Genomic DNA, 95,630 nt, shown 5'->3' with positions numbered 1-95,630 from the left:
GCAAGCTGAGGCCTTGGGCATGACTAACTTGAATGGTGGCACGCTCTGCAACGCTGAGTTCGGAATAAGACATAGGGCAGCACCGTACCGGAAAGGTCAGGTGTTGCACTCAGTTTTTGCCGCCGCCGAGAACCAAGATGTAGTTCAATCATTGCTCGAATCTCTTTGCGGTGAATCTCGAACAAGCTCCACAGATGGCTTGGTAAGGGATGGTGCTCGAACCTACTGTCGCGAAAGCCGGTCTCTGCATTCAAGTCTTTGGCGCCAGGAAAGCTCACTAACGGCCCGGTTAAGCCCGAAATATCACCTTTTGCTGCGATCCTGAAGTCCTTGATCTTCAAATTTGCGAGCTGTACAGGGCGGCGAGCATACTGCATTGACAGTAAAGCTAGTAGGGTTCGGCTGGCTGAGAATTGGCCCTCCTCGTAGTTCCGCCAAACGCTAGCGAGTACCGCTTCGTACTCCTCATCACTCAGCCAGCTTTTTTCAGGATCGTCTGATAGCACGTTCCTATTTTTGTTTCGAGGGATTCGAAGCTTTATGAGCAGTTCTAGTGCCTCATTGCTGATCGCAAGAGGATCTTGTGCTTTCCAAAAAATAAAAAAATTTCTAATTGATTTTATATTGACTGCGACCGTTGGTGATTCTACTGCTTGAGAAATCCATGTTTCGTCAAGCGTCCTCGCGGTGGTGCGTTTCAGTGTTTTGTTAATTGCGTACATTAGGGAAATAATCGCGGTTCTGGTGTAAGAGCCTTTTATTGAGAAAGCAAGGGCCGCTTGCTTGAATGACTCTTTATGGGCAAGGTCTAGTTTAGATAGCCCCTCAGCCATATGCACAGCACCGTACCCAATGTAGCAAAACGCATCCTGCTCCCAAACTACATCTGGTGAGGGCCGTTGTGGTCGCGTCGTTCTTTGAAGTTCGAAATCTGAGTTGGGGTTGTTTTCGTACGGTAGGATCATGGCCATTTTTTTTGCCCTCTGTGCATTGTGTCTGATGCGAGCTCCCTACCGATGTCGTTGACCCTTTCTTGTATGTGCCGTTGGTTGTAGAGCAAAGACATGTTTGAATTGGGTTTCCAGCCCATCAACATTTCTCGCATGGTGCGTTCGGTTTCAAACTCCAATCCCTCTTTGTCCGCCAGCTTGGAAAACCTGTAGTTCCAATCGTGGCGTAGAAGGTGAGGGTGTAACGGTTCCAGCGCGGGAAAGGCTTCCTTCAGTTTGTCCAGCGCAGAGTTGAATCCAGTTTCTGTTACGGGGTTACTTTGAAAGCGTCCGCCGCGGTGGTTCAAAAATAAGAAGTCACTGCCGTCGCTGGGTCGCCATTTATCTCGATAGCGAATAAGTTGCTGCTCTGTCTCAGCTGATATGTTGACGATGCGCCCAAGGGTCTTCGCAACCGGCTGGTGAACCCTTGAGTCGAGCTTGTCGTGGTGGTTGCGCTCGATCCGTAATCTAGCGCTTTCACCGGCGATCGCTTCGACAAAATTTGCTAGCTTTAAACTTAACAATTCGCCACGACGCATGCCTGTCTCATACAGGATTCGCAACATGACGACGTTTCGCATGCGGGGTCCCTGATCGCCTTCTTTTTTAACCCCATTGAGTGGGTTTTTGAATAACTCAAACAGTGCTTGCGTTGTCTCATTCGGTAGTTGCATTACAGAAATGCGCTGCTTGCTGGCTGACGAGGAACCACTCTTACGTGCGACTGCTGATATTAGGGAATGGTGCTGCTCATCGATAGCTGCTTTAACATCTGCTCCTATCTCGCCGATTACTTCACATGCCAGCCATCGCAAGTACCTCGCTGCATATGCAATGTACGTGTTCGCTTTATCGCGACATATGACGTCCCAATCGCGGCCACTTCTGCTACTAACTAGGTGTTTTACCAAGCTGTCGATTTCGAACTGTTGCAGGAATTGTCTGCTTGGGAAACGTAGGGCGAGTCTGATATTTTGTTGAGCCTCCCACTCACACACCCGCTTGACCGCTTCTAGGTGTACTTGCTGCGTTTTATGAGTGGCGCGGGAGCGCACCGAGCGGGCGATGTAACTCGTGGGGTAGTACAATGGAAAGCCACCCTCTTCTGCATCGTAAAGCTGCGAGAAGCGCTCACCATCGTAGGTAACGAAATGTTTAACCTTGTAATTCATGTTTACATTTTAGTCTAGTGTGGTTTTAGTAGAAGTCTAGGTTACATTTCTTATGCGTCAATTTAGAGTTATTTTTATAGATTATCTTTTGTAAATTAGTTGGTTACGAGGTTTTTGCATGGCTATAAGATTACAAAATTCAGGTAACAGGGACGTAGTGCTGGATACTGAAACAACGGGTATCGAACACAAAGAAGGTCACAGGATTATCGAGATCGGCTGCGTTGAGCTGATTGATCGACGCCTAACGGGCCGGCATTACCATGTCTATATCAACCCGCAGCGCGAGATTGATGAGGGTGCGCAGGCGGTTCACGGCATCTCCAGCGAGTTTCTCGCAGACAAACCCCTGTTTGGCGATATCGCAGATGATTTTATGAACTTCATCAGCGGCGCCCGATTGGTGATTCATAATGCCGCCTTTGACGTGGGGTTTATTGATAGCGAACTGGTTCGCCTGAGCAAAGGGCATGGTCTGGTAGCCGAGCATTGCAGTGTGCTGGATACGCTGTTGATGGCGCGGGAAAAGCATCCGGGACAGCGCAACAGTCTGGATGCGCTCTGTAAACGTTACGGGGTAGATAACTCGCAGCGTGACCTGCACGGCGCCTTGCTGGATGCGGAAATTCTGGCTGACGTTTATCTGCTGATGACCGGTGGCCAAACGGCGTTATCACTCGCCGCCAACGGCCAAGGCAATGACGACGGTAGTGATTCGGCGAGCAGTATCCGTCGACTGGACCCGGCAATGCGCGCTGGCTTGCAGGTGCTGCGTGCCAATGCCGATGAGTTGGCAGGACATGAGGAGCGGCTGGCCGCGATAGAAAAGGCAGCTGGGTTCGCGCTGTGGAAAGGCGCCCCAGCAGCCGCCGAGTAATCGCCAAAGCTGTTAGCGTTAGAGCGAGAGGCCAGCGGTTCACACCGCTGGCCTTTTTTGTTGCCTTAGATCCAGAGCGTAACGGCCAGTAGGCCTACACCGCCGAGTACCACGGTGTAAGGCAGTGCCATCACTACCATGCGGCCATAGGACAGGCGTACCAAAGGTGCGATTGCCGAGGTGAGCAGGAATAGGAAAGCGGCCTGCCCATTGGGCGTGGCAACACTGGGCAGGTTGGTGCCGGTGTTGATGGCGATGGCCAGGCGCTCGAACTGCTCGCGGCTGATGGCGCCGCTGTCGAGGCTCTCCTTTACTTCCGATATATAGACAGTTGCAACAAAGACGTTATCGCTGATCATCGATAAAAAGCCGTTGGCCAGGAAGAACATACTTGGCTGGCTCTCTGCCGGTAGCGCGAGTACGGCGTGGATGATTGGGCTGAACAGGTGCTGTTCATGAATCACCGCAACAATGGCGAAGAAGACGATCAGGAGCGAGGTAAACGGCAGAGCCTCTTGAAAGGATTTGCCTATCTGGTGCTCATCGATGATGCCATTGAAGGAGGTGATAAGAATAATCACCATCAGGCCAATGAAACCGACCTCGGCCAAATGCAGTGCCAAACCTGCCACCAGTAATAGTGCTGCCAGTGCTTGAACCATCAGCGCGGCTTTTTGTGGCGCCTTGCGTTTGAGCTGCTCGGCAGTCGCAAACTCTTCCAGTACATGACGCACTGGCCTGGGCAGGCGAGCACCATAGCCAAACCAGCCCGTCTTCTCCAGTATCAGGCAGGTAAGCAGTCCAGCGACCAGTACCGGCATGCTGACTGGGGCCATTAAGACGAAGAACTCAATGAAGTCCCAGCCAGCGACCCCGGCAATCAGCAGATTCTGTGGTTCGCCAACGAGTGTGCAGACACCACCCAGGGCGGTGCCGACAGCGCCATGCATCAGCAGGCTGCGCAGGAAGGCGCGAAACTCTTCAAGGTGCTCTCGGTGCAGTGGGTCCTCGACCGGAGTGCCGTCCTGACTATCGGTACCTGCCCCTGCGGAGGCGACCTTGTGATAAACACCATAAAAGCCCACAGCAACGCTGATAATGACCGCTGTTACCGTCAAGGCATCCAAAAAAGCTGACAGCACTGCTGCGACCAGGCTGAACATCAAGCCCAGCAGGGATTTGGAGCGTACGCCGAGAATCAACTTGGTGAAGGTCAGTAGAAGCAGATCCTTCATGAAGTAGATGCCGGCGACCATAAACATCAGTAGCAATATCACCGGGAAGTTGGTCAGCACTTCTTTGTAAAGCGCTTCAGGCGAGGTCATGCCGATCAACAGCGCTTCCATTGCCAGCAATCCGCCGGGCAGCAGCGGATAGCACTTGAGCGCCATGGCCAGAGTGAAAATAAATTCCAGTACCAGTACCCAACCGGTTATATAGGGGCCAAACAACCAGAGAAAGGCGGGGTTAAGTAGTAGGAAGGCGACTATGGTGCGCTTGTACCAGTTGGGAGCCTGGCCTAGAAAGTTTTGCCCTAATGCCGGCAGCATGGCGTCAGACATGGTGAGGTTCCTGTCATGTGTTAAGGAGAAAAAGCAGATTCAGGGTACGCTGCCTTATTCTTGGTCTTCCTTGCGTTCAGGGCAATGTGGCATGGCGCCACCCACCCATCAGGCTGGGCGATACTACCGGAATAGGTTTAGTAATAAAGTAGTTCAAGGAACAAGCTATACGAATTTTCAGTACCTTGGGCCATATTCTTCATTGATTGGTTATGGTGTTCTGCTTTTAGCTTGATATAGTCATACAAATGAAAAGGTCGGTAGTGCAGGGCATTAACCGACACAGTGACGATTCTGTTGACATAAAAAGAAGGTCAAGTATGCCTGAATTCAAGACATTGCTGGTGGAGCAGACCGGCAAAGTGGCCCATATCCGTATTAACCGTCCAGAAAAGATCAACGCGATGAATCGCGATTTTTGGGCTGAGATGATTGAGGTCTTCGGCTGGGTTGATGAAACCGACAGTATTCGTTGCGCCGTTATATCGGGTGAGGGTAAACACTTTTCCGCCGGTATTGATTTGACCATGCTGGGTGAAGCTGCGACGCAGATGGATAAGGATATCGCCCGCAAGGCAGAGGCTATACGCCGTCATGTTTTGCACCTGCAGCACTCCTTTAACGTCATTGATCAATGCCGCAAGCCGGTTCTGGCCGCTGTGCATGGTTATTGCATCGGTGGTGCAATCGACCTGATTACCGCCTGTGATATGCGCTATTCGACCGAGGATGCACACTTTTCGATCAAGGAAATCGACATGGGCATGGCTGCCGATGTGGGTACCTTGCAACGCTTGCCCCGTGTGATTGGTGATGGCATGGTTCGGGAAATGGCCTATACCGGTCGCCCTGTCTATGGTGTTGAAGCTGCCCGTATTGGTTTGGTGAACCGCACTTTTGCTGATCACCAAGCGCTGATTGCTGGTGTCATGGATGTGGCTCAGAGTATTGCCGCTAAGTCGCCTGTGGCCATTCGAGGCACAAAAGAAATGATTCGTTTCGGTCGAGACCACAGTGTTGAGGACGGTCTCAATTACATTGCAACATGGAACGCCGCAATGCTGCAGTCGGAAGACATGAAGATTGCGATGGCCGCACACATGAGCAAGCAAACGCCAGAGTTTGCTGACTAAGCGGCTTCGGGCCCACGCAGGGATGGTTGGAGACTGAATGCTATGTTAAGCGGTACCACGTCACTAGATCTTGTTAGGGATGAGCTCTTCACCAGTATGGGTGAGGTGGAAAATCTGCTTCAGCAGTTTCTGGATGATCGTCAGAACGGCAACCTCTTGCAGCAATCAATAGAAGGGCTGCAGCAACTGCGCGGCACCCTGGCGCTGATTGAGCTTAAAGGCGCAGCCGAGTTGCTTGACGAGATGGTCGCGCTGGCGACTGATATTCCAACGCATGATGGTGATGAGCGTAACGAGCCCTTATCGGCTCTCTGTGACGCTTTGTTCCTGCTCGAACGCTATCTCGATCAGGCGCGGCAAAGTGGCCGCGAACGGCCTGAGCTGCTGTTGCCAACGATCAATCAGTTGCGTGCGCACCGCCCCGGGGTTCCGGCGTTACCACAAAGCCACTTTTATCCCTTGCCGGTGGCAGGCCTGCCGGCAAATCTCCGTTCTGGAAGCAAAGGGTCTATCGAACCCAAGGCGTTTAATCGCTTGCGCCAAATGTACCAGATGGGCCTGCTGAGCCTTATCCGTGATGATGCGCCCGCTGCTGCGACGCCGCTGATGCAGAGAGCACTACAACGCTTTGAAAGCTGCCTGAGTGCGCCCGTGGCAACGCTTTGCTGGGTTGCGGGTGCCGCTTTGGAGGCCATCGAGCAAACCCCGCTTGAGCTGTCTGCGCCGCGTAAGCGACTGTTTTCAATGCTGGACCGTGAGATTAAGCGCGATGCGCAGGGTGCGTCTGATGGCGTCAATGCGGCATTGCTGCACGAGCTTCTCTATCTGGTAGCTCTGGCGGACGGTAATTGCTCGCGCAGTCAGGAGGTCGCTGAAGCTTATCAATTGCCTGATCCGGGCTTTACCGAGCTGGAAATTCAAAACGCCTTCGGTCGTCTGCGCGGTCCAGGCGTTGACGTAATGCACTCGGTGGCAGAGGCGCTGCGTGAAGAAATAACCGCAATAAAAGATTTGCTGGATTTGCTCGCACGTAATGCAGGTGATGCAGATCATTCGCTCGAGATGCTTGCTACCGGGTTGGAGCGGCTCTGGAAAACCCTTGGAATGCTGGATTTGCAGGTGGAATCCAAAGCCATTCAAGTGGTCTGTGGGCAGATCGCAGGCTGGAATAGTGATAGTCCGCAGTCGTTGGATGCACTTGAACAGGTCGCTGATGCGGTATTGCGCGCAGAAACCGCCGTCAATTACCTGGATTCGCAGGGTGATGAGGGTGAGGCTCGAATGAACGCAACCGGTGGCGTCAGCGAGCCGCTGGAGCTTAAAGAAGCGCGTATTGTGCTGATTGAAGAGTCGCAGGCCGGGTTGGCATTGGCCAAGCGGTCTATCACGGCTTACATGGAATCCGGTAACGACGCGATGCATTTGCTTAATGTGCCACCCTCTCTGGAGACAGTGCGCGGCGGGTTGGTGTTTTTAGGTATGGGGCGCGCAGCCAGTATCATCCAGATGGCGGCCAGCTTTATTCGCGAAACCATGCTTGAGCGTAAGCAGGTACCCCAGGATCAGCAGCTTGAAGTCTTGGCGGATGCGCTTACCAGTATCGAGTTTTATTTAGAGTCGGCTGAGCGCGCGGCGGTCGCCACGGGCGATGTACTGACGCTGGCGGAAGAGAGTCTGGCTGAATTGGGTTATGCAGTTTCGGGGTCAACAGTGGAATGAGATCTTTTCGTCAGTTTGAGCCTGCGGTCAGCTTTGAACACATTGGTGCTTCTGAAGCACTGGTAGTCGTGATTTATCAAAACCAGTTCGCCATGTACGACGGCAGTTTGCTGCACGAGATGGATCAGGCGATCTATTTTGGCGATAGCGCGCATCGTTTGAAGTTGGGCCTGATCGATGGTCGACGTTGTGAGTTGCTTTACCTGAGTGCAAGCATGGATATGCCGGGTTTGAGTTGGCATGGCCTGCGCACCCTGATTGGTCAGGTTGATGATCAGCTATTTCAGTTGTTGGGTTTTTCGCAGCAATTGAATGCCTGGTACAGGTCCCATCAATTCTGCGGTAGTTGTGGCCAAGCCATGCAGCTGCGCAGCGACGAGCGCGCAATGGAGTGCTTGTCCTGCGAGCGTCGTGAGTACCCTAAAATTGCGCCCTGTATTATCGTTTTGATCACTCAGGGTGATCAGGTTTTGTTGGCGCGTTCGCCGCACTTTCCTCCGGGCTTCTTCAGTACGCTGGCTGGCTTTATCGAGCCGGGCGAATCGGCTGAGCACTGTCTGCACCGTGAGGTGAAGGAGGAGGTCAATCTGGAAGTGACCAATCTTCGTTATCTTGGCAGTCAGAATTGGCCGTTTCCTAACTCTCTGATGTTGGGTTTTCATGCTGAGTACCTCAGCGGTGACATAGTGCCGCAGCCGGGGGAAATTGAAGAAGCGCATTGGTGGTCTGTGGACGATCTGCCGAGTATTCCGCCACGTGGCACTATTTCGCGTTGGCTGATCGACTGTTATCTCGCGCAGCGGGAGGGCCGAGAAGCTCCTCCTGTTCCGGTCTGAGCAAACCATGGAGTGGGTATGCAATATCTTGGCTTGGCGATTCTTGTAGGATGTATTGCGGCGCTATTGGCGTTACTTGCGCTACGTTTCGGCTGGCGTTTCGGCTGGCTGCTTGGTTGGCTCAAGGGCAACCTGTTGTTGGCTTTGCTGGCTGTATCAGTTGTTCTCGGGCTCGCTGCTTGGGACCTGCAAAGCTTTGCAGAAATAGAGCCCAAGGCTGCAACCGTTGGTACCTTGAGTTTCAGCAAGGTAGGTAATCAGCAATATGAAGCGGTGCTCGCCAGTGCCCAGGGTAACCAAACTCTGCGTATTGCCGGAGATTTGTGGGAGCTTGAAGTAGAGGTCTTGCGCTGGCATGGGTTGCCAGCGGCTCTGGGGCTGGTTGATGGTTATCGCCTGCATCGCTTGCTTGGGCGCTATCTTGCTTTGGAGCAGGAGCGTGACAGCAGTGATGCCATGGGCAGCGCTTTGCTTCCAAATTTACATGCTACGCCACCATGGCGTGATCTCTGGGCCTGGATTGACCGGATTGAGGCGCACAGCGCAATTGAAGCCGATGCCTTCGAGGTGCGTTTTATTCCGTTGGTAGATGGTGCGCGCTTCTCGCTGGAGATGGGGCCCACCGGTTTGACGCCAGTTCCGCTTAACCCGGCCGCCACGGCCGCCATGATGCGCTTCCAATAAAAAAAGCCGCCTGAGTAAGGCGGCTTTTTTCTTGCTGCTATTGCTGGCTGTTTACGCCAGCATGCCGCCATCGACATTGATTGCGGTGCCGGTGGTGTAACTGGATGCATCGCTCACCAGGTACAGTACGGTGCCCGCCATTTCTGAAGGGTCGGCAGCGCGGCGCAGAGGGATACGCTGCAGCGCATTTTTCAGGATGGCGTCGTTGGTGGTAAGGGCCGAGGCAAACTTGGTATCAGTCAATCCTGGCAGCAAGGCGTTACAACGAATACCGAACTGCGCGCACTCCTTGGCAAAGACCTTGGTCTGGTTGATTACCGCCGCTTTGGTGATGGAGTAGATACCTTGCATCTCGCCAGGCACCAGACCATTTACCGAGGCTACGTTGAGGATAGCGCCGCCGCCATTTTCGCGCATCAGCTTGCCGGCTTCGACTGACATAAAGAAGTAGCCGCGAATGTTAACGTCTACTGTCTTCTGGAAAGCCGAGAGGTCGGTATCCAGTACATTGCCGAAATAGGGGTTTGTTGCGGCGTTGTTGACCAGGATGTCCAGCTTGCCGAACTGTTCGCGAATGGCTGCCACGGTAGCGATAATCTGTTCCATCTCACCAATATGGCAGGCCATTGCGCTTGCTTTACCGCCAGCGGCGGTGATGGCGTCTGCGACTGCCTGGCAGCCGTCGATTTTGCGGCTGGAGACAATCACGTGAGCGCCCTGTTGAGCGAGTAGCTTGGCAATGGCCTCGCCGATGCCGCGGCTGGCGCCGGTTACCAGAGCAACCTTGCCGTCGAGGTCAAATAATTGGGTCTTTTGCATGGAGTGATCCTTGTTGTGTGTTGGCAATTGCAGCCTTTCAATCGAATTCCTGCCATTAGTTCAACGATGCAGGTGTTGATGCAATGGCCTAATCTAATTCAGCCAACAGTGCATGAACAAGGCTGGCGAGCTTTAATCAGAATGCGTGTTGCAATCCCATGGGTGCGGTCTATGAGGGTAATTATGTGGCCATAAAAAAACCGGAGACCAGGCTCCGGTTTTTTTATGAGCCTCGGCTCAAGCTGGGAAGAGTTCACCCAGTTTGAGTGCCAGCATCATGTCGCCTTCGGCGCGCAGCTTGCCAGACATGAACGCCTGCATGCCGTCGGTCTCACCGGACATCACGCCGATCAGGGTTTCTTTGTCCATGATCAGTGTCACGTTCGGGTCACCGGCATTGCCTTGGGCAACGGCGCAGGTGCCGTCTTTTACCGTGACGTTGAAATTTTCGTCGTCTGTAATGTCAAATTGAAAAACCAGATCCAGACCGGCAGCAGCGTCTGAATTGAACTTGGTTTCCATCTTGTTGGTAATTTCTGCAACGCTAGTCATCTGTCGTTCCTTTACTGGGTGGTTAGGTTGGTACATATAACATGTAAATATGCTTGCCGGGTTATCGGTAGCTAACCCAGTCGGCCCTCTGGTGGACATCAAGGTGTGCCTGGCTATTAAACGCAGCCAGGCTCAATTTGTCCTTACGGTATTGTAGTCGGCTTACAGAGGTATTCACTATTTGCCAGTTCAGCTCAAAAGCACTGGTAGCCGGCATCTGCGTGATCAGTTGCAGGGCGGCTGTGATAGTGCCGCCCGAAGTAAAGATGGCGATGTTCTGACCGCGGGTCGTGTGGGCGGCTATGACTCTTTGCAGCCCGCTGCGCACCTGCTCGACAAATTCCGACCAAGGCGGGCAGTCTGTGCTGCCACTTTCATCGGTAATCCATAGGGTGATGGCGCTACTGAAGACCCGTTGAAATTCCTTGCGGTACTGCCCAGCGTTCTTGATATAGAACTCGGCTTCAGGAAGCTGAGCAATGATCTTGGGCAGATAGGTTGCCACGACCTGGTCGGAGTGATATTCGTTGAAAGCTGCATCAATAGATATGGATCTATCGCTCTGCTGCATCGCCGCCAGAGTATGGCGGCCGGTATCTATCTGGCGCTGCATCTCACCCGCGTAGCAATGGTCAAAGTTGAGGCCTTGCTGCTGGTAGAACTCACCACACAGACGCGACTGCTGAACGCCTAATGGAGAGAGCACGTCATAGTTGGCCGCACCGAGCGATGCCTGGCCGTGCCGAATAAGGTAGATACTGCCCACAAAGTTACGCCTTTTTGCGAATCTGCACTGAGGTTAGGATGAGAGTGATAAGGCTGTCAACCAGAAATCATACAAGCGTTTGAATTTGCCGTGATCCGGCATATTCTCAGCCTGTTTGCATCCTGTATGCTAGAGCGCGAAAGCCAATGGCGCACTGACCCTGGAGATAATTGTGGAATGGTTTGATCAGTATTTTTTCTTTCTTGCCAAAGCCCTTACGGTGCTGGTTGTAGTGGTGTTCATCGTGCTGGTAATTGCTGCCAGCAAAGGTCGCTCCAAGCGCAGTGAAGGCACCCTGAGTGTGGTCCGGGTAAATGATAGATTCAGCCGAATGGCTGAGCGCCTGGAAGAAGTGGTCCTGAGCAAGGGCGCACTCAAGGCACAGGCAAAGCAGCGCAAGCAGCAAGCGAAAAAAAAGGCGAAGGCAACTGACGATGATGCCAAGGGTCGCTTGTATGTGCTTAACTTTGATGGCGACATCAAAGCCAGTGCGCTTGAGCATTTGCGTCACGAGGTGACTGCGGTGCTGGGGCTGGCGCGGCCACAGGATGAAATCCTGGTGCGCCTGGAAAGCGGCGGCGGCATGGTTCACGCGTATGGTCTTGCCGCCTCACAGTTGGTGCGTATTCGGGACGCGGGTATCCCGCTGACGATCGCGGTAGACAAGGTTGCAGCCAGTGGTGGTTACATGATGGCCTGTATTGCCGACCGGATACTGGTAGCGCCGTTTGCGATGTTGGGGTCGATTGGGGTCGTAGCGCAATTGCCCAACTTTAATCGACTGTTGAAAAAGCACGATGTTGATTTCGAGATGCTTACCGCTGGCGAATACAAGCGCACATTGACTGTGTTTGGTGAGAACAACGACAAGGCAAGGGAAAAGTTTCAGGAGGATCTGGAAAATATCCATCAACTGTTCAAACGCTTTGTTTCTCGCTATCGCCCATCTCTGGATATTGAGGCGGTAGCCACGGGTGAGGTTTGGTTTGGTACCGAGGCGTTGGACCACAAGCTGGCAGATGAAGTTAAAACCAGCGATCAGTACTTAAGTGAGCGCGTTAGTGAAGCCGATGTATTCGAGCTCAATTACGAGCAGCGTAAGCGTCTGCAAGATCGGCTGTCCGGCGGTATGGCGAAGGCGGCTGACAAGTTACTGCTGACCTGGGTTTCGCGTTTAAACAATCAACGATTCTGGTAGGAGCCGATTATGTCCGAATTCAAAGCCCTGGTCGTCAGCGAAGAGGCTGGCAACTATGTTTCTTCGGTGACGGATCGCCACATTGATGATTTGCCCGAAGGCGAGGTGCTGATCCGAGTGCATTACTCGTCACTTAATTACAAAGATGCACTTTCAGCGTCGGGCAATAAGGGCGTTTCACGCAACTTCCCGCATACCCCCGGTATTGACGCGGCAGGTGTCGTAGAGGCCAGTTCAGTCGCGGAGCTGAGCGCCGGTGACGAGGTCATCCTGACCGGTTACGACCTGGGTATGAATACGGCGGGCGGTTTTGGGCAATATATTCGTGTGCCCGCTGCCTGGGTATTGAAGCGGCCCGAGGGGCTATCGCTGCGCGAAAGTATGATACTCGGTACAGCAGGCCTCACAGCCGCACTCTGTGTCGATAAATTGGAGCAGGCGGGGCTTAGCCCCGATCAGGGCCCTGTGCTGGTCACAGGCGCTACTGGAGGCGTTGGTAGTATCGCGGTCGCATTGCTTGCCAGCCTTGGCTATGAGGTGGCAGCTGCGACCGGTAAATCGCTGAAAGCCGACTTTCTGACCCAGCTGGGCGCCAAGCACATTGTTGATCGCACTACATTGGAAGCCGGCAAGGAAAAGCCGATGCTGAAGGAGCAATGGGCTGGTGCGGTAGACACCGTCGGCGGTGAGATTCTGTTTAACGTGGTCAAGTCGCTCCGCTACGGTGGCAGTGTCGCTTGCTGTGGGTTGACTGCCGGTGGCCAGTTTCAGGGCAGCGTCTTTCCTTTCATCTTGCGCAACGTAAACCTGCTGGGGATCGACTCGGTCGAGCAGCCGTTGGTGGTTAAAGCGTCCATGTGGGATCGACTTTCGGTACAGTGGAAGCTGGATTTGAGCCAACTGGTCAGCGAGATTACGCTGGCTGAGTTGCCAGCCGAGATTGAACGCATTCTAGGCGGCAAAATGGTTGGCAGGACGCTGGTCAATCTGACTTGACTGTTACTCTGTCGCTGGCACATAAAAAACCCGCTTAGGCGGGTTTTTTATGTTTGCTCGGCTCATCTTATCCGTCAGTCGCGCTTTACTATCCTGCGCAAGTCTGCGCGCTGCTTTGGTCAGATACTCAAGGCGTCGTTGTGAAAGGTTGCGATGCGGCGTTGTCAGTCTCTATCGCAGATTCTGCCTGGAGGATTGCAAAAACCCGTATGTCCACGGATTGCTCCAGCATTTTGGCGTTGTCGTAGTATTTAAACCATCCCATGACCGCGTATTTGCCGTTGGTCGACATGCGAATACTCGGATAGGCTGCTTTCAGGCTTGTCCTAAAGGTCTGAGTGGCCGAGGTCAGGCGCGTCAGCACTTCGGGAGAGTCTCCGGTAATATCGAAGAGATAACTGCTGCTGTATAACCAGCCCTGGTACTCGGATGCTTCCAGACCAGTGAGCAAGCGGGTGCCGTCAGGACTCAACTGCAGTTCCTGGTGAACCTGACCTTCGGCCCTGATTTTTCTGCCGATCAGCGCCATACCCAAGCCGTTGAGTAACTCCATCTGTTTAGGGCGCCTGATCTTTATCTTGCGCTACCTTTGCGTCCTTGCCACTCAATGCGTTGTCTTAGTTGCCACTTTCCTTGATCGTCACGCTTCCAGACGCTGATGGCTGGGTATCCGAGGGCAACCGTGACTTTTTGGTTCAGCCAGCTGTAATCGGTACTGTTATTTTCAGGTTGCTGATATTCACTGACCGCTAAGGTTTGCCCATCGAGGCTAAGTGTCTGATAGGAGCCTAGTAATTCGGTACCGGCTGCCCGCGCCCTTTCCGCGAAGCTTTCATCCAGATCAAATTCGCTGTCGTTGCGGGTAAGCTCCAGTAGCACGGCTTCAAAGTCGACGCCAAAGCGTTTTTGTTTGGATAGGCCGACCATTATTGTGCCGGCCTCTGCACCCACGGACAAAGAGTCGATGACGAATTCGGCGTAGGTGTCAGGCAAGTCGAGGAGGGCGATCGGGCTACTCGGTTGATCGACCCCATACACAGCAATCTGACTGGCGCTGGCGAGGACCATGAAGTCACCCTTTGGGCTCAATTGGTAACGCCAGGGAGGGAAACCCTCAAATGCACTCATGCTTTGCCATTCAGGCAGTTCATAGTTAACCGAGGCGTCTGTGGGTGAAAGACGCTGTAGCAAATCACAGTTTCTAGGCCCGCACTGCGGTAAATAAATACCCTCGCGGCCCTTGCGTGGATCCGCCTGCCAGAAGCTCAGGCCATAAGCTGCAGAAAGTGATGTATAGGTTGCGTGTTGGGCTAGCCTGGAGTCAGTGGCGTCAAAACTTGCCAAGTTTACCTGAGTCTCAGCCAGACCTAAAAAATCCGAATTGCGCGGGTTGCCGGTAAGCACCGCAACTGATTCAGGCTGTTCGAAAGCACCAAAGTGGTAAAAGGGAATTGGCTCAAGCTCTATTTCAGGCCCGCTTCTGGCATATCGGGCGCCCGGGCCCTCGGCGTACGGTGCGGAAACGCGGGCGATATGGATAGGGTTTGATTCTGGTGCAAGGGCTTTCCATGCCAGGGATCGAGGATCAACGGGTGCGGGTTCGGGAGGCGCGGTAAAGGCTGGGGAGTAACTGGATTTACTTGAGCTATTGTCGTGCGCCAAGAGGGCGATCAACAGAGCGCCTACTATGGTGATAAATATCCAGGTTCCGGCGCCAGCAAAGCCGGGGGTTGCAGCCGGTCTGGGTGGCCGCTGCGTTATGGCAGGTGTGACTGGCGGCGCGACGGGGCGGGGCCTGGCTCGATTTGAGCGCGTTCTTTTACGTGGTGGTGTAGCGACTTTTACCCGAGTTTTGCCCCTTGCGCAGTGTGGGCATTGGGAGCCCCAATAGCTGTGCTGTTCGTCTTGCGTGCAGCGTTTCAGCCTTGTTTTAGCCTCCTGCAAAAGCGCTGCCCAGTCGTGAGCCGAAGGGCGCTTGCCCTCGCTGAAGCTGCGATCAAAGGTTTCGCGCAGAATGCGCGGCAGGTCCTGATGGATGCTCCAAGGCGAAGGTGCCAGATCCGTGTGAGATTTCAGGCCATAGGGATAAAAACCGCCGGCGATTCGATTCTGATTGTCACTGGGGATATCGCGGTTGCGCTTAGGCACGCCCTGGTAGGGGTGCAAACCGCCGTTGAGCAGGCTGAACACTATGACCGCCAGCGCAAAAGCATCCTGGGGTTCGCGCAGCTCTTGCGGCGTCTTGCGGGAGCGAAAGGCTTCGGGGGCGATAAAGCCCGCGGTAAATTGGTTGGCTGGAAAGTAGTGGGTATCCCCTTTAATCGCGAAACCATCGCAATCGACTACTGCGACATCTGCGCTGCGCCGGTGCACCAGTAGATTGGCCGGTTTGAGATCGATGATGCAATGCCCCCTGGCATGCAGCTCGGCAACCCGTTTGGCTAGATTGATCGCGACGTCCAGCCGCCAGGCGCTGGCTTCGGGCAGCGACTGCATTTTGCGGCCGCGCGCGCTGAGCACCAGGTCCAGTGATACGTAGCTGGCGATCGGCAAGAGCGGCATGGCAAGGCCGGCGAATGTGCCGCGTGAGTTCAATATCAGCGCCGTGGGCCAGGCAAAATGCTCGCTGTGGGCATCCTCTGGCGGGTGCTGAATCATCTGCCAGACCTTGTTCCGGCGAGTCTGGTCTTTTTTCTGCTCGTGATAAAACTTGAGGGCGGTCTTGCCGTCCGGCGCGCGGTAGATGACGCCCGCAGCGCCGCGATTAAGCGCTTTGCCGGAGAGGTTTAGCGATTGTGTTCGGCCATCGACAAATTCGAGGGTGAAGCGTCCCTTATGGGGCACGGTGCAACCACACCAGGGTCTTGTCGTCAGTGGTGATGCGATGGCTGCGCGGATCGTTCAAAGTGCCTAGCAGGGCTTCTTCAGCCTGAGTCTGATAGGTGGTGCGCAGATAGTTGTGTATTGGCTGCAGAAAATTGAGTTCGGGCCGCCAAGGACTATTCTTGGCGGCAAAGCTGGCCGCGCCGTCGCTCATCAGAAACCAGGAACGATACTGTGCAGGGGCACAGAAAACGCGCAGGTGCTGGCGCCAGCCGGGCAGAGTAAAGAAATAGGTGGTTTCTACGAAGGCGCCGTTTTCAGGCTCGCTTACCAGATAATCGCTCCAGTCATCGGGATTGATACCAAAGATAAGTCCGTCCCCCAGATGAAAAACCAGAGTGCCATGTGCTGTCAGGACAACACCGCATAAGGTGGCATGGTAGTCAGCCAACTCACCCTCACTGCTGAGTTTGTTTCTGGCTATTTGAATGGCGTCTTCAACCTGCGCCTGGGCAGTTGGATCGCTTACCAGACCCTCAATGTTACGAGACAGTTGCTGCGCTACCTGGCGGGCGAGGGTGCGCGCACCTATCTCGGATTTCGCTGCAGAGCCGGCACCGTCGCAAACGCAGGCTACAGAGCCATGAACCCGGTCTACTATCTCAAACGCGTCCTGGCAGGGTTGCTCGCGTTCAGTGTGCGAGGTGCCGGTAGCGCATGCACCGACCGATTGAAATCGCATGATCAGATCTCTACAGCTGCCCAGGAGTCAGTGTCGGGTAAGCGCACTTTATCGCCCGGAACGCTAGCAGAAACGGTCGACATGCTGCGGCTCAGCCAGATGAATAGCTCGCGAAATTGCAGGCCCTTGAGTTTCTTCGGGGTCTTGTTGGAAAACTGTCCGAGGGCATCAAAATTCGCGCCCTCTGTTCCAATCGGGAAAACGACCACGCGTTTGTCTGCTTCTTCCTGGCGGCAGCGGGACGCAGCTTCTTCCCAGCCAAAATCGTTAGGGGAGCCATCGGATATCATGATCACCCAAGGGCGGGTGCTTGATATGCCGTTCGCGTCGTACACGGCTTTTTGGCTGCGTACTTCGTCCAATGCGACATCCATGCCCTGGCCAAGTGGGGTCATGCCGCTGGCCTGGATGCTAGGTGGCTGAAAATCGATAGCATCAGTCCAGGGCTGCAGAATCAGCACGTCTTCATGGCCGCCGACGGCAATCACCATTACCTGGACGCGCAGCGCTGCTAGCTCGTCATTTTTCAATTCATCGGCAAAGACTTCCAGGCCCGCGTTGAGCTGTGCGAGGGGCTCACCAGCCATCGAACCTGAAGCATCGAGGACAAGAACACAGGGCGTGCGTTGGTTGGTGTTGTCGATGAACTCGACGCCAGGAATCGTGGAGTGGGACATGCTCTTTGTCCTTTGCGGTAAACGAAATGCAGAGTGAGTAAGTTAGTGCGTGGGGATACTAGCCAATCGGTTGAGGCATTGTAAGCCTATGGAGTAGTTGGCTACAGGGAATGCCAAATCGATCATGCTTCAAGTCTTGTGGAATAGACGCAGGGCTGCCGGGAAGGGGATGACATCGGGCGCGAGAGGCAAGTGGACGTCAGCAAGCCAGTTAGTCAGGAATCAGGGGGGCAGTGTGGGTTGGCTAAACTGAAAAGACCGGGCCGGGAAGGATCCCGGCCCGGCAGATCAGGCGCGGCGTCGAAACAGCGGTAGCGGCTGATCGGTGGCGCTCTGGTAGGTATTGGAAAAGTCGTTGAAGCTTTCCAGTGCTTCTTCCGGGTTACGGTCGGCGCGCAATGCAAAGGCGTCGAAACCGCAGCGCCGCATGAAGAAGAGCTGGTCACGCAGTACATCACCGATGGCTCGAACTTCGCCTGGGTACTGGTAGCGATCTCGCAACAGACGCGCGTTGGAGTAGCTGCGGCCATCACTGAAGACGGGGAAGTTGAGGGCCACGACCTGGAAATACTGCAAATCCTCGGCAATTGCTTCGACCTGTTCATCGCTATCCAGCCAGACCCCCAGTCCGCCATCACGAGCCTTGAGGGCGTGCGCGTGTTCGAGCCACAAACCCAATGGCACTATAAGGTCGTCACTATTAGACAAGCCGTCAAGGGTGGCGTCTTTGTCCAGTAGGTGCCAGGTCTCGTCGATGATCTCGCCGTTCTTAATTAGCCGCTGCATAAACGCGCTCCTTGAAAGGTGCCATGCCGATACGTTGGAAGGTATCGAGGAACAGTTCTTCGGGGGTACGGTTTTCGACGTAAACGTCGATCACCTTGCTGACGACCTTCGGCATTTCATCTGCGGCGAAAGATGGCCCGAGAATCTGTCCGATGGACGCATCGCGGCCGCTGTTGCCGCCCAGCGATACCTGATAAAACTCCTGACCTTTTTTATCTACACCCAGCACACCAATGTGGCCGACGTGGTGGTGGCCGCAGGCGTTCATGCAGCCAGAGATGTTCAGGTCGAGGTCGCCGATGTCGTGCAGGTAGTCAAGATCATCGAAGGTGCGCTGTATGGCTTCGGCAATGGGGATCGACTTGGCGTTGGCCAAGGCGCAGAAGTCACCACCGGGGCAGCAGATGATATCCGTCAACAGGCCAACGTTTGGCGTCGCAAAGCCCATTTCCTTGCACTCTTGCCACAAGGCATACAGGTCACTTTGACGCACATCGGCGAGTACCAGATTCTGCTGGTGGGTTACGCGCAGTTCGGCAAAGCTGTAACGCTCCGCCAGGTCTGCTGCGGCTTCCATCTGCTTGTCTGTTGCATCACCTGGCGCCACGGCGGTTGGCTTCAAGGACAATGTGACGGCAGCGTAACCAGGCACTTTATGTGCCTGCAGGTTGCGCATGGCCCAGTTGTTGAAGCCTTTCTCGCTATCACGCTTGGCCAGGTAGTCCGCGTCGTCGCCGCTAAACTGCTGGTAGTCCGGTGCCGTAAAGTGCTTGGCAACGCGCTGAACTTCCTGCTCGGTCAAGGTGGTTTCATTGTCTTTCGTATGCGCCCACTCGGCATTCACCTTTTCCGCAAATACCGCAGGCGTCAGCGCTTTGACCAGAATCTTGATACGCGCCTTGTACTTGTTGTCTCGACGGCCATAGCGGTTATACACACGCAGGATGGCATCAAGATAGGTCAACAGGTGCTGCCAGGGCAGAAAGTCGCAAATCTGCGAGCCGACGATGGGCGTGCGGCCCAAGCCACCGCCAACCAGTACGCGGAAACCGATATCGCCGGCTTCGTTCTTGATCACGTTCAAGCCGATGTCATGCACGCCGATGGCTGCACGATCATGCTCTGCGCCATTGACGGCGATCTTGAACTTGCGTGGCAGGAAGGCGAACTCGGGATGAAAGGTAGACCACTGGCGAATGATCTCGCACCACGGGCGCGGATCTACCAGTTCGTCGGCAGCAACGCCGGCAAACTGATCAGTCGTAGTGTTGCGAATGCAGTTGCCGCTGGTTTGAATGGCGTGCATCTGGACTTCAGCCAGGTGCGCCAGAATGTCGGGCACATCTTCGAGTGCAGGCCAGTTGAACTGAACGTTCTGGCGCGTGCTGAAGTGGGCGTAGCCTTTGTCATACTGGCGGGCAATAAAGGCCAGTTTGCGCATCTGCTTGGCAGAGATGTGGCCATAGGGAATGGCAACGCGCAGCATAGGCGCGTAGCGCTGTACATATAAGCCGTTCTGCAAGCGCAGTGGCAGAAATTCGTTTTCGCTTAACTCGCCAGCCAAATAGCGTTGCGTCTGGCCGCGGAACTGCTTTACGCGGTCCTCAACGAGTTGCTGATCATATTCGTCGTAGATATACATGCAGAAACCTGTGCTTGGAGCGCTGTTGGCCCCTTAACTAGTTGTGTCCCATCAGGCTAGGGCGGGCAGACAATAGCAGTTTTTGAATATGCACAAAAGGAATGTTTATCTATATCTTTAGATTGTTTTTGCACATGCAACGCACTGCTTGTGGCGCCTGCGGTAATGGTCTTAACTGAGGTTACCCGCTATGTTGGGGTAGACAAAATAATAATAGAGGATATCAATTCCATGACCGAGCATGACGTGCAAAGTGAGACTCAGCAGGACAGTCGACTGGACGCTTTTGCGGCCATCACGCTGATTTTTCTGGCTGTTGCGGTAGCGGTATTTTGGGTGAGTGGTCAGTAGCATTCCTTGTGGCGATCAGTTTACTCCTGATAGCTTCAAAACCAGCTTAACCACGCCGAGCACAATCAGTACAAAGAGTGCGGTAAAGCCTAGGCCCAGCATGATGAAGTGGCTGGGCTTGCCTTGGCTGAAATCGCGCTCGCGAGCTTTATTGCTCTGTACGCCCAATGCTGCGGCTAATACGCTCATCAAGGTGTCACGAAAGCGCATCGGGCTGGGGCTTTGCTGTTCTTGTTTTTCGCTCATTATTGTCTGCCCTTGTTATCAGTTGCTTGTGACTTGCAGCGTAGTTGCTAAGCAGCGGTTGGTCCAAGGGTAAGGGAGGTGTTGGCGCTAGACTCTAATGTTTACCCAGCCACGTCGGCGCCACATGATGGCAAAGATGATTGAGGTCATGCAGCGATATAACGTCTGCAGCAACCAGACAGCCAGCAGGCCACCGCCCAGCAGCGGGCCAATAACGTAGGCGCAAGGCAAGAACAGCAGCCACTGACTGCCCAGGTTAACGCTCATCACCGTACGACTTGCGCCAGCGCCGAGTAGAGCCTGAGTTAATACAAGGGCTGTGGCATCCAGGCTCATGCCAATGCCGGTGATGCGCAGTGGCCACTCGCCCAGTGCAATCAGTTGCGGATCCTGAGTGAAAATACTCAGGACCAGATGCGGCGCGAGCCAGAAGGGTATGCCCATCAGGAACAGTGACACTATGGCGACCCGCACCACATCCCAGCCCCAGCGGTAGGCGTCGTCTGGTTTGCGTGCGCCGAGGCTATGGCTGACCAATGTGGTGGCGGCCATGCCCAGACCGACGCCGGGCAGTATCAGAAACAGTGCCAGGTTAATCAATACATGAGCTACTGCGAGCTCGTCGGTGCCAATCTGCGCAATAATCCAGAACAGCATGGTGATGCCTGAGGCAAAGAAGAACTGCTGTAAGGAGTTTGGTGTGGCCAATCTCAGCATGGCGCTGATGCCCTTCCAGCGGGGGCGGGCACGGAGAAAACCGTGCTCTCGACCTGCGTGCCAGGTCACCAGGAAATAGAGCGCTGCGCCGAATAGCATGGCGATTGCAGTGCCTAGTCCTGAGCCCTCTGCACCCAATTCAGGCATGCCGAAGCGACCAAAGATTAGCCCGTAGCTAATGAATACGTTTGCCAGGTGCATGACGATCAAAATCTGCAGGTACATGCCGGAGCGATGTATGCCGTTCCAGTAACCGCGAAAGGCAAAATTGAATCCGACGGCAACGATGGCGAGGGTGCGCCATTGGAAGTAGCTGGCGCCAATGCCAATAACGGCGGGATCATCCGCCAGGAGGTGGATGATGTTACCAGCTTGGGTCCAGCACAGCAGGGTGAGCGGTAGTGCAATGAGCAACGCGATCAACAGGCCTTCGTTCAGCGGACCGGCGATCAGGTCGGTACTGCCTTCGCCTTTGCGCCTGGCGACCATCGCTTGCACCCCGGCACCCAGGCCCATGACCAAAGCGACGGCCATAAAGTTGGCATAGCTGCCAAGCCCGACACCGGCGAGCGCCTGACTGCCCAGACTGCCCACCATGGCGGCGTCAACCAGATTTAAAACACTTTGGCTGAGCATCCCGCCCATAATGGGCAAGCCGAGGATGCCGATACTTTTTAGGCGGCTCGCATCTGGAAGCAGTGCCATTGATTAGGTGTCGTAGCTGAGATTGGGTGCCAGCCAGCGTTCAACTGTTTCTTGACTATCGCCCTTGCGAGCGGCGTATGACTCAACCTGGTCGCGCGTAATTTTGCCCACAGCGAAGTACTGGCTTTGCGGGTGTGCGAAGTACCAGCCGCTGACTGCCGCTGCTGGGAACATGGCAAAGTGCTCGGTAAGCGTCACGCCGGACTCGCCCTGCGGGTCGAGCAGCTTGAATAGCGTCGCTTTTTCGGTGTGGTCGGGACAGGCTGGGTAGCCGGGAGCAGGGCGTATGCCTTGATATTTCTCACGGATCAGGTCGTTATTTTGCAGCGCCTCGTCAGGGGCATAGCCCCAGTGTTTGCGGCGTACTTCCTGATGCAACCATTCAGCACAAGCTTCCGCCAGACGGTCAGCCAGTGCTTTGACCATAATCGAGTTGTAGTCGTCACCCTTGTCCTGATAAGCCTTGGCGACTTCTTCTGCGCCGATCCCGGCGGTGGTAATAAAGCCGCCCACGTAGTCGGTTTTGCCACTGTCTTTAGGGGCGACAAAATCAGCTAGTGAAAAGTTGGGCTTAGCGTCTGGCTTGATAGTTTGCTGACGCAAATGATGCAGTGTTGCCATTGGCTCGCCAGCGTCATCGTAGAGCTCAATGTCATCATGGTTGACCTGATTGGCTGGCCAGAAGCCAAACACTGCGCGAGCGGTGATGGATTGGTTGTCGATAAGTTGCTTGAGCATGGCCTGGGCGTCGGCGAACAGGGATCGCGCAGCTTCGCCGACAATCTCGTCGTCAAGAATGCGCGGGTATTTGCCAGCCAGATCCCAGGATATGAAGAAGGGCGTCCAGTCGATGTACTCTGCCAATACGTTGAGATCGATCTTGTCGAGTACCTGCACTCCTTTTACCTGCGGCGCAGGCGGCTGGTAGCTTTGCCAGTCCAGTTTTGGAGCCTGCTCGACTGCCTGCGCATAGCTCAGATAGCTGGTGCGTGCGCTGCGGTTGGCTGTGCGCTCGCGCACCACGGCGTAGTCTTCACGAATCTGCTTGATGTAGTTCGGCTTGAGTTCTTTGGACAGCAATGTGGTCGCAACGCCGACTGCGCGTGAGGCGTCTGTGACATAAATCACGGCATCATTCTGGTATTTCGGCTCAATCTTGACCGCAGTGTGGGCTTTGGAGGTGGTGGCGCCGCCAATCATCAGCGGTAGATAAAAGTCTCGCCGTTGCATTTCGCGGGCGACATGTACCATCTCGTCCAATGATGGGGTGATCAGGCCGGACAGGCCGATGATGTCGCATTTCTCGTCGATGGCCGTTTGCAGGATCTTGTCCGCCGGTACCATCACGCCCAGGTCAACAATGTCGTAGCCGTTACAGCCCAGCACTACGCCGACAATGTTTTTGCCGATGTCATGGACGTCGCCCTTGACCGTGGCCATCAGGATTTTACCTTTGGCTTCCGGCGTATCGCCCTTTTCCTCTTCAATGAAGGGGATCAGGTGAGCAACCGCCTGTTTCATGACGCGGGCAGACTTGACCACTTGTGGCAGGAACATCTTGCCGGAGCCAAACAGGTCGCCGACCACGTTCATGCCAGCCATCAGCGGGCCTTCGATTACCTCGATCGGGCGCTTGCTTTGTTGGCGGGCTTCTTCGGTATCCTCAACGATCCATGCGGTAATGCCCTTGACCAGCGAGTGCGAAAGGCGAGCGTTGACTTCCCAGTTACGCCATTCCTCGGTTTCCGCTTCTTTAACGCTGCCGTCGCCTTTGTACTTATCGGCGATCTCCAGCAGGGCTTCGGTGCCGTTGTCGGTCCGGTTGAGTACTACATCCTCAACGCAGTCGCGCAGTTCGGCTGGAATCTGATCATAGATTTCCAGCTGACCGGCATTGACGATGCCCATCGACAGCCCGTTCTTGATTGCGTGGAACAAAAAGACCGAGTGGATGGCTTCACGCACCGGGTTGTTGCCACGGAAGGAAAAGGAGACGTTGGAAACGCCGCCGGACGTCAGTGCATGGGGCAGGTTGTCCCGGATATAGGCACAGGCATTGATGAAATCAACGGCATAGTTGTTGTGCTCTTCAATACCGGTAGCAATCGCGAAGATGTTTGGGTCAAAGATGATGTCTTCTGGCGGAAAGCCGACTTCGTTGACCAGAATGTCATAGGAGCGCTGACAAATTTCCTTCTTGCGCGCTTCGGTATCGGCTTGGCCCTTTTCATCAAAGGCCATCACTACCACAGCAGCACCATAGCGCTTGCACAGATGAGCCTGTGCCTTGAACGCATCAACGCCTTCCTTCATAGAAATCGAGTTGACGATACCTTTACCCTGTATGCACTTCAGGCCTGCTTCGATGACCTCCCACTTTGACGAGTCAATCATGATGGGTACGCGCGAGATGTCAGGCTCGCCAGCGATCAGATTGAGGAAAGTGACCATGGCCAACTTGGAGTCGAGCATGCCCTCGTCCATGTTGATGTCGATGATCTGGGCGCCGGCTTCGACTTGCTGCAGCGCGACCTCCAGTGCCTCGGTGTAGTTGTCTTCGCGGATTAACCGGGCGAAACGTGCAGAGCCAGTAATATTGGTGCGCTCGCCGACATTGACGAAGAGTGAGCTGCGGTCAATGGTGAATGGCTCTAGACCAGACAGGCGGCATGCTTTGGGAATGTCGGGAATGGCGCGTGGCGGGTATTTGGCGACGGCTTCGGCAATTGCCTGAATGTGCCCAGGCGTGGTACCGCAGCAGCCACCAACGATGTTTAGAAAACCGGCGGCGGCAAACTCCTCGACCACTACGGCCATCTCTTCTGGCGTCTCATCGTACTCGCCAAACTCATTTGGCAAGCCGGCATTGGGGTGAGCCGAGGTATAAGTGCCGGCCTTGTTGGATAGCTCTTCCAGGTAGGGACGCAAGTCCTTCGCGCCGAGTGCGCAGTTGAGACCGACAGAGATAGGCTTGGCGTGACTGACTGAGTTCCAGAAGGCCTCGGTGGTCTGGCCAGAGAGCGTCCGGCCGGAGGCGTCGGTGATGGTGCCGGAAATCATGATTGGCAGTTCTACGCCGACGTCTTCAAATACCTGTTGCACGGCAAAGATAGCGGCCTTGGCATTGAGCGTATCGAAGATAGTTTCGATCAGGATCAGGTCTGCGCCGCCTTCGATCAGGCCACGAGTTGACTCAACATAGTTTTCAACCAGTTGATCAAAGCTGATATTGCGATAACCCGGGTTGTTTACGTCCGGTGAAATCGAGCAGGTACGGCTGGTCGGGCCGAGTACGCCGGCGACGAAGCGCGGGCGGTCAGGGGTTTCCAGTGTCTTTTCATCGCACACACGGCGAGCGAGGCGGGCGCCTTCAAGGTTCAACTCGTAGGACAGTTCCTGCATGCCGTAGTCGGCCTGAGAAACGCGAGTGGAGTTAAAGGTGTTGGTCTCGATAATATCGGCGCCAGCATCCAGATACGCCTTTTCCATGGCGCCAATGGCATCAGGGCGAGTGAGCACCAGGAGATCGTTATTACCTTTGAGATCGCTGGGCCAGTCGGCAAAACGCTCGCCGCGAAAATCGCTTTCCTCAAGCTGGTAGGCCTGAATCATGGTACCCATACCGCCGTCGAGGATCAAAATGCGCTGTTGCAGAGCCTGATGAAGAGCGGTCAAGCGAGCGGTACGGTCAGACATGGGTACTCCAAAGTTACACGCCGAAAAGCCGGCTATGATAGCACGCGCGTCAAAAACTCTGAATTGTCTCGATTGCATAGTAAAAGTGAGGGTGCTGAGGGTGTCGATAATAACCAAGTAAAAAGGTGGGACTTTATTCGTGGGCGGGCTTGCCTTACAATGGCTGTCCAAGTCATATGAGTAAGAGGCATTTCATGGCAGGCATTATTCTCACCCAATCCGCGCAGGACTATCTGGCTGACCTGTTGTCAAAGCAGGATACGGACGGTGTCGGTATTCGGGTGTTCATTACCCAGCCGGGAACGCCCTATGCCGAAACCTGCATCGCATACTGCAAGCCCGGTGAAGAAAAGCCGGAAGACCGCGTTATCCCTCTTGAGCCTTTTAATGTATGGGTTGATGCGGTCAGCGAGCCCTTTCTTGAAGAGGCGCTGGTAGATTTTGCGACCGATCGCATGGGCGGGCAGCTGACGATCAAGGCACCTAACGCCAAGGTACCTATGGTTAACGAAGACAGTCCGCTGAATGAACGTATCAATTACCTGCTGCAGACCGAGATCAACCCCGGTTTGGCGAGTCATGGTGGGGATGTGAAATTGCTCGACGTGGTCGAGGGTGGCATAGCTGTTTTGCAGTTCGGTGGCGGTTGTCAGGGATGTGGCATGGTTGATGTCACCCTCAAAGAAGGTATTGAGAAGACCCTGGTAGCGCGTATTCCTGAATTGACCGGTGTGCGTGACTCTACGGATCACACCGTTACGGAACATGCCTACTATTAAGTGATAGCCTTGTCTCGTAACGGGTAACTGCGGCTATACTGCAGGGAAAGAGATGGCGGCTTGCTATCTGCTGATGAATGTTGCGAGGCAAAAGTTATGGCTGGGGTTCTTGATACCGTCGATTCGCGTACCCGCTTGGTTGGCGAAAACCGGCTTGAAATCTTGTTGTTTCAACTATCGGGCCCCCAACTGTTTGCGCTGAACGTTTTTAAAATTCGTGAAGTGTTGACCCTGCCGGCGTTAACACAGATGCCGCAGCGGCATCCCCATGTTGTTGGGGTTATCCATTTACGCGGACAAACCATCCCGGTTATTGATCTGGCTGGGGCCATTGGCCTGCAACCCATTCCCGCGAAGTCCGACAGCACTATCATCGTCACCGAGTACAACCTGTCCGTGCAGGCCTTTTTGGTTGGCAGCGTTGATCGCATCATGAATCTGAACTGGGACACTGTTCAGCCGCCGCCAAAGGGTGCCGGCCGCGCGCATTACCTGACGGCGATCACGCGGCTGGAGAATATGCGTCTGGTTGAAATTATCGACGTAGAAAAAGTACTAGCGGAGATTGTGCCGTTTAATACCCGCGTCAGTGAAGAGTTGTTGGAAGACCCGCTGCTCACCAAGGCGCATGGTCGTGAGGTGTTGCTGGTTGACGACTCACCTACAGGTATCAATCAGTTGCGAGCCACTTTGGCTCAGCTTCATCTCAATATGCATGTTGCCACCGACGGCCTCAAAGCACTGCGCATGCTGCAGGCTTGGGCTGATGCTGGTGATGATATGACTGAGCGCTTACTGATGGTTATTACCGATGCGGAAATGCCGGAGATGGACGGTTATCGTCTCACCGCCGAAATTCGCAAGGACCCGCGTCTCAAGGATCTTCATGTGGTGCTGCATACTTCTCTATCGGGTAACTTCAATAAGGCAATGGTTGAAAAGGTGGGTTGCGACGGCTTCCTGTCCAAATTCCAGCCTGATCAACTGGTAGAAACCGTGCGCGCCCGTTTGCAGATGCTGGAGCCTTAAGGGCTTAAAACTCCAGATAGCGCTCGTGCTGGTCCATCACGCTTTGCTTGATGCCTAGCTTCTCACCGTAAATAACGGCGTAGCTCAGCACGCTCTGCACATATTTGCGTGTTTCGTCGAACGGGATAGCCTCTACCCATACGTCAGCTGGTAAGTTGCCCATACCGCGGGTCCATTGGCGTACTCGGCCGGGGCCGGCATTGTAGGCGGCCGAGGCGAGCACACGGTTGCCATTGAACTGACCGCTCAGGCGAGAAAGGTACGCAGCCCCGATGGCAATGTTGCGCTCAGGTATCAGTGCGTCGGTTGATCTGCCGTAGGGTATGTCGTATTGCCGAGCTGTTTCGCGCGCTGTTGCTGGCATGAGCTGCATCAGGCCCATGGCGCCTGCGTGCGAGCGGGCATCGGCCATAAAGGCGCTCTCCTGACGAGTAATCGCATAGACCCAGCTTGAGTTGATCTGGCGGGCCTGAGCTTGCTGCACAATGGGCTCGCGATAAGCCATCGGGAAGCGGATATCCAGGTCATCCCAATATTCGGCAATGCTGATGCCACGGATCGCAGGGAAATACCAACCCATCTCACGTGCCAGTTTTGCCTGAGCCATCAGCTCTTCGCGACTGAAGTTGTCACCAGCGTGATACCACTCGCGGCGGGCCTCGGTGAGTTCGTCGCGGGCGAGAAACTCGTAGGCGCGCTGCGTGGCTGGCAGCGCTTTGACCCGTTCCAGAAGCTGGTCTGAAACCGGTGCGCTGACGTGGTTAAGGGCGTAGGGCTGGTTGCTTCGCTCGGCTGCAAGGAAGCCATAAAAGTCGCGTTGCTCGGCCAGGTCCTTGTATTCGTTGATCAGCTCGCCAGCGTTGCTGGAGGCCAGTTGGGCGCTACGCAGCTTCCAATACCGCCAGCGGTTCTGGCTGCCCATGGATTCGGGCATCTGCTGAGTCAGTGCGTGCGCTGTCTCCCAGTTGCTGGTGCGTAATGCCAGGCGAATGCGCCACTCACTGATGTCGTCGTCTTTCATTTGCGGGTCGTTGGCCGCCATGAAGGCCAGGGCCGCAGGTTGAACTCTGCGCGCCAGGCGCACGCCGATGTCACGCGTGATGGCGAGTCGGTCTTCTTCGCTATAGGGCAGGTCTTTGTATAGCGGCCAGATGTCAAAGGCAGCACTGCTGTTGTCGCGACCGAGGCGGCGTAAGGCGACCGTTGCTATGTCGGCCAACTTGTCTGCGGGTTGGCTTGCACTGATCCGATAATTGCTACTGTCGCGCAATGCTGTGGGTTTGGTGGCGGTTTCAACGAAGCGTTCTGCCAGCTGCTTATTGCTGGACATCAGCTTGGTCAGGTAGCGCGCCAGCCCGTCCTGACGATAGAGCAAGGCAAGGCGAATGCGCTGCCATACAACATCGTCGGTGCGCCCTCCCGCTTGCTGCCAGCGAGCGAATAGCGGATCGCATGCATTGGGTTGTGAGCGGCCGACTGTCCACAGAGCTTGTGCTTCTTGCATCGCCGCCGCACTTTGGCCTTGATCCCAGCGACGCATGGTGGCTTTACACTCAAGTCCCGCGCTTTGATCCGCTGTGGTGTAGTTCTGCTCAAAGGTCGACCACTTCCCCTGGTCCGCCAGCCGGTATAGCCAGCGTGCTTTTAGGCGGTTGGCGAATGGCAGGTCGCCATAGGTGCGCAAAAATACGGTGATTTGCTCGTCTGACGCACTAGAGAAGTCTTGGTTGAGCTTGGCCAGGACCAGGTAGCCGTAAAGTGGGTAGTCACGCAGGCCGGATTCGAGCTGTCGGTAGCGGCTGGTATCGCCTTTCTCTATGGCGTCCATGGCTTGGTCATACAGCAGTCGCTGAGTATCCAGCTTGTCAGCTTCGGCGAAAAAGCTGATGAATAACAGACTGGTAGCCAGGAGGCTACGCAATACAGCGGTGCGAAAACGGATGGTGCGGTACATAGTGATCCTGCCAGGAGGGCAACAATAGCCGGGTGAGTTTCAGGTGCTCGCAGGCGGTCGCTGCGTACGGCGAACCTGGGTCCACAGCTTAGCTTTTTGCCCCGTGTTGAAAAAGGGGCAGCTGCGAATTAATGGGCATTTGTTACAGAGTGGCGCCGCTACAGGTAGAATGCCCGTCTGATTCAATCACAGGTGTGCTATGGCTCTTCTTTCCTTTACCGATGTCTCCTTGGCCTTCGGCCTCAATCCGCTACTCGACAAGGTCAGCTTTCAGCTCGATCGAGGTGAACGGGTGTGCCTGATTGGCCGCAATGGTGCGGGCAAGTCGAGCCTGTTCAGGCTGATCGACGGTGATCAGCCAGCTGATGAAGGTGAAATCTGGGCTGCTCCGGGTCTGAAAATTGGGCAGTTGCCGCAGGAACTACCCAAGGCTGACGATAAAACGGTCTATGACGTGGTCGCGGCCGGTCTGGCTGGTGTCGGAGATTTGCTCGCTGAGTATCATCATCTGATTACGGGCGATATGGGTGATGCCGAGCTTGCGCGCCTAGAGAAGGTGCAAGAGCGCCTGGAAGCCAAGGACGGCTGGCGTCTTGACCAGTTGGTGGAGACCACCCTGACGCGCCTGGGCTTGCCAGCGGACAAGGTCATGTCGGAGCTCTCTGGGGGCTGGCGTCGTCGCGTATTGCTGGCGCAGGCGCTGGTGGCAGAACCTGACGTGCTGCTGTTGGATGAGCCTACCAACCACCTGGATATTCATACTATCGCCTGGTTGGAGCAAGTGTTGTTGGATTTTCGCGGCGCGGTACTCTTTATTACTCACGACCGTCAATTTCTGCAGGCGCTGGCTACGCGTATTCTTGAGCTGGATCGTGGGCAGCTGATTGACTGGGTTGGCGACTACCGTAGTTTCCTTGAGCACAAGGAGCAGCAGCTGGCCGCTGAAGCTACCGCCAATGCGTTGTTTGATAAGAAGCTCGCGCAGGAGGAAGTATGGATTCGCCAGGGTATCAAGGCGCGGCGGACCCGTAACGAGGGTCGTGTGCGAGCGCTCAAGGCCATGCGCGATGAGCGCGCTCAGCGAATTGAGCGGCAGGGTAAGGCGAGTTTCCAACTGGAAACCGCAGACTCCTCCGGTAAGCGGGTTATTGAGGTTGAGCACATCAATTTTGCGTGGCCAGGTCGCACGCCTCTGGTGCGCGATTTGTCCGTCAACGTTATTCGTGGCGACCGTATCGGTTTGATTGGTAATAACGGTTGCGGCAAAAGTACCCTGCTCAAGCTGCTGCTCGGCAAGCTGCAGCCTGATAGCGGCAAGATCCACAGTGGCACCAAGCTGGAAGTGGCCTATTTCGATCAGCTGCGCGATCAGTTGGAGCCGGAAAAGACGGTGATCGATAATATTTCTGAAGGTCGCGACTTTATTGAAATTAATGGCGATCGTCGGCATGTCATTAGCTACCTGGGCGACTTCCTGTTCTCGCCGGAGCGCGCACGTACGCCGGTGAAGGCCTTGTCCGGTGGTGAGCGCGCACGCTTGCTGCTCGCGCGCCTGTTCAGTAAACCGGCCAATATGCTGGTGCTGGATGAGCCGACTAACGACTTGGATGTCGAGACTCTGGAGCTGTTGGAAGAGGTTCTGGCCGGTTTCGACGGTACTGTGTTGATCGTAAGCCACGACCGGGTGTTCCTTGATAACGTAGTTACCAGCAGCCTGGTATTTGAAGGTGGCGGTAAGGTACGCGAGTACGTCGGCGGTTATGCCGATTGGCTACGTCAGGGCGGGCGCATCGAAACATTGGCAGAGTGGGGCGAGGACGCCAATGCTCAGACGGAGGCCGCTGCAGAAGTCCCTGAGCCGCCAGTAGCTGCTGCGCCAGTGTCAGTGCAACCCAAAGTGAAGTTGAGCTACAAGTTGCAGCGTGAGCTGGATGCACTGCCTGAAGTTATGGAAACGCTGGAAAGCAAGCTTGAGGCCCTGCAGCAGCAGATTAGCGATCCGGCTTTCTATCAGCAGTCGCATGACGCTACTGCCAAGGTGTTGGCAGAGGTCGAGCAGAAACAGCAGGAGCTCGATCTGGCTATGGAGCGTTGGGCGGAATTGGAAGAGCAAGCTGGCGGCTAAGTCGTCAGGGTTAAGCGGCAAGCAGTGGGTGTTGGCTTGGGGTTTCAGCTTTAAATTGGCTGGTTGCGCGACACTTTCAGGTGTAAGTGTCGCGCAGGCTGACTTAGGCTGTGGCTTGAAGCTTGAAGCTTGAAGCTTCTGGCTCGTGCTTTAGCTTTTTTTGCCCAGGCGTACGGCTATGACATCGCAGGGTGCGCCGTGCAATACATCGTTGGCTGTCGAGCCCAGTAACAGGGCCAGGCCGTGGCGTCCGTGACTACCCACTACTATCAGGTCGCAGGACTGCTCTTCCGTCACGCGATGGATCTCTTGGCGCGGATGGCCGAAGGCTATCTGTAGGCGATCATCTGGTAATCCATAATCGGCAGCGAACATCTGCATCCGTTCCTTGGCTTGCTCAAATTGCTGTTGCTGGAGCATGGACAGGTCCATCGGCACGTCTCCGCCATAGGCCATTGCCAGTGGTTCTACCACGTGCAGCAGAGACAGCTTGGCATCCAGTGCCTTCGCAAGCTTCATTGCGTGATCGGCCACTTCGCGACATTCTTCTATCAGATCCACGGCCACCAGCACGTGTGAGTACAGCATCGGCATCTCTCCTTTTTTCTTCGGATACTAGCAGTGTTGCCGCCTTGCGTGCAGCCTGTTTTGCTTAACATCATGACTGAGCATAGCGCTGTTGCAGGGCTGGGCATAGTGCTTCGAAGTCCCGTCTTTTTTTCATTCGTTATAGTGCGCCTTGGTGGTTTGTGGTGTGCATGGCGCCTGCTACAGTAGGGGTTTGCGGTACCTGATTTGATCTTTTTGGTGATTCTTGGTTGCTTGCCGGTGTCGTCAATTAACTTATTGTTTTATAGGTATAAAATACTCCTCGGTTACTGGTTTCGCGGCTTTTTCGCGATACGGCCTATTGGCAGGCAGATTGACAAGAGCGGGCTTTTGACAGAAGGTGTGCGCACCCGAATCAAACGGCCGTATGAATTTTTTATTCATCGTTTCCCCGATTATCGGGATCGTTCATGACATCAGTTGTTCGCTGGCGCCAAGCTGGCGAAGGCGACTGGTGTTTCTCATGTGCTTTCATAGCGTGGAGATCAGTTGATGATTTACGAAGGTAAAGCCATCACGGTTCAAGGTCTTGAAGACGGCATCGTCGAGCTCAGATTTGATCTGCAGGGCGAGTCAGTCAACAAGTTCAACAGCGCCACACTGTCCGAGTTGCAAGCGGCAGTCGAGGCCATTCAAAACAACAGTGATGTGAAGGGCGTTATCGTCACCAGTGGCAAGGGCGTGTTCATCGTCGGCGCCGACATCACCGAGTTCGTTAACACCTTCAAGTTGCCAGAAGAAGATCTGGTCGCCGGTAACCTGGAGGCCAACAAGATTTTCAACGCGTTTGAAGACTTGAATGTGCCAACGGTTGCTGCGATCAATGGCATGGCGCTGGGTGGTGGTCTGGAAATGTGTCTGGCTGCGGATTTCCGCGTTATGGCCGCCAGCGCCAAAATCGGCTTGCCAGAAGTCAAATTGGGTATCTACCCCGGCTTCGGCGGCACCGTCCGTCTGCCACGCTTGATCGGCGTAGACAACGCGATTGAGTGGATTTGCGGTGGTGCTGAACAGCGCGCTGACAAAGCATTGAAAATGGGTGCTGTGGATGCGGTTGTTGCCGATGACAAGCTGATGGAGGGCGCGCTGGACATCATCAAGCGTGCTTTGTCCGGCGAGCTTGACTATAAGGCCAAACGTCAGCCCAAACTGGAAAAGATCAAGCTCAACACCATCGAGCAGATGATGGCGTTCGAAACCTCCAAGGGTTTCGTTGCTGGTCAGGCGGGTCCTAACTATCCGGCGCCCGTTGAAGCGATCAAGACCATTCAGAAAGCGGCCAACCACGGCCGTGAGAAAGCGCTGGAAATCGAAGCTGCCGGTTTTGCCAAGCTGGCCAAGACTGATGTCGCTGCAAGCCTGGTGGGTCTGTTCTTGAATGATCAGGCGCTGAAGCACAAAGCCAAACAGTACGACAAGCAAGCTGATGACGTGAAGCTGGGCGCCGTTTTGGGTGCTGGTATCATGGGTGGCGGTATTGCTTACCAGTCAGCTGTTAAGGGCACGCCCATCCTGATGAAGGATATCCGCGAAGAGGGTATTCAGCTGGGTCTGGACGAAGCCTCGAAGTTGCTCGGCAAGCGTGTGGCCAAGGGCCGTATGAAGCCTGAGCAAATGGCCAAGGCGCTTAACGCGATTCGTCCAACCATGTCTTATGGCGACTTCAAGGAAGTCGACATCGTGGTTGAAGCGGTTGTTGAGAACCCAAAGGTCAAGCATGCAGTGCTGGCTGAGGTAGAAGAGTATGTTCGCGAAGACGCGATCATCGCATCCAATACCTCTACCATCTCCATCACTTATCTCGCGCAGGCGCTCAAGCGTCCTGAAAACTTCTGCGGCATGCATTTCTTCAATCCGGTACACATGATGCCGCTGGTTGAGGTTATTCGTGGCGAGAAGTCCAGTGATAAGGCGATCGCTACTACCGTTGCCTATGCCAAGAAAATGGGCAAGACGCCGGTTGTGGTCAATGACTGCCCAGGCTTCCTGGTCAACCGCATTCTGTTCCCTTATTTCGGCGGCTTCGCGCGTCTGATCAATATGGGTGCCGATTTCCAGCGCGTTGACAAGATCATGGAAAAATTCGGCTGGCCCATGGGTCCCGCGTACCTGATGGACGTAGTTGGCATGGATACCGGTCACCACGGCCGTGATGTCATGGCTGAGGGTTATCCCGATCGTATGGCTGACACCACCAAGACTGCGGTCGACGTGATGTATGAAGCCAACCGTCTGGGTCAGAAGACCGGCAAGGGCTTCTATGCCTACGAGCTCGACAAGAAAGGCAAGACCAAGAAGGTTGTTGATCCGCAAGCCTACGAGCTGCTCAAGCCGGTGGTGCTGGAACAGCGCGAGTTCACCGATCAGGAAATTCTCGAGATCATGATGGTTCCGCTGTGCCTGGAGACTGTACGTTGCCTGGAAGACGGCATCGTCGAGTCGGCAGCAGATGCGGACATGGGTCTGATCTACGGTATTGGCTTCCCGCCCTTCCGCGGTGGCGCTCTGCGCTATATCGATACCATTGGTGTGGCCGAGTTTGTGGCCATAGCGGATAAATACGCCGAGTTCGGCGCCATGTATGCCCCAACTGAAAAGTTGCGTGAAATGGCGAAGACCGGTCAGAAATTCTTCGGTTAACCGCGGAACGTACAGAGCGAGAGTAAATCTATGAGCCTGAATCCGAGAGACGTCGTTATTGTCGACTTCGGCCGCACCCCGATGGGCCGTTCCAAGGGTGGTATGTACCGCAACGTGCGTGCCGAAACCCTGTCAGCTAACCTGATTACCGGTGTGCTGGCGCGGAATCCGAAGATCGATCCGGCAGAAGTTGAAGATGTAATCTGGGGCTGTGTAAACCAGACCCTGGAGCAGGGCTGGAACATTGCCCGCATGGCATCACTGATGACCCCGATCCCGCACACCAGTGCAGCGCAGACGGTCAGCCGTCTGTGCGGCTCATCCATGAGCGCACTGCACACTGCGGCGCAGGCAATCATGACCGGTAACGGTGATGTGTTCGTCGTAGGTGGTGTTGAGCACATGGGGCACGTCAGCATGATGCACGGGGTTGATCCAAATCCTGAGCTATCGCTGTATGCTGCCAAGGCCTCCGGCATGATGGGCCTGACAGCTGAAATGCTGGGCAAGATGCACGGCATCACCCGCGAGCAGCAGGATGCCTTCGGTGAGCGTTCGCACCGTCTGGCACACAAGGCAACGGTTGAAGGTAACTTCAAGGACGAGATCATTCCGATGGAAGGCCATGATGAAAATGGCTTCCTGAAGGTGTTCACGACTGACGAAACCATTCGCCCGGAAACCACCCTGGAAAGCCTGGCTGCACTGCGCCCGGCGTTTAATCCCAAGGGCGGAACCGTCACTGCAGGTACGTCGTCGCAGATTACTGACGGCGCCTCCTGCATGATCGTGATGTCGGCTGAGCGGGCACAGGCCCTGGGCCTGGAGCCTCTGGCAGTTATTCGCTCCATGGCGGTTGCTGGTGTTGATCCGGCGATCATGGGTTACGGTCCAGTACCTGCGACCAAGAAAGCCCTTAAGCGTGCGGGCATGAGCATTGGCGACGTTGACTTCGTTGAACTTAACGAAGCGTTCGCTGCTCAGGCGCTGCCGGTCCTGAAGGATCTGAAGTTGCTTGACCAGATGGAGCAGAAGGTAAACCTGCACGGCGGCGCTATTGCCCTGGGTCACCCCTTCGGCTGTTCCGGTGCGCGTATTTCCGGCACCCTGCTGAATGTTATGAAGCAGAATAACGGCACTATTGGTATCTCGACCATGTGTATTGGTCTGGGCCAAGGTATCACCACTGTCTTTGAGCGTGTCTAACAAGATCAGGGTGTGACCATAGCCGAGGCCATGTGCCTCGGCTTTTTTATGGCTGAGCGGCTGTGTAGACACCCGCTAAACTGAATTGAGGACTTGTTTATGCGCCCCGGACGTTATCGGCACTATAAAGGAAAGGATTACGAGGTTATTGGTCTCGCGACACATTCTGAAACCGAAGAGTCGTTGGTTGTATATCGCACGCTTTACGGCAATTTTGACCTATGGGTTCGGCCGCAGGCGATGTTTGAAGAAAGGGTAGAGGTTGACGGCAAAGTATATCCGCGCTTTACCTTTGTCAGCGAAGACGTGTAGGCTCTGGCCCCTCCGAGTGGCTACCACAGCCTTTCTTTGATGGTGCTGCGCAGTTTAGTGGGCCATTCAATCAGCTTGAGTCAGGAAAACGATTACCTATGGGAAAAGCACTGGTCATTGTGGAATCACCGGCCAAAGCCAAGACAATCAACAAGTATCTTGGTAATGATTTCATTGTGAAGTCTAGCATCGGTCATATTCGCGATCTGCCCACTAGCGGCAGCGCCAAGACCGACAGCAAACCCAAGGGTGGCCGTAAGGCCGCACCCGCCAGCGAGCAGGAAAAACAGGCCAAAGCGCGCGCGCAACTAGTCAAACGTATGGGTGTTGACCCGGACAATGGTTGGGCGGCGCATTACGAGATTTTGCCTGGCAAGGAAAAAGTCGTCGACGAATTGCGCCGGTTGGCCAAAGACGCCGACACGGTTTATCTCGCAACGGATTTGGACCGCGAGGGGGAGGCGATTGCCTGGCACCTGCGGGAAAGTATCGGTGGTGATGAAAGTCGCTATAAGCGAGTAGTGTTTAATGAGATCACCAAGAAAGCGATTCAGGAGGCATTTGCCAAGCCAGGTCAGCTGGATCTGAACCGTGTTAATGCCCAGCAGGCGCGTCGTTTTCTCGATCGCGTGGTCGGCTATATGGTTTCGCCGTTGCTATGGCAGAAGATTGCCCGCGGCTTGTCAGCAGGCCGGGTGCAGTCGGTTGCCGTAAAGCTCATCTCGGATCGGGAGCGTGAGATTCGCGCCTTCATTCCGGAAGAGTTCTGGGAGATTCACGCTCAGCTACACACGCCCAAGGCTGAAGCAGTGCGTTTCGAGGTGGTTAAGCAGGCTGGAGAGGCCTTCAGGCCGACTGCAAAGGCGCAGGCTGATGCTGCCTTGGCTTTGCTTGAAAAAGCCGACTACCGCGTTCTCAAGCGTGAGGATAAGCCAACCAGCTCTCGCCCCAACGCACCTTTTATTACCTCCACGCTGCAACAGGCTGCCAGTACCCGCCTGAGCTTCAGCGTGAAGAAAACCATGATGATGGCCCAGCGGCTCTATGAAGCGGGTTACATCACCTACATGCGTACCGATTCGACCAATCTTTCAGCTGATGCGGTCACCATGGCGCGCGGCTATATTGAAAAGACCTTCGGCAAGGATTACCTGCCAGAGAAGCCGAATTCCTATAGCAGCAAGGAAGGTGCGCAGGAAGCCCACGAGGCTATCCGCCCCTCCGACGTAAAGCTGAAGCAGGCTGACCTCAAGGGCATGGAACGTGATGCCGAGCGTCTGTATGAGCTGATCTGGCGCCAGTTTGTCGCCTGCCAGATGACGCCTGCCAAATATCTTTCCACCAGCATTCAGGTTGGTGCAGGTGATTTTGAGTTGCGCGCCAAGGGCCGTATTCTCAAGTTTGACGGTTACACCAAGGTACTGCCACCGCAAGGTAAGGGTGGCGAGGATGAGGTGCTGCCTGATATCAAGGTTGACGACGTATTGGCTCTGCAGGCGTTGGAGCCCAAGCAGCATTTTACCAAGCCGCCAGCGCGCTACGCTGAAGCCAGTCTGGTAAAAGAGCTGGAAAAGCGCGGTATTGGTCGCCCATCTACTTATGCATCAATCATCTCGACTATTCAGGATCGCGGTTATGTAACGCTGAATAATCGACGTTTTTACGCCGAAAAAATGGGCGATATTGTCACTGAGCGTTTGGGTGAGAGTTTCCCGAACCTGATGGACTATGGCTTTACTGCGCGCATGGAAGAGTCGCTGGATGACGTCGCTCAGGGTGAGGTTGTCTGGAAGCAGGTGTTGGATGATTTTTATGCGGACTTCAGTGCCAAGCTGAAAGTAGCCTCGTCCACGGATGACGAGCGGGGTATGCGGGCCAATCAGCCCACTCAGACCGATATCGCCTGTCAGGCATGCGGTCGGCCAATGATGATTCGCACTGCTTCTACCGGTGTATTCCTGGGTTGCTCAGGCTATGCGCTGCCGCCCAAGGAGCGTTGCAAGGAAACCATTAATCTGGTGCCTGGTAACGAAGTCGCTGCCGATGATGATGAGGGCGAGTCTCGGGTTTTGCGCGCCAAGCGTAGATGCCCTATCTGCAGTACGGCCATGGACAGTTACCTGGTTGATGAGAAGCGTAAGCTACACGTATGCGGTAATAATCCCGACTGTAGTGGCTTTGAAATCGAACAAGGTCAGTTCAAGATCAAGGGCTATGACGGTCCGGTTCTGGAGTGTGACAAGTGCGGCAGCGAAATGCAGCTGAAGACAGGACGCTTCGGTAAGTATTTTGGTTGCACTAACAGCGAGTGCAAGAATACGCGCAAGCTGCTCAAGAGCGGTGAAGCGGCTCCTCCCAAGATGGATCCGGTCAAAATGCCTGAGCTGCAGTGCGAGAAGGTCGATGACGTCTATATCTTGCGCGATGGTGCTTCTGGTTTGTTTCTCGCTGCCAGCCAGTTCCCCAAAAATCGGGAAACGCGCGCGCCCCTGGTCAAAGAGTTGCTGCCGCACAAAGACGAGATTGACCCCAAGTATCATTTCCTGATGGGCGCGCCAGTCGCTGATCCGGACGGTAATCCTACTGTTGTGCGTTACAGTCGCAAGACCAAAGAGCAATATGTGCAAAGTGAAATTGAGGGCAAGCCAAGTGGCTGGCGAGCTTTTCATGACGGTAAAAAATGGTCGATAGATGATGGCCGCAAGAAACCCAAGCGCTGAGGTGGCTCTTCATGGCTAATGAAGTTTATACCCGTACCAATCAGGCCCTGTTCTTTGCACGCAGGGCTATTGATGCTTGGGCTGAAGCGGCCAACTCCGGTGCCATCGATGCGTCAAGCCAGACTCAGTACCACCGTGAGCACGCCATATTTCACCTGTATCGAGGTGTGTTAGCGGTGGTGCATGAGGTGGCTGACCGCTATCGCTGGCCGTTGGTTGAACTGCGTCAAGTGGAGGCTGCCTTGTCTCCAGCGGTGGTGGCGCGCTTCCCTGGGCCGGAGCTGGCCGAGTTAACTGAAATGGCTGATAGCCGCGATACTTGGCTAGCCAAGCTTATTGCGGCCTGGCAGCAGCTTCAGGCGCCTCCTGTTCCTGAGGCCTCTGCGCCTGCCGAGACGCTGATTGCGAGCACCGCGGTAAAGCGAGCGGAGTGGTCTTTGGAGGATGCTAACGAAGCTTGCATTGCTCTCAACGAGCGTGTGCGCAGCTACCGGGAAGGCATGCTTGAGTGGTAGTCGGGCTGCGGTAGATGGTGCGCTATGGTATACTGCGCGCCTGCACTACAGGAGACCAGATTAGATGCCTTCACCCTTTCTTGAAATCGTTGAGCTGGATAATGGCAAGGTCGCTCTGCGTCGCTCCGACGAAGAGGGCGAGCCATTGCTGGTGATCGAGTTCTCGGTTGACGCCAAAGATTACCTTCAGGGCAACTACATTGAAGTAGCCAAGGCCATGATTAGTGCTGGTATGCAAGCAGCCGGGCAGATTATGGATGAGGAAGAGGACGAGCATATCCCTGAGGATCGTGTTCTCCACTGAGCGGATTTCAGCTGGCACGGAGTTAGCGCAACTAATGCGTTGCTAGTTAGGTCGCTCCGCAGTGTGTTGGCTGGAGACTTGAATCGTGTTTCTGCCAGTCGCAGCTGAATAAAAAGGCCAGAGATAATGTCTCTGGCCTTTTTGTTTGTCACGCGGCTTGAAGTCGGATGTTGAGGCTGCGGCAGTGGCCGGCTTGCGCTGCACGCCCGAGGCGTGGGGCAGTGCTGCTGTCGGGTAGTAGCCAGCTGACGACAGTATGGCTTCCACCTAGTTTGAGCAGGTCGCAGCATAGTTTGGTGACGTCCATGCCTGGCTTGGAGCGAACGATCATGATTCGCTCGGGGTCTAGGTCGGCATTGCGCAGCCACTGATTACTCAGGCTGGCGGGTGGGTCGATCAGGGTAAGCCACAACGGGGCTGCATTGTTGCTGAGATCACGCAGTACGGGAGCAAGCCATTGCAGGCACTGGCGGGCAGCACCCTGCAAGCTGATTTCGCTGTAGCCGTACTCCTGTTCTTCTGTTGAAGACAGCGGTTTGGGCTGCTGCAAACGGGCAAACTGGTTGTGCTCCATACGTGTTGCCATCAAGGCGTTATGAAACAGATCAGCTTGGGTCAATGTCTGTTGGTCAGGGCGGGCGTACTGCATTCTCAGCTCCTCAGCGACGGATTACACCGACGCTCAAACCTTCAATGGTAAGTTCCTGTTCTGCCAGATTGACTACAATCGGCTTGAATTCGGGGTTCTCTGCATGCAAGGACACCTTGCGTCCTTGCTTCTGAAAGCGCTTAACCGTGACCTCATCACCGATACGCGCTACGACTATCTGGCCATTACGCGCCTCTGTGGTGCGATGAACGGCCAGCAAGTCACCATCCATGATGCCAATGTCCTTCATGCTTTCACCTTGTACGCGCAACAGAAAGTCCGCGCGTGGGTGGAAGAAACCAGGGTCAATGCGACAATGATCTTCGATGTTCTCGAGTGCCAGTACTGGTGCCCCGGCAGCTACTCGACCGATAACCGGTAGGCGGTCTTCACTGGCTTCCGGCTCGCCTTCAGGCAGTCGGATGCCTCGTGAGGCGCCAGGAATCATCTCGATTGCGCCTTTACGCGCCAGGGCGCGCAAGTGATCCTCTGCAGCGTTGGGCGATTTGAAGCCCAATGTCTTGGCAATATCTACTCGAGTGGGCGGATAGCCGTTGCTATCCATATATTCCTTGATAAAGGCCAGTACCTGCTGTTGTCTTGCGGTTAGCTTCTGCATTGGGTAGAGCCTGTTTTTTTATCCAGTAGCTGTGATTATATACAGTTGTTCTGCTTCGGCAACCCCTGTTTAGGATATTCAGCCTTCGTATTCTTTGCTGTGCCGATTAAGGTTGCGCCGAGTGGTCCCAAACAGGGTTGACAATTAAATCGTTTTAAACGTATGTTTGAATCAAATGTCAACACCTTGGAGAGCCCTGATGGCGCAGTCTGATACCGTTAAGCGCATATTGGATGCAGCTGAGCAGCTGTTCGCAGAGAAAGGCTTTGCTGAAACGTCTTTGCGCCTGATTACGAGCAAGGCAGGCGTCAATCTCGCTGCAGTCAATTATCACTTCGGGTCGAAAAAATCGCTCATCCAAGCTGTTTTTGTGCGTTTCCTGGATCCCTTTGTGAGTAGTCTCGAGCGCGAGCTGGATGAACACGAACAGCGTGGTGATCTGCGGCAACTTAGCCTGGAAGGCTTGCTGGAAATGCTGGTAGACCAGGCGCTGACGGTCAAGCCGCGTAGCGGCAATGATCTCTCTACCTTTATGCGTCTTTTGGGGTTGGCGTTCAGTCAGAGCCAGGGGCATCTGCGTAAGTATCTGGCCGAAGTGTATGGCAAGGTCTTTCAGCGCTATATGTCACTGGTTGGCGGCACTGTGCCGAATGTTCCAGCGCCTGAGCTTTTCTGGCGCGTGCATTTCATGTTGGGAACTGCCGCATTCACCATGTCCAGCATGAAGGCGCTCCGCGCTATAGCCGAGGCTGAGTTCGCGGAGCATCGTGCGGTCGATCAGGTGCTGCGTTTGATGGTGCCTTTCCTCGCTGCTGGCATGCGCGCAGATACGCTGCCTGCAAAGCGCGAGACGATCGAAAGCGCGGTGGTTTAGCTTTTACGCTCTTACCTATAGGTGGCTGATCCGTTATCGTGTGCGCTGGTAACGGAGTTGATCATGCAGTTGGACCATATTCATATCTCTATCGCAGCACAGCAGCTCACGGGTTTTCAGGCCGGTAAGGTTGTCTGTTGCTATCCTGTCTCTTCGGCGCTCAATGGCTTGGGCGAGCGCTCCGGCTCCGGATGCACTCCGCGTGGTGAGCACCGCGTTCGCGCCCGCATCGGTGCTGGTCAGCCACTGGGTAGTGTTTATATCGGCCGTCGTCCGACCGGCGAGGTATGGACGCCGGAGCTGGCTGCTGCTAATCCCCAGCGTGACTGGATACTCACGCGTATTCTCTGGTTGTGCGGCAATCGGCCTGGTTTCAACCGAGGCGGGCAGGTCGATTCGCAGCGCCGCTACATATACCTGCATGGCACCGGAGATGATCAGCCGATGTGTGAGCCGCTTTCGCATGGCTGCATTCGGCTGCGCAACGAAGATATGCTGGAACTGTTCGACAGCACACCGGTCGGTTGTACTGTTCAGATTGACGCCGCCTGAGCAGGCGCTGCGTTTCCCTTTGTCAGGAGGTGGTTGCTTGAAACAAGGTTCTTTGATGCTGGATCTGCCAGGCCTATGGCTTGAGCCTGAGGATCGGCAATTGCTGCGCCAGCCAGAAGTGGGCGGCATGATTCTATTTGCACGTAACACGGAGTCGCCCGCTCAAGTACGCGAGTTGGTTGCTTCCATTCGCGCGGTGCGCCCCGACATGTTGATTGCTATCGACCAGGAGGGGGGGCGCGTGCAGCGCCTGCGTCGAGGTGTGCAGCGTCTTCCTGCGTTGGCAGACATTGCGTTCAAGGGCGGCGATCAAGCCGCAGCGGCGGCGCGCAGTGCCGCCTGGTTGATGGCAACCGAGATGCTGGCGTGCGGCATTGATATCAGCTTTGCCCCGGTACTGGATCTGGATCACGGCCGCAGTCAGGTCATTGGCAGTCGCTCTCTGGGCGGCAATCCGGAACAAGTGAGTTTTCTTGCCAGCGCCTACATCGATGGCCTTGCGCAGGCTGGAATGGCGGCTACCGGTAAGCACTTTCCCGGGCATGGCTGGGCTGAAGCCGACTCGCATTTTGCGCTGCCTGTAGATGAGCGAAGCGAAGCGCAGATCCGCGAGCTGGATCTCAAGCCTTTTGCTCTGCTGGCCAGCCAATTGGGCGGTATTATGCCTGCCCATGTTGTGTACTCTCAGGTGGATTCGTTGCCGGCGGGATTTTCCCGTTACTGGCTGCAAAACGTTTTGCGTGAGGAGCTTGGTTTCGCCGGTGTGATATTCAGTGACGACCTCTCTATGGCCGGTGCCCACGCGGTTGGCGGGATTCCGCAGCGTATTGATGCTGCGGTCGCCTCGGGTTGTGACATGTTGCTGATTTGCAATGATAGAGCGGCAGCGGAAGAGGGGCTTTTGCATGCGCAGCGATTAGGTCTGCAGGCACCGGCTAATATTGCAGCCATGTTGGCTCGCCGCACTGTGCCTATCGATTACAAGGCAAGTCCTGAGTGGGGCATGCATTATTCATTACTGAGAGGATTGGGCCTGGTTTGATGGACAGCATCGATGAACTGACCGCAAAACTTAATATGGAGCAACTGCCGCTTATTGGCGAAGCCTGGATGTATCAGGTTTTTGCCGTGGTGTTATGTGCTTTGGTGGCCGCTTACGTGGTGAAGCTCATTCTTGATCGCCTGGAGCGCAGGGCCGAGCTCACTACTAATATGTGGGACGATGCCCTGGTATATGCGGCGCGTCGTCCTGCCTGGGTCCTGATCTGGTCTATGGGGTTGATGTGGGCAGCAAGAATTACTGCCAATGAAATGGACGAGGGTTTAGCCGATGTGCTGGATCAATGTCAGCGCATCCTGCTCATAGTGCTGTTGTGTTGGTTTATTTTGCGCTTGATGAAGGAAGTCGAAAAGCGTCTGGTTGACACTCGTTACCGACAGAAGCCAGTCGATAAGACTACCGTCAATGCGGTCGGTAAGTTGCTACGTGCTTCGGTGATCATCACCGCTACCCTGGTTGTTCTGCAATCGCTGGGTTATAGCGTTTCCGGCGTGATGGCATTTGGTGGTATCGGTGGTATTGCTGTTGGTTTTGCTGCCAAGGATCTGCTGGCCAACTTTTTTGGCGGTCTTATGGTCTTCCTGGATCGACCTTTTGCGGTGGGCGACTGGGTGCGCTCCCCTGATCGCGACATCGAAGGGACGGTAGAACATATCGGCTGGCGTCTTTCGCGCATCCGTACCTTTGATAAGCGTCCGCTCTACGTACCGAACTCCATTTTCAATAATATTGTGGTGGAGAATCCATCACGGATGAGCCATAGGCGTATCTACGAGCATCTGGGTATCCGCTATGCTGACGTTGGTCAAATGGAGCCCATCGTGCAAAAAGTGCGCGATATGCTGAAGGAACACGAGGATATTGATCAGGAACAGACGCAGATGGTGTTCTTTGATCGCTGTGCGCCGTCATCTGTCGACTTCTTTATCTATTGTTTTACTACGCCGGTCTGGGCTGAGTACCACCGCGTAAAAGAGGACATACTGCTGAAGATATTGGCGATCATTAATGATCACCAGGCTCAGGTGGCGTTTCCTACCTCTACCTTGCATCTGCCGGACCCTTTGGCTCTGCATACTGAGAGGCAGAGTGCCGAAGGCGCTAGCCAAGGCTCCGCTGAATCCTCTGGTCGGAGCAGTTCATGAGTATCTGGGGTGTTATTGGCGGGACCGGGTTAACCGAGTTGGAAGGTGTCGAACTCTTGGGAGAGGACTGGCCGGAAACACCGTTCGGTAAGCCTTCAGCGCCTTTGGTTCATGGTCGTATTGGCGCGCAGGACGTGGTGTTTCTCGCGCGTCACGGCAAGCCCCATCGTATCCCGCCGCACAGGGTGAATTATCGCGCCAATCTATGGGCGTTGCAGGCTGCCGGGGTAGAACAGGTAGTTGCTGTGAACGCCGTCGGTGGTATTCATCCAGAGCTCAAGGCGGGCACTTTTTGTGTACCTGATCAGGTGATTGATTACACCTGGGGTAGGGCGCCCAGTTTCTTTGAAGATGATCTGGAGCATGTGGTACATATTGATTTTTCGTGGCCTTATGATGCTGATCTGACTCAGCGCCTGGTGCGCATTCTGCGCGAGCAGGGGTTAGCTCATATGCCGAAAGGGGTTTATGCGGCTACGCAGGGGCCTCGCTTGGAGACGGCAGCGGAAATAATCCGGCTTGAGCGCGATGGTGCTGATCTGGTCGGCATGACCGGTATGCCTGAAGCGGCACTGGCTCGGGAGCTTGATCTACCTTACGCCTGTCTGGCGTTGGTCGTTAACCCTGCTGCCGGCAAGTCGAGCGAGGTGATTACTATGGCAGCAATTGAAGCGGTGATTGAGCGAGGAATGGGTCAGGTCAAACAGGTACTGGCTAGTCTTATTTCAGGTTGAAGCTGCCGCCAGCTTGGCAGGCTGGCAGCAGTAGGCTTCGCTTCAGCGGCTGACGCGCACCAGCATGCCCAGGCTTTGATGATCAAGATAGTGCGTTTCGTTCAGCCGCAGCGGGCGGCGTTGGTGCAGATTCTCCGACACAATTGAAGCGCCGCTCATCTGCAGGTCACTGGCTTTGCGGTTGCGCCAGAATGAAACGGCAATTTCCATCAGGTTATCCTTGCTCAGGTTAACCAGTCCCTGTATCGGATAGATCCCGTTGTCTGCCTCGCCCTTGCTCAGCGCAACGTCCAGATCGTTGTCCAGTGGTTGCGTCCACGCCTGATGCAGATAAATCTGATAGCCGTTTTGCTCTAGTTTGCGTGCTTCCTGGCTTAACCGAAAGCGTGTTGGGTCTATGCTCTGAACGTCGCTGCGGGCTGTCTCATCCAGTTTGACGGCATTGTCGGCCCAGTCGAGATCAGGTGGCGTACCCATCACCAGCGATGCAGAGGGCTGGCCAAAAAAGACCACTTCTACCAGATACTCATCAGCTGATTGAGCCATCGTCATGGTGCTGACGAGTGTGGCCAGCACGAGCAGGCTCAGCTTTTTGTAAAGATGCTTCATGGTCTCTTTCCTTTGCCCTTAGCAGGGGTATCTTGTGGCGCTTGCGCCAGTCGGTCGATTAATGCTTCTACGGTATTGAGTCGCAGTTCAACGCCGGCCATGGGCGCATTAAAGCGAAACATCGTTGCGCCTTCGAGGCGATAGCGCTGCGGATTATCCTGAATCATGCGCACAAGTACCATGGGGTCTATCTCGGTTTGTGCACCAAATTCAATACGGCCATGCTCAGCGCCCACGTCTACCTTGGTAATGCCGAGTGGTTCACAGCGCAATTTTAGGGCTGTTACGCGGAATAACGTCTTGACCTGCTCCGGCAAGAGGCCGAAACGGTCGATCATTTCCACTTGCAAATCCCGCAGCGATTCGTCGTCGTTCGCATTGGCAATGCGCTTGTACAAAATCAGGCGTGCGTGCACGTCCGGTAGATAGTCATCAGGGATCAAGGCCGCCAGACGCAGGTTGATATCGGTGCCGCCGCCCAGGGGTTGATCAAGCTCGGGCTGCTTGCCCTGCTTGATGGCTTTCACCGCGCGCTCAAGCATTTCCATGTAGAGCGTGAAGCCGACGGCCTGGATCTGGCCGCTCTGCCCGTCGCCCAGTAGCTCCCCAGCGCCGCGAATCTCCAGGTCGTGAGTGGCCAGGGTAAAGCCTGCGCCCAGGTCCTGTGCGGCAGCAATGGCTTCCAGGCGCTTCTCTGCATCGCGGGTGACTTTTTTGCCATCTGGCGTGAGCAGGTAGGCGTAGGCCTGGTGGTGGCTGCGCCCGACGCGTCCACGCAGCTGGTGCAGCTGCGCCAGGCCAAACTTGTCGGCGCGTTCGATGATGATGGTATTGGCACTGGGGACGTCGATACCGGTTTCAATAATCGTGGTGGTCACCAGGATGTTGAAGCGGCGGTGATAGAAGTCGCGCATCACCTGTTCGAGTGCGCGCTCGGGCATTTGCCCATGACTTACGCCGATGCGCGCCTCAGGAATCAGCTCGGCCAGATCGGCGGCGCATTTCTCGATAGTCTGCACTTCATTGTGCAGGAAGTAGACCTGTCCGCCGCGCAGCAGCTCGCGCAGTATGGCTTCTTTCAACACCGGTTTCTGTTGGGTCATGACGAAGGTCTTGACCGACAGGCGGCGCGCTGGCGGTGTAGCGATGATCGACAGGTCGCGCATGCCGGAGAATGACATGTTGAGCGTGCGGGGAATCGGCGTCGCGGTCAGGGTTAACACGTCTACTTCACTGCGCAAAGTTTTCAGCTGCTCTTTCTGTCTCACGCCAAAGCGGTGTTCTTCATCGATGATTACCAGGCCGAGGTCCTGAAACTTGACGTCTTCCTGCAGCAGCTTGTGGGTGCCTATCATGATGTCCACCTTGCCGTCGGCGAGCTCGCCGACGGCCGCCTTGACCTCCTTGGCGGACTTGAAGCGTGACATTACTTCGACTTTTACCGGCCAGTTGGCAAAGCGATCCTTGAAGCTATTGTAGTGCTGCTGTGCCAACAGGGTGGTGGGCACCAGGACCGCGACCTGTTTGCCGCCGTGCACCGCCAAAAAAGCCGCACGCATGGCTACTTCGGTCTTGCCGAAACCCACGTCACCACAGATCAGGCGGTCCATAGGCTGTGGATTGGTCATGTCTTGCAGTACGGCATCGATTGCGGCTTCCTGGTCCGCTGTTTCTTCAAACGGAAAGTCGTCTGCAAAGCTCTGATAGTCGCGCTCGGGTGCGCTGAAGCTGAATCCGGCTCGGGCCGCGCGGCGGGCGTAAACGTCCAGCAGTTCGGCGGCGACATCGCGTACTTTTTCAGCGGCTTTGCGTTTGGCCTTTTGCCATTGCTCAGAGCCAAGGCGATGCAGCGGTGCGCTTTCATCTTCAGAGCCGGAGTAGCGGGCGATCAGGTGCAAGTTGGCAACCGGCACGTAGAGCTTGGCTTCTTCCGCGTAGGCCAGCACCAGAAACTCGGTTTCCTGATCTTCTACGGTCAGGTTGGTCAAACCCAGATAACGCCCCACGCCGTGGTCTATGTGTACTACCGGCGCTCCCTCACGCAGTTCGGTGAGATTGCGAATGATGGCGTCGCCCATATCCGTCGCTTTGCCGCGACGCCTGCGCTGCATCACGCGCTGGCCAAATAACTGGCTTTCGGCAATCAGGGCGACGGCCGGGCTCTGGGTCAAAAGGCCCTGGTCCAGTGGTGCTATGGTCAGCGCGAGCGGATGGTCAGACGTGACGAAGTCGAGCCAGCTATCAACCTGCTGAGGGCGCTGGTCAATACGTGCCAGGAGTTCTATCAGTGCTTCCCGTCGGCCAGCTGTTTCGGCAACGAACAGGGTGCGCCCGGAATGCGCCTGCAAGAACTGCTGCAGAGCCTGCAGCGGGTTGTCGAGCTTGTTATCGATTGGCAGCTCGGGGACTGGCAGGCATCCCAGGTCCTTGCTCTGGCTGCTGTCGCTCAGTTGCTCCTGGTGGCAGATTGTCCGGGCGAAGCTCTTGATGCGCGCAAAACACTCTTCCACGGGCAAGAAAAGTTCGCCTGGCGGCAGCAGAGGGCGCGTCGGATCAACGCCCTGCTCGGCATGCCGGTTACGCACATCGGTCCAGAAGTGCTCAGCGCTGCCTTCAATGCCGGGCAGGGTAAACAGGCGGGTACTGTCCGGCAGGTAGTCAAAGAGGGTGCTCAGCTCTTCAAAAAACAAGGGCAGATAGTATTCGATGCCAGGAGGTACCAGGCCTTCGCTAAGGTCCTGGTAAAGCGGGCAGCGTCGGTGATCTACTTCGAAGCGCTCACGGAAGCGCGCACGAAAGCCTGTGAGTGCCGACTTGTCGAGCGGGAACTCCTTTGCCGGCAAGAGGTGGATGCGCTCCACTTTATCGATGGAGCGCTGGCTCTCAGGGTCAAAGGTGCGCAGGGTTTCAATTTCATCGTCAAACAGGTCGATACGGTAGGGAAGCTTGCTGCCCATTGGGAACAGATCAAGCAGCGCGCCCCGCACCGCGTAGTCGCCGTGTTCGTAGACGGTATCGACGCAGCGATAGCCAGCTGCGTCGAGATCCAGCCGCATGCGCTCGATATCCAGCCGCTGACCAAGTTCCAGCATCAATACCGAGCCGCCAAGGAAGCTGCGTGGCGGCAGGCGATGCAACAAAGTGGTCATGGGCACAACCAGAATGCCCTGGGTCACCTGCGGCAGCTGGAAGAGTGTGCGCAAGCGCTGCGATATGATGTCCTGGTGCGGCGAAAAGCGATCGTACGGCAGGGTTTCCCAGTCGGGGAAGCTCAGTACCGGCAGGGTCGGCGAAAAGAAGCGAAGTTCTTGCTCCAGACTATCGCTGGCCGAGGTGTCGGTGGTGATGACCAGGCTGAGTCCCTGATGTTGGAAGGCGGCCTCGGCGATTGCCAGCGCGCGTGCGGCACCGTGCAACCCGGCCCAGTGCATCTTGTCTCCGGGGCCTTTGGCGAGCGGAAGAGACAGTAGGGTGGTATCAACAGGCATGCAATAAGCTCATGGTGGTCATGTTGCAGGTGCTGCTTCGATACATCGAGACAGACCGGTTTAAGAGGTGGGTAAGTGTACCGCTGTCAGGCACGCTGTGCTCATTCTCTGGTTGTTTTTGGGCTGGTGATTGCCTCAAGGCGTCATGGAAAGCATAATATGCGCCCTTTAGTTATCAAGACTTGGAAGGTAAAGCCGTGACTCAAGCCCAATTCGAGCAGTGTCTGGAAAGCTGGACGGATCGCGAAGCGACCGCTGAAGCCATGATTCCCCTGATCGGTCGCCTGTACCGTGAACATAACGTGGTGACGTCCATCTATGGTCGTGGCCTGGTTAATCGCTCGGTTATCAGTTTGCTGAAGTCGCATCGCTTCGCTCGCCAGATCGACGACACCGAGCTGTCAGTGCACGACACCTTTCCGGTGGTTAGCGCGTTGCTGGATCTCGAGCTGGGGCCTGCCTCAATTGACCTGGCGCGCCTGGTAAACAAGTTCCGCGAGAGTGGTGGTGAGGATCTGGATGCCTTCCTGCGTGCCGAGTTGAGCAGTGTTATCGGTCATACCGGCGAGCGTCGCCAGGGTCGTGATGTCGTGCTTTACGGTTTCGGCCGGATTGGTCGTCTGTTGGCGCGTATTCTGATCGAAAAAGCGGGTGTAGGTGATGGTCTGCGGCTGCGCGCCATTGTTGTGCGTAAGGGTGCCGAAAACGATCTTGCAAAGCGTGCTAGTCTGCTGCGTCGTGACTCCGTGCATGGTTCTTTCCAGGGCACTATCACCATTGACGAAGAGAATAATACGCTGACGGCCAACGGCAATCAGATTCAGGTTATTTACGCTAGCGACCCGGCCAGCATCGACTACACCAGCTATGGTATTGAAGATGCGCTCATCGTTGATAACACCGGTGTGTGGCGCGATGAAGCTGGTCTGTCACAGCACCTTCAGTGCAAGGGCGCGAGCCAGGTTGTGCTGACGGCGCCAGGTAAGGGTGATCTGAAGAATATCGTTCACGGTATCAATCACGCGGCCATCACGCCCGAAGATAAAATTGTGTCTGCTGCGTCCTGTACAACCAATGCCATTGTGCCGGTACTCAAGGCAATCAATGACAAGTACGGTATCGTTAATGGCCACGTAGAGACTGTTCACTCTTACACCAATGACCAGAACCTGATCGATAACTTCCACAAGGGTAACCGTCGTGGCCGTAGTGCTGCGTTGAACATGGTTATCACTGAAACCGGTGCAGCCAAGGCCGTTGCCAAGGCGCTGCCTGAGCTTGAAGGCAAATTGAGCGGTAACGCGATTCGCGTGCCTACCCCCAACGTCTCTATGGCCATTCTTAACCTGAATCTGGAAAAGTCGACCAATCGTGACGAGGTGAATGAATACTTGCGCGATATGGCGCTGCACTCTGACTTGCACAAGCAAATCGATTTCACCAACTCGGTAGAGGTGGTGTCATCCGACTTTGTTGGTTCGCGTCATGCTGGCGTGGTCGATGCTGAAGCCACTATCTGTAATGACAATCGCGTCATTCTTTACGTGTGGTATGACAACGAGTTTGGCTATAGCTGTCAGGTCGTTCGCATTCTGGAAGATATGGCTCACGTTAATCCGCCGGCTTTCCCGGCCTGATTGACTGGGTAATGCAAAAAAGGCGCTGCGGCGCCTTTTTTGTTGCCTGCTGCTCGCTGACTTCAGTTCAGTAGTGCGGTGCGAAGCTCATCAGACAGGCCGTTTGGGTTTAGCCATATCCCCAGATAGGCTTCGGCCAGTTGTCGGTCGTCGGACTCGAACGTTGCCTTTCCGTTGTGACGAAGTATCAGCTTGCCTGTGGTTGTTCTGGTCAAGCTGTAACGGTCGCCGTCGCTGATATCGCTTAAGGTTGAATGTAACTCGTCAATATTGGGTTTTAGTTGTGCCAACGCGTTTTCATCGTATTGTCTTTTCAGTGCTGTCCAGGCGGCTTTTATCACGTCTTGGCGTTTAATGGACCGGTAATAGGAGAGCTCCAGGCGCAGTGGCGCATCGCCAGGCAATAGCCGGTTGAGCTCGGCGTCGTCTGGCGCGTAGAGCGCAGCGCTGTATACATCCACAAACAGGTATTCAAGCAGATGTTGATTGCGCAACGGTAATACCTGGTTACTGTTTTCCAATGCCACGCTCTCAGTGAATTCGCTCTGGCTGTTAGGGGCGCTGTCAGCATAGGCTGTGGCTGGTAGCAGAAGGGCGGCAAGCAGCAGGGCTTGTGGTCGCATGCGGTTTCTCCATTTTGTATTGGGATACGCTAGTCTAGAGCAGAGTAGGGTGGTCGCGGTGTGCTTGGTCATAGATTTCATCAATGCAGGCTATTAAAAACCCGAAAAAACCAAGGGGCCGAGTAGCAATGGTGGGGCAGGAACTTTATACTTAGCGGGATTTTTGATGGGGGTTTGCTGCTACCTCGCCCTGATTTAGTGTCTGTTGCCAAGAGCCATTCCGCCAGAGCTTGTTGTGCTCCGCACGGGCAGCCCGCCCTTAAAGATTCCAAACTAGTGATTAGGCTATTCGTATGATAAAAATCAAACGGGGCTTGGATCTGCCAATCACCGGCTCTCCCGAGCAGCGCATCGATGACGCTCGTCAGGTACGCAGCGTCGCAGTAGTAGGCTTCGATTACCAAGGTATGAAGCCCACTATGGAAGTGCGCGAGGGAGATCGGGTCAAGCTGGGTCAGATCCTGTTCAGTGATAAAAAAACGCCTGGTGTCATCTTTACTGCACCCGCAGCGGGTGTGGTTAGTGCTATCAATCGTGGCGATAAGCGTGTGTTGCAGTCGGTTGTCATTGATGTTGAGGGTGACGAAGCCGTTACTTTCGATTCCTATGATGCCGATAAACTGGCTTCACTTGATCAGCAAGTGGTGCGTGATCAACTGATCAGCTCGGGCCTGTGGACTGCTCTGCGTACCCGGCCTTATAGCAAAACCCCTGCAGTGGACAGTAAGCCAAGTTCGATTTTTGTCACTGCGATGGACACCAATCCACTTGCCGCCGATCCGGCTGTCATTATCAAGCAACATGCCGCCGATTTTGAGACTGGCCTGAAAGTGCTTTCTCGCTTGGGTAAGGTGTGGCTATGCAAAGCTGAAGGCGCAAGCATACCTGGCGAATCTGTCTCCGGTGTCAGCACTGAGAGCTTTGCCGGTCCGCACCCCGCCGGTTTGCCTGGTACGCATATCCACAACCTGGATCCGGTCAACGAAGTTAAAACGGTTTGGCAGATTAACTACCAGGACGTAATAGCCTTTGGTGTGCTCTTTTCCCAAGGCAAGATCTGGACTGACCGCTACGTCGCGCTTGCTGGCCCTCAGGTCGAGAAACCCCGTTTGCTGAAAACCCGTCTTGGCGCCAATCTGGACGAGTTGACCGCAGGTGAGCTGACTCCGGCCAATAATCGGGTGATTTCCGGTTCCGTCTTTGGCGGTCGCATGGCTCGTGGTCCGGTCTGCTATCTGGGTCGCTTCCACTCTCAGGTATCGGTGTTGAAAGAAGGCGATGAACGTCAGCTTCTTCACTACCTGCGAGCGGGCAAGAACAAGCACTCAGTGCTCAACATCTTTGTCTCCAAGCTGTCACCTTCGCGCCTGTTCAACTTTGATACCAGCACCAACGGCAGTCCGCGCGCCATGGTGCCAGTGGGTAACTATGAGATGATCATGCCGCTGGACATCCTGCCGACTCAGCTGCTTCGTTATCTGATCGTAGGTGATACCGAGATGGCGCAAAAACTCGGCTGCCTGGAGTTGGATGAAGAGGATCTGGCTTTGTGTAGTTACGTTTGTGCCGGTAAGTACGAATACGGCCCGATTCTGCGGGATAACCTGACTCGCATTGAGAAGGAGGGTTAAGTCATGGGTGTACGTGCATTCCTCGACAAAATAGAACACAACTTCGAAAAGGGCGGCAAGCACGAAAAGTGGTATGCCCTGTACGAAGCCGTTGATACCTTCTTCTATCGTCCAGGCAGCGTCACCAAGACGACTGCTCACGTGCGAGATGGTCTCGACCTCAAGCGCATGATGATTACCGTATGGCTTTGTACCTTTCCGGTCATTTTCTTCGGTATGTACAACATTGGTTATCAGGCCAACAGCATCTATGCAGGCAATGCAGATTTGCTGGCGGCACAGGATAACTGGCGTATTGCGCTGATCTCGCTGTTTGCCGGCTTTAGCCCCGACAGCCTGTGGGACAACCTGATCCACGGCGCGGCTTACTTTCTGCCAGTGTATGCAGTGACCTTTCTGGTCGGCGGCTTCTGGGAAGTTGTCTTTGCATCCGTGCGTAAGCACGAAGTCAATGAAGGCTTTTTCGTTACCTCCATCCTGTTCGCCCTGATCGTACCGCCCAGCATTCCGCTGTGGCAGGTGGCGCTCGGCATCAGTTTTGGTGTGGTTATCGGTAAGGAAGTCTTCGGCGGTACGGGTAAGAACTTCCTTAACCCGGCGCTGACTGGCCGAGCGTTCCTGTTCTTCGCCTACCCGGCGCAGATGTCGGGTGACGCAGTATGGACGTCAGTCGATGGTTTTGCTGGCGCGACCGCGCTGAGCATGGCGGCGTCAGGCGGTATCGATCAGGTCGTTGCGCAGGGCATTACCTGGTGGGATGCCTTCTACGGCAACATTCAGGGTTCAATGGGTGAGGTCTCCACGCTGGCCATTTTCATTGGCGGCGCAGTGCTGCTGATGACCAAAATCGCCAACTGGCGGATCGTTGCTGGTGTGATGATTGGTATGGTTGCTACCAGCCTGCTGTTCAACGCTATCGGTTCGGATACCAATCCGATGTTCTCGGTGCCCTGGTATTGGCATCTTGTGGTGGGCGGTTTTGCCTTCGGTATGATTTTCATGGCGACTGATCCGGTGTCTGCGTCGATGACCAATACCGGCAAGTGGATGTTTGGCGCGTTGATAGGTTTGATGGTTATCCTCATTCGGGTGGTCAACCCGGCCTTCCCTGAAGGGATGATGCTGGCAATCCTGTTTGCCAACCTGTTCGCTCCGCTCATCGACCACTTTGTGGTCCAGGCCAATATCAAACGGAGGCTTGCACGCAATGTCCAGTAAGAAAGAATCCGTTCTCCGCACTCTTACGGTTGCGCTTCTGGTCTGCCTGGTTTGCTCTGTCGTGGTGTCTGCCGCTGCGGTAGCACTTAAGCCAGTTCAGGTAACCAACCAGTTGCAGGATAAGCAGCGCAACATTTTGCAGATCGCCGGCCTATATAAGGAAGGTGTCAGTGTTCAGGATCAGTTCAAGCAGATCACTCCGCGTCTGGTTGATCTGCGTACTGGCGAATTTAGCGATGCCAGGGATCCGCTGACCTTCGATCAGCAGAAAGCATCCAAGGACCCGGCGACCTCTGAGCGTCTGGATCCTGAAGCTGATATCGCCAGTATTCGTCGTCAGTCGTACTATTCCACGGTATATGTGGTTGAAGACGAGCAGGGCGAGATCGAAACGCTGATCCTGCCGATTCACGGTTATGGTCTCTGGTCTACCCTGTACGGTTTCATGGCGCTGGAAAGCGATCTGAAGACCGTCGTTGGTCTGGGCTTTTACCAACACGCCGAGACCCCCGGTCTGGGCGGTGAGGTAGACAACCCGAACTGGAAGAAACAGTGGACTGGCAAAGTGGTTTATGACGAGTCTGGCGACGTTGATATCAGCGTCATCAAGGGCGGCGTAGACAGCAATAGTCCGAATGCCGAGCATCAGGTTGATGCATTGGCCGGTGCGACCCTGACCAGTCGGGGCGTAGAAAACCTGGTGCGCTTCTGGCTGGGTCAAGACGGCTTTGGCGAGTTCCTCGATCATCTTCGCGCAGGGGAGGCATAATCATGGCTAAGGCAAGCGCCAAACAGGTGCTCTTTGATCCCATTTTCAGTAATAACCCGATTGCGCTGCAGATACTGGGTATCTGCTCTGCGCTGGCGGTCACCACCAGTCTTAACGTTACCCTGGTTATGTGTATCGCTTTGACCTCGGTAACCGCGCTGTCAAACCTGTTTATCTCTGTGGTCCGCAACCAAATCCCCAGCTCGATTCGCATGATCGTGCAGATGGTGATTATTGCATCACTGGTAATCGTGGTAGATCAGGTGCTGAAGGCCTATGCCTACAGCATCAGCAAGCAGCTGTCGGTTTTCGTTGGCTTGATCATTACCAACTGTATTGTGATGGGCCGCGCTGAAGCCTTCGCCATGCAGAATCCACCGCACATGAGTTTCCTTGACGGTATTGGTAATGGCCTGGGTTACAGCTTCATCCTGATCTGCGTTGCAACCGTGCGTGAATTGCTGGGTGCGGGTAGCCTGTTTGGTATCGAAATCCTGCCGGTTGTTAACGCGGGCGGCTGGTATCAGCCCAATGGTTTGTTGCTGCTGCCACCCTCGGCGTTCTTTATCATCGGTTTGATTATCTGGGGACTGCGTTCCTGGAAGACCGATCAGGTTGAAGCGCCGGAATTCAAAATGGCGCCGCAGACTCGTGCCATGAAGGAGGCTATGTAAGCCATGATTGAACATTACATAAGCCTGCTGGTTCGGGCGATCTTCGTTGAAAACATGGCGTTGGCCTTCTTTCTGGGGATGTGTACCTTCATCGCCATCTCAAAGAAGGTGCAGACGGCCATTGGTCTGGGTGTAGCGGTGGTTGTTGTACTGGCTATTACTACCCCGGCCAACAACCTGATTTACACCTACCTGCTGAAAGATGGCGCGCTTGCCTGGGCAGGCCTGCCGAATGTGGATCTGAGCTTCCTTGGCTTGCTTAGTTACATTGGTGTGATCGCTGCGATCGTGCAGATTCTTGAAATGCTGCTCGATAAATTCGTACCTGCGCTATACAACGCACTGGGCGTGTTTTTGCCGCTGATCACCGTAAACTGCGCCATCATGGGGGCATCGCTGTTCATGGTAGAGCGTGATTACGCATTCGGTGAGAGTGTGGTCTATGGCGCTGGTGCCGGTATCGGCTGGGCGCTGGCCATCATCGCCTTGGCGGGTATCCGGGAAAAGCTCAAGTACAGCGATGTACCTGATGGGCTTCGTGGCCTGGGCATCACCTTCATCACTGTTGGCTTGATGTCACTGGGTTTCATGTCCTTTTCCGGCGTGCAACTGTAAAGAGGAGCTGTAACTGATGAACATGGAAATTTTTCTGGGCGTCGGGATGTTTACAGCCATCGTGTTGTCGCTGGTTGCCGTCATTCTGATTGCTCGTTCCAAGCTGGTAAGCAGTGGCGACGTCACCATTGAGGTTAATGGTGAGCGTACAGTGACTGTGGCGGCTGGCTCGAAACTGCTGAACACCCTGTCTGCCAATGGTATTTTCCTGTCGTCCGCCTGTGGCGGCGGCGGTACATGTGCCCAGTGCAAATGTATCGTCGAAAGCGGCGGCGGTGAGATGTTGCCTACTGAGGAGTCGCACTTTACCAAGCGCGAAGCCAAGGAAGGGTGGCGCCTGTCCTGCCAGACTCCGGTCAAGCAGGATATGAAGATCGAAGTGCCTGAAGAGGTATTTGGCGTTAAGAAATGGGAGTGTACGGTCGAGTCAAATCCCAACGTCGCGACTTTCATCAAAGAGCTAACGCTGAAGCTGCCCGAGGGTGAAAACGTCGACTTCCGCGCCGGTGGCTATGTACAGCTGGAGTGCCCACCGCACACCGTGAACTACAAGGATTTCGATATTCAGCCGGAATTCCGCGGTGACTGGGACAAGTTTGATCTTTGGCGCTATGTTTCAAAGGTTGATGAAACGGTTATTCGTGCCTACTCGATGGCTAACTATCCGGAAGAGCGCGGTCTGGTTAAATTCAACATCCGTGTGGCGTCACCGCCCCCTGGTCGTGACGATTTGCCACCGGGTCAGATGTCTTCCTGGGTCTTTAGCCTTAAGCCTGGCGATAAGGTCACTGTGTATGGACCCTTCGGTGAGTTTTTTGCCAAGGATACCGATGCAGAGATGGTCTTCATCGGTGGTGGCGCGGGTATGGCGCCTATGCGCTCGCACATTTTTGATCAGCTCAAACGTCTGCATTCCACCCGCAAGATCTCATTCTGGTACGGCGCGCGCTCCTTGCGTGAGGCTTTCTACGTTGATGAGTATGACCAGCTGGCTGAAGCCAACCCGAATTTCGAGTGGCATTTGGCGCTGTCTGATCCCTTGCCGGAAGACAACTGGGACGGTCCTACGGGCTTCATTCACAATGTATTGCTTGAGAACTATCTGAAGGAGCACCCCGCTCCGGAAGACTGCGAGTTCTATATGTGTGGGCCGCCTATGATGAACGCATCCGTGGTCAAAATGCTGCAGGATCTGGGTGTTGAACCTGAGAATATTCTGCTTGATGACTTTGGCGGTTAATATGCCCCGTTGCGTTACCTGGCCCGTTATAGCTGTTGCTCTGGCAACAGCCCTAACGGGCTGTTTCAATTCTGTTGACCCGGTTTCCGAGATGTACGGCGCTACCATGGGTAGCACCTATTCGATCAAGTGGGTTCCGTCAGAACAGTCGCCCGAACCCGAAGTGCTTCAGGAAGAGATCGAAGCTATGTTTGCTCGCTTTGATAGCGAGGCATCAAACTGGCGCCACGATTCGGACCTGGCTCGGTTCAATGCGGCTGCAGCTAATACCTGCATGCCAATGCCAGAGTCGGTATTGGATATGGTCCGCTTGTCCGATCATCTCTACAGCGACAGTGAGGGCTCCTTCGATATTACGGTGGCACCATTGCTTAAGCTCTGGGGATTCCATGGTGGCGAACAACACCAGGTTCCTGATCCCGAGCATTTGCAGCAAGTAATGGCGGAGGTCGGTCAGCAGCACCTGCACATAGACGCAAACAATCAACTCTGTAAGGACGTCGCGCTTACGCTAGACATTAGCAGCGTCGGCGCCGGTTACATGGTTGATCGTGTCGTGGAACGTCTGGCGACCTACGATGTCACCAATTATATGGTGGAAATAACGGGTGAGCTAAAGGCCGCAGGCCATAAGCCTGGTAATCGCCCTTGGCGCATTGCCATCGAAGAGCCGCGAGATGATGAGCGTGTCGCGCAGATGATTCTGGCGCTGGATGGCGAAGGCGTTTCCACCTCGGGTGATTATCGCAACTATTATGAAGTGAATGGTCAGCGGTTTTCACATACTTTTGATGCCCGTTCCGGGCACCCGGTTATGCATAAACTCGCTGCGGTCACGGTCCTTGATGAATCGGCGGCTGAGGCAGATGGTCTGTCGACGCTACTGATGATCATGGGCGAGGATACTGGCTGGGATTATGCTGTTGCGCATGAAATTCCGGCGTTTTTCGTCATTCGCAAAGGGGAGGCTTTTGTGTCCAAAGGCACTCCTCAATTTAATGCTCTTGCAAAGAGCGAGGAGTAAACCATGGTTTGGCTTCTGGTGTTTCCCTTGATGCTGCTGATTGTTGCCGGTATGGCCGTTGGCGTGATGATGGGTCGAAAGCCGATCGCTGGTTCCTGCGGTGGTATAGGTGCTACTGGCTTGGATAAGTCCTGTGGTATTTGTGGTGGTGATGTCACCAAGTGCGAAGAGTCGACCGTCAATGCCGGTGTAGAACCGCGCAGCCAGGAGTTTGACCTTGCCCGAGATGCCACCAAGGTCGACTAGGGTCGGTTTGCTGTCTGTGGCATCCTCTTTACGCGTGATACAAGGAACTGAATGAATGGCTGTATATAACTACGATGTAGTGGTGCTGGGCTCAGGCCCTGCGGGTGAAGGGGCTGCGATGAATGCAGCCAAGCACGGTCGTAAAGTGGCCGTTGTGGAAGAGCGCAAGGAAGTTGGTGGTAATTGCACTCACCTGGGCACTATCCCGTCAAAAGCGTTGCGTTATTCGGTCAAGCAGATCATTCAGTTCAACACCAATCCCATGTTTCGCGCGATTGGCGATCCCCGCTGGTTCCCCTTTCCGGATGTGTTGAAAAGTGCGGAAAAAGTCATGGCCAAGCAGGTTGCATCGCGCACCAGCTATTACGCGCGCAACCGAGTGGACGTATTCTTCGGTAAGGGTAGCTTTGCCGATGAGCATACAATCGAACTGGTCAACAACACCGGTGTAGTAGAAAAGCTGATCGCCAAAGAGGTTATTGTCGCCACTGGCTCACGCCCTTATCGTCCCGCCGACGTAAACTTTGGTCATCCACGTATCTATGATAGCGATACCATTCTGCGCTTGAACCACACTCCTCGTACCCTGATCATCTATGGGGCAGGGGTTATTGGCTGCGAATACGCGTCGATTTTTTGCGGTTTGGGTGTAAAGGTGGATTTGATCGACAACCGTGAGCGGCTACTTAGCTTTCTGGATGACGAGATATCCGATGCATTGAGTTATCACCTGCGTAACAGCAGCGTGCTGATTAGGCATAACGAAGAATACGAAAAAATAGAAGGCACCGATAACCGGGGTGTGGTGTTACACCTCAAGTCTGGCAAAAAGCTCAAAGCTGATGCGTTGCTCTGGTGTAACGGTCGTACCGGCAACACCGACAGCCTGGGTCTTGAGAATATCGGTCTACATCCAAATGGTCGTGGCCAGCTTAGTGTTGACGAGAACTACCGTACGGCAGTACCTAATATTTACGCGGTTGGTGATGTTATCGGCTGGCCCAGCTTGGCGAGTGCGGCTTTTGACCAGGGTCGCTCTGCTGCCGGCAATATTGTCAGCAACGATGCATGGCGTTTTGTTGATGATGTGCCTACTGGGATTTATACCATCCCGGAAATCAGCTCTTTGGGCAAAACTGAACAAGAGTTAACGGCGGAGAAAGTACCCTACGAAATTGGTCAGGCCTTTTTCAAGAGTATGGCGCGCGCCCAGATCAGTGGTGAGCCAGTAGGTATGCTGAAGATTCTCTTCAATAGAGACACGCTGGAGGTGTTAGGTATTCACTGTTTTGGCGACCAGGCATCAGAGATTGTGCACATTGGTCAGGCAATCATGAGCCAGAAGGGCGAAGCCAACAGCATCAACTACTTTGTTAATACCACCTTCAACTACCCGACCATGGCTGAAGCCTATCGGGTAGCTGCCTTGGACGGCCTCAATCGGCTGTTCTGATCTAGCGCCTGGCCTCAGGCGCTACGTTCAAACAACCTGGTCGCCCGGGCTGGGTAGTCGGTAATAATGCTGTCGACTCCCATGTCGGCGAGTTTCAGCATTTTCGCTTCTTCATTTACCGTCCACACTGACACATGCAGTCCAGCCTGCTGTGCTCGCTCGACGCGTTCGGCTGTGCATAATTTCCAGTTCAGAATAAGGTGGCTGCAGCCATAACGCTTGGCGGCTTTTACGGGATTGAGTAATGCGTACTCTTCTACCAGGCCGGTAGGCAGGTTAAAGCCCGATGCTTTGGCGTATTTCAATAGTGTTCGGCTGCTGGAGGTGATGACCACCTTATCCTGCAACTGATAGCGCTCGACCAGTTCCTTTACCGCTGCCAGAACAATACGTGACTGCCGCACGGAACCGCTCTTAACTTCCAGTTGATAATGCTGCATCTGCGGAAAGCGACTGAATAGCTGATCAAGACTGGGTATAGGGCAGCTTTCTGCCCAACCGGGGATGGCCCGTCGCGCATCCATCTGCATCAGGTCTGCTGCATTGTGCTGAGCTACTTTGCCCCGTCGGCCGGTGGTGCGTTTCAGGGTCGGGTCATGAATCACCATTAGTTGCTGGTCTGCGGACAGGTGCAGATCAAGCTCTACGCGGGTCACGCCGGTGTCGAGTGCTTTCTGAAAGCTGGGCAGGGTATTTTCCGGAGCTTCGCCGCGTGCACCGCGATGCCCATATATCAGTGGTTTCAAATCAGGGCGCCTTTGCTGAATGCTGACGTACGCTATCAATAACCTTGCTGTATTCGAAATAGACGCTAAAGCCGTTGTAGTCCCAGCGGGTAATTGGCGGCTGGCCGACGGCTGCGTGGCGGGTTACAGGTTCACCCCAGCCGCGTCTGACAGCGTCAAAGGTGGCTCCACGCTGCGGTAGGGGGCTGGCCTGAGTGCTGTTCTGTTCGCCTACCGGAATGCGCAGGGTGTCTGCGTGTAGCGTTGTGATGGTCAGGGTGCTGCTAAGCAATAGCAGGGTATAAGCGAGGCTTTTCATTCTGAATTCCTTTCGGTCGATTTGGCTGCGCGTATTTCCTGCGCCTGTTTTTGCAATATGTGCCTTGCCAGCAACTGTCGTTGTGCGTCGGTGAGTACATCGAAGTTGACTGCCAGGGTCCAACCTTCGTTCCTGTCGTTACGGTCACAGCGCAAGACGCGGACCGGCAGGGCAAGCCCTAAAGGCGCGGGCAGCAGAATCATACGCAAGGCAAGCCAGGAGTCGACGGGGTATGCTTCGCTCGACTCGAATGACAGGCCTCCCTCGCTGATAGTGACGTCCATTGGCTCACCGAAGTCGCCAGAGAGCTCTATAGCAAGGGTTTTGCCAAGTAGATCCATGCGTTTGTTGATGATCTTGAGATACTGGGCCAGTGCCCGGTCACGCTCAGAAATCTGCCGCAACAGATGTTGCGATTCGTAGTCGAGCAAGTGCATCTCAGTGAGTAGATCAAAGAGCACGCCATGTTGACTGCCCAAGTCCGCATCAGGCCCATCGATTGGTTTGAAATCCAGTACCATCTGATCTTGGATGCGAAAGAACTCACGCTTATCTTCATTGTCTGTTTGCATGGCTTATCTCGTTTGGCGCCGCACCAGCGCTGACCAATGGCTGCAGTTCAGTGTAACATGTCGCTCAAAATTCACCGGCTGAGCCCGGCTTATAAGGTAACCTGCTTTTCATGTTCAGACCCTTACCCTTTTTTATTGGATTGCGCTACACGCGGGCCAAGCGCCGTAACCACTTTATCTCCTTCATATCACTGATTTCCATGCTGGGTCTTACCCTCGGCGTAATGGTCATGATTTTGGTTCTGTCGGTGATGAACGGCTTTGATCGAGAACTGCGGACGCGCATTCTCGGCATGGTGCCGCACGCAACCATCAACGGCTACCAGCCGATCAGTGATTGGCAGTCGTTGTCGGACAAGTTGATTGCTAACCCAAAGGTAGTCGCGACCGCGCCCTTTATTCAGCTGCAGGGCATGCTGACGCACGATGGCAGTGTAGCCCCTGTGCTGGTCACCGGGGTCGAGCCGGAGGCGGAGAAAACGGTTTCCATTATCGAAAACCATATGCAGAGCGGCTCACTGGATAACCTGACTGCCGGGGATTTTGGCATCGTGATCGGCGAGCTGATTGCCAAGCGATTCAATGTCGAGGTCGGGGATAAGCTGACGTTCGTACTTCCCGAAGCCTCGGTCACGCCAGCCGGTGTTTTCCCGCGTTTGAAGCGCTTCACCGTGGCCGGTGTATTCAAGGTCGGCGCCGAGCTGGATAGCTCGCTGGCGATGATCAACCTGGATGATGCAGCCAAGCTGAATCGTTGGCAGCCGGGACAAGTACAGGGTGTACGTATCAAACTGGATAACCTGTTTGAGGCCCCCAGGGTTGCCTGGGATCTGGTCTCTCAGCTACCGGGCGACTATTACGCGCAGGACTGGACTCGTACGCACGGCAACCTGTTTGCAGCGATCAAGATGGAGAAGACCATGATTGGTCTGTTACTCATGCTGATTGTTGCGGTAGCGGCATTCAATATTATCTCCACCCTGGTGATGGTGGTAACCGACAAGAAGGCAGATATCGCTATTCTGCGCACCCTGGGTGCTACGCGCCTGTCGATCATGGGTATTTTCATGGTTCAGGGCTCGGTAATCGGGGTGGTTGGCACGCTGAGTGGTTGTGTACTGGGGGTACTTGCTGCCTTGAATGTATCGCAGGGCGTTGCCTGGCTTGAGCATACCCTGGGCATTCAGTTCCTCAGCTCCGATGTTTACTTCATCAGTTACCTGCCTTCGGAGCTAATCTGGAGTGATGTTTTGATTATCTGTGGTGCGGCACTCAGCCTGAGCTTCCTGGCCACCCTTTATCCCGCCTGGCGGGCATCGCGAACCGAGCCAGCGGAGGCCCTGCGTTATGACTGATGTCGTTCTTGAGTGTCGTAACCTGAGTAAGGAATACGCCGTTGGCCCGCAGCGTCTGCGGGTGCTGGATCAGGTGCATTTTTCTTTGCATCGTGGCGAGCGTATTGCCATCGTCGGCAGTTCTGGCTCGGGTAAAACGACCCTGCTAAATATGTTGGGTGGTCTGGATACGCCAAGCGAAGGCGAGGTGTGGTTGGCTGGGCAGCAGCTGTCTGCCATGCAGGAAACCCAGCGTGGTCGACTGCGAAATGCAGATCTTGGCTTTGTTTACCAATTCCATCATCTGTTGGCCGAGTTCAGCGCTCTGGAAAACGTGTGTATGCCCTTGCTGATTGGCAAGACACCCATTGCGCAAGCTCGCAAGCGGGCGCAGGCGATGCTGGAGCGTGTTGGTTTGGCTGAAAGGGTCACGCACAAGCCAGCGGAATTATCCGGTGGTGAGCGTCAGCGGGTCGCTATTGCGCGAGCTCTGATCAACGAGCCCGCCTGTGTCCTGTTGGACGAGCCGACCGGTAACCTGGATCAGCATACCGCGGAAAGTATTCAGCAGCTCATGCTGGAACTCAGTCAAACACTGCGCACCGCCTTCCTGGTGGTTACCCACGATTTGGCCCTGGCAGGTCAGATGGATCGTATTTTTACGCTGAAGAAAGGGCAGCTCTGCGAGCAGCCTTGATCAAGACTGGTGACGGCGTCGCATTTTGCGCCGTTGCCAGTTGCGTGACACCCACCATCGCCAATACAACATGGTCAGGCAATAGCCCAGTGCGGCTACGATGCTGGCCACCAGCAATGATCCCAGCAGTAGCGGCTGCCAGATATGGTGTAACTCAGCCATTAACCAGTTGACCGATAACTCCATCGGCATGATGCGCTCCGGTGCGCCCAGAAGCAGCGTGCCGACTTTGTATTGCGCGTAGAAAATGGGGGGCATGGTGACCGGGTTAGTCAGCCAAACCAGGCTGATGGAGATGGGCAGGTTGGAACGCGCTAGAACGGCTATAGCGGCCGCCAGGAGCATTTGCAGTGGAATCGGTATTAGCGCCACAAAGAGGCCGACTGCCATTGCCCGCGCGACGCTATGGCGGTTGAGGTGCCAGAGATTCGGATCGTGCAGCAGGTTGCCCATGAATCGCAGGGACTTGCTGCCCTTGATCCTATCTGGATGGGGCATCAGGCGTTTGAATAGACGGCGAGGCATCTCAGGGTTTCGGCTACTGTGGCGTGCGCCAATTATGCATGGAATGTCGGACGGGGACTACTGTCTGGCAGCATAGTCGATTACAGGATGTTTGCTTGACTGATCTGCGCCTTCTGCTGGCAAGCTTGTTTGTCGGCTTGTTACTACCGCTAGGTTTTGCCCAGCTGCCGCCTTGGTGGTTGGCGCCACTACTAATCCTTTGTGCCTTTTGTGTATGGCGCGTCAGCCTGGTTGGGCGTTATTGCGCATTGCTTCTTTTAGGTTTTTGCTGGGCTCTACTCTTTCACCATCAGGCGCTTGCGCAACGGCTTGCACCCTCGTATGACGGCGAGACCCTGGTTGTGGAGGGGCGTATTGCGTCGTTGCCGGAACAAACCGCAACCGGCTGGCGCTTCCGGCTGGAAGGCGTTAGGGCGATTGATACTGCAGACGCTTTGCCCGATCTACGTATGCACTGGTGGGCGGGTCAGCCGTTGGCCGCTGGAGAGTTGTGGCGCTTTGAAGTTCGCCTGCGACGTCCTCGCGGGATGAGCAACCCCGGTACCTTTGATTACGAAGCCTGGCTTTACGCCTCTGGCACCGGTGGCTTGGGCAGTGTGCGGGGCGGTGAGCGATTGTCAGCGCCGTCTACCGCACCTTGGCGTGATCACTTGCGCTCGCGTTTTGCTCAGGCGCTGGAGCCTGTCCCTCAAGGTCAGCGTCTGCTTGCGTTGCTACTGGGAGATAAAGGCAGTCTGGCGAAGGCCGACTGGGAGGTGTTGCAGGCGACAGGTACCAGCCATCTGATGGTCATCTCCGGCTTGCATGTCGGCATTCTGGCCTTGACCGTGTTCTGGCTTACAAGGCAGCTACTGAGTTGGGGGCACTTTAACTGGCCATGGCCCCAGCTTTGGCTGTCGGTACCGTTAGCCCTGATGGCGGCTGGCGTCTATGCTTGGCTTGCCGGTTTTGCCGTTCCGGTTCAGCGTGCGCTATTGATGTGCGCCCTGGTGTCGCTGACGCAACTGTCTCAGCGCCGACCCAGCGCAGTTCTGATTTGGCTCGCGGCGCTGGTAACGGTGGTTATGCTTAATCCGGCGGCCCCCTTGCGTGCGGGCTTCTGGTTGTCCTTTGTTGCGGTAGGCTTGCTGATATTCGGCCTGGGTGGCAGGTTGGCGCAGCGTGGCATATGGGCTCGCTGGGGCCGCGCGCAGTGGTTGGTCTATTTAGGCTTGTGGCCGTGGTTACTGCTGTGGGGTATGCCCAGCAGCGCCTCTGCCTTTATCGTCAACCTGGTCGCAATCCCCTGTATCAGCCTGCTGGTGTTGCCAGCAGCATTGTTGGGGGCATTGTTTGAGGTGGCTTTCCATTGGCCGCTGTTATTGCAGTGGTCCGCGATTGCACTGGGGTGGCTGTTTTCAGTATTGCAGTGGATCTCCGGGTACAGCCCGTTGCTGCATTTTGCCAATCCGGGTTGGCTGGCCTGGGTGACTACCCTGCTTGGCGTGCTGCTACTTCTGAGTCCTCTGGTACGTTTGCTTTGGCTCCCCGCCTTAGTCTGCTTTCTGCCTTTACTCTGCCCGTTGTTTGAGCGGCCGCCCAGGGGCGAGGTCTGGGTTACTGTGCTGGATGTTGGTCAGGGGCTTGCAGTGCATGTGCAAACTGCGCAGCACGACTTGCTTTACGACGCCGGCGCGCGCCTGTCCAGCGGCTTTGACTTGGGTGAGGCAGTGGTGGCTCCTGCACTTCAGGCCAGTGGTGTAAAGCGCCTGGATATGTTGCTGCTCAGCCATGCCGACAACGATCATGCTGGCGGTGCGCTGGCCGTCGCCCGCCGCATTCCGGTTGATCGTGTGGTGAGCGGTGAGCCGGAACGTCTGCCGGATCAACTCAATGCAGAGCTTTGCGCCGTGCAGCATTGGCAGTGGGATGGTATCGATTTCACGTTGACGCCGCTGGGGGCTGATGGATCGCAGGCTAATGATCGATCCTGTGTTCTGCAGCTAGCGGCCGGCTCAAATGGCGCCTTGTTGCCCGGTGATATAGGTCAGTCGGTAGAGTATTCGCTGCTTGAAAAGCTGGCCCCTGCAAGCCTCCTTCTGGCTCCGCATCACGGTAGTATCAGCTCCTCCTCCTATGCTTTTATTCGACGGGTAGCGCCGCAGTGGGTGGTGTTCAGTGCAGGTGCAAATAACCGTTATGGTCACCCGCACGCAAAGGTTGTGGCACGATACCGGGAACTGTCAGTCGAACCGGTTTATACTGCCGCCTCCGGAGCCATTCGTTTTACGCTGAAGGCGAATGCCGAGCCTGGTTTGAGCTGGCGCTGGCGTCAGCAAGAACGGCGTTTCTGGCATGAACAATAAGGTGCAGAGAGCACTGGAACAGGGCGTTTCAGCGGATTGTCTGTGCTAGAGTAAACAACCATTTTAGGGGAGGGATCGCTTGTGTGGGAATTGATCAGTTCCGGTGGCTGGCTGATGCTGCCGATCATTCTGTCTTCGGTAATTGCTGTGGCTATTGTTATTGAGCGTCTGTGGGCACTGCGCAGTAGTCGTGTTGCTCCGGTAAATCTGCTCGGGCAGGTGTGGCGCTGGGTCAAGGATGGTCAGTTGGATGCGGTCAAGTTGAAAACCCTGAGAGCTGACTCACCCTTGGGCGAAATACTTGCTGCCGGTCTGGCTAACTCACGGCATGGGCGTGAAATCATGAAGGAGTGTATCCAGGAAGCGGCCGGCAAGGTCGTGCACGAACTGGAACGCTATCTTAATACCCTAGGCACCATTGCTGCGATTACGCCGCTCCTTGGGCTTTTGGGTACGGTGATCGGCATGATCGACGTGTTCAGTGCGATCATGGTGCAAGGCACCGGCAATACCGGCGTACTAGCCGGCGGTATTTCCAAGGCACTGATCACCACTGCCGCGGGTTTGACTGTCGCTATCCCCGCTGTATTTTTCCATCGCTTTTTTGTGCGCCGGGTGGATGAGCTGGTTATCGCCATGGAGCAGGAAGCGACCAAGCTGGTAGAGGTGGTGCAGGGTAATCGCGATGTTGAGTTCAACGGTGGCAAGGATAGCGCTTCTGCCAAGCCGAAGCCCAAGCCTGCCGCGGCTGGCAAGGGGGCCTGATCGTGAACTTTCGCCGCCAGAGAACGGAAGAGGTCAGTGTTAACCTGACGCCGTTGATTGACGTGGTCTTTCTGCTGCTTATTTTCTTCATGGTGTCGACTACCTTCACCCGTGAAACGCAGCTGAAGCTGGATCTGCCGCAGGCGGCATCCGGCGAGCGAGTAGAAAATCGCAATATTCAGCAGCTCGAACTCACTATCTCTGCCACCGGAGAAATGGCGCTGAATGAGAAGGCGTTGCTTAATTCCAACCTGAGCAACCTGAAGGCGGCCCTGCAGAAGGAGTCAGGTGGTGACAATATGTTGCCCGTGGTGATTACTGCTGATGCACAAACACCTCACCAGTACGTTATTACCGCAATGGATGCAGCAGGTCAGCTTGGTTTCAGCCGCTTGCGTCTGACCACCAGCGAAATCGGAGCGGGCGAGCAGCAGTGAATGGCTTCTTCTTCGCAGCTGCAGCTACTGCTTCATGGTGCATTGCGCTGTTAGCCGAGTGCGGACCGGTTGAGATGCGATCCACCTTGCTGCTCTCGCGGTTTCAGTCATTGGCGCAGCGGTAATGAGCTGGCAGCAAAGTCTGGAACAGGGCCTTTTGCGCGCCTGGTACGGCAAGCAATCTTGGTTGGTTTTGCTGCGTCCGCTCTCCGCGCTCTACACCTACTTGGTCCGTCGTCGTCGAGAGCGCTATCTTTACGGCGAGCGCAGTCAGTGGTCACCTCCGGTGCCGCTGATCGTAGTGGGCAATATTACCCTGGGTGGTACTGGCAAGACGCCAATGGTGCTCTGGATTGTCAGCTTTTTACTCAGCCGTGGGTATCGAGTGGGTGTGGTAAGTCGCGGCTATGGCGGACAACCACCGCACTATCCTTGGCAAGTCGACCCGGCAGGTGAGGCTGCTCACTCTGGCGACGAGCCACTCTTGATTGCCCAGCGTGTTCACGTTCCCGTGTTTATCGATCCTGACCGGTCTGCTGCGGCCCGCGCTTTACTCGCACACGAGCCTGTAGATGTGATCATCAGCGATGATGGCCTGCAGCATTATGCGCTGGGGCGAAGCGTTGAGCTGGTTATGTTGGACGCAGAGCGCGGACTCGGGAATGGCCGTTGCCTGCCGGAGGGCCCCTTACGCGAGCCTCCAGAGCGCCTGGATAGCGTGGACCTGATTGTGAGTAACGGCGCGCCCGCAGATCAGGGCGGCCGGTACGCGATGCATCTGCGACCCACTACCCTGGTTAACCTGCTCAGTGGTGACGCTGTACCGCTGAAGTTATGGCAGGGTGATCGAGAGGTAGTTGCCTTGGCGGGTATTGGTAACCCGCAACGTTTTTTTCGTACGCTGGATAACTGTGGGTTTGCTTATGAGACTCGCGTCTTTGCTGACCACGCCAGCTATTCAGTTGAGTTGCTGGGCGATCTACCGCCCGGTAAAACGGTCATAATGACCGAGAAGGATGCAGTTAAATGCCGCAACCTGGCGCAAGGCAACTGGTGGTATCTGAGTGTCGATGCCGATATGAGCGACGCTTTCGCAGACGCCTTGATCGCCTTGTTGCCCCCTGTGTCTCTTTCGCCCACGTCACCTCAGGAGTAATTCATGGATCCCAAACTATTAGATGTACTAGCTTGCCCTATTTGCAAAGGCCCGCTGGTGCTTAATGCTGAAAAAACGGAGCTATGGTGCCGCGCCGATGGTTTGGCTTATCCGATCCGTGAGGGGATTCCAGTGATGCTGGAGACAGAAGCGCGCGCGCTTGATGCCGACGAAAAACTGGATCGCTGATACATGTTCCACGTCATTATTCCTGCCCGATACGCTTCGACCCGGTTGCCTGGTAAGCCGCTGCAGCTGATCGCCGGTAAACCTATGGTGCAACATGTATGGGAGCAGGCGCGTAAAAGTGCTGCCGTCTCGGTTACCGTTGCTACCGACGATCCGCGGATTGTTGAGGCTTGCAAAGCCTTTGGCGCAGAGGTCGTGCTCACGCGCGAAGATCATCCCTCGGGCACAGATCGCTTGCAGGAGGTAGTCAGCCTGCTGGGATTGCCGTCGGACGCCTGTGTCGTCAATGTGCAGGGAGATGAGCCGATGATCCCCCCAGCGGTGATTGATCAGGTTGCCGCTAACCTGATTGCCTCAGCCGAGGCGGGTATTGCGACGCTGTGCGAGCCGATCGAAGACAGCGAGTCGTTATTCAATCCAAATGCGGTGAAGGTTGTCTGCGATCAACGCGGATTTGCACTGTACTTCAGTCGTGCCCCAATGCCCTGGTGCCGTGATGCCTTTGCTGACGGGCCCGCGTCGCTTCCCGCTGATATTCCCTTTCGTCGCCATATCGGTATTTATGCCTACAAGGTCGGCTTTCTGCATGATTACGTGACCTGGCCTGCCAGTCCGCTGGAAAAGGCGGAGTCGTTGGAGCAGCTTCGTGCACTTTGGTTCGGTACTCGAATTCATGTTGCCGATGCCTGTGAGCCATTGCCGGCCGGGGTGGATACCCAGGCTGATCTGGAGCGGGTTAGGGCCTTGTTGGGGCAATCATGAAAAGCCAGATGACTCGAGTTCTCTTTGTTTGTCTGGGCAATATCTGTCGCTCGCCCAGCGCGCAAGCCGTATTTGAAGCTCGCCTGAAAGAGCGTGGGTTACAGCAGCAGTTTGTAGTGGATTCTGCGGGTACGGGTGGCTACCACGAAGGCGAGCCGCCAGACAGGCGGGCTAGCGCTGCTGCGCGAAAGCGTGGCTATGATCTCTCCAGTCAGCGCGCGCGGGCCGTACGTGATAGCGATTTCAACGAATTTGATCTCGTGCTGGCGATGGATAACAGCAATCTGCAGAATTTGCTGGCTAGGGCTCCTGTGACGGCACATGACAAAATACGTTTGTTCATGAGTTATGCCCCGGAGTTGGCGCAGGAAGTACCTGATCCCTATTTTGGTGGTGATGATGGTTTTGAGCAGGTGCTGGATATGCTGGAAGCCGCAGCCGACGCACTGTTGGATCAGCAGGTACGCCGTTGATTGCGCTTGAGTCCAATGTTGACTTGCGTGCCTACAATACGCTGGCTGTGAGCGAACGCGCAGAGCGCTTGCTCGTAGTCGAAGATGATCGCCAGTTGCAGGAGGCTTTGGCGCTGGCAGGCGAACACGACTGGCCGGTTACCTTACTGGGTGGCGGCAGCAACCTGGTGTTGGCGGGCCCGGTCGCAGGCTTAGTGCTACTCATGCGCAGCCGTGGACGGCGTGTGCTGTCGCGTTCTTCGCAGGCGGTGGTGATAGAGGCTGCTGCTGGCGAAAACTGGCATGACTTTGTATCCTGGTCGCTCGATTTGGGGTTAAGCGGTTTGGAAAATCTCTCCTTGATCCCTGGCACTGTGGGTGCGGCGCCGGTGCAAAATATTGGCGCTTATGGGGTTGAGGTAAAAGATGTCTTTCACAGTCTCGATGCACTTGATCGCCAGACTGGAGAGGTTAAATACTTTTCGCTCGAAGACAGTGAGTTCTCCTATCGTGACAGTCATTTTAAGCGCTCTCCCGGGCGTTACATCATCTTGCGAGTACGCTTCCGTCTATTTTCCCGGCCGCAGATAAATATCGCCTACGCGCCCCTGGCGGCCGCCTGGCAGGCAACCGGGTTACGCTTTCCCGATCCGCGGGTAGTGAGTGAGTTGGTTTGTACGATTCGGCGCAGCAAGTTGCCGGACCCCAAGGTACTGCCTAATGCGGGTAGTTTTTTCAAGAACCCGTTGGTCCCGCAGGCGGCCGCTGATGCGCTGCTGTTGCGTTTTCCGGGCATGCCGCACTTTCCGCAAGCTGACGGGCTATGCAAGCTAGCGGCTGGCTGGTTGATAGAGCAGGCGGGGTGGAAGGGTTTTCGGCAGGGTGATGTCGGCGTGCATGCGGCGCAGGCACTGGTTTTGGTCAACTATGGTATGGCGAGAGGGGCCGACATTCTGGCGCTTGCGGCCGATGTGGCTGGCGATGTTCAGCAACGGTTTGGCGTTAGCCTGGAGCAAGAGCCGCCGTTACTGGGCCAACCGTAGGTTTAGTCTTTAGCTTCGAGTGTCAAATTAACCCACCATTTGGATAAAAAAAGGGATGCCGAAGCATCCCTTTTTTATTGCTGCCGGATTTACGACTTGTGGCTGTCGTCTTCCTGCTCGGCTTTCACTGCGCTTTCAGCTTCGACTTCACTGGCACTTTCAGTTTCAGTTTCAGTCTTGGTTTCAGGCTGTGAGGATTCAAGCATGTCGGCCTGCTTCAGCTGCGGTTTTGCTGCGGCTTCAGCTTTCTCGGTCTCTGCTGCGGGCGTTGGCTCGGCCTCAGTGGATTGCGCGCTTGGTTCTGGCGCTGCCGCTGGGGTGGCTACCTCTTCGCTCTTGGCTTCAACAGCGGGTGCTTCCGGTTTGGCTTCGGCCTGCTCTGCAGGTGCTGGCTCGCTCGGCGCTTGTGGTTGCTGAGCGGCTTCTTCAGCTAGACGCTTGGCTTCCAGTTGACGGCGACGAATCTCACGTGGATCGTTATAAGCGCGTCCGCTTTCGGTCAGAGCAGGAATGTTGTCTTGCACCTTGGGAGTGCTTTCAACGGCAACCGGTTCTGCTTCGACTGGTTTGGCGACGGGCGCGGGCTCTTCTACAGCGACGGCCTGTGGCTCGGCTTCGATCGCAACAGCGACGGTCTCTTCCACTTCCACCTTTGGTTCTGCCTTGGCTTCTACCGGTGGCTCGCTGACGGGTTCGTCTTGCTGCGTTGCAGACTCGACGTTTTCGGCTTGAGCTTCGGTGTTAGCCGGCTTTTTCCGTTCCTGGCGCTGACGGCGTGGACGAGGACTTGGAGCTGGCTCGCTGGCTTCGGCGTTGCTGTCATCAGAGGTGTCATCGCTGGCTTTCTCGGTCGGCTGTGCCTGGCTAAAGGCTTCGACCGCGGTTTCCATAGAGGCTTCTACCTTGCTTGCAGCTTCGCTCAAGCCTGCTTCTACTGGCGTTTTGACGTCAGTAATCGCATCGCTTTCAGTGTCGGCTTCAATCGCAGGCGCGGTGGGTGCAGCCGCTGCTTCAGTGACGACTGCAGTCGCGGTGCTGCTAACCGATGCGGCCACGGCGGTCTTTTCTGCGTCTTGAGTATCAGTATTAGAAGCGTCTGCGTTAGCAGCGTTTTCGCTGGCGTCGTCAGCAGTGGCGTCCTGCTGTGGGCGGCGGCGGTTGTTGCGACGACGCTGACTGCTGCGTGAACGACGCTTTGGACGCTCGGAATCATTACCCTCGCTACCTTGCTCCTGATTTTCGTTCTCTGTTGCAGTAGCGTTCAGGCTAGTCTCTTCGGCCTGCTGCTGATCGTCCTGGTGTTGTGCTGGACGACGTTCGCGGGTCTGCTGGCGTGCCTGGTTTTCGTCATCACGTGGCGCACGCTGTTCAGCGTCGGCTGGGCGACGGCGGCGACGTGAACCGCTAGAAGCTTGTGCTGGGCGGCTCTCGGCGGGCTTTTCAGCGGGCTTTTCGACTGGCGCTTCTGTTACTGGCTCATTTCGTGGCGCCTGCTTACGCTCGCCTTCGGCACGCTCAGGACGGTTGCCACGCTCATTGCGGTCGCCACGCTGACGGCGATTGCGGCTGTTGCGGCGCTCATCGCTATTGCGCTTGCTGTTGTCGCGGCTAGGGCGTTTGGGCGTCTCTTCCTGTTCGGTTTCTTTAACTGGTGCGCTGTTGCTCTCTTCGTTAGCGAACAGGCCAACCAGTGATTTGATCAAACCTTTGAACAGGTTGGGTTGTGCAGCCTGTACCGCTTCCACTGGCGCTGGTGTTGCCGCAGGAGTAGGTGCCGGACGGGTGGGGGAGAGGGCTTTGACAGCTGCTTCCTGACGAACGATGGCACGTGTCTGGCTAACAGGCGTCGGCTCCTCAACTTCCACTTCACTGCTCATGGTGAAGCTGCTTTCCTGGTTCAGCACTGACTCGTGGTCGTCGCGCAGGCGCTGAACTTCAAAGTGCGGCGTATCCATGTGCGGAGTGGGCAGAATCAGGATGCGTATCTTGGTGCGTGCTTCAGTCTTGGCCAGGGCTTCGCGCTTTTCATTCAGCAGGAAGGTGGCGACAGCGACAGGTACATGCGCTCGTACTTCGGCGGTACGTTCTTTCAGTGCCTCTTCTTCGATCAGGCGTAGCACGGAGAGGGATAGTGACTCAACGTCACGGATGGTGCCGCGACCATTACAGCGCGGGCAGACAATACCGCTGGTTTCGCCTAGTGAGGGGCGTAGGCGCTGACGAGACATTTCCAGCAGACCGAAGCGGGAAATACGACCGACCTGTACGCGGGCGCGATCAGCTTCAAGACTTTCGCGTACGCGCTCTTCGACAGCGCGCTGGTTTTTCGCAGGGCTCATGTCGATGAAGTCGATAACGATCAGGCCGCCGATGTCGCGCAGACGCAACTGACGGGCAACTTCTTCTGCAGCTTCAAGGTTGGTCTGCAGTGCAGTTTCTTCAATATCGCCGCCCTTGGTTGCACGGGCAGAGTTGATGTCGACGGAAACCAGTGCTTCAGTGTGGTCAATAACAATTGAACCGCCGGACGGCAGTTTAACTTCACGCTCAAATGCAGTCTCAATCTGGCTCTCGATCTGAAAGCGATTGAACAGCGGTACGGTATCTTCGTAGAGTTTGACCTTGCTCGCGTACTGCGGCATCACCTGGCTGATGAAGTTGAGTGCCTCTTCCTTCACGCTTTCGCTGTCGATCAGTACTTCGCCGATATCCTGGCGCAGGTAATCACGAATGGCGCGGATGATGACGTTGCTTTCTTGATAGATCAGGAAGGGGGCGCTGCGCTCTGAGGAGGCGCCTTTAACGGCTTCCCAGAGTTGCAGCAGATAGTCCAGATCCCACTGCAATTCTTCTGCGCTGCGGCCCAGGCCAGCGGTACGTACGATCATGCCCATGTCGGCCGGTACGTTCAGGCTATTGAGGGCTTCACGCAGTTCATTGCGTTCTTCGCCTTCAATGCGACGTGAGATACCGCCAGCACGAGGGTTGTTTGGCATCAATACCAGATAGCGACCAGCCAGACTGATAAAGGTAGTCAGTGCTGCACCTTTATTGCCACGCTCTTCTTTATCGACCTGGACAATAACTTCCTGGCCTTCTTTGAGAACGTCCTTGATGTTGACGCGACCTTCAACCTGCTTGGAGAAGTATTCGCGGGAGATCTCTTTGAGGGGGAGGAAGCCGTGGCGATCTGAGCCGAAGTCGACGAAAGCGGCTTCCAGGCTAGGTTCAACGCGGGTGATGCGGCCTTTGTAAATATTGGCTTTTTTCTGCTCTCGTGCACCCGATTCGATGTCGAGGTCATACAGGCGCTGGCCGTCTACCAGGGCGACACGCAACTCTTCGGGTTGAGTTGCGTTAATTAGCATTCTTTTCATGAAGTACCGTTGTGATTCCAGGGCTATACGGATATCACGTTGTGCGGCACCCACGATCCATGCGTTCGGTGTCAGGTGTGTTTCTGGCCTGGGTAACATCTACCCGGGTGCAGAGTTCACATCGCATTGCTGCTGGTTGGCAACGTCAACGACAGTTCAATCTGTTACTTCTACACAGAGAAACTGCTTTGGGGCAGGCTTGCGACAACAAGGGATTGGCTACGGCGGCAGGCTTTTTTATGCTGCCGGATGGCGACCGTGGGCTGTCAACGCAGGTTATGCGGATCAGCGCAATGGCCGGCTTCGCGTACTGACCGGATGTTGCTACAAGGCGCCCTTAGGGAGGAATCAGCTGGACTGGTAACGGGGACACATTGAATGGCAAGTGTCAGCGCTCGTTACATTATCCTGATGCTGTGCATCTCCACCTAAACACTTACCCATTTGAATCGGGTGCCGCTCAGCGTGTTGTCCGCGAGCGGGTTAATTTTCTGCATGCCTAAATTAGCAGGCAGTGTTGCAATCATAAGTCGCGCCGATCATTCGTTTTCGTTGGTTGGCGGAGACCGTATGGCTTTGTTTCTGGGGCTCGGCAGCTTTGATATGGGCTGGACTCCCCGGCTGCAAACGCGGCAGCTCGCTGGACTATAGCAGCATTTTTTAAGTGCTTCAATTGAATGAAAAAATGTATCATGCGGGGATGAAAAACATGCCTTCCGAACTTCCTGTCCAGGTCCAGTTTGATCAGATTAGCGCTGACCAAGCCGGGCAGCGTATTGATAACTATCTGATCACGCGCCTCAAGGGTGCGCCCAAAACCCTGATCTACCGTATTTTGCGTAAGGGTGAGGTGCGCGTTAACAAGGGCCGGATCAAGCCTGACTACCGCTTGCAGGCGGGCGACACCCTGCGTATCCCTCCGGTGCGTTTGCCTGCACCAAACGAGCCAGTGTTGGTTGGCCAGGGCATTCTTAATGCGCTGGAGGCGAGCGTTTTGTTTGAGGATAAGGGTTTGATTATTGTAAACAAGCCCGCTGGTTTGGCTGTGCATGGCGGGAGTGGTCTTAATTTCGGTGTGATCGAGGCTATGCGGCAGTTGCGCCCTGATTGTCCGCAAATCGAGTTAGTGCATCGGTTGGATCGTGATACCTCGGGCTGCTTGATGATCGCCAAAAAGCGCAGTGTGTTGCGCCACTTGCACGCAGAATTGCGCGGTGAGGGAAAGGGTAAGGGTGTGATCAAGCGTTACGAGGCCTTGGTGCGTGGGCGCTGGCCTGCTTCAACCAGGAAGGTGCATGCGCCATTGCAGAAGAGCAATCTGCGTTCGGGTGAGCGCATGGTTGAGGTCAATGTCGAGGGCAAGGAGAGCCTGACAGAGTTTCGTGTACTGGAGCGCTTTGGTGACTATGCGACGCTGGTGGAGGCTCAGCCTATCACCGGGCGTACCCACCAGATTCGGGTCCATGCCAAGCATGCCGGGCATCCTATTGCCGGCGACCCCAAGTACGGCGACGATGACTTTTCCCGTGAATTGCGTGATCTCGGCGGCAAACGATTGTTTTTGCATGCGCGGTCGCTGCAGGTAGTGATGGCTGATGGGCAAGAGCTAAGCGTGGAGGCGCTACCTGGCAAGATGTGGGATGACGCGTTGGGGCGTTTGCGTAATGCCTGATATCGATACCCTTATTTTTGACTGGGATGGCACGCTCTCCGACTCCGTTGGGCATATTGTTGCGGCAATGCGCGCAGCGGCAAGAGAGGTGGCGTTGCCGGTGCCTGACGTTGCTGCGGTTCGCAATATTATTGGTCTGGGGTTGCCTGAGGCTGCAGCGGCCTTGTACCCGCAAGAGCCTGATGTGCGGCGCCTGCATGCCTTGGTTGATAGTTATCGTACGCAGTATCGGAGTCTGGACGCGCTGCCGGTAGAGTTGTTTCCTGGTGTTTTGGCTGCACTTGATCGCTGGCGCGCTGATGGCTATCGCCTCGCTGTGGCGACGGGTAAGGGACGTAGCGGCTTGGATCGCATGCTAAAGCAGCATGATTTACTCGGCTACTTCGATGCTACCCGTTGTGCTGATGAAACGGCGAGCAAGCCTCATCCTTTGATGTTGCAGCAGATTTTGCAGGAGCTTGGCGGTTCTGCTGCAACGGCCATTATGGTGGGTGATAGCTCTTTTGATCTTGATATGGCGACGAACGCAGGTATGCGCGCTGTGGCGGTAACTTATGGTGCGCAGTCGCGTGAGCAATTGCAGTGCTGCGCTCCTGCGCACTGTATAGATGAATTTACCGAGCTGGCTAGCTGGTTGGGTGAGCCTGGCCGCGACGGCCGAACAATCGCGATGGGGAAAGCTTGATGAGCAATGACCAATGGACCGAGGGTGATATGGTTTCCAAAGAAACGCGGGCGCAGGCAGCCGAAGACAAAAAAGCCTGGCAGTTGCTGGACAAAACGCTGCAAGCCTCATTGCAGGAGCAGCGTCGTTCGCGCCGCTGGGGGATCTTCTTCAAAGTGCTCACATTCACCTATCTGTTCGGCGCTATCATGCTGTTTTCGCCGTTGGCCAAGATGGAGTCATCCAGCGTGGGTGGTCCGCATACTGCCGTTGTGGAATTACGCGGTGTGATTGCTGATCAGGAGGAGGCCAGTGCCGACAATCTGATTAGTGCGCTGCGTGACGCGTTTGAAGACGCCAATACCAAGGGTGTTGTGTTGCGCATTAACAGTCCGGGCGGTAGTCCGGTGCAGTCGGGCTATGTCTACGACGAAATCAAGCGCCTGCGTGCGCTGCATCCGGATATCAAGCTCTACGCGGTGATTACCGATTTGGGCGCTTCGGGTGCCTATTATATTGCCGCGGCGGCAGATGAGATTTATGCCGACAAGGCCAGTCTGGTTGGCTCTATTGGTGTGACCGCAGCCAGCTTCGGCTTTGTGGGTACTATGGAGAAGCTGGGTGTCGAGCGACGCACCTACACGTCAGGTGAGCACAAGGCGTTCCTTGATCCCTTTCAGCCGGAAAAGCCGGAGGAGCGTCAATTCTGGCAGACGGTACTGGATACTACTCACCAGCAGTTCATTGATCAGGTTAAAGCAGGGCGCGGCGATCGCTTGAAAGAGACGCCGGATATGTTCAGTGGCTTGGTCTGGTCTGGCGAGCAGGCGCTCGATCTGGGCTTGATTGACGGCCTTTCCAGTACCTCCGCAGTGGCGCGCGATGTGATTGGGGTTGAGGAGTTGGTTGATTTTACTCACCAGGAATCGCCCTTTACCCGGTTTACGCGTCAACTGGGTGCCAGTATGGGTGCAGCGTTTGCAACCGAGCTGGGTTTCTCTGGTCCCGCTCTACGCTAGTGGTCAGGTTGGCTCAGGGTAGGTGAATGCCTTCCTGGGCTAGCATCTGGCAAAGACGAATTAATGGTAGTCCGATAAGGCTGTTAGGGTCATCGCCTTGCATGCGCTCGATCAGGCTGATGCCATACCCTTCTGACTTGAAGCTGCCAGCGCAATCGTATGGTTTCTCGGTTTGCAGGTAGCGCTCAATCTGTTCGTCGGTTAGTTCGCGAAAGGTGACTGAGTAGGGCTCTACAGTTAGCTGGTGTTGGTCGTTCGCGCTATTGAGTAGGCAAAGTGCGGTCGAGAATGTCAGGGTTTTGCCGCTGCTGCGCTGGAGTTGTTGCTGCGCTTCGGCATGGTTGCCGGGTTTGCTTACCGGTTTTCCGTCCAGCAAGACAACCTGGTCGGACCCGATTATCAGATGCTGCGGGAATCGCGTTTGCAGGGCTTTGGCTTTTGTTAGTGCCAGGCGTTGCGTTAGTTGCTCTGGTTGCTCGCCTGAAAGTGGGCTTTCATCTATCTCGGGTGATGCGCTCTGGAAGGCCAGATTAAGCCGCTCCAGCAGCGCTTTGCGGTAGATTGAGCTAGAGGCCAGGATCAAAGGCAGCATGGGTTATTCTCCGGTTTTGCGTTCGGCGCATCTTACCTATGGTCGGATATGGCTGGCGAGTCCGACGAACTGTTATGCTTTGCCTGTAAATAGTTTTGACAGATGCTGCTCTGGTCCCTAGAATTGCGCGCTTATGTCTGGAACCATACCCTCATACGTCGAGCCAGCACGGCTTGCTGATCGCCAAATCACCCTTGAAGGCGTGGTGAAAGCGGACAGCATGCAGCGTTTGGCGGCATTGCTGGCTGCTCCCGCAGACGATGTGCAGGTTAAACTGCAGTTCGCACGCGATGAGCAGGGGATCGGCACCATGCATGGTCACTACCAGACCAATGCACCGTTGATCTGTCAGCGTTGTCTCGAGCAGGTTGTAATACCGCTCGATAGTGAGTGTGATGTAGGTTTTGTCGAAACGGATGAGGCTGCCAAACAGCTGCCCCGTCTTTATGAACCGGTTATTGTGGGTGAAGAACCGCTCGATCTGATTTCTTTGATCGAAGACGAACTGCTTCTGGCTTTGCCTGCAGTTCCGATGCACCCGCAGGACACATGTCAGCATCCGCCAGGGTATCGCCCTGAGACGGCGGAGCCGGAGGAAAAGTCTGAGAAGCCTAATCCTTTCAGCGTGCTGGCCAAGTTAAAACGCGATACCTGAGCTTAGGAGCTTATTAGTCATGGCTGTTCAGCAGAACAAAAAGTCCCGTTCCGCACGCGGCATGCGTCGTTCACACGATGCGTTGTCCTCCGCTGCCTTGTCTGTAGACAAGACCACTGGCGAAACCCATCTTCGTCACCACGTTTCTCCTGACGGTTTCTACCGTGGTCGTCAGGTTGTAAACAAGGACAACGACGAATAAGTTTTGTCCACGTCAATCCGTCTCGCGATTGATGTGATGGGCGGGGACTTCGGTCCCCGTTGCATTATCCCCGCTGCAATCCGTAGTCTCGCGCTATTTCCCTCGCTGCATCTTATTCTTGTCGGTTCTGCGGATATTATTACGCCGCTGCTTGCTGCTGCCCGCTATTCGGCTGACCGAGTTACTGTGGTTCCGGCCTCTGAGCAGGTGCTGGCGGATGATCTGCCTGCGCAGTTATTGCGAGGCAAGCCTGATGCCTCAATGCGCGTCGCGCTGGAGCTGGTGCGTGACGGGCAGGCTGATGGTTGTCTCAGTGCCGGCAATACCGGTGCGCTGATGGTGTTGGCTCGCTCTGTGCTCGGTATGCTCGAAGGCGTGCAGCGGCCGGCGATTATGGCTGCCTTGCCGGTAGCAGGGCATGATTGCCATGTGCTCGACCTGGGGGCCAATGTGGATTGCTCAGCAGAGCAGTTGTTTGAATTTGCATTGATGGGATCGGCGGCGGCGGCCGAGTTGACCGGCAATCCTAATCCGCGGGTTGGGTTATTGAATATCGGCCAGGAGGTCAACAAAGGTGCGCGTGAAGTGCGCGCTGTTGCAGTCTTGTTGGCAGCCAGTGAGCAGCTCAATTATGTTGGGCATGTCGAAGGCGATGGTTTGTTTCGTGGTGAAGCGGACGTAGTGGTTTGCGATGGGTTTGTGGGCAATGTCTTGCTCAAGGCTAGCGAAGGCGTAGCAGGCTACCTGCAGGCGGAAATGCGCGATGCCATTGAGGCTAGCCGGTTGTTGCGCTGGGTTTCGCCGTGGGTGAGACGGTCGCTCAGTGCTATGCGTCAGCGCAACGATCCTAGTCGGCATAACGGCGCCAGTTTGCTGGGTCTGCGTGGCGTGGTAATCAAAAGTCATGGTGGTGCGGGTGAGCAGGCCATGCTGGCCGCTATCGGTAGGGCGGTCAAAGCCTGTGAGGCCGATTTGCCCGCGCGTATCGCCCAGCGGCTGCAGGGGGCGCGTTGAGTGCCTGTGACCTGGTCGCCCCTTGGTGCATCCAAACTGCATTGTCACACTCATGTGTCTAGACTCTCCTCATTCATTGGATAACAGGAAAACGGTATGACTAACTCCCTTGGCTTTGTCTTTCCCGGGCAGGGTTCGCAAGCGGTCGGCATGCTCGGCGAGCTAGCCGAGCAGCACGCAGTCATCAAGGAAACCTTCGCTGAGGCGTCTGATGCCCTTGGTTATGATCTTTGGGCGCTAAGTCAGAATGGTCCGGAAGCTGACTTGAATCGTACTGATCGTACCCAGCCCGCCATCCTGACTGCCTCGGTGGCGCTATGGCGTCTGTGGTGTCAAAGCAGCTCTGTACGTCCCGCCTTCGTTGCCGGGCACAGCCTGGGTGAATACTCGGCGCTGGTTGCGGCAGAGGTGCTTTCCTTCGCGGATGCGGTTCGTCTGGTAGAGCGTCGTGGTCAGTTGATGCAGCAGGCTGTGCCTGAAGGTCAGGGCGCGATGGCTGCTATCTTGGGGCTTGGGGATGAGCAGATCATCGAGCTTTGTGCTGCGGCTTCCCAGGGGCAGGTGGTGAGTGCGGTTAATTTTAACGCGCCTGGTCAGGTCGTTATTGCCGGTGAGACTGACGCCGTGGCGCGTGCAATTGACGCCTGTAAAGATGCTGGTGCCAAGCGCGCTATCGCGTTACCGGTCAGTGTTCCCTCGCATTGCGCCCTGATGCAGCCTGCTGCAGAACAGTTGTCGGTCGATTTTGCTGCGCTGCAGTGGCAGAAGCCAGGTATTACCCTGGTGCAGAATGTGACTGCGCGTCCGGCTGCTGATGTTGCGGACTTGCGCCAGCTGTTGGTTGAGCAGCTTTACAGTCCAGTGCGCTGGGTCGAGTCCGTAATTTACATGGCCGAGCAGGGTGTCACCGACTTGGTTGAGTGCGGCCCGGGTAAAGTGCTTGGTGGATTGAACAAACGCTGCAGCAAGGCGGTCAATAATCACAGTTTGGATAGCGTCGCGAGCTTCGCTGCGTTTAGCGAACAATTCGCATAAGGAATTCAATATGAGTCTTGAAGGAAAAGTTGCGCTGGTTACCGGTGCAAGTCGTGGTATTGGTCAGGCGATCGCCCATGCTCTCGCCGCCCAGGGCGCGATTGTCGTTGGCACTGCTACCAGTGATCAGGGCGCGCAGGCGATTGCCGACAAGCTCGCCGAGGCGGGCTACAAGGGTACCGGTATGAAGCTTGATGTGCGCGATGCCGACTCAGTAGCAGCTGTGCTTTCAGCCATTACCGAGACCTACGGTGCGCCGGCGATTCTGGTCAATAATGCTGGCATCACCGCCGATAATCTGTTGATGCGCATGAAAGAGAACGAATGGGATGATGTGCTCAACACCAACCTCGGGTCGGTTTACCGTTTGTCCAAGGCAGTGCTGCGAGGCATGACCAAGGGCCGTTGGGGGCGTATCATCAACATCAGTTCTGTGGTGGGTGGTATGGGTAATGCTGGTCAATCCAACTATGCTGCAGCCAAGGCTGGCATGGAAGGTTTCACCCGTGCGCTGGCACGAGAAGTGGGCTCGCGTGCCATTACTGTGAACGCGGTAGCACCGGGTTTTATTGACACAGACATGACGCGTGCGCTTAATGACACCCAGCGTGACGTGATGCTGGAGCAGATTCCGCTAGGCCGTTTGGGTCAGGCCGAGGAAATTGCTGCTGCTGTAGGGTTTCTTGCCAGTGAGTCTGCTGGCTACATTACCGGGGCAACTTTGCCGGTCAATGGCGGTATGTACATGAGCTGAGGTGTTTTTTTACCTGAGCTACAATGATGTTTTTGCATGATTTTTTGCTGGGTACAGGCTCCAAAGGCTTGGCACCCGTTACGATAGAAGCGATTGACGCTTGAAACCAAGCGATTTGTTTCTATAAACTACCCGCAGTCCGGCTTCTCGGAACTGCACATAGGAGTGAGAACAAGGTATGAGTACCATTGAAGAACGCGTCAAGAAAATCGTAGCCGAACAGCTCGGCGTCAAAGAAGAAGAAGTGACCAACAGCGCTTCTTTTGTTGAAGATCTTGGCGCTGATTCCCTGGACACCGTGGAGCTGGTTATGGCTCTCGAAGAAGAATTCGAGACTGAGATTCCGGATGAAGAAGCCGAGAAGATCACCACCGTCCAGGAAGCAATCAACTACGTGAACTCGAACCAGAAGTAATCACGAAGTCTGCCGAAAGGTCGAAAAAAGCCGCAGTGCTCTCAAGTATCTGCGGCTTTTTTGTATGTCCGAATTATGGTGATACGCAGCCTTTAGCTTAGCTTCTTGCTGCTCGGCGCGTTTGCACCGACAATATGGCAGGTTCGCGGCAGGGGGTTGCCCTTGCTCGTTGCTATAGAGAGTTGAATAAGGAGTTCGCTGTGTCGCGCAGACGCGTCGTGGTAACCGGTCTGGGTATGTTGTCGCCGTTGGGCAATACGGTTGAAAGCAGCTGGCAGGCCGCCTTGGCAGGCAAGAGTGGGATTGCCACTATTGAGCATATGGATGTCAGTGCTTTTAATACGCGCATTGGCGGATCCATACGTGATTTTGACGTCGAGCTTTATATGGCGGCGAAAGAAGCGCGCAAGCTTGACCTGTTCATTCAGTACGGCTTGGCAGCCTGTGCGCAATCGATCAAGGACTCCGGTATAGAGATTACCGATGAGAACCGGGATCGTATTGGTGTGGTCATGGGCTCTGGTATCGGTGGTCTCACCAATATCGAGAAGAACTGTGAGCAATTGCTCAATAGTGGTCCTCGCCGCATATCTCCTTTCTTTGTGCCGGGGTCGATCATCAATATGGTTGCCGGCTATCTGTCCATCCAATATGGTCTGCAAGGGCCCAACTATGCGATGACGACCGCCTGCACCACTGGCACACACAGCATCGGCATGGCGGCGCGTAACATTGCCTATGGCGAGGCCGATATGATGGTGGCGGGTGGTTCGGAAATGGCCACCAGTGGACTTGGCTTGGGCGGCTTTAGTGCTGCGCGCGCCATGACGACCCGTAATGATGATCCGCAAGCGGCCAGCCGCCCCTGGGATCGCGAGCGTGACGGCTTTGTCCTGTCTGATGGTGCCGGTGCCATGGTGCTCGAAGAGTACGAGCACGCGAAGGCGCGTGGCGCCAATATCTATGCCGAGCTGGTTGGGTTTGGCATGAGTGGCGACGCGTACCATATGACGGCACCGCCAGAAGACGGTCGCGGTGGCGCCAAGTGCATGGCTAATGCGTTGAAGGATGCCGGCATCAATCCCGATGAGGTTGACTACATCAATGCGCATGGCACCTCTACCTCTGCGGGCGACTTAGCTGAGACACGTGCAGTAAAAAGCGTGTTTGGCGAACACGCCTACAAGCTGGCTATCAGTTCGACCAAGTCGATGACGGGCCACCTGTTAGGCGCAGCCGGCGCGGTTGAGGCGGTTTTCAGCGTGCTGGCGTTGCGTGATCAGGTTGCTCCTCCGACGATTAACCTTGATAACCCGGATGAGGGCTGTGATCTCGACTACGTTGCGCATAGTGCGCAACAGCGGCCTCTCAATGTCACGCTATCCAATTCGTTTGGCTTTGGTGGTACCAACGGAAGTCTGGTCTTTCGCCGCTGCGAATGAGCACAGACGCCGCCATGTCCGGGCCTGTCACGCTCACTCTGTTAAACGGTCAGGAGACTGATTGTTTGCCGCTGAGTGATCGTGGCCTGGCCTATGGCGATGGTCTGTTTGAGACTATTCGGGTGGTAGGTGGTAGCGCACCTTTGTGGTCGCGCCACCTGCAACGTCTGGAGCGTGGCTGCCGTACTCTGCGTCTGACCTTGCCCGCTGAGCAACTGGCTATCGACGTTGAGAGGCTGGCCCGGCGTCTAGGTGAAGGGCTGATCAAGCTGATTCTTACCCGAGGCAGCGGTAAGCGCGGTTATGCGATACCCGCAAACGCTGAAACGACTCGTATTCTCTTTGGCTCTAATGCTGCTGTATACCCGGCTGAGCATGCTGAACAGGGTGTTCGGCTGTTTGCCTGCGAAACGCGCTTGGGGCACCAGCCCTTATTGGCCGGTTTGAAGCACTTGAACCGCCTGGAGCAGGTGCTTGCGCGCAGTGAGTGGCAGTCCAGTGATTACGCAGAAGGCCTGGTGTGCGACCTGACGGGGCAGCCGATAGAGTGCACCATGAGCAATCTGTTTATGCGTATTGCTGGCGCTTGGGTGACGCCTGATCTTAGCCAGTGTGGTGTGCAGGGCGTGATGCGTGATCTGCTTATCGAGCGGGTGCAGCAAGAGGGTGGCTTTGTGCAGGTCCGGACAGTCGGTTATGACGAGTTGCTGAGTGCCGACGAAGTGATGTGCTGTAACAGTTTATTCGGAGTCTGGCCGGTGATTCAGTTGGGCGATCGGCATTGGCCGGTCGGTCCGTTCACCCGCCAGATGCAATCCTTGGCAAAACAGGTTTATTTGTGAAAATTTTTGGCAAAATCATCGCATTTCTTTTGGTTGTATCTACCTTGTTGGTCCTGGGTGGTGGTCTCTGGGGGTTCTTGACGCTGCAAACTGCCTTGCATCAGCCACTACAGCTGCAAGAACCAACTACGTTGGAAGTGCCTCCAGGTAGTACGCCCGCAGGTATATTTGCCAAGCTCGAGCGCGACCATGTGCTCGAAGACAGCGCCTGGTTGCGTCGTTACTGGCAATGGCAGATGGAAGGGGCTGTGCTGCATGTGGGTGAGTACGCACTGCAGCCGGAGATGACCGCTGCCGAGCTGCTGCACTTGCTGGAGCGAGGCGACGTGCTGCAGCGCCACCTGACGCTGGTCGAGGGTTGGAACTTTGCCCAGGTACGCAGTGCCCTGCGCCAGGCCGAGCGGCTGAAGCAGACGTTGCCGGAAGAGTGGAGCGATGCTCAGGTGATGGATGCGCTCGACCTGTCCGGTATTCATCCTGAGGGCCGTTTTTTCCCTGATACCTATCAGTACACCTTCGGTATGAGTGACCGTGATCTGCTATTGCGTGCTTACCAGCTTATGGAGCAGCAGCTGGCAGAAGCATGGGCAGAGCGGGCCAGTGATTTGCCCTTTGATACGCCCTACGAGGCGCTGATCATGGCGTCCATTGTCGAACGCGAAACCGGTGTGCCGAGTGAGCGTCCTGAAATCGCCGGCGTATTCACCCGTCGGATGAATATCGGCATGAAGCTGCAGACCGACCCTACTGTCATTTACGGCCTCGGCGCCGACTACAAGGGTAATATCAGGCGTCGGCATCTCACTCAGCCAACGCCCTACAACACTTATGTGATTGATGGTTTACCGCCAACCCCTATTGCCATGCCTGGTCGTGAAGCACTGCAGGCAGCGGTTAATCCCAAGCCAGGCAAGAGCCTCTACTTTGTTGCCAAAGGCGACGGCTCCCATGTGTTCTCTAACAGTCTGGTCGAACACAACCGGGCGGTTCGCCAGTATCAGCTTAGCCGTCGCTCGGATTATCGGTCGTCGCCGGCTTCTACTCCGGCTGCAGCCGCAGGGCAGGACATAGCCCAATGAGCGGACTGTTCATCACGTTCGAAGGCCCCGAGGGCGCAGGCAAATCGACCAACTTGCGCTATCTGGCCGATTGTTTGCGAGCTGCTGGTTGCGACCCACTGCTGACGCGCGAGCCGGGCGGTACGCCGATCGCTGAGCAGATTCGTACCCTGTTGCTGGCCAATCACAGCGAGCAGATGAACAGTGACGCCGAGTTATTATTGATGTTTGCAGCGCGCGCGCAGCATCTCAACCAGGTTATCCGTCCGGCTCTAGCGCAAGGGCGGGTTGTTATTAGCGACCGTTTTACTGATGCAACCTACGCTTATCAGGGCGGCGGACGAGGTATCGATATGCAGCGCATTGCTGCACTGGAGACCTGGGTTCAGGGCGACTTGCGCCCCGATCTTACGCTGCTGTTCGATGTGCCGGTTGAGGTAGGCTTGGCCAGAGCAAAAGCGCGTAGCGCGCTGGATCGATTTGAGCAGGAGGAGCGCGCCTTCTTTGACGCTGTGCGAACGACCTACCTGGCCCGAGCTGCTGATGCGCCCGGGCGCTACCGGGTAATCGATGGCAGTGCTTCAATTGAGGGCGTTCAGGCCGAGCTGCAGCCGGCTATCAATTGGATACTGGAGCGCTGGCATGCTTGAGCCAGTCCGCAAGCCAGCGCCTTGGCACCAGCCTGGTTGGCAGCGTTTAACTGCGCAGCAGGACTTTGCCCATGCGTATCTTTTTACTGGACAGCCCGGTTGCGGTAAGCGACGTTTTGCCAGTGCCTTCGCAGCCTTTCTGATGTGTGATACGCCGGACGCGGGTGTTGCCTGTGACGCATGTCGCAGCTGCCAGTTGCGCTTGGCGGGTAGTCATCCCGACTTGTTGATGCTGGAACCAGAGGAAGAGGGTAAGGCAATCCGGGTGGATGCCGTACGCCAGTTGGTCGACTTCATCTCCCAGACGTCACAACAGGGCGGGCGAAAAGTGGTCGTGCTACAACCTGCTGAAGCGATGAATGTGAACGCGGCCAACGCATTGCTCAAGTCGCTGGAAGAACCATCGGCAGAAACCTATCTGCTATTGGTGAGCGATCAGCCCAGTCGGTTGTTACCCACTATTCGCAGTCGCTGTCGAGTGCAGCCGCTTAATCTGCCAGGTGCCGACGAAGCCGCGGCATGGTTAACCGAGCAATTGCCGGATCGCTCCACAGACGACTGCGCGTTGCTGCTGCAGATGGCGGGCGGAGCGCCCTTGCGTGCACTCTCGCTGGCGCAGGTAGATGCCCTCGCGCAGCGCGAGAAAGTGGTGGAGGGGATCAAAGCGCTGCTGAAAGGCCAGGCCGCTCCGTCCAAGCTTGCCGAGCAGTGGAACCCGGTGCCGATTGAGCTATTGCTCGACTGGTTTTGTGCCTGGACCCTGGACCTGCTTAAATTGCAGCAGCAGGCCAGCGATGCAGCTGTCAGCGCTGATATGGACAAGGTGCTGGGCTACATGGCGAAGAAGCTGGATGTGGCAAAGTTATTGGCTTGGCAGGACTGGCTCTTGGAGCATCGCCGACTCTTTGCCAGCAAAGCCAACCTGAATCGCGTACTCTTTCTGGAAAAGGCGTTGGTTCAGTGGAAAAACCTGCTGGAAAGACGTTAACCTGATAGTGGTAATACGCTTTTAACAAGGAAAGAGCGATGAACAATCCCAAGGCACCAGGCCCGCGCAACGGCATATTGTCTTTGACCATCAAGGACAAGTCGGTGCTGTATGCGGCTTACATGCCATTTGTAAAGCATGGCGGTCTGTTCATTCCGACCAACAAGAACTATCGCCTGGGTGATGAGGTCTTCATGCTGCTTAACCTGATGGAAGAACCGGAGAAGATTCCGGTCGCCGGCAAGGTTATCTGGGTCACCCCCAAGGGCGCGCAGGGCAACCGTGCTGCCGGTATTGGCGTGCAGTTCAGTGACCAGGACAACACCGCGCGCAGCAAGATCGAAACCTATCTTGCCGGCGCACTCAAATCCGACCGACCTACCCACACTATGTAATCCATGCTCATTGACTCGCATTGCCATCTAGACCGACTCGATCTCACACCCTATAACGGCTCGCTCGAAGCTGCGCTGGACGCCGCCCGCACGCGTGGCGTACGCAAGTTCCTGTGCATTGGCGTGGATGCAACCAACGCGCCTGTAGTCCAGGCGCTGGCAGATCAGCATGCGGATGTGTTCTGCAGTGTGGGTGTGCACCCGCTGGATCTAAAAGACAGCACCCAAACCGATCTTGACTGGTTGCTGACCGCGCTGGACCATCCGCGTACCGTGGCCATTGGTGAGACTGGGTTGGACTACCACTATGAGCCTGAGTTGGCCGAGCAACAGCAGGCGTCGTTTGCCGTCCATCTGCAGGCGGCGAAGGTTACGGGTAAGCCCGTTGTCATTCATACCCGCGCTGCCCGTGCGGATACGCTGACCCTCTTGCGTGAAGCCGATCTGCCGAATGCCGGCGTATTGCACTGTTTTACTGAAGATTGGGACATGGCCCGTGCGGCCCTGGATATGGGTTACTACATTTCGTTGTCGGGCATTGTGACCTTCCGTAATGCGGAAGCCTTGCGCGACGTGGCTCGACAGGTGCCAGCCGACCGTCTGCTGGTCGAAACCGACTCGCCTTATCTGGCGCCGATTCCGCATCGTGGCAAGCCAAATGAGCCTCAGTTCGTTTGTGAAGTGGCTGCTTTTTTGGCTGAGCTGCGCGGGGTGTCTGTCGATACGCTGTGGCAGCAAACGGGCGATAACTTTCATCGTCTGTTTCCGCTCACTACTGTCTAAAAGTACTCCTCTCAGGGACTTGTTGCTTCCAAAGCATAAAAAAAACCCGAATTCTGGGGGAAGAATTCGGGTTAAGACCATTAGGAGTGATACTGAGACAGGAGCTAACCTGTCAGCTCAGACAGGCACTTGGGGGAATGCCGTATCTGATAGTTTGAGTATTGTTTAAATCCCCCGGCTTTCCAGTATCCCCTCGTTTTTTTATAAACTGATTTGGAATACGTACGCCCCGCTTTATCGTGAACCGCTGTTATCCCCTTGTTGGCTGATTAGCAATTGCAGTTGGCTCACGGCTTGATCCAGGGTGTCTTCGGTCGTGTAAAAGTGGGGTGACCAGCGAATCCCGCCGCCACGCTGGGCGCAAATGATCCCCGATTGCATCAGTTCGCGGTGCAAGCGCGGGTGATCAACACCCTCAATGGCAAAGGTCACTATCCCTGCACGCCGCTCGGGTGCTTCTGGACTGAGCAGGCGAACGCCGGGAGTCTGCTGAAGGGCCGTTATCAGATAGGCCACGCGCTGCTGGAGCAGTGCGCCGACCCTGTCCATTCCTGTGTCCAGCAGCAGTTCAAGGCTTGCTGACAGCGCGTGCTGAGCGAGGGTGTTTGGACTACCCGCCTCAAAACGCCGCGCCGAGCTGGCGGGCTGCCATTGCTTTAGATCGTAGTTACCCATGGCCTCGACCATATGCCAACCGTGCTGGGTCAGCTGCAACTGGTCGCGAACGGATTCTCGGCAATAAAAAACGCCCAGGCCTTCAGGGCCCAGCAGCCACTTGTGGCCGTCTGCCATGGCAAAGTCACAGTCTATGCTTTGCACATCAAAGGGCAGGGCGCCGATGGTTTGAATAGCATCCACGCAAAACAGTATTTTTCGGGTGCGGCAGGCGGCGCCCAGCCGCTTCAGGTCCATCCGCAAGCCGCTGGCGTATTGCACCGAGCTGATCGTCAGCAGTCGCGTATTCTCATTCATAGCATCGATGAGCGCCTGCTCGGGATCGTCACCCTGCAGTGATATCTGACGCACGTTAACGCCGCGTGAACTCAAAGCCTCCCAGGGAATGCGGTTGGAAGGAAACTCCTGATCACTGGTGATTATCTCGTCGCCGGCTTGCCAGTTAATGCCTTGCGCAACGAAGGAAAGCGCCTCCGAGGTGTTCTTGACCAGCGCTATGTCATCCACAGAGGGCGCATTGACCAGCTGCTTTAGCTGTTGGCGCAGGTGTGTTTCCTGTTTGGCCCAGCGCGGATAGTCGCGTGCGCCCTGACGCGCGTTTTCCTGAGCGAAGCGGCTGACGGCGTCGGCTGCGCGCTTTGGCCAGGGAGCGACTGCGGCATGGTTCAGGTAGCAGATGTCAGGATCAAGCGGGAATTCGTGTTGCCAGTCATAGGGTGTTGTCATGCTGTCCTCCTTTGGCAGTCAGCATAGTGCTTGTGTTTTAAGCAGGCCACGGTGACTTGCCTATCTGGCGGAAAAAATAGTGACGTCTACATTTTCCCTAGTGATACCGGTACAACGCAGGCATGCAATATCTGCCTATCTTCAGACAAATTGCGACGCCTGCGAACCCATTAGTCAGCTTTTAATCAAATATGGGCATCTGGTCATCGGCTTGGCATAATGGGCAACACTTTTAGTTTTACTGTCAGGTGCCTCAATGCAGAAAGAATCACGTAAAGTCCGCGAGTTTCGTCGTCGGGAGCAGGAAATCCTGGATAGCGCCTTGCGTCTGTTTCTGGAGCAGGGGGAAGACAGTGTCACGGTTGAGATGATCGCTGACGAGGTGGGGATCGGTAAGGGGACCATCTACAAGCACTTTAAATCCAAAGCGGAAATCTATCTGCGGCTGATGCTTGATTATGAGCGTGATCTGGCAGAGTTGCTGCATTCCAAGGATATCGAACGTAATCAGGAAGCCTTGTCGCGCGAATATTTTGCGTTCCGTATGAGTGATCCGGAGCGTTATCGCCTGTTTGACCGGCTCGAAGAGAAAGTGGTCAAGGCCAATCAATTGCCTGTCATGGTCGAAGAGCTGCATGCCATTCGTGGTTCTAACTTTAATCACCTGACGGGTGTTATTCAGACCCGCATCGACGATGGCAAGCTGGAAGATGTGCCGGCCTACTTTCATTACTCCGCCGCGTGGGCGCTGGTACACGGTGCCATGGCCATGTATCACTCACCCTTCTGGAAAGACGTGATCAAGGACCAGGAAGCCTACATGCAGTTCTTGATGGATATCGGTGTGCGCATGGGTAATCGCTCCAAGCGCAAAAAGGAGTCAGAGATCGCTGATTCAGCATCCCAATCGGAAATTTGAGTTAACTGAACTCATGCAGAGGTGGGGTGGTCTATGAGGCAGGCCATAAAGGAGCTGACCTTTGATCTTATCGATCCCTTCACGTATTACCTGCGGTTTGCTGGCATGCTGTCTTTCCATGCCGCTGCTCGCGCGCGATTACGTTTACTCTGACGCGCACCTGCATTACGTCGATTTCTTCCAGGAAACCGAAGGTATGCAGGCGTTGCTGGACAAAATGGATGAAAGCGGCGTGGAGCACGTGATGCTCTCTGGTATTCCGGTTGCTAAAAAGTGGAGTGAGAACGAGCCCAAGCGTCCGCGCTATTATGCTGGCGATGATGGCAGCGCCTACTGGTTTAGCGCCACTGACCTGTTGGTGGCCGACGCCTACCAAAACTTGCCAACCGAGCAAAAAAGTCGGTTCCATCCGTTTCTGTCAGGTTTCAATCCAAACGATAAAAACTCCGACGCCCACATTCGGCGTATGTTGGCGCTTTATCCGGGGCTCTGGCAGGGCATTGGTGAAGTCTTCACCCGACACGATGATCTGACGGCACTGATTCATGGCGAACCACCGCGGGCCAATAGCGACGCTATGGATCGGGTCTATACGCTGGCTGCGGAATACGATCTGCCGGTGATGGTGCACAGCAATATTACCTCCCAGCGTGAGCGCAACCCGCTCTATCTGCAGGAAATAGAAGAACCACTGCGCAATCACCCGCGAGTGCGCTTTATTTGGGCGCATGCCGGGACCAGTATGGAAGTCCATCGCCACCAGACCAAGTTGGAGTTCCTGCTGCCTACGCTGCAGCGCATGCTCAAGGCTTATCCCAACCTGTATATCGATTTATCCTGGACCGTGCGCGAGCCCTACCTGGTTGATAGCGAGGGTAATCCCAATCCGGAGTGGGTGCAGTTGGTCGAGGATTATCCCGATCGCTTTATGTTGGGGTCCGACGTAGTAGGGCACTTTGATAGTGTCAGCAAGTACATGCATGGCTTTGATGTGTTTCTTGATGCCTTGCCGGAGGATGTTGCCCATAAGGTAGCGCGGGATAACTTTCTAGCGGTGCTGCCGCAGGAGCAGGAAGACCTGCCACAGCCCGTCGAGTAGCCGAGCTGTGGCAGGTGATCAGACTTCGTGTTTAGTTATCCAGCGGTGGGCTGGCCCAGTAGCTGCAGCGATGATAGCCGAGGAAGTTTAGTACCGAGCCGTCAGCGGTGGTCGGAGTATCCAGCGTGTTCACTATCCCTCCTGATGCCTGTGCCCAATTAGGGTCAACACCGTCGGTACTGTTGGGGTCTCCGTCTTTGGCAAACTGGCTCCAATAGCCAACCATCTGGCTAGCCAGTCTGTCCACATCTACTTCCGTGCCGGTGTAACGCGATCTCATCAGGCTCTCTGGGTAGAGCACATAAGGGATCTCACTCGCATGCGTAGCCCCCAACGGAAAGCTGGCGGAAGGCACCAGTGTCCAGGGCGCGTCTTCATCACGAAACCAATACTGATAGGTATTCATGTTGGCGGTAGAAAAGGTGCCAGCTTGTGCGTAGGCGTTGCAGGCAAAGTTGGAGTCAGTCCAGATGGCTGATAGTGCCAAAGACAGCTGGTTGGCACCAACTGGGGTATAGCCTAGGTAGTCTGTCGCTATTTGATCGGCATCCAGGCCTGAGCCAGCGAATAGGTCGGCTACGCGAGAACGGTATTCAGCCTCTCCCAGGGCGTCGAGCGAGCTTCCCTCGGTCAGCTCATCCAGGGCGACAAACAGGGTGCCTTCGTCCTGATTGCTGCCAATCATGATGTCCAGATCAGTATTGAAGTCGCCATCGTTCAGCGCTGTCTGGATGGTCCTGGGCAGCAAGTCTGTTGCCGCATCTGAATTCGGAATGACCTGCGAGCCCTGGACTGTCAGGAACTGGGTGGCAGGTAAGTCGCGAAGACAGTTTTCCGCTGTTTGACTGTTACCGCAGCCCAGCGAGGTTGCAACGTTCTGGCCGGCTGCTTGAGCGACTGCTTTGCTGGATTGAAAGGGAGCATAGGAACCGCTTTGCACAATGGCACGCTGGAACAGATTTTCAGCTTTGGCGCGCGGGGAGACGATATGGCTCATTACGCTGTGGCCGCCGGCAGACTCACCAAACACCGTAACATTGTCAGGATCGCCGCCAAACGCAGCAATGTTTGCTTTGATCCAGCGTAGTGCCTGTTGCTGGTCCATCAAACCAAAGTTGCCGCCGTCCGATGCGAGGCTGGGGTGCGCAAGAAAGCCCAGCAAGCCAAGACGGTAATTCAGGGTTACCACTATCACATCCTGTGCTACCAGCCTGGTTGGATCGTACTCGCCGCCGCCGTTACCAAATACAAAAGCGCCGCCATGAATCCAGACCATCACCGGCAAGTCTTCGCCTGATTCAGGTGTGTAGACGTTAAGGTAAAGGCAGTCCTCATTGCCCGCTACGCTGCTGGTAGCAAGGTCTACTTGCACACAGCTGCTACCGAACTCGGCGCTTAGCTGCAGTGTTTCATCGCGCTGCGCTAATGGTTCTGGAGGCGCAAAGCGCAATTCACCCACCGGTGGTTGGGCGTAGGGGATGCCACGGAATACGCGCATACCATTCATGGATATGCCTTTGAGGTCACCCTCAGTGGTGCTGACAGCGCTGACAGCGGCTTGTGCCGGGGCGTCATCGCTACCGCCACCACCGCCACTTAAGCAGCCCGCCAGGCTGATGGCGAGGAGGGCAGAGACAAGGGGTTTGAGCAGAAATCCGCGTCTGTGCGGGAGCGTGATATTTTTCATTATTGTTATTTCCGTTGCGCAGTGACTGTTATTTTTATTGAGCTTGTTTCCAAGTGGTGAGACATAATTCATATGTGTTCAGCCGCTGCGAGGACTATATGTGATGCGGTCGACAGATTCCAAACCCGTACAGGGGATTGGTTTTCTGATGTTATTTGCTTAAGCTTTCCGGTTTGATTGAGATTATGATCAAGCTGATGTCTTGGGTTTAACCCCCCTGCCTAGCAATCATTCAATGTCGGGCCCAGGCCCGCTAGTAACCAGTGGAGTGTCGCCATGCCCCCTGAACAGGATTTTCCTGTCAGCTATATCGAGCCCGTCTTTCGGCCGCCCAGTGAGGCGCATTCGCTAATTCTACCGGTAACCAATGGCTGTTCCTGGAACAAGTGCACCTTCTGCGATTAGTACTACCTTCATCTGATACTGAAAGGGTTCGTTTAGCATATTTCAAAGGCATTTATCTGATGACTAGACCCTGCGACCGCACCTTATAGTACGCCTGGAGTGGTACTAAACAACCGTTAAGGCTTGAGCAGGGTTTCAACCAAATCGGAATGTATTAAGTTCTGATTCGTCCATATTCGCTCCGATGCGACCCCACCTAGTCGTGCCTGATATCGATCCTGGCTTCAATGGCATCGCGCGCTGCGACTTCTTCACGTAGTACTTTGATGTTTTTTGGTGCATTCACCAATAGTTTACAGCGGCCGTTCTTGGTGGCGGCCACGGTGACTTTGATGTTATGGGTAAGCGGATTAAATGGTTGATCTTACCTTTGCATATTCCGGCCCATCGTGACCGCCCATTCCGTTTGAACGTGACCGCCTGTTCCGGGCTAACGTGACCGCTCATTCCGTTTTATCGTGACCGATTTTGGGTGATATCCCGGAATCACCGGTCAC

The 95,630-nt window shown here is 55.3% G+C and carries 89 protein-coding genes and 2 pseudogenes; 60 read left to right on the top strand and 31 right to left on the bottom strand.

The features are described from left to right. Positions 1–23: 23 nt before the first annotated feature. Both EF096_RS20395 and EF096_RS12150 read right to left on the bottom strand, forming a co-directional pair. Complete coding sequence (locus EF096_RS20395) at positions 24–971, bottom strand: hypothetical protein (RefSeq protein WP_177412337.1); 948 nt, start codon at positions 969–971, stop codon at positions 24–26. Next, on the bottom strand, positions 962–2,164 hold the full coding sequence (locus EF096_RS12150; protein WP_123889897.1) for a tyrosine-type recombinase/integrase: 1,203 nt from the start codon (positions 2,162–2,164) through the stop codon (positions 962–964). The genes EF096_RS20395 and EF096_RS12150 overlap by 10 nt, the downstream gene beginning before the upstream one ends. 118 nt (positions 2,165–2,282) lie before the next feature. On the opposite strand from EF096_RS12150, the gene dnaQ reads away from it, so the two are divergent. Further along, on the top strand, positions 2,283–3,041 hold the full coding sequence (gene dnaQ, locus EF096_RS12145) for a DNA polymerase III subunit epsilon (protein ID WP_123889896.1): 759 nt from the start codon (positions 2,283–2,285) through the stop codon (positions 3,039–3,041). 65 nt (positions 3,042–3,106) lie between these two features. On the opposite strand, the gene nhaB is transcribed toward dnaQ, so the two are convergent. Continuing rightward, complete coding sequence (gene nhaB / locus EF096_RS12140; RefSeq protein WP_123889895.1) at positions 3,107–4,603, bottom strand: sodium/proton antiporter NhaB; 1,497 nt, start codon at positions 4,601–4,603, stop codon at positions 3,107–3,109. A 320-nt stretch (positions 4,604–4,923) separates the two neighbouring features. Here nhaB and EF096_RS12135 point away from each other — a divergent pair, with 320 nt between their 5' ends. The 4 genes from EF096_RS12135 to EF096_RS12120 all read left to right on the top strand — a co-directional run bounded on the left by EF096_RS12135 (position 4,924) and on the right by EF096_RS12120 (position 8,975). Continuing rightward, entirely contained in the window at positions 4,924–5,736 is an 813-nt protein-coding gene (locus EF096_RS12135) for a crotonase/enoyl-CoA hydratase family protein (protein WP_123889894.1), read from the top strand. Positions 5,737–5,841: 105 nt separating this feature from the next. Further along, entirely contained in the window at positions 5,842–7,455 is a 1,614-nt protein-coding gene (locus tag EF096_RS12130) for a ferrous iron transporter B (protein ID WP_123889893.1), read from the top strand. Further along, positions 7,452–8,291, top strand: a complete 840-nt coding sequence (gene nudC / locus EF096_RS12125) for an NAD(+) diphosphatase (RefSeq protein WP_123889892.1) — start codon at positions 7,452–7,454, stop codon at positions 8,289–8,291. The genes EF096_RS12130 and nudC overlap by 4 nt, the downstream gene beginning before the upstream one ends. A gap of 18 nt (positions 8,292–8,309) precedes the next feature. Continuing rightward, positions 8,310–8,975, top strand: coding sequence for a hypothetical protein (locus tag EF096_RS12120; RefSeq protein WP_123889891.1), 666 nt, complete (start codon positions 8,310–8,312; stop codon positions 8,973–8,975). Between the two features lie 51 nt (positions 8,976–9,026). Here the strand turns inward: EF096_RS12120 and EF096_RS12115 are convergent, their stop codons facing one another. From EF096_RS12115 to EF096_RS12105, 3 genes are all read right to left on the bottom strand, one after another. Continuing rightward, complete coding sequence (locus EF096_RS12115) at positions 9,027–9,794, bottom strand: SDR family oxidoreductase (protein ID WP_123889890.1); 768 nt, start codon at positions 9,792–9,794, stop codon at positions 9,027–9,029. Positions 9,795–10,031: 237 nt separating this feature from the next. Beyond that, positions 10,032–10,346, bottom strand: coding sequence for an SCP2 sterol-binding domain-containing protein (locus EF096_RS12110; protein WP_123889889.1), 315 nt, complete (start codon positions 10,344–10,346; stop codon positions 10,032–10,034). A 61-nt stretch (positions 10,347–10,407) separates the two neighbouring features. After that, positions 10,408–11,112 (bottom strand): histidine phosphatase family protein, encoded by a 705-nt coding sequence (locus EF096_RS12105; RefSeq protein WP_123889888.1) that lies wholly within the window; start codon positions 11,110–11,112, stop codon positions 10,408–10,410. 172 nt (positions 11,113–11,284) lie between these two features. Here EF096_RS12105 and sohB point away from each other — a divergent pair, with 172 nt between their 5' ends. Both sohB and EF096_RS12095 read left to right on the top strand, forming a co-directional pair. Next, on the top strand, positions 11,285–12,310 hold the full coding sequence (gene sohB, locus EF096_RS12100) for a protease SohB (RefSeq protein ID WP_123889887.1): 1,026 nt from the start codon (positions 11,285–11,287) through the stop codon (positions 12,308–12,310). A 9-nt stretch (positions 12,311–12,319) separates the two neighbouring features. Further along, entirely contained in the window at positions 12,320–13,306 is a 987-nt protein-coding gene (locus EF096_RS12095; protein ID WP_123889886.1) for a YhdH/YhfP family quinone oxidoreductase, read from the top strand. A gap of 127 nt (positions 13,307–13,433) precedes the next feature. On the opposite strand, the gene EF096_RS12090 is transcribed toward EF096_RS12095, so the two are convergent. From EF096_RS12090 to metH, 9 genes are all read right to left on the bottom strand, one after another. Next, the gene (locus EF096_RS12090; RefSeq protein WP_123889885.1) at positions 13,434–13,859 is read right to left on the bottom strand and encodes a hypothetical protein; all 426 of its coding nucleotides are present in this window, start codon (positions 13,857–13,859) and stop codon (positions 13,434–13,436) included. A gap of 20 nt (positions 13,860–13,879) precedes the next feature. Next, positions 13,880–16,150 carry a protein kinase domain-containing protein gene (locus EF096_RS12085; RefSeq protein ID WP_123889884.1) on the bottom strand — a complete coding sequence of 757 codons (2,271 nt, stop codon included), beginning with the start codon at positions 16,148–16,150 and terminating at the stop codon, positions 13,880–13,882. After that, positions 16,140–16,871 (bottom strand): PP2C family serine/threonine-protein phosphatase, encoded by a 732-nt coding sequence (locus EF096_RS12080; RefSeq protein ID WP_123889883.1) that lies wholly within the window; start codon positions 16,869–16,871, stop codon positions 16,140–16,142. Before EF096_RS12080 ends, EF096_RS12085 begins: the two co-directional genes overlap by 11 nt. A gap of 2 nt (positions 16,872–16,873) precedes the next feature. Next, positions 16,874–17,548: a vWA domain-containing protein gene (locus EF096_RS12075; RefSeq protein WP_123889882.1), complete on the bottom strand. Its 675-nt coding sequence runs from the start codon at positions 17,546–17,548 to the stop codon at positions 16,874–16,876. Positions 17,549–17,836: 288 nt separating this feature from the next. After that, positions 17,837–18,334 carry a DUF934 domain-containing protein gene (locus EF096_RS12070; RefSeq protein WP_123889881.1) on the bottom strand — a complete coding sequence of 166 codons (498 nt, stop codon included), beginning with the start codon at positions 18,332–18,334 and terminating at the stop codon, positions 17,837–17,839. Further along, positions 18,318–19,976, bottom strand: a complete 1,659-nt coding sequence (locus tag EF096_RS12065) for a nitrite/sulfite reductase (protein ID WP_123889880.1) — start codon at positions 19,974–19,976, stop codon at positions 18,318–18,320. The genes EF096_RS12070 and EF096_RS12065 overlap by 17 nt, the downstream gene beginning before the upstream one ends. Positions 19,977–20,342: 366 nt before the next feature. Then, complete coding sequence (locus EF096_RS12060; RefSeq protein ID WP_123889879.1) at positions 20,343–20,573, bottom strand: DUF2970 domain-containing protein; 231 nt, start codon at positions 20,571–20,573, stop codon at positions 20,343–20,345. Between the two features lie 87 nt (positions 20,574–20,660). Next, positions 20,661–21,995, bottom strand: coding sequence for an MATE family efflux transporter (locus EF096_RS12055; RefSeq protein ID WP_123889878.1), 1,335 nt, complete (start codon positions 21,993–21,995; stop codon positions 20,661–20,663). Positions 21,996–21,998: 3 nt separating this feature from the next. Continuing rightward, entirely contained in the window at positions 21,999–25,691 is a 3,693-nt protein-coding gene (gene metH / locus EF096_RS12050) for a methionine synthase (RefSeq protein WP_123889877.1), read from the bottom strand. 194 nt (positions 25,692–25,885) lie between these two features. On the opposite strand from metH, the gene nfuA reads away from it, so the two are divergent. Together nfuA and EF096_RS12040 are read left to right on the top strand one after the other, a co-directional pair. Next, the gene (gene nfuA, locus EF096_RS12045; protein WP_123889876.1) at positions 25,886–26,470 is read left to right on the top strand and encodes a Fe-S biogenesis protein NfuA; all 585 of its coding nucleotides are present in this window, start codon (positions 25,886–25,888) and stop codon (positions 26,468–26,470) included. 96 nt (positions 26,471–26,566) lie between these two features. Beyond that, positions 26,567–27,499, top strand: a complete 933-nt coding sequence (locus tag EF096_RS12040) for a chemotaxis protein CheV (RefSeq protein ID WP_123889875.1) — start codon at positions 26,567–26,569, stop codon at positions 27,497–27,499. 4 nt (positions 27,500–27,503) lie between these two features. Here the strand turns inward: EF096_RS12040 and EF096_RS12035 are convergent, their stop codons facing one another. Beyond that, positions 27,504–29,453 carry a transglycosylase SLT domain-containing protein gene (locus EF096_RS12035; protein WP_123889874.1) on the bottom strand — a complete coding sequence of 650 codons (1,950 nt, stop codon included), beginning with the start codon at positions 29,451–29,453 and terminating at the stop codon, positions 27,504–27,506. Positions 29,454–29,652: 199 nt separating this feature from the next. Here EF096_RS12035 and uup point away from each other — a divergent pair, with 199 nt between their 5' ends. Next, positions 29,653–31,578 carry an ATP-binding cassette ATPase Uup gene (gene uup, locus EF096_RS12030; protein ID WP_123889873.1) on the top strand — a complete coding sequence of 642 codons (1,926 nt, stop codon included), beginning with the start codon at positions 29,653–29,655 and terminating at the stop codon, positions 31,576–31,578. A 150-nt stretch (positions 31,579–31,728) separates the two neighbouring features. Here the strand turns inward: uup and EF096_RS12025 are convergent, their stop codons facing one another. Next, positions 31,729–32,166, bottom strand: a complete 438-nt coding sequence (locus EF096_RS12025) for a universal stress protein (protein ID WP_123889872.1) — start codon at positions 32,164–32,166, stop codon at positions 31,729–31,731. A 513-nt stretch (positions 32,167–32,679) separates the two neighbouring features. On the opposite strand from EF096_RS12025, the gene fadB reads away from it, so the two are divergent. The 6 genes from fadB to EF096_RS11995 all read left to right on the top strand — a co-directional run bounded on the left by fadB (position 32,680) and on the right by EF096_RS11995 (position 39,884). Continuing rightward, positions 32,680–34,827, top strand: coding sequence for a fatty acid oxidation complex subunit alpha FadB (fadB, locus tag EF096_RS12020; protein WP_123889871.1), 2,148 nt, complete (start codon positions 32,680–32,682; stop codon positions 34,825–34,827). 30 nt (positions 34,828–34,857) lie between these two features. Continuing rightward, positions 34,858–36,033 (top strand): acetyl-CoA C-acyltransferase FadA, encoded by a 1,176-nt coding sequence (gene fadA / locus EF096_RS12015; protein WP_123889870.1) that lies wholly within the window; start codon positions 34,858–34,860, stop codon positions 36,031–36,033. 99 nt (positions 36,034–36,132) lie between these two features. After that, positions 36,133–36,345 carry a DUF1653 domain-containing protein gene (locus EF096_RS12010; RefSeq protein WP_123889869.1) on the top strand — a complete coding sequence of 71 codons (213 nt, stop codon included), beginning with the start codon at positions 36,133–36,135 and terminating at the stop codon, positions 36,343–36,345. Between the two features lie 98 nt (positions 36,346–36,443). Next, positions 36,444–39,065 carry a type I DNA topoisomerase gene (gene topA, locus EF096_RS12005; RefSeq protein WP_123889868.1) on the top strand — a complete coding sequence of 874 codons (2,622 nt, stop codon included), beginning with the start codon at positions 36,444–36,446 and terminating at the stop codon, positions 39,063–39,065. Positions 39,066–39,076: 11 nt separating this feature from the next. After that, positions 39,077–39,580, top strand: a complete 504-nt coding sequence (locus EF096_RS12000) for a DUF6586 family protein (protein WP_123889867.1) — start codon at positions 39,077–39,079, stop codon at positions 39,578–39,580. A gap of 64 nt (positions 39,581–39,644) precedes the next feature. Then, positions 39,645–39,884, top strand: coding sequence for a hypothetical protein (locus EF096_RS11995; RefSeq protein WP_123889866.1), 240 nt, complete (start codon positions 39,645–39,647; stop codon positions 39,882–39,884). Positions 39,885–40,032: 148 nt separating this feature from the next. Here the strand turns inward: EF096_RS11995 and sulA are convergent, their stop codons facing one another. Together sulA and lexA are read right to left on the bottom strand one after the other, a co-directional pair. Then, the gene (gene sulA / locus EF096_RS11990) at positions 40,033–40,533 is read right to left on the bottom strand and encodes an SOS-induced cell division inhibitor SulA (RefSeq protein WP_123889865.1); all 501 of its coding nucleotides are present in this window, start codon (positions 40,531–40,533) and stop codon (positions 40,033–40,035) included. A gap of 10 nt (positions 40,534–40,543) precedes the next feature. Then, positions 40,544–41,152 carry a transcriptional repressor LexA gene (gene lexA / locus EF096_RS11985; RefSeq protein ID WP_123889864.1) on the bottom strand — a complete coding sequence of 203 codons (609 nt, stop codon included), beginning with the start codon at positions 41,150–41,152 and terminating at the stop codon, positions 40,544–40,546. 199 nt (positions 41,153–41,351) lie between these two features. On the opposite strand from lexA, the gene EF096_RS11980 reads away from it, so the two are divergent. From EF096_RS11980 to EF096_RS11960, 5 genes are all read left to right on the top strand, one after another. Then, entirely contained in the window at positions 41,352–42,026 is a 675-nt protein-coding gene (locus tag EF096_RS11980; protein WP_123889863.1) for a TetR/AcrR family transcriptional regulator, read from the top strand. Positions 42,027–42,089: 63 nt separating this feature from the next. Then, a complete protein-coding gene (locus tag EF096_RS11975; protein WP_372237904.1) occupies positions 42,090–42,578 on the top strand; it encodes a L,D-transpeptidase family protein in 489 nt (162 codons plus the stop codon). 55 nt (positions 42,579–42,633) lie between these two features. Beyond that, entirely contained in the window at positions 42,634–43,620 is a 987-nt protein-coding gene (nagZ, locus tag EF096_RS11970; RefSeq protein WP_123889906.1) for a beta-N-acetylhexosaminidase, read from the top strand. Next, on the top strand, positions 43,620–44,783 hold the full coding sequence (locus tag EF096_RS11965; protein ID WP_218565767.1) for a mechanosensitive ion channel family protein: 1,164 nt from the start codon (positions 43,620–43,622) through the stop codon (positions 44,781–44,783). The genes nagZ and EF096_RS11965 overlap by 1 nt, the downstream gene beginning before the upstream one ends. Further along, a complete protein-coding gene (locus EF096_RS11960; protein ID WP_123889862.1) occupies positions 44,780–45,517 on the top strand; it encodes an S-methyl-5'-thioinosine phosphorylase in 738 nt (245 codons plus the stop codon). The genes EF096_RS11965 and EF096_RS11960 overlap by 4 nt, the downstream gene beginning before the upstream one ends. Positions 45,518–45,559: 42 nt before the next feature. Here EF096_RS11960 and EF096_RS11955 read toward each other — a convergent pair whose 3' ends face one another. Then, on the bottom strand, positions 45,560–46,126 hold the full coding sequence (locus EF096_RS11955) for a CsiV family protein (RefSeq protein WP_123889861.1): 567 nt from the start codon (positions 46,124–46,126) through the stop codon (positions 45,560–45,562). Further along, positions 46,123–49,614 carry a transcription-repair coupling factor gene (gene mfd / locus EF096_RS11950; protein WP_123889860.1) on the bottom strand — a complete coding sequence of 1,164 codons (3,492 nt, stop codon included), beginning with the start codon at positions 49,612–49,614 and terminating at the stop codon, positions 46,123–46,125. Before mfd ends, EF096_RS11955 begins: the two co-directional genes overlap by 4 nt. A 197-nt stretch (positions 49,615–49,811) precedes the next feature. On the opposite strand from mfd, the gene EF096_RS11945 reads away from it, so the two are divergent. Continuing rightward, positions 49,812–51,251: a glyceraldehyde-3-phosphate dehydrogenase gene (locus EF096_RS11945; protein WP_123889859.1), complete on the top strand. Its 1,440-nt coding sequence runs from the start codon at positions 49,812–49,814 to the stop codon at positions 51,249–51,251. 62 nt (positions 51,252–51,313) lie between these two features. Here the strand turns inward: EF096_RS11945 and EF096_RS11940 are convergent, their stop codons facing one another. Continuing rightward, the gene (locus EF096_RS11940; protein WP_158611274.1) at positions 51,314–51,874 is read right to left on the bottom strand and encodes a chalcone isomerase family protein; all 561 of its coding nucleotides are present in this window, start codon (positions 51,872–51,874) and stop codon (positions 51,314–51,316) included. A 293-nt stretch (positions 51,875–52,167) separates the two neighbouring features. On the opposite strand from EF096_RS11940, the gene EF096_RS11935 reads away from it, so the two are divergent. The 9 genes from EF096_RS11935 to sthA all read left to right on the top strand — a co-directional run bounded on the left by EF096_RS11935 (position 52,168) and on the right by sthA (position 60,744). After that, entirely contained in the window at positions 52,168–53,505 is a 1,338-nt protein-coding gene (locus EF096_RS11935; protein ID WP_123889857.1) for a Na(+)-translocating NADH-quinone reductase subunit A, read from the top strand. Positions 53,506–53,508: 3 nt separating this feature from the next. Continuing rightward, entirely contained in the window at positions 53,509–54,723 is a 1,215-nt protein-coding gene (locus tag EF096_RS11930) for an NADH:ubiquinone reductase (Na(+)-transporting) subunit B (protein WP_123889856.1), read from the top strand. Continuing rightward, positions 54,713–55,492, top strand: a complete 780-nt coding sequence (locus EF096_RS11925) for a Na(+)-translocating NADH-quinone reductase subunit C (protein ID WP_123889855.1) — start codon at positions 54,713–54,715, stop codon at positions 55,490–55,492. The genes EF096_RS11930 and EF096_RS11925 overlap by 11 nt, the downstream gene beginning before the upstream one ends. Before the next feature lie 2 nt (positions 55,493–55,494). Continuing rightward, a complete protein-coding gene (locus EF096_RS11920; RefSeq protein ID WP_092284471.1) occupies positions 55,495–56,166 on the top strand; it encodes an NADH:ubiquinone reductase (Na(+)-transporting) subunit D in 672 nt (223 codons plus the stop codon). Between the two features lie 6 nt (positions 56,167–56,172). Further along, positions 56,173–56,781 (top strand): NADH:ubiquinone reductase (Na(+)-transporting) subunit E, encoded by a 609-nt coding sequence (gene nqrE / locus EF096_RS11915; RefSeq protein ID WP_123889904.1) that lies wholly within the window; start codon positions 56,173–56,175, stop codon positions 56,779–56,781. 13 nt (positions 56,782–56,794) lie between these two features. Next, positions 56,795–58,021: an NADH:ubiquinone reductase (Na(+)-transporting) subunit F gene (gene nqrF, locus EF096_RS11910; protein ID WP_177412339.1), complete on the top strand. Its 1,227-nt coding sequence runs from the start codon at positions 56,795–56,797 to the stop codon at positions 58,019–58,021. A 106-nt stretch (positions 58,022–58,127) separates the two neighbouring features. Beyond that, positions 58,128–59,045 carry an FAD:protein FMN transferase gene (locus EF096_RS11905; RefSeq protein ID WP_235869729.1) on the top strand — a complete coding sequence of 306 codons (918 nt, stop codon included), beginning with the start codon at positions 58,128–58,130 and terminating at the stop codon, positions 59,043–59,045. 3 nt (positions 59,046–59,048) lie between these two features. Then, positions 59,049–59,291, top strand: a complete 243-nt coding sequence (gene nqrM, locus EF096_RS11900) for a (Na+)-NQR maturation NqrM (RefSeq protein WP_123889852.1) — start codon at positions 59,049–59,051, stop codon at positions 59,289–59,291. A gap of 55 nt (positions 59,292–59,346) precedes the next feature. Next, positions 59,347–60,744, top strand: a complete 1,398-nt coding sequence (gene sthA, locus EF096_RS11895) for a Si-specific NAD(P)(+) transhydrogenase (RefSeq protein ID WP_123889851.1) — start codon at positions 59,347–59,349, stop codon at positions 60,742–60,744. Positions 60,745–60,758: 14 nt separating this feature from the next. On the opposite strand, the gene EF096_RS11890 is transcribed toward sthA, so the two are convergent. Genes EF096_RS11890 through EF096_RS11880 form a run of 3 tightly spaced genes read right to left on the bottom strand, consistent with a single transcriptional unit; the run spans position 60,759 to position 62,360 of the window. After that, complete coding sequence (locus EF096_RS11890) at positions 60,759–61,490, bottom strand: glycerophosphodiester phosphodiesterase (RefSeq protein ID WP_235869728.1); 732 nt, start codon at positions 61,488–61,490, stop codon at positions 60,759–60,761. A 1-nt stretch (position 61,491) separates the two neighbouring features. Further along, a complete protein-coding gene (locus tag EF096_RS11885) occupies positions 61,492–61,788 on the bottom strand; it encodes a phosphodiesterase (protein ID WP_123889850.1) in 297 nt (98 codons plus the stop codon). Next, positions 61,785–62,360 (bottom strand): PilZ domain-containing protein, encoded by a 576-nt coding sequence (locus EF096_RS11880; protein ID WP_123889849.1) that lies wholly within the window; start codon positions 62,358–62,360, stop codon positions 61,785–61,787. Before EF096_RS11880 ends, EF096_RS11885 begins: the two co-directional genes overlap by 4 nt. 110 nt (positions 62,361–62,470) lie before the next feature. Here EF096_RS11880 and EF096_RS11875 point away from each other — a divergent pair, with 110 nt between their 5' ends. After that, positions 62,471–63,715 (top strand): lipoprotein-releasing ABC transporter permease subunit, encoded by a 1,245-nt coding sequence (locus EF096_RS11875; protein ID WP_123889848.1) that lies wholly within the window; start codon positions 62,471–62,473, stop codon positions 63,713–63,715. Then, a complete protein-coding gene (gene lolD / locus EF096_RS11870) occupies positions 63,708–64,391 on the top strand; it encodes a lipoprotein-releasing ABC transporter ATP-binding protein LolD (RefSeq protein ID WP_123889847.1) in 684 nt (227 codons plus the stop codon). The genes EF096_RS11875 and lolD overlap by 8 nt, the downstream gene beginning before the upstream one ends. Here lolD and EF096_RS11865 read toward each other — a convergent pair whose 3' ends face one another. Further along, positions 64,392–64,916 (bottom strand): DUF2062 domain-containing protein, encoded by a 525-nt coding sequence (locus EF096_RS11865; RefSeq protein ID WP_123889846.1) that lies wholly within the window; start codon positions 64,914–64,916, stop codon positions 64,392–64,394. Between the two features lie 95 nt (positions 64,917–65,011). On the opposite strand from EF096_RS11865, the gene EF096_RS11860 reads away from it, so the two are divergent. From EF096_RS11860 to murB, 8 genes are all read left to right on the top strand, one after another. Next, complete coding sequence (locus EF096_RS11860; RefSeq protein ID WP_158611273.1) at positions 65,012–67,261, top strand: DNA internalization-related competence protein ComEC/Rec2; 2,250 nt, start codon at positions 65,012–65,014, stop codon at positions 67,259–67,261. Between the two features lie 81 nt (positions 67,262–67,342). Next, on the top strand, positions 67,343–68,026 hold the full coding sequence (locus EF096_RS11855; RefSeq protein ID WP_123889844.1) for a MotA/TolQ/ExbB proton channel family protein: 684 nt from the start codon (positions 67,343–67,345) through the stop codon (positions 68,024–68,026). Between the two features lie 2 nt (positions 68,027–68,028). Continuing rightward, positions 68,029–68,463, top strand: coding sequence for an ExbD/TolR family protein (locus tag EF096_RS11850; protein ID WP_123889843.1), 435 nt, complete (start codon positions 68,029–68,031; stop codon positions 68,461–68,463). 124 nt (positions 68,464–68,587) lie between these two features. Next, positions 68,588–69,619: a tetraacyldisaccharide 4'-kinase gene (gene lpxK, locus EF096_RS11845; protein ID WP_123889842.1), complete on the top strand. Its 1,032-nt coding sequence runs from the start codon at positions 68,588–68,590 to the stop codon at positions 69,617–69,619. A 3-nt stretch (positions 69,620–69,622) separates the two neighbouring features. Beyond that, on the top strand, positions 69,623–69,808 hold the full coding sequence (locus EF096_RS11840; protein ID WP_123889841.1) for a Trm112 family protein: 186 nt from the start codon (positions 69,623–69,625) through the stop codon (positions 69,806–69,808). Positions 69,809–69,811: 3 nt separating this feature from the next. Then, the gene (gene kdsB, locus EF096_RS11835) at positions 69,812–70,570 is read left to right on the top strand and encodes a 3-deoxy-manno-octulosonate cytidylyltransferase (protein WP_123889840.1); all 759 of its coding nucleotides are present in this window, start codon (positions 69,812–69,814) and stop codon (positions 70,568–70,570) included. An 8-nt stretch (positions 70,571–70,578) separates the two neighbouring features. Then, a complete protein-coding gene (locus EF096_RS11830) occupies positions 70,579–71,043 on the top strand; it encodes a low molecular weight protein-tyrosine-phosphatase (protein WP_123889839.1) in 465 nt (154 codons plus the stop codon). Beyond that, positions 71,040–72,065: a UDP-N-acetylmuramate dehydrogenase gene (murB, locus tag EF096_RS11825; RefSeq protein ID WP_123889838.1), complete on the top strand. Its 1,026-nt coding sequence runs from the start codon at positions 71,040–71,042 to the stop codon at positions 72,063–72,065. The genes EF096_RS11830 and murB overlap by 4 nt, the downstream gene beginning before the upstream one ends. Positions 72,066–72,262: 197 nt before the next feature. Here murB and rne read toward each other — a convergent pair. Continuing rightward, positions 72,263–75,442 (bottom strand): annotated as a pseudogene (rne, locus tag EF096_RS11820) (ribonuclease E); the annotation flags it as partial. Positions 75,443–76,151: 709 nt separating this feature from the next. On the opposite strand from rne, the gene rluC reads away from it, so the two are divergent. From rluC to sppA, 3 genes are read left to right on the top strand one after another with little or no spacing between them, the layout of a single operon-like run. Continuing rightward, complete coding sequence (gene rluC / locus EF096_RS11815; RefSeq protein ID WP_123889836.1) at positions 76,152–77,114, top strand: 23S rRNA pseudouridine(955/2504/2580) synthase RluC; 963 nt, start codon at positions 76,152–76,154, stop codon at positions 77,112–77,114. Next, positions 77,107–77,799, top strand: a complete 693-nt coding sequence (locus tag EF096_RS11810; RefSeq protein WP_123889835.1) for an HAD-IA family hydrolase — start codon at positions 77,107–77,109, stop codon at positions 77,797–77,799. The genes rluC and EF096_RS11810 overlap by 8 nt, the downstream gene beginning before the upstream one ends. 29 nt (positions 77,800–77,828) lie before the next feature. Next, a complete protein-coding gene (gene sppA, locus EF096_RS11805; protein WP_123889902.1) occupies positions 77,829–78,797 on the top strand; it encodes a signal peptide peptidase SppA in 969 nt (322 codons plus the stop codon). A gap of 13 nt (positions 78,798–78,810) precedes the next feature. On the opposite strand, the gene EF096_RS11800 is transcribed toward sppA, so the two are convergent. Continuing rightward, positions 78,811–79,389: a Maf family protein gene (locus EF096_RS11800; protein WP_123889834.1), complete on the bottom strand. Its 579-nt coding sequence runs from the start codon at positions 79,387–79,389 to the stop codon at positions 78,811–78,813. A gap of 133 nt (positions 79,390–79,522) precedes the next feature. Between EF096_RS11800 and EF096_RS11795 the strand changes: the two genes are divergently transcribed. The 13 genes from EF096_RS11795 (at position 79,523) to EF096_RS11735 (ending at position 89,622) form a co-directional block, all read left to right on the top strand. After that, on the top strand, positions 79,523–80,044 hold the full coding sequence (locus EF096_RS11795; RefSeq protein ID WP_123889833.1) for a YceD family protein: 522 nt from the start codon (positions 79,523–79,525) through the stop codon (positions 80,042–80,044). Positions 80,045–80,063: 19 nt separating this feature from the next. Next, positions 80,064–80,246, top strand: a complete 183-nt coding sequence (gene rpmF / locus EF096_RS11790) for a 50S ribosomal protein L32 (RefSeq protein WP_065335934.1) — start codon at positions 80,064–80,066, stop codon at positions 80,244–80,246. Between the two features lie 3 nt (positions 80,247–80,249). Beyond that, positions 80,250–81,260 (top strand): phosphate acyltransferase PlsX, encoded by a 1,011-nt coding sequence (gene plsX / locus EF096_RS11785; protein ID WP_123889832.1) that lies wholly within the window; start codon positions 80,250–80,252, stop codon positions 81,258–81,260. Positions 81,261–81,356: 96 nt separating this feature from the next. Next, a complete protein-coding gene (fabD, locus tag EF096_RS11780) occupies positions 81,357–82,295 on the top strand; it encodes an ACP S-malonyltransferase (RefSeq protein WP_123889831.1) in 939 nt (312 codons plus the stop codon). Positions 82,296–82,305: 10 nt separating this feature from the next. Further along, positions 82,306–83,049 carry a 3-oxoacyl-ACP reductase FabG gene (fabG, locus tag EF096_RS11775; RefSeq protein WP_123889830.1) on the top strand — a complete coding sequence of 248 codons (744 nt, stop codon included), beginning with the start codon at positions 82,306–82,308 and terminating at the stop codon, positions 83,047–83,049. Between the two features lie 178 nt (positions 83,050–83,227). Further along, positions 83,228–83,464 (top strand): acyl carrier protein, encoded by a 237-nt coding sequence (gene acpP, locus EF096_RS11770; RefSeq protein WP_092284417.1) that lies wholly within the window; start codon positions 83,228–83,230, stop codon positions 83,462–83,464. A 200-nt stretch (positions 83,465–83,664) separates the two neighbouring features. After that, positions 83,665–84,906 carry a beta-ketoacyl-ACP synthase II gene (fabF, locus tag EF096_RS11765; protein ID WP_123889829.1) on the top strand — a complete coding sequence of 414 codons (1,242 nt, stop codon included), beginning with the start codon at positions 83,665–83,667 and terminating at the stop codon, positions 84,904–84,906. Further along, positions 84,903–85,748 (top strand): aminodeoxychorismate lyase, encoded by an 846-nt coding sequence (gene pabC, locus EF096_RS11760; protein ID WP_235869727.1) that lies wholly within the window; start codon positions 84,903–84,905, stop codon positions 85,746–85,748. The genes fabF and pabC overlap by 4 nt, the downstream gene beginning before the upstream one ends. A 2-nt stretch (positions 85,749–85,750) precedes the next feature. Beyond that, positions 85,751–86,827 carry an endolytic transglycosylase MltG gene (mltG, locus tag EF096_RS11755; RefSeq protein ID WP_123889900.1) on the top strand — a complete coding sequence of 359 codons (1,077 nt, stop codon included), beginning with the start codon at positions 85,751–85,753 and terminating at the stop codon, positions 86,825–86,827. Further along, entirely contained in the window at positions 86,824–87,456 is a 633-nt protein-coding gene (gene tmk / locus EF096_RS11750; RefSeq protein WP_123889828.1) for a dTMP kinase, read from the top strand. Before mltG ends, tmk begins: the two co-directional genes overlap by 4 nt. After that, a complete protein-coding gene (locus EF096_RS11745) occupies positions 87,449–88,444 on the top strand; it encodes a DNA polymerase III subunit delta' (RefSeq protein WP_123889827.1) in 996 nt (331 codons plus the stop codon). Before tmk ends, EF096_RS11745 begins: the two co-directional genes overlap by 8 nt. A 38-nt stretch (positions 88,445–88,482) precedes the next feature. Further along, entirely contained in the window at positions 88,483–88,839 is a 357-nt protein-coding gene (locus EF096_RS11740; RefSeq protein WP_123889826.1) for a PilZ domain-containing protein, read from the top strand. Positions 88,840–88,842: 3 nt separating this feature from the next. Continuing rightward, entirely contained in the window at positions 88,843–89,622 is a 780-nt protein-coding gene (locus EF096_RS11735) for a TatD family hydrolase (protein ID WP_123889825.1), read from the top strand. 234 nt (positions 89,623–89,856) lie between these two features. Here EF096_RS11735 and EF096_RS11730 read toward each other — a convergent pair whose 3' ends face one another. After that, complete coding sequence (locus EF096_RS11730; RefSeq protein WP_123889824.1) at positions 89,857–91,023, bottom strand: aminotransferase class V-fold PLP-dependent enzyme; 1,167 nt, start codon at positions 91,021–91,023, stop codon at positions 89,857–89,859. 256 nt (positions 91,024–91,279) lie between these two features. On the opposite strand from EF096_RS11730, the gene EF096_RS11725 reads away from it, so the two are divergent. Together EF096_RS11725 and EF096_RS11720 are read left to right on the top strand one after the other, a co-directional pair. Continuing rightward, entirely contained in the window at positions 91,280–91,942 is a 663-nt protein-coding gene (locus EF096_RS11725; protein ID WP_123889823.1) for a TetR/AcrR family transcriptional regulator, read from the top strand. Positions 91,943–92,060: 118 nt separating this feature from the next. Continuing rightward, complete coding sequence (locus tag EF096_RS11720) at positions 92,061–93,041, top strand: amidohydrolase family protein (protein ID WP_123889899.1); 981 nt, start codon at positions 92,061–92,063, stop codon at positions 93,039–93,041. A 31-nt stretch (positions 93,042–93,072) separates the two neighbouring features. On the opposite strand, the gene EF096_RS11715 is transcribed toward EF096_RS11720, so the two are convergent. Beyond that, the gene (locus tag EF096_RS11715) at positions 93,073–94,728 is read right to left on the bottom strand and encodes a carboxylesterase/lipase family protein (RefSeq protein ID WP_158611272.1); all 1,656 of its coding nucleotides are present in this window, start codon (positions 94,726–94,728) and stop codon (positions 93,073–93,075) included. A gap of 276 nt (positions 94,729–95,004) precedes the next feature. On the opposite strand from EF096_RS11715, the pseudogene EF096_RS11710 reads away from it, so the two are divergent. Further along, a pseudogene (locus EF096_RS11710) lies at positions 95,005–95,130 on the top strand (radical SAM protein); the annotation flags it as partial. 199 nt (positions 95,131–95,329) lie between these two features. On the opposite strand, the gene EF096_RS20995 reads toward EF096_RS11710, so the two are convergent. Continuing rightward, on the bottom strand, positions 95,330–95,467 hold the full coding sequence (locus tag EF096_RS20995; RefSeq protein ID WP_123889898.1) for a carbon storage regulator: 138 nt from the start codon (positions 95,465–95,467) through the stop codon (positions 95,330–95,332). Between the last annotated feature and the right edge of the window lie 163 nt (positions 95,468–95,630).

It is taken from the genome of Pseudomonas neustonica (assembly GCF_003797945.1).
Lineage (GTDB): Bacteria > Pseudomonadota > Gammaproteobacteria > Pseudomonadales > Pseudomonadaceae > Halopseudomonas > Halopseudomonas neustonica.
This window is presented reverse-complemented; position numbering and strand designations above follow the sequence as displayed.

Excerpts from the sequence above, each read along its gene's own strand:
- EF096_RS12070 (WP_123889881.1), bottom strand. The coding sequence starts at position 18,334 with ATGCAGCGGCTAATTAAGAACGGCGAGATCATCGACGAGACCTGGCAC.
- fabG (WP_123889830.1), top strand. The coding sequence starts at position 82,306 with ATGAGTCTTGAAGGAAAAGTTGCGCTGGTTACCGGTGCAAGTCGTGGT.
- nqrM (WP_123889852.1), top strand. The coding sequence starts at position 59,049 with ATGGTTTGGCTTCTGGTGTTTCCCTTGATGCTGCTGATTGTTGCCGGT.
- rpmF (WP_065335934.1), top strand. The coding sequence starts at position 80,064 with ATGGCTGTTCAGCAGAACAAAAAGTCCCGTTCCGCACGCGGCATGCGT.
- EF096_RS11865 (WP_123889846.1), bottom strand. The coding sequence starts at position 64,916 with ATGCCTCGCCGTCTATTCAAACGCCTGATGCCCCATCCAGATAGGATC.
- EF096_RS11920 (WP_092284471.1), top strand. The coding sequence starts at position 55,495 with ATGGCTAAGGCAAGCGCCAAACAGGTGCTCTTTGATCCCATTTTCAGT.
- fabD (WP_123889831.1), top strand. The coding sequence starts at position 81,357 with ATGACTAACTCCCTTGGCTTTGTCTTTCCCGGGCAGGGTTCGCAAGCG.
- EF096_RS11960 (WP_123889862.1), top strand. The coding sequence starts at position 44,780 with ATGAGTATCTGGGGTGTTATTGGCGGGACCGGGTTAACCGAGTTGGAA.
- EF096_RS11720 (WP_123889899.1), top strand. The coding sequence starts at position 92,061 with ATGCCGCTGCTCGCGCGCGATTACGTTTACTCTGACGCGCACCTGCAT.
- nudC (WP_123889892.1), top strand. The coding sequence starts at position 7,452 with ATGAGATCTTTTCGTCAGTTTGAGCCTGCGGTCAGCTTTGAACACATT.
- EF096_RS12055 (WP_123889878.1), bottom strand. The coding sequence starts at position 21,995 with ATGGCACTGCTTCCAGATGCGAGCCGCCTAAAAAGTATCGGCATCCTC.
- tmk (WP_123889828.1), top strand. The coding sequence starts at position 86,824 with ATGAGCGGACTGTTCATCACGTTCGAAGGCCCCGAGGGCGCAGGCAAA.
- EF096_RS12035 (WP_123889874.1), bottom strand. The coding sequence starts at position 29,453 with ATGTACCGCACCATCCGTTTTCGCACCGCTGTATTGCGTAGCCTCCTG.
- EF096_RS11735 (WP_123889825.1), top strand. The coding sequence starts at position 88,843 with ATGCTCATTGACTCGCATTGCCATCTAGACCGACTCGATCTCACACCC.
- EF096_RS11725 (WP_123889823.1), top strand. The coding sequence starts at position 91,280 with ATGCAGAAAGAATCACGTAAAGTCCGCGAGTTTCGTCGTCGGGAGCAG.
- EF096_RS11940 (WP_158611274.1), bottom strand. The coding sequence starts at position 51,874 with ATGCGACCACAAGCCCTGCTGCTTGCCGCCCTTCTGCTACCAGCCACA.
- metH (WP_123889877.1), bottom strand. The coding sequence starts at position 25,691 with ATGTCTGACCGTACCGCTCGCTTGACCGCTCTTCATCAGGCTCTGCAA.
- EF096_RS11885 (WP_123889850.1), bottom strand. The coding sequence starts at position 61,788 with ATGAAAAGCCTCGCTTATACCCTGCTATTGCTTAGCAGCACCCTGACC.
- EF096_RS11715 (WP_158611272.1), bottom strand. The coding sequence starts at position 94,728 with ATGAAAAATATCACGCTCCCGCACAGACGCGGATTTCTGCTCAAACCC.
- EF096_RS11730 (WP_123889824.1), bottom strand. The coding sequence starts at position 91,023 with ATGACAACACCCTATGACTGGCAACACGAATTCCCGCTTGATCCTGAC.
- EF096_RS12040 (WP_123889875.1), top strand. The coding sequence starts at position 26,567 with ATGGCTGGGGTTCTTGATACCGTCGATTCGCGTACCCGCTTGGTTGGC.
- EF096_RS11935 (WP_123889857.1), top strand. The coding sequence starts at position 52,168 with ATGATAAAAATCAAACGGGGCTTGGATCTGCCAATCACCGGCTCTCCC.
- kdsB (WP_123889840.1), top strand. The coding sequence starts at position 69,812 with ATGTTCCACGTCATTATTCCTGCCCGATACGCTTCGACCCGGTTGCCT.
- EF096_RS12080 (WP_123889883.1), bottom strand. The coding sequence starts at position 16,871 with ATGCGATTTCAATCGGTCGGTGCATGCGCTACCGGCACCTCGCACACT.
- EF096_RS12065 (WP_123889880.1), bottom strand. The coding sequence starts at position 19,976 with ATGTATATCTACGACGAATATGATCAGCAACTCGTTGAGGACCGCGTA.
- EF096_RS11840 (WP_123889841.1), top strand. The coding sequence starts at position 69,623 with ATGGATCCCAAACTATTAGATGTACTAGCTTGCCCTATTTGCAAAGGC.
- EF096_RS12110 (WP_123889889.1), bottom strand. The coding sequence starts at position 10,346 with ATGACTAGCGTTGCAGAAATTACCAACAAGATGGAAACCAAGTTCAAT.
- EF096_RS11880 (WP_123889849.1), bottom strand. The coding sequence starts at position 62,360 with ATGCAAACAGACAATGAAGATAAGCGTGAGTTCTTTCGCATCCAAGAT.
- EF096_RS11980 (WP_123889863.1), top strand. The coding sequence starts at position 41,352 with ATGGCGCAGTCTGATACCGTTAAGCGCATATTGGATGCAGCTGAGCAG.
- nagZ (WP_123889906.1), top strand. The coding sequence starts at position 42,634 with ATGCTGGATCTGCCAGGCCTATGGCTTGAGCCTGAGGATCGGCAATTG.
- lpxK (WP_123889842.1), top strand. The coding sequence starts at position 68,588 with ATGAGCTGGCAGCAAAGTCTGGAACAGGGCCTTTTGCGCGCCTGGTAC.
- EF096_RS20395 (WP_177412337.1), bottom strand. The coding sequence starts at position 971 with ATGGCCATGATCCTACCGTACGAAAACAACCCCAACTCAGATTTCGAA.
- EF096_RS12135 (WP_123889894.1), top strand. The coding sequence starts at position 4,924 with ATGCCTGAATTCAAGACATTGCTGGTGGAGCAGACCGGCAAAGTGGCC.
- EF096_RS12150 (WP_123889897.1), bottom strand. The coding sequence starts at position 2,164 with ATGAATTACAAGGTTAAACATTTCGTTACCTACGATGGTGAGCGCTTC.
- pabC (WP_235869727.1), top strand. The coding sequence starts at position 84,903 with ATGAGCACAGACGCCGCCATGTCCGGGCCTGTCACGCTCACTCTGTTA.
- EF096_RS11995 (WP_123889866.1), top strand. The coding sequence starts at position 39,645 with ATGCCTTCACCCTTTCTTGAAATCGTTGAGCTGGATAATGGCAAGGTC.
- EF096_RS11740 (WP_123889826.1), top strand. The coding sequence starts at position 88,483 with ATGAACAATCCCAAGGCACCAGGCCCGCGCAACGGCATATTGTCTTTG.
- EF096_RS12010 (WP_123889869.1), top strand. The coding sequence starts at position 36,133 with ATGCGCCCCGGACGTTATCGGCACTATAAAGGAAAGGATTACGAGGTT.
- EF096_RS11795 (WP_123889833.1), top strand. The coding sequence starts at position 79,523 with ATGTCTGGAACCATACCCTCATACGTCGAGCCAGCACGGCTTGCTGAT.
- EF096_RS11905 (WP_235869729.1), top strand. The coding sequence starts at position 58,128 with ATGGGTAGCACCTATTCGATCAAGTGGGTTCCGTCAGAACAGTCGCCC.
- sthA (WP_123889851.1), top strand. The coding sequence starts at position 59,347 with ATGGCTGTATATAACTACGATGTAGTGGTGCTGGGCTCAGGCCCTGCG.
- EF096_RS11830 (WP_123889839.1), top strand. The coding sequence starts at position 70,579 with ATGACTCGAGTTCTCTTTGTTTGTCTGGGCAATATCTGTCGCTCGCCC.
- topA (WP_123889868.1), top strand. The coding sequence starts at position 36,444 with ATGGGAAAAGCACTGGTCATTGTGGAATCACCGGCCAAAGCCAAGACA.
- nhaB (WP_123889895.1), bottom strand. The coding sequence starts at position 4,603 with ATGTCTGACGCCATGCTGCCGGCATTAGGGCAAAACTTTCTAGGCCAG.
- EF096_RS11925 (WP_123889855.1), top strand. The coding sequence starts at position 54,713 with ATGTCCAGTAAGAAAGAATCCGTTCTCCGCACTCTTACGGTTGCGCTT.
- EF096_RS11975 (WP_372237904.1), top strand. The coding sequence starts at position 42,090 with ATGCAGTTGGACCATATTCATATCTCTATCGCAGCACAGCAGCTCACG.
- EF096_RS11965 (WP_218565767.1), top strand. The coding sequence starts at position 43,620 with ATGGACAGCATCGATGAACTGACCGCAAAACTTAATATGGAGCAACTG.
- EF096_RS11800 (WP_123889834.1), bottom strand. The coding sequence starts at position 79,389 with ATGCTGCCTTTGATCCTGGCCTCTAGCTCAATCTACCGCAAAGCGCTG.
- EF096_RS11875 (WP_123889848.1), top strand. The coding sequence starts at position 62,471 with ATGTTCAGACCCTTACCCTTTTTTATTGGATTGCGCTACACGCGGGCC.
- lolD (WP_123889847.1), top strand. The coding sequence starts at position 63,708 with ATGACTGATGTCGTTCTTGAGTGTCGTAACCTGAGTAAGGAATACGCC.
- fadB (WP_123889871.1), top strand. The coding sequence starts at position 32,680 with ATGATTTACGAAGGTAAAGCCATCACGGTTCAAGGTCTTGAAGACGGC.
- lexA (WP_123889864.1), bottom strand. The coding sequence starts at position 41,152 with ATGCAGAAGCTAACCGCAAGACAACAGCAGGTACTGGCCTTTATCAAG.
- sulA (WP_123889865.1), bottom strand. The coding sequence starts at position 40,533 with ATGCAGTACGCCCGCCCTGACCAACAGACATTGACCCAAGCTGATCTG.
- EF096_RS11955 (WP_123889861.1), bottom strand. The coding sequence starts at position 46,126 with ATGAAGCATCTTTACAAAAAGCTGAGCCTGCTCGTGCTGGCCACACTC.
- EF096_RS12115 (WP_123889890.1), bottom strand. The coding sequence starts at position 9,794 with ATGCAAAAGACCCAATTATTTGACCTCGACGGCAAGGTTGCTCTGGTA.
- EF096_RS11745 (WP_123889827.1), top strand. The coding sequence starts at position 87,449 with ATGCTTGAGCCAGTCCGCAAGCCAGCGCCTTGGCACCAGCCTGGTTGG.
- dnaQ (WP_123889896.1), top strand. The coding sequence starts at position 2,283 with ATGGCTATAAGATTACAAAATTCAGGTAACAGGGACGTAGTGCTGGAT.
- acpP (WP_092284417.1), top strand. The coding sequence starts at position 83,228 with ATGAGTACCATTGAAGAACGCGTCAAGAAAATCGTAGCCGAACAGCTC.
- nfuA (WP_123889876.1), top strand. The coding sequence starts at position 25,886 with ATGGCAGGCATTATTCTCACCCAATCCGCGCAGGACTATCTGGCTGAC.
- EF096_RS12090 (WP_123889885.1), bottom strand. The coding sequence starts at position 13,859 with ATGGAGTTACTCAACGGCTTGGGTATGGCGCTGATCGGCAGAAAAATC.
- EF096_RS11930 (WP_123889856.1), top strand. The coding sequence starts at position 53,509 with ATGGGTGTACGTGCATTCCTCGACAAAATAGAACACAACTTCGAAAAG.
- uup (WP_123889873.1), top strand. The coding sequence starts at position 29,653 with ATGGCTCTTCTTTCCTTTACCGATGTCTCCTTGGCCTTCGGCCTCAAT.
- EF096_RS12000 (WP_123889867.1), top strand. The coding sequence starts at position 39,077 with ATGGCTAATGAAGTTTATACCCGTACCAATCAGGCCCTGTTCTTTGCA.
- EF096_RS12075 (WP_123889882.1), bottom strand. The coding sequence starts at position 17,548 with ATGTCCCACTCCACGATTCCTGGCGTCGAGTTCATCGACAACACCAAC.
- EF096_RS11810 (WP_123889835.1), top strand. The coding sequence starts at position 77,107 with ATGCCTGATATCGATACCCTTATTTTTGACTGGGATGGCACGCTCTCC.
- rluC (WP_123889836.1), top strand. The coding sequence starts at position 76,152 with ATGCCTTCCGAACTTCCTGTCCAGGTCCAGTTTGATCAGATTAGCGCT.
- EF096_RS12095 (WP_123889886.1), top strand. The coding sequence starts at position 12,320 with ATGTCCGAATTCAAAGCCCTGGTCGTCAGCGAAGAGGCTGGCAACTAT.
- sppA (WP_123889902.1), top strand. The coding sequence starts at position 77,829 with ATGGTTTCCAAAGAAACGCGGGCGCAGGCAGCCGAAGACAAAAAAGCC.
- EF096_RS12025 (WP_123889872.1), bottom strand. The coding sequence starts at position 32,166 with ATGCTGTACTCACACGTGCTGGTGGCCGTGGATCTGATAGAAGAATGT.
- EF096_RS12120 (WP_123889891.1), top strand. The coding sequence starts at position 8,310 with ATGCAATATCTTGGCTTGGCGATTCTTGTAGGATGTATTGCGGCGCTA.
- mfd (WP_123889860.1), bottom strand. The coding sequence starts at position 49,614 with ATGCCTGTTGATACCACCCTACTGTCTCTTCCGCTCGCCAAAGGCCCC.
- fadA (WP_123889870.1), top strand. The coding sequence starts at position 34,858 with ATGAGCCTGAATCCGAGAGACGTCGTTATTGTCGACTTCGGCCGCACC.
- EF096_RS12060 (WP_123889879.1), bottom strand. The coding sequence starts at position 20,573 with ATGAGCGAAAAACAAGAACAGCAAAGCCCCAGCCCGATGCGCTTTCGT.